General features: G+C 46.7%; 111 protein-coding genes and 1 pseudogene (2 of these 112 running past the window's edge). 55 read left to right on the top strand and 57 right to left on the bottom strand.

Annotation, left to right across the window (positions count from 1 at the left end; genetic code table 11):
• A protein-coding gene (locus DES40_RS02870; protein ID WP_121099058.1) for a bactofilin family protein crosses the window boundary here: on the top strand, positions 1–52 show its 3' portion. Its footprint begins 386 nt before the window's first position; 52 of the gene's 438 nt are visible here — the last part of the coding sequence; the start codon falls outside the window, past its left edge; its stop codon occupies positions 50–52.
• A gap of 71 nt (positions 53–123) precedes the next feature.
• Here the strand turns inward: DES40_RS02870 and prfB are convergent.
• The 3 genes from prfB to DES40_RS02855 all read right to left on the bottom strand — a co-directional run bounded on the left by prfB (position 124) and on the right by DES40_RS02855 (position 5,131).
• Positions 124–1,237, bottom strand: a protein-coding gene (gene prfB / locus DES40_RS02865) for a peptide chain release factor 2 (protein ID WP_121099057.1) whose coding sequence is annotated in 2 segments (ribosomal slippage) — positions 124–1,167 and positions 1,169–1,237 — 1,113 coding nt in all. Because the reading frame shifts where the segments join, the coding sequence is not laid out codon by codon here.
• Positions 1,238–1,251: 14 nt separating this feature from the next.
• Complete coding sequence (locus DES40_RS02860) at positions 1,252–4,131, bottom strand: penicillin-binding protein 1A (RefSeq protein WP_121099056.1); 2,880 nt, start codon at positions 4,129–4,131, stop codon at positions 1,252–1,254.
• 100 nt (positions 4,132–4,231) lie between these two features.
• A complete protein-coding gene (locus tag DES40_RS02855; RefSeq protein WP_121099055.1) occupies positions 4,232–5,131 on the bottom strand; it encodes an N-acetylmuramoyl-L-alanine amidase family protein in 900 nt (299 codons plus the stop codon).
• A gap of 449 nt (positions 5,132–5,580) precedes the next feature.
• On the opposite strand from DES40_RS02855, the gene DES40_RS02845 reads away from it, so the two are divergent.
• From DES40_RS02845 to DES40_RS02815, 7 genes are all read left to right on the top strand, one after another.
• On the top strand, positions 5,581–8,640 hold the full coding sequence (locus tag DES40_RS02845) for an Rne/Rng family ribonuclease (protein ID WP_121099053.1): 3,060 nt from the start codon (positions 5,581–5,583) through the stop codon (positions 8,638–8,640).
• A 114-nt stretch (positions 8,641–8,754) separates the two neighbouring features.
• On the top strand, positions 8,755–10,167 hold the full coding sequence (locus DES40_RS02840; RefSeq protein ID WP_233345365.1) for a M48 family metalloprotease: 1,413 nt from the start codon (positions 8,755–8,757) through the stop codon (positions 10,165–10,167).
• Between the two features lie 79 nt (positions 10,168–10,246).
• Complete coding sequence (locus tag DES40_RS02835; RefSeq protein ID WP_121099052.1) at positions 10,247–10,993, top strand: DsbA family protein; 747 nt, start codon at positions 10,247–10,249, stop codon at positions 10,991–10,993.
• Between the two features lie 115 nt (positions 10,994–11,108).
• The gene (gene radA, locus DES40_RS02830; protein ID WP_121099051.1) at positions 11,109–12,530 is read left to right on the top strand and encodes a DNA repair protein RadA; all 1,422 of its coding nucleotides are present in this window, start codon (positions 11,109–11,111) and stop codon (positions 12,528–12,530) included.
• 20 nt (positions 12,531–12,550) lie between these two features.
• Positions 12,551–13,225 (top strand): CvpA family protein, encoded by a 675-nt coding sequence (locus DES40_RS02825; RefSeq protein WP_121099050.1) that lies wholly within the window; start codon positions 12,551–12,553, stop codon positions 13,223–13,225.
• On the top strand, positions 13,222–14,715 hold the full coding sequence (gene purF, locus DES40_RS02820; RefSeq protein WP_121099049.1) for an amidophosphoribosyltransferase: 1,494 nt from the start codon (positions 13,222–13,224) through the stop codon (positions 14,713–14,715). Before DES40_RS02825 ends, purF begins: the two co-directional genes overlap by 4 nt.
• Positions 14,716–14,723: 8 nt before the next feature.
• A complete protein-coding gene (locus DES40_RS02815) occupies positions 14,724–15,440 on the top strand; it encodes an SDR family NAD(P)-dependent oxidoreductase (protein ID WP_121099048.1) in 717 nt (238 codons plus the stop codon).
• Positions 15,441–15,456: 16 nt separating this feature from the next.
• On the opposite strand, the gene ahr is transcribed toward DES40_RS02815, so the two are convergent.
• From ahr to DES40_RS13430, 12 genes are all read right to left on the bottom strand, one after another.
• A complete protein-coding gene (ahr, locus tag DES40_RS02810; protein WP_147405838.1) occupies positions 15,457–16,461 on the bottom strand; it encodes an NADPH-dependent aldehyde reductase Ahr in 1,005 nt (334 codons plus the stop codon).
• Positions 16,462–16,476: 15 nt separating this feature from the next.
• Positions 16,477–16,704 (bottom strand): helix-turn-helix transcriptional regulator, encoded by a 228-nt coding sequence (locus tag DES40_RS02805; RefSeq protein WP_121099047.1) that lies wholly within the window; start codon positions 16,702–16,704, stop codon positions 16,477–16,479.
• A 2-nt stretch (positions 16,705–16,706) separates the two neighbouring features.
• Positions 16,707–17,183: a DUF2178 domain-containing protein gene (locus DES40_RS02800; RefSeq protein WP_147405837.1), complete on the bottom strand. Its 477-nt coding sequence runs from the start codon at positions 17,181–17,183 to the stop codon at positions 16,707–16,709.
• A 171-nt stretch (positions 17,184–17,354) separates the two neighbouring features.
• Complete coding sequence (gene pgsA / locus DES40_RS02795) at positions 17,355–17,990, bottom strand: CDP-diacylglycerol--glycerol-3-phosphate 3-phosphatidyltransferase (protein ID WP_121099045.1); 636 nt, start codon at positions 17,988–17,990, stop codon at positions 17,355–17,357.
• Positions 17,987–18,664, bottom strand: a complete 678-nt coding sequence (locus DES40_RS02790; RefSeq protein WP_121099044.1) for a CDP-alcohol phosphatidyltransferase family protein — start codon at positions 18,662–18,664, stop codon at positions 17,987–17,989. The genes pgsA and DES40_RS02790 overlap by 4 nt, the downstream gene beginning before the upstream one ends.
• 49 nt (positions 18,665–18,713) lie before the next feature.
• Complete coding sequence (uvrC, locus tag DES40_RS02785; RefSeq protein WP_121099043.1) at positions 18,714–20,603, bottom strand: excinuclease ABC subunit UvrC; 1,890 nt, start codon at positions 20,601–20,603, stop codon at positions 18,714–18,716.
• 9 nt (positions 20,604–20,612) lie between these two features.
• Complete coding sequence (locus tag DES40_RS02780; RefSeq protein WP_121099042.1) at positions 20,613–21,026, bottom strand: DUF2237 family protein; 414 nt, start codon at positions 21,024–21,026, stop codon at positions 20,613–20,615.
• Positions 21,026–21,433: a dihydroneopterin aldolase gene (gene folB / locus DES40_RS02775; RefSeq protein WP_233345363.1), complete on the bottom strand. Its 408-nt coding sequence runs from the start codon at positions 21,431–21,433 to the stop codon at positions 21,026–21,028. The genes DES40_RS02780 and folB overlap by 1 nt, the downstream gene beginning before the upstream one ends.
• A 2-nt stretch (positions 21,434–21,435) precedes the next feature.
• Positions 21,436–22,191 (bottom strand): SDR family oxidoreductase, encoded by a 756-nt coding sequence (locus DES40_RS02770; RefSeq protein WP_121099041.1) that lies wholly within the window; start codon positions 22,189–22,191, stop codon positions 21,436–21,438.
• Positions 22,188–22,577: a 6-pyruvoyl trahydropterin synthase family protein gene (locus tag DES40_RS02765; protein WP_121099040.1), complete on the bottom strand. Its 390-nt coding sequence runs from the start codon at positions 22,575–22,577 to the stop codon at positions 22,188–22,190. Before DES40_RS02765 ends, DES40_RS02770 begins: the two co-directional genes overlap by 4 nt.
• A gap of 16 nt (positions 22,578–22,593) precedes the next feature.
• The gene (locus DES40_RS02760; RefSeq protein WP_121099039.1) at positions 22,594–23,562 is read right to left on the bottom strand and encodes a calcium/sodium antiporter; all 969 of its coding nucleotides are present in this window, start codon (positions 23,560–23,562) and stop codon (positions 22,594–22,596) included.
• Positions 23,563–23,574: 12 nt separating this feature from the next.
• Positions 23,575–23,703 (bottom strand): hypothetical protein, encoded by a 129-nt coding sequence (locus DES40_RS13430; protein ID WP_267896605.1) that lies wholly within the window; start codon positions 23,701–23,703, stop codon positions 23,575–23,577.
• Between the two features lie 121 nt (positions 23,704–23,824).
• Here DES40_RS13430 and DES40_RS02755 point away from each other — a divergent pair, with 121 nt between their 5' ends.
• The gene (locus DES40_RS02755; RefSeq protein WP_121099038.1) at positions 23,825–24,199 is read left to right on the top strand and encodes a VOC family protein; all 375 of its coding nucleotides are present in this window, start codon (positions 23,825–23,827) and stop codon (positions 24,197–24,199) included.
• Between the two features lie 14 nt (positions 24,200–24,213).
• Complete coding sequence (lysM, locus tag DES40_RS02750) at positions 24,214–24,675, top strand: peptidoglycan-binding protein LysM (RefSeq protein WP_121099037.1); 462 nt, start codon at positions 24,214–24,216, stop codon at positions 24,673–24,675.
• Between the two features lie 315 nt (positions 24,676–24,990).
• Here lysM and DES40_RS02745 read toward each other — a convergent pair whose 3' ends face one another.
• Positions 24,991–25,290: an accessory factor UbiK family protein gene (locus DES40_RS02745; RefSeq protein WP_121099036.1), complete on the bottom strand. Its 300-nt coding sequence runs from the start codon at positions 25,288–25,290 to the stop codon at positions 24,991–24,993.
• Between the two features lie 154 nt (positions 25,291–25,444).
• Here DES40_RS02745 and lgt point away from each other — a divergent pair, with 154 nt between their 5' ends.
• From lgt to ychF, 7 genes are all read left to right on the top strand, one after another.
• Complete coding sequence (gene lgt / locus DES40_RS02740; RefSeq protein WP_233345361.1) at positions 25,445–26,329, top strand: prolipoprotein diacylglyceryl transferase; 885 nt, start codon at positions 25,445–25,447, stop codon at positions 26,327–26,329.
• Entirely contained in the window at positions 26,329–27,441 is a 1,113-nt protein-coding gene (locus tag DES40_RS02735; RefSeq protein WP_121099035.1) for a class I SAM-dependent methyltransferase, read from the top strand. Before lgt ends, DES40_RS02735 begins: the two co-directional genes overlap by 1 nt.
• Entirely contained in the window at positions 27,438–28,187 is a 750-nt protein-coding gene (gene pgeF, locus DES40_RS02730; protein WP_121099034.1) for a peptidoglycan editing factor PgeF, read from the top strand. Before DES40_RS02735 ends, pgeF begins: the two co-directional genes overlap by 4 nt.
• 102 nt (positions 28,188–28,289) lie before the next feature.
• The gene (locus DES40_RS02725) at positions 28,290–29,231 is read left to right on the top strand and encodes a ribose-phosphate pyrophosphokinase (RefSeq protein WP_121099033.1); all 942 of its coding nucleotides are present in this window, start codon (positions 28,290–28,292) and stop codon (positions 29,229–29,231) included.
• A 180-nt stretch (positions 29,232–29,411) separates the two neighbouring features.
• Positions 29,412–30,062 carry a 50S ribosomal protein L25/general stress protein Ctc gene (locus DES40_RS02720; protein ID WP_121099032.1) on the top strand — a complete coding sequence of 217 codons (651 nt, stop codon included), beginning with the start codon at positions 29,412–29,414 and terminating at the stop codon, positions 30,060–30,062.
• Between the two features lie 49 nt (positions 30,063–30,111).
• Positions 30,112–30,681, top strand: coding sequence for an aminoacyl-tRNA hydrolase (pth, locus tag DES40_RS02715; protein ID WP_121100355.1), 570 nt, complete (start codon positions 30,112–30,114; stop codon positions 30,679–30,681).
• 4 nt (positions 30,682–30,685) lie between these two features.
• Positions 30,686–31,783 carry a redox-regulated ATPase YchF gene (gene ychF / locus DES40_RS02710; RefSeq protein ID WP_121099031.1) on the top strand — a complete coding sequence of 366 codons (1,098 nt, stop codon included), beginning with the start codon at positions 30,686–30,688 and terminating at the stop codon, positions 31,781–31,783.
• Positions 31,784–31,814: 31 nt separating this feature from the next.
• Here the strand turns inward: ychF and DES40_RS02705 are convergent, their stop codons facing one another.
• From DES40_RS02705 to DES40_RS02680, 6 genes are all read right to left on the bottom strand, one after another.
• A complete protein-coding gene (locus DES40_RS02705) occupies positions 31,815–32,342 on the bottom strand; it encodes an adenine phosphoribosyltransferase (RefSeq protein ID WP_121099030.1) in 528 nt (175 codons plus the stop codon).
• On the bottom strand, positions 32,342–32,989 hold the full coding sequence (locus DES40_RS02700; protein WP_121099029.1) for a glutathione S-transferase N-terminal domain-containing protein: 648 nt from the start codon (positions 32,987–32,989) through the stop codon (positions 32,342–32,344). The genes DES40_RS02705 and DES40_RS02700 overlap by 1 nt, the downstream gene beginning before the upstream one ends.
• A gap of 16 nt (positions 32,990–33,005) precedes the next feature.
• Complete coding sequence (locus tag DES40_RS02695; protein WP_121099028.1) at positions 33,006–34,247, bottom strand: CCA tRNA nucleotidyltransferase; 1,242 nt, start codon at positions 34,245–34,247, stop codon at positions 33,006–33,008.
• Positions 34,248–34,261: 14 nt separating this feature from the next.
• A complete protein-coding gene (locus DES40_RS02690; protein ID WP_170144851.1) occupies positions 34,262–35,080 on the bottom strand; it encodes a polysaccharide deacetylase family protein in 819 nt (272 codons plus the stop codon).
• Between the two features lie 95 nt (positions 35,081–35,175).
• Positions 35,176–35,859 carry an NUDIX hydrolase gene (locus DES40_RS02685; protein ID WP_121099026.1) on the bottom strand — a complete coding sequence of 228 codons (684 nt, stop codon included), beginning with the start codon at positions 35,857–35,859 and terminating at the stop codon, positions 35,176–35,178.
• A complete protein-coding gene (locus DES40_RS02680) occupies positions 35,813–36,412 on the bottom strand; it encodes a DUF1285 domain-containing protein (protein WP_233345360.1) in 600 nt (199 codons plus the stop codon). Before DES40_RS02680 ends, DES40_RS02685 begins: the two co-directional genes overlap by 47 nt.
• Before the next feature lie 259 nt (positions 36,413–36,671).
• Between DES40_RS02680 and DES40_RS02675 the strand changes: the two genes are divergently transcribed.
• The 6 genes from DES40_RS02675 (at position 36,672) to DES40_RS02650 (ending at position 44,645) form a co-directional block, all read left to right on the top strand.
• Positions 36,672–37,616, top strand: coding sequence for an AAA family ATPase (locus DES40_RS02675; protein WP_407656780.1), 945 nt, complete (start codon positions 36,672–36,674; stop codon positions 37,614–37,616).
• A complete protein-coding gene (locus tag DES40_RS02670; RefSeq protein ID WP_121099023.1) occupies positions 37,617–38,549 on the top strand; it encodes a DUF58 domain-containing protein in 933 nt (310 codons plus the stop codon). It begins immediately after the preceding gene.
• A 25-nt stretch (positions 38,550–38,574) separates the two neighbouring features.
• Positions 38,575–41,340 carry a DUF4159 domain-containing protein gene (locus DES40_RS02665; protein ID WP_121099022.1) on the top strand — a complete coding sequence of 922 codons (2,766 nt, stop codon included), beginning with the start codon at positions 38,575–38,577 and terminating at the stop codon, positions 41,338–41,340.
• Positions 41,333–43,426 (top strand): hypothetical protein, encoded by a 2,094-nt coding sequence (locus tag DES40_RS02660; protein WP_121099021.1) that lies wholly within the window; start codon positions 41,333–41,335, stop codon positions 43,424–43,426. Before DES40_RS02665 ends, DES40_RS02660 begins: the two co-directional genes overlap by 8 nt.
• Before the next feature lie 73 nt (positions 43,427–43,499).
• Positions 43,500–43,919, top strand: coding sequence for a hypothetical protein (locus DES40_RS02655; RefSeq protein WP_121099020.1), 420 nt, complete (start codon positions 43,500–43,502; stop codon positions 43,917–43,919).
• Between the two features lie 96 nt (positions 43,920–44,015).
• A complete protein-coding gene (locus tag DES40_RS02650; RefSeq protein WP_121099019.1) occupies positions 44,016–44,645 on the top strand; it encodes a DUF3313 family protein in 630 nt (209 codons plus the stop codon).
• 26 nt (positions 44,646–44,671) lie between these two features.
• Here the strand turns inward: DES40_RS02650 and queE are convergent, their stop codons facing one another.
• A complete protein-coding gene (gene queE / locus DES40_RS02645) occupies positions 44,672–45,313 on the bottom strand; it encodes a 7-carboxy-7-deazaguanine synthase (protein ID WP_121099018.1) in 642 nt (213 codons plus the stop codon).
• Entirely contained in the window at positions 45,310–46,008 is a 699-nt protein-coding gene (gene queC, locus DES40_RS02640; protein WP_121099017.1) for a 7-cyano-7-deazaguanine synthase QueC, read from the bottom strand. Before queC ends, queE begins: the two co-directional genes overlap by 4 nt.
• A gap of 135 nt (positions 46,009–46,143) precedes the next feature.
• Between queC and DES40_RS02635 the strand changes: the two genes are divergently transcribed.
• The gene (locus tag DES40_RS02635; protein WP_121099016.1) at positions 46,144–46,677 is read left to right on the top strand and encodes a hypothetical protein; all 534 of its coding nucleotides are present in this window, start codon (positions 46,144–46,146) and stop codon (positions 46,675–46,677) included.
• Here DES40_RS02635 and DES40_RS02630 read toward each other — a convergent pair.
• Together DES40_RS02630 and DES40_RS02625 are read right to left on the bottom strand one after the other, a co-directional pair.
• Complete coding sequence (locus tag DES40_RS02630; RefSeq protein ID WP_121099015.1) at positions 46,674–47,717, bottom strand: Leu/Phe/Val dehydrogenase; 1,044 nt, start codon at positions 47,715–47,717, stop codon at positions 46,674–46,676. The genes DES40_RS02635 and DES40_RS02630 overlap by 4 nt on opposite strands.
• Before the next feature lie 108 nt (positions 47,718–47,825).
• Positions 47,826–48,809 carry a nicotinate-nucleotide--dimethylbenzimidazole phosphoribosyltransferase gene (locus tag DES40_RS02625; protein ID WP_170144849.1) on the bottom strand — a complete coding sequence of 328 codons (984 nt, stop codon included), beginning with the start codon at positions 48,807–48,809 and terminating at the stop codon, positions 47,826–47,828.
• A 99-nt stretch (positions 48,810–48,908) separates the two neighbouring features.
• Between DES40_RS02625 and DES40_RS02620 the strand changes: the two genes are divergently transcribed.
• Positions 48,909–49,454 (top strand): TIGR02281 family clan AA aspartic protease, encoded by a 546-nt coding sequence (locus DES40_RS02620; protein ID WP_121099013.1) that lies wholly within the window; start codon positions 48,909–48,911, stop codon positions 49,452–49,454.
• A 67-nt stretch (positions 49,455–49,521) separates the two neighbouring features.
• Here the strand turns inward: DES40_RS02620 and DES40_RS02615 are convergent, their stop codons facing one another.
• On the bottom strand, positions 49,522–50,364 hold the full coding sequence (locus DES40_RS02615) for a sulfite exporter TauE/SafE family protein (RefSeq protein ID WP_121099012.1): 843 nt from the start codon (positions 50,362–50,364) through the stop codon (positions 49,522–49,524).
• A 1-nt stretch (position 50,365) separates the two neighbouring features.
• Positions 50,366–51,370, bottom strand: a complete 1,005-nt coding sequence (gene dusA / locus DES40_RS02610; protein ID WP_121099011.1) for a tRNA dihydrouridine(20/20a) synthase DusA — start codon at positions 51,368–51,370, stop codon at positions 50,366–50,368.
• Positions 51,371–51,471: 101 nt separating this feature from the next.
• Here dusA and DES40_RS02605 point away from each other — a divergent pair, with 101 nt between their 5' ends.
• The gene (locus tag DES40_RS02605; protein WP_121099010.1) at positions 51,472–52,557 is read left to right on the top strand and encodes a site-specific integrase; all 1,086 of its coding nucleotides are present in this window, start codon (positions 51,472–51,474) and stop codon (positions 52,555–52,557) included.
• A gap of 51 nt (positions 52,558–52,608) precedes the next feature.
• Here DES40_RS02605 and DES40_RS13425 read toward each other — a convergent pair whose 3' ends face one another.
• From DES40_RS13425 to trbF, 7 genes are all read right to left on the bottom strand, one after another.
• Positions 52,609–52,875 carry a helix-turn-helix domain-containing protein gene (locus DES40_RS13425; protein ID WP_121099009.1) on the bottom strand — a complete coding sequence of 89 codons (267 nt, stop codon included), beginning with the start codon at positions 52,873–52,875 and terminating at the stop codon, positions 52,609–52,611.
• 72 nt (positions 52,876–52,947) lie between these two features.
• Entirely contained in the window at positions 52,948–53,265 is a 318-nt protein-coding gene (locus tag DES40_RS02595) for a DUF736 domain-containing protein (protein WP_121099008.1), read from the bottom strand.
• A 32-nt stretch (positions 53,266–53,297) separates the two neighbouring features.
• The gene (locus tag DES40_RS02590; protein WP_121099007.1) at positions 53,298–53,522 is read right to left on the bottom strand and encodes a DUF2274 domain-containing protein; all 225 of its coding nucleotides are present in this window, start codon (positions 53,520–53,522) and stop codon (positions 53,298–53,300) included.
• The gene (locus DES40_RS02585) at positions 53,519–54,775 is read right to left on the bottom strand and encodes a TrbI/VirB10 family protein (RefSeq protein ID WP_121099006.1); all 1,257 of its coding nucleotides are present in this window, start codon (positions 54,773–54,775) and stop codon (positions 53,519–53,521) included. The genes DES40_RS02590 and DES40_RS02585 overlap by 4 nt, the downstream gene beginning before the upstream one ends.
• Positions 54,772–55,647, bottom strand: coding sequence for a P-type conjugative transfer protein TrbG (trbG, locus tag DES40_RS02580; RefSeq protein WP_170144847.1), 876 nt, complete (start codon positions 55,645–55,647; stop codon positions 54,772–54,774). Before trbG ends, DES40_RS02585 begins: the two co-directional genes overlap by 4 nt.
• Positions 55,631–55,825, bottom strand: a complete 195-nt coding sequence (locus DES40_RS13090) for a hypothetical protein (RefSeq protein ID WP_147405836.1) — start codon at positions 55,823–55,825, stop codon at positions 55,631–55,633. Before DES40_RS13090 ends, trbG begins: the two co-directional genes overlap by 17 nt.
• On the bottom strand, positions 55,822–56,523 hold the full coding sequence (trbF, locus tag DES40_RS02575) for a conjugal transfer protein TrbF (RefSeq protein WP_121099004.1): 702 nt from the start codon (positions 56,521–56,523) through the stop codon (positions 55,822–55,824). Before trbF ends, DES40_RS13090 begins: the two co-directional genes overlap by 4 nt.
• 58 nt (positions 56,524–56,581) lie before the next feature.
• Between trbF and DES40_RS02570 the strand changes: the two genes are divergently transcribed.
• Positions 56,582–57,529 carry a helix-turn-helix domain-containing protein gene (locus DES40_RS02570; RefSeq protein WP_121099003.1) on the top strand — a complete coding sequence of 316 codons (948 nt, stop codon included), beginning with the start codon at positions 56,582–56,584 and terminating at the stop codon, positions 57,527–57,529.
• A 35-nt stretch (positions 57,530–57,564) separates the two neighbouring features.
• Here DES40_RS02570 and DES40_RS02565 read toward each other — a convergent pair whose 3' ends face one another.
• The 4 genes from DES40_RS02565 to DES40_RS02550 all read right to left on the bottom strand — a co-directional run bounded on the left by DES40_RS02565 (position 57,565) and on the right by DES40_RS02550 (position 63,033).
• Positions 57,565–58,860 carry an NAD(P)/FAD-dependent oxidoreductase gene (locus DES40_RS02565; RefSeq protein ID WP_121099002.1) on the bottom strand — a complete coding sequence of 432 codons (1,296 nt, stop codon included), beginning with the start codon at positions 58,858–58,860 and terminating at the stop codon, positions 57,565–57,567.
• Between the two features lie 17 nt (positions 58,861–58,877).
• The gene (locus tag DES40_RS02560; RefSeq protein ID WP_121099001.1) at positions 58,878–59,294 is read right to left on the bottom strand and encodes a Rid family hydrolase; all 417 of its coding nucleotides are present in this window, start codon (positions 59,292–59,294) and stop codon (positions 58,878–58,880) included.
• An 18-nt stretch (positions 59,295–59,312) separates the two neighbouring features.
• On the bottom strand, positions 59,313–60,452 hold the full coding sequence (locus tag DES40_RS02555) for a tyramine oxidase subunit B (protein ID WP_121099000.1): 1,140 nt from the start codon (positions 60,450–60,452) through the stop codon (positions 59,313–59,315).
• A gap of 190 nt (positions 60,453–60,642) precedes the next feature.
• A complete protein-coding gene (locus tag DES40_RS02550) occupies positions 60,643–63,033 on the bottom strand; it encodes a TonB-dependent receptor (protein WP_121098999.1) in 2,391 nt (796 codons plus the stop codon).
• A gap of 138 nt (positions 63,034–63,171) precedes the next feature.
• Here DES40_RS02550 and DES40_RS02545 point away from each other — a divergent pair, with 138 nt between their 5' ends.
• On the top strand, positions 63,172–64,200 hold the full coding sequence (locus DES40_RS02545) for an AraC family transcriptional regulator (RefSeq protein WP_121098998.1): 1,029 nt from the start codon (positions 63,172–63,174) through the stop codon (positions 64,198–64,200).
• A 24-nt stretch (positions 64,201–64,224) separates the two neighbouring features.
• Here DES40_RS02545 and DES40_RS02540 read toward each other — a convergent pair whose 3' ends face one another.
• The 5 genes from DES40_RS02540 to DES40_RS02520 form a co-directional block, all read right to left on the bottom strand.
• Entirely contained in the window at positions 64,225–65,409 is a 1,185-nt protein-coding gene (locus DES40_RS02540; protein WP_121098997.1) for an MFS transporter, read from the bottom strand.
• 46 nt (positions 65,410–65,455) lie between these two features.
• Positions 65,456–66,862: an aldehyde dehydrogenase family protein gene (locus DES40_RS02535; RefSeq protein ID WP_121098996.1), complete on the bottom strand. Its 1,407-nt coding sequence runs from the start codon at positions 66,860–66,862 to the stop codon at positions 65,456–65,458.
• A 165-nt stretch (positions 66,863–67,027) separates the two neighbouring features.
• Entirely contained in the window at positions 67,028–67,828 is an 801-nt protein-coding gene (trpC, locus tag DES40_RS02530) for an indole-3-glycerol phosphate synthase TrpC (RefSeq protein WP_121098995.1), read from the bottom strand.
• 21 nt (positions 67,829–67,849) lie between these two features.
• A complete protein-coding gene (locus DES40_RS13135; RefSeq protein WP_170144846.1) occupies positions 67,850–69,019 on the bottom strand; it encodes a LysR substrate-binding domain-containing protein in 1,170 nt (389 codons plus the stop codon).
• Between the two features lie 44 nt (positions 69,020–69,063).
• Complete coding sequence (locus DES40_RS02520; protein WP_121098994.1) at positions 69,064–70,239, bottom strand: acyl-CoA dehydrogenase family protein; 1,176 nt, start codon at positions 70,237–70,239, stop codon at positions 69,064–69,066.
• Between the two features lie 628 nt (positions 70,240–70,867).
• Between DES40_RS02520 and DES40_RS13130 the strand changes: the two genes are divergently transcribed.
• Positions 70,868–71,032, top strand: coding sequence for a hypothetical protein (locus DES40_RS13130; protein WP_170144845.1), 165 nt, complete (start codon positions 70,868–70,870; stop codon positions 71,030–71,032).
• Here DES40_RS13130 and DES40_RS02515 read toward each other — a convergent pair.
• From DES40_RS02515 to DES40_RS02505, 3 genes are all read right to left on the bottom strand, one after another.
• Positions 71,029–71,730, bottom strand: a complete 702-nt coding sequence (locus DES40_RS02515; RefSeq protein WP_121098993.1) for an IS6 family transposase — start codon at positions 71,728–71,730, stop codon at positions 71,029–71,031. The two genes, DES40_RS13130 and DES40_RS02515, sit on opposite strands and share 4 nt — an antisense overlap.
• 71 nt (positions 71,731–71,801) lie before the next feature.
• Positions 71,802–73,121 carry a TrkH family potassium uptake protein gene (locus tag DES40_RS02510; protein ID WP_233345359.1) on the bottom strand — a complete coding sequence of 440 codons (1,320 nt, stop codon included), beginning with the start codon at positions 73,119–73,121 and terminating at the stop codon, positions 71,802–71,804.
• 6 nt (positions 73,122–73,127) lie between these two features.
• On the bottom strand, positions 73,128–73,790 hold the full coding sequence (locus DES40_RS02505) for a potassium channel family protein (protein ID WP_121098991.1): 663 nt from the start codon (positions 73,788–73,790) through the stop codon (positions 73,128–73,130).
• A gap of 260 nt (positions 73,791–74,050) precedes the next feature.
• On the opposite strand from DES40_RS02505, the gene DES40_RS02500 reads away from it, so the two are divergent.
• Positions 74,051–74,284, top strand: coding sequence for a hypothetical protein (locus tag DES40_RS02500; protein WP_121098990.1), 234 nt, complete (start codon positions 74,051–74,053; stop codon positions 74,282–74,284).
• A 139-nt stretch (positions 74,285–74,423) separates the two neighbouring features.
• Here the strand turns inward: DES40_RS02500 and DES40_RS02495 are convergent, their stop codons facing one another.
• From DES40_RS02495 to DES40_RS02485, 3 genes and pseudogenes are all read right to left on the bottom strand, one after another.
• Entirely contained in the window at positions 74,424–75,095 is a 672-nt protein-coding gene (locus DES40_RS02495; RefSeq protein ID WP_121098989.1) for a site-specific integrase, read from the bottom strand.
• Between the two features lie 69 nt (positions 75,096–75,164).
• Positions 75,165–75,671 (bottom strand): DUF6538 domain-containing protein, encoded by a 507-nt coding sequence (locus DES40_RS02490; protein WP_121098988.1) that lies wholly within the window; start codon positions 75,669–75,671, stop codon positions 75,165–75,167.
• A 101-nt stretch (positions 75,672–75,772) separates the two neighbouring features.
• A pseudogene (locus DES40_RS02485) lies at positions 75,773–76,669 on the bottom strand (MFS transporter); the annotation flags it as partial.
• 522 nt (positions 76,670–77,191) lie between these two features.
• Between DES40_RS02485 and DES40_RS02475 the strand changes: the two are divergent.
• Positions 77,192–77,623, top strand: a complete 432-nt coding sequence (locus tag DES40_RS02475; RefSeq protein WP_121098985.1) for a MarR family winged helix-turn-helix transcriptional regulator — start codon at positions 77,192–77,194, stop codon at positions 77,621–77,623.
• 19 nt (positions 77,624–77,642) lie between these two features.
• Here DES40_RS02475 and DES40_RS02470 read toward each other — a convergent pair whose 3' ends face one another.
• Both DES40_RS02470 and DES40_RS02465 read right to left on the bottom strand, forming a co-directional pair.
• The gene (locus tag DES40_RS02470) at positions 77,643–78,266 is read right to left on the bottom strand and encodes a bifunctional 4-hydroxy-2-oxoglutarate aldolase/2-dehydro-3-deoxy-phosphogluconate aldolase (protein ID WP_121098984.1); all 624 of its coding nucleotides are present in this window, start codon (positions 78,264–78,266) and stop codon (positions 77,643–77,645) included.
• A gap of 49 nt (positions 78,267–78,315) precedes the next feature.
• A complete protein-coding gene (locus DES40_RS02465) occupies positions 78,316–79,248 on the bottom strand; it encodes a LysR family transcriptional regulator (protein WP_147405835.1) in 933 nt (310 codons plus the stop codon).
• Positions 79,249–79,376: 128 nt separating this feature from the next.
• Between DES40_RS02465 and DES40_RS02460 the strand changes: the two genes are divergently transcribed.
• The 12 genes from DES40_RS02460 (at position 79,377) to DES40_RS02405 (ending at position 90,669) form a co-directional block, all read left to right on the top strand.
• Entirely contained in the window at positions 79,377–80,546 is a 1,170-nt protein-coding gene (locus tag DES40_RS02460) for an aromatic ring-hydroxylating dioxygenase subunit alpha (RefSeq protein ID WP_121100353.1), read from the top strand.
• Positions 80,547–80,548: 2 nt separating this feature from the next.
• Positions 80,549–81,451 carry an alpha/beta fold hydrolase gene (locus DES40_RS02455; RefSeq protein ID WP_233345358.1) on the top strand — a complete coding sequence of 301 codons (903 nt, stop codon included), beginning with the start codon at positions 80,549–80,551 and terminating at the stop codon, positions 81,449–81,451.
• A 104-nt stretch (positions 81,452–81,555) separates the two neighbouring features.
• The gene (locus DES40_RS02450) at positions 81,556–82,818 is read left to right on the top strand and encodes a M20 family metallopeptidase (protein WP_121098982.1); all 1,263 of its coding nucleotides are present in this window, start codon (positions 81,556–81,558) and stop codon (positions 82,816–82,818) included.
• Positions 82,818–83,753: a DODA-type extradiol aromatic ring-opening family dioxygenase gene (locus tag DES40_RS02445; protein ID WP_121098981.1), complete on the top strand. Its 936-nt coding sequence runs from the start codon at positions 82,818–82,820 to the stop codon at positions 83,751–83,753. The genes DES40_RS02450 and DES40_RS02445 overlap by 1 nt, the downstream gene beginning before the upstream one ends.
• 12 nt (positions 83,754–83,765) lie before the next feature.
• Positions 83,766–84,623, top strand: a complete 858-nt coding sequence (locus tag DES40_RS02440; RefSeq protein WP_121098980.1) for an alpha/beta fold hydrolase — start codon at positions 83,766–83,768, stop codon at positions 84,621–84,623.
• Position 84,624: 1 nt separating this feature from the next.
• Positions 84,625–85,407, top strand: a complete 783-nt coding sequence (locus tag DES40_RS02435; RefSeq protein WP_121098979.1) for a fumarylacetoacetate hydrolase family protein — start codon at positions 84,625–84,627, stop codon at positions 85,405–85,407.
• Complete coding sequence (locus DES40_RS02430; protein ID WP_121098978.1) at positions 85,404–86,345, top strand: acetaldehyde dehydrogenase (acetylating); 942 nt, start codon at positions 85,404–85,406, stop codon at positions 86,343–86,345. Before DES40_RS02435 ends, DES40_RS02430 begins: the two co-directional genes overlap by 4 nt.
• Positions 86,342–87,379: a 4-hydroxy-2-oxovalerate aldolase gene (gene dmpG, locus DES40_RS02425; RefSeq protein ID WP_121098977.1), complete on the top strand. Its 1,038-nt coding sequence runs from the start codon at positions 86,342–86,344 to the stop codon at positions 87,377–87,379. The genes DES40_RS02430 and dmpG overlap by 4 nt, the downstream gene beginning before the upstream one ends.
• 2 nt (positions 87,380–87,381) lie before the next feature.
• Positions 87,382–88,614 (top strand): NAD(P)/FAD-dependent oxidoreductase, encoded by a 1,233-nt coding sequence (locus DES40_RS02420; protein ID WP_121098976.1) that lies wholly within the window; start codon positions 87,382–87,384, stop codon positions 88,612–88,614.
• 10 nt (positions 88,615–88,624) lie between these two features.
• A complete protein-coding gene (locus tag DES40_RS02415; RefSeq protein ID WP_121098975.1) occupies positions 88,625–88,942 on the top strand; it encodes a 2Fe-2S iron-sulfur cluster-binding protein in 318 nt (105 codons plus the stop codon).
• A 604-nt stretch (positions 88,943–89,546) separates the two neighbouring features.
• Positions 89,547–89,966: an MbcA/ParS/Xre antitoxin family protein gene (locus tag DES40_RS02410; RefSeq protein WP_121098974.1), complete on the top strand. Its 420-nt coding sequence runs from the start codon at positions 89,547–89,549 to the stop codon at positions 89,964–89,966.
• A gap of 22 nt (positions 89,967–89,988) precedes the next feature.
• Positions 89,989–90,669, top strand: a complete 681-nt coding sequence (locus tag DES40_RS02405) for an RES family NAD+ phosphorylase (protein ID WP_233345357.1) — start codon at positions 89,989–89,991, stop codon at positions 90,667–90,669.
• A 555-nt stretch (positions 90,670–91,224) separates the two neighbouring features.
• On the opposite strand, the gene DES40_RS02400 is transcribed toward DES40_RS02405, so the two are convergent.
• Positions 91,225–91,836 carry a TetR/AcrR family transcriptional regulator gene (locus tag DES40_RS02400; protein ID WP_121098972.1) on the bottom strand — a complete coding sequence of 204 codons (612 nt, stop codon included), beginning with the start codon at positions 91,834–91,836 and terminating at the stop codon, positions 91,225–91,227.
• 112 nt (positions 91,837–91,948) lie between these two features.
• On the opposite strand from DES40_RS02400, the gene DES40_RS02395 reads away from it, so the two are divergent.
• Positions 91,949–92,965, top strand: a complete 1,017-nt coding sequence (locus DES40_RS02395) for an SDR family NAD(P)-dependent oxidoreductase (protein ID WP_121098971.1) — start codon at positions 91,949–91,951, stop codon at positions 92,963–92,965.
• A gap of 177 nt (positions 92,966–93,142) precedes the next feature.
• Here DES40_RS02395 and fsa read toward each other — a convergent pair whose 3' ends face one another.
• The 4 genes from fsa to DES40_RS02375 form a co-directional block, all read right to left on the bottom strand.
• Positions 93,143–93,799 (bottom strand): fructose-6-phosphate aldolase, encoded by a 657-nt coding sequence (fsa, locus tag DES40_RS02390; RefSeq protein WP_121098970.1) that lies wholly within the window; start codon positions 93,797–93,799, stop codon positions 93,143–93,145.
• Positions 93,800–94,016: 217 nt separating this feature from the next.
• Positions 94,017–95,426 (bottom strand): sugar porter family MFS transporter, encoded by a 1,410-nt coding sequence (locus DES40_RS02385; protein WP_121098969.1) that lies wholly within the window; start codon positions 95,424–95,426, stop codon positions 94,017–94,019.
• 132 nt (positions 95,427–95,558) lie between these two features.
• Positions 95,559–96,593, bottom strand: a complete 1,035-nt coding sequence (locus DES40_RS02380) for a cupin-like domain-containing protein (RefSeq protein ID WP_121098968.1) — start codon at positions 96,591–96,593, stop codon at positions 95,559–95,561.
• A gap of 86 nt (positions 96,594–96,679) precedes the next feature.
• A complete protein-coding gene (locus tag DES40_RS02375; RefSeq protein WP_121098967.1) occupies positions 96,680–99,982 on the bottom strand; it encodes a TonB-dependent receptor in 3,303 nt (1,100 codons plus the stop codon).
• Between the two features lie 200 nt (positions 99,983–100,182).
• Between DES40_RS02375 and DES40_RS02370 the strand changes: the two genes are divergently transcribed.
• From DES40_RS02370 to DES40_RS02320, 11 genes are all read left to right on the top strand, one after another.
• Positions 100,183–101,694 carry a tryptophan halogenase family protein gene (locus DES40_RS02370; RefSeq protein WP_121098966.1) on the top strand — a complete coding sequence of 504 codons (1,512 nt, stop codon included), beginning with the start codon at positions 100,183–100,185 and terminating at the stop codon, positions 101,692–101,694.
• Positions 101,694–102,995: a tryptophan 7-halogenase gene (locus DES40_RS02365; RefSeq protein WP_121098965.1), complete on the top strand. Its 1,302-nt coding sequence runs from the start codon at positions 101,694–101,696 to the stop codon at positions 102,993–102,995. The genes DES40_RS02370 and DES40_RS02365 overlap by 1 nt, the downstream gene beginning before the upstream one ends.
• The gene (locus tag DES40_RS02360; RefSeq protein WP_121098964.1) at positions 102,995–104,512 is read left to right on the top strand and encodes a tryptophan halogenase family protein; all 1,518 of its coding nucleotides are present in this window, start codon (positions 102,995–102,997) and stop codon (positions 104,510–104,512) included. Before DES40_RS02365 ends, DES40_RS02360 begins: the two co-directional genes overlap by 1 nt.
• A gap of 7 nt (positions 104,513–104,519) precedes the next feature.
• A complete protein-coding gene (locus tag DES40_RS02355; protein ID WP_121098963.1) occupies positions 104,520–106,046 on the top strand; it encodes a tryptophan halogenase family protein in 1,527 nt (508 codons plus the stop codon).
• Between the two features lie 237 nt (positions 106,047–106,283).
• Positions 106,284–107,330 (top strand): LacI family DNA-binding transcriptional regulator, encoded by a 1,047-nt coding sequence (locus tag DES40_RS02350; protein ID WP_121098962.1) that lies wholly within the window; start codon positions 106,284–106,286, stop codon positions 107,328–107,330.
• Between the two features lie 84 nt (positions 107,331–107,414).
• Positions 107,415–108,878: a xylulokinase gene (gene xylB, locus DES40_RS02345; protein ID WP_121100349.1), complete on the top strand. Its 1,464-nt coding sequence runs from the start codon at positions 107,415–107,417 to the stop codon at positions 108,876–108,878.
• Positions 108,875–110,194 (top strand): xylose isomerase, encoded by a 1,320-nt coding sequence (xylA, locus tag DES40_RS02340; RefSeq protein WP_121098961.1) that lies wholly within the window; start codon positions 108,875–108,877, stop codon positions 110,192–110,194. Before xylB ends, xylA begins: the two co-directional genes overlap by 4 nt.
• 32 nt (positions 110,195–110,226) lie before the next feature.
• A complete protein-coding gene (locus DES40_RS02335; protein WP_121098960.1) occupies positions 110,227–112,617 on the top strand; it encodes a glycoside hydrolase family 3 N-terminal domain-containing protein in 2,391 nt (796 codons plus the stop codon).
• Positions 112,618–112,725: 108 nt separating this feature from the next.
• Positions 112,726–113,889, top strand: coding sequence for an endo-1,4-beta-xylanase (locus tag DES40_RS02330; protein ID WP_121098959.1), 1,164 nt, complete (start codon positions 112,726–112,728; stop codon positions 113,887–113,889).
• On the top strand, positions 113,873–114,793 hold the full coding sequence (locus DES40_RS02325) for an aldose epimerase family protein (protein WP_170144844.1): 921 nt from the start codon (positions 113,873–113,875) through the stop codon (positions 114,791–114,793). The genes DES40_RS02330 and DES40_RS02325 overlap by 17 nt, the downstream gene beginning before the upstream one ends.
• A gap of 7 nt (positions 114,794–114,800) precedes the next feature.
• Positions 114,801–115,343, top strand: partial view of a glycoside hydrolase family 3 protein gene (locus tag DES40_RS02320; protein ID WP_121098957.1) — the 5' end (the start) only. It continues 1,941 nt past the right edge of the window; 543 of the gene's 2,484 nt are visible here — the first part of the coding sequence; its start codon is at positions 114,801–114,803; the stop codon falls past the right edge of the window.

Raw genomic sequence — 115,343 nt, 5'->3', positions numbered from 1 at the left:
GCCTACTTCTTCGGCAAGTGTGAAAAAGCCAACACCAAAACCTTCATCTTAAAGTTATAGTCAAGGGTTAGCATTCTAAACCGCCTCTAATGAAGGCGGTTTTTTATTGGCCAAAACAATGTCTTATGAATCAGAATCAACAGAAACACGGGCTGAGAGTGCAGCAGCCATAAACTCATCAAGTTTACCATCTAAGACTCCAGATGTGTCAGATGTTTCAACACCTGTTCTGAGGTCTTTGACCATCTGGTAAGGCTGAAGGACATAAGATCTAATTTGATGCCCCCAACCAATGTCTGATTTATTATCAGCCTGTGCCTGAGCTGCCTCTTCGCGCTCTTGTAGTTCTTTTTCATAGAGACGCGCCCGAAGCATGTCCCAAGCCTGTGCACGGTTCTTATGCTGACTACGATCATTTTGACACTGCACAACAATTCCTGTGGGTTCATGCGTAATCCGAACAGCCGAGTCTGTTTTATTCACGTGCTGTCCACCTGCCCCTGAAGCCCGATATGTATCGACGCGGCAGTCAGATTCGTTAATGTCAATTTCAATTGTGTCGTCAATTTCAGGATAAACCCACACCGAAGCAAAACTTGTATGGCGCTTTGCTGAACTATCAAATGGTGAAATCCGAACGAGTCTGTGTACGCCAGACTCGGTTTTTAACCATCCAAAAGCATTTTCGCCCTTCACCTTAATAGTCGCAGATTTAATGCCGGCACCATCGCCGTATTCATGCTCAATAACATCAACCTTCATACCGCGAGAATTCGCCCAACGAGAATACATGCGCAAGACCATCTCTGCCCAGTCTTGTGCCTCGGTGCCACCGGCACCAGGATGGATTTCTACGAAACAATCATTCGCGTCCGCTTCACCGGACAAAAGCGCCTCTAGCTCGGCTTTATCGGCTTTAGATTTTACAGCAATTAGAGCCGCCGCAGCCGCGTCTTGCATCTCGGCGTCATCATCCATTTCAGCCAGTTCTGCAAGCTCAACATTATCGGTCAAATCTGTTTGCAGTGATTTGATAGCTTCAAAAGCACTCTCTAAACGAGAGCGTTCCTGCATAAGAGATTGTGCCTTTTGTGGATCGTCCCAAAAACTTGGCGTTTCTGCCAGAGCGTTTAACTCTGCCAGCCTGTGTTCAGAAGGCTCCCAGTCAAAGACGCCTCCTTAGCAGTTCTATGGACTGCTCGATGTCGGTTTTTAATTGGGCAATATCAGCTCGCATAGCAGTGCTTTATACTAGTACAATCCATCGTCAATATCATCGACTTCAGGTTCTTTATTTACGGGTGGCTGAACAGGACTATCAGAAGAAACGGCGCCCCGACGAGGAGCTTCAGGTTCACTATTCGCAGATATGTCACTGTCGGTGTTACTTTCCACACCCTCAATATCAGAGAGCGCTTCTCCTCCGTTGCGACCAGCGGTTTCCTCTTCACTAGCGCGATTGAAATCGCCAGTATCATATTGATAGGCGGAAAGCGTATCACTACCGCTTCCCACACGAATGGAGGATGACAACCCACCAATGCTCGGTTCAGTCCCAGGCTTAAACGCTTCAAGAATGAAATTCGGCGCACCAATATAAGAGGTTTCACCTGTGTCCCGATTAACAGGAGCAAGCGTAACGCCTTCTGGGATTCGGAATGGCACGGGCGATGTTCCTTCAAGTGCTTCGGCCATAAAGTCTTTGAACACAGGAACAGCAGCAGAGCTGCCTGTTTCAAACCCCATCTGCTCAGGCGTATCGACACCAATATAGACTCCTACAACCAAATCTGGTGAGAAGCCCATAAACCATGTATCAATTGAATCGTTTGTAGTACCCGTTTTCCCGCCTAATGGGCGCCCTAGACTACGTATGGCGCCACCAGTACCGTTCTCCACAACTCCTTGCATCATATAAGTCACTTGGTAAGCCGTGACGGGATCAATAACTTGCTCTCGCAAATCAGGAAGCTCAGGGGGTGGCCCACCCATATACTCTTCTTGTTGGCAGGTTTCGCAAACGACATCACCATTTACAAAAATAGTATTTCCTTGTCCATCTTGCACACGGTCAAGAATAGATGGCTCGACAGCCTTCCCTCCATTAATCATCTCAGAATAAGCTGTTGCGAGCCGGATCAAAGTAGTTTCACCTGCACCCAGAGCCCAAGCAAGCTCTGGCTTGGCTTCATCATAGATGCCAAAACGCTCACTTAGGTTCATAATTGGAGCCATACCAATTTCATTAGCAAGCCGGACTGTCATCGCATTTCGCGACTTTTCAATACCAAGGCGTAAAGTACTCAGACCGTAAAATTTACCCGCATTATAGTTAGAGGGTTTATAGAAGCGTTCACACTCATCTTCCTCAACCACATCTTCTAAGCTCTCATCTTCTTGACGGTTCTCTCCCGCCCCGCGCAACTCCAAGGCGCCCAACGCATTTTCTTCGCACTCCACATCTTGGCGTTCAATCACAAAAGGTGCATCAAGAACTTGGGAAGACGGAGTGAAGCCATTTTGCAACGCGGCAGCATAAACAAATGGTTTAAACGCAGAACCTGGCTGGCGAGCCGCTTGCGTAACACGATTAAACTGGCTTTGTTCAAAGCTATACCCCCCAACCAAAGCCAAAACACGGCCCGTATGCGGGTCCATAGCAATGAGACCGCCATTTGCTTTTGGAATTTGGCGTAAATTATAGAGATTACCCTCAACATTCTTTTCAGTTTCAGATTTACGCTGAACCAGAATAATATCGCCAACAGACAACACATCTTTTACAGATCTTGGATTATCACCCACAGCGCCTTTTGGGAGAGCTTTGCCGGCCCATTGAATGTCTTCTAGCTTTAGAATCCCGCGCGTGTCTTCTGTGGTGATCTCTTCTGGTATTTCCTCGCCTTCCGCTACCGTCTCACTAACCTCAGCCGGAGCGAAACCAAGCTCAGCTTGGGATTTTTCTGCTTTAAGAACGATAGCAATTCGCCACGTATCTATGTCTTTGGGACCCTCATAATCTGCCAACCGCTTTTTCCAGTCATCCAGACTGTCCCAAGATGTCAAAGGACCACGATAACCATGCCGGCGATCAAGCATTTCCAAACCACGGCGAAGAGAACGCCGACCATTTAGCTGCATTTTTGTGTCCAACGTGGTTCGAATGGACAATCCGCCAGAGTAAAGTTCCTCATAGCCATAGAGTGAAGAAATTTGCTTTCGCGCCTCCTCAACAAAGTATTCAGCGGCCAAATACTCTTCGCCCTCTAAACGATCAGTGACGATAATATCCGTCGCCTTTGCCGCCTCACCTTCAGCCTCTTCCGCGTAACCGTCCTCAACCATACGATTAATGACATAAGCACGGCGATTAATAGCGCGCTCCTTCTTACGAGGATCAGAAGTTTGATAGTTAGAAGGGGCTTTTGGAAGCACGGCCAAATAAGCCATTTCCTCTAAAGTCAAATCCTTCATTGGTTTACCGAAGTAATTCAATGAGGCCGCCGCGACACCATAAGCCGCTCGCCCAAAATAAATATCATTTAGATAAAGCTCTAAAATCTGATCTTTACTCATCGCCTTTTCAATACGGCCCGCGATAACGACTTCTCGGATTTTCCGATCGATATGACGTTGGTCACCAACAAGGAAGTTTTTCGCCACTTGTTGCGTCAGCGTAGACCCCCCTTCCAAACGCCGGCCATTTATAACGTGACCAATATTAGCCACCATAGCGCGCGCGAAACCTTTTTCATCAAAGCCATTATGCTTATAAAAACGCTGATCTTCTGCTGCGACAAATGCGTGTTGTAACTTTAAGGGGACCGATTCAATTGGTACAAACACACGCGCTTCTGTGCGGAATTCACTTATTAACTTGCCATCACCTGCATGCACACGTGACATGACGGGGGGTTTGTATTCTTTTAGAACTTCAAGGGTGGGTAAATCCTTGGTGGCTCTGATGACATATACAAAGGCAAATACGGCAAAAATAATGCCGAGGACAAATCCGATACCCAACAACCATTTTGAAATACGCCAAATTTTACGCCAGTTAATCGCTTTCTTATTCTTTGAAAGCGGTTGTTTTTGACTGCGTTCTACGGATATGTCTTCTGGTGACGTCATTTAAGCCCATTACGTTTAGGAATCAGCTTTTATCTACGCATAAATTGCGGCCAGAGTAAGACTTAAAAACACACGAACCCGCTTGAAAGGCGAAAAGAGGTTATTTTTGCTCTTGAGAAAAATATTGATCAATAGAACGTACCACTGAACGCATGAGTTTTTCACGATGAGAGGCTTTGTTCAGCAATTTCTCATCCTGAGCATTTGATAGAAACCCTAGCTCAAGCAAGACAGCTGGCACGTCAGGCGCTAACAAAACAAAATAACCTGCCCGCCTATGAGAGTTACCAACAAGCGTCGTTGTTTTCTCTAATTCAGCAATCAATAAATTGGCAAATTGTTCTGACTGGCTTTCTGTTTTGCGCTGAGCCAAGTCTACTAAAATATCTCCGACTGGATCAGATTGTTTCGACAAGTCTACATCCATAATCCAATTTTGAGAGTTACTCACTAATCTCTTAGATCGGTTTTTAGCCCTATCCGCCAAAGTATAAACTGAGGCCCCCTTGGCGCTCTTATTGCCCGCGCTATCGGCGTGAATTGAAATAAAGAGATCAGCCCCGCCCTCACGAGCCAGACGTAAACGCTTTTCATGTTCAAGATAGCTATCGTTGGGCCGCGTCAGAACCACCGTATAACGTCCTGTCTTTTCAAGAAGAGCCTTTAAAGTCGCTGATGCTTTGGTTGTAATATCCTTTTCATGCGTTCCCTTGATACCAATTGCCCCTGGGTCACGTCCCCCGTGACCAGCGTCAATGAAAATCACAGGCTTGCGAGTTGTCTTTTCTGACAAATGTGGCGCAAGTCGTGGATAAGGCACAGAATCAGAAAAATATCTCTGACTTGTATATCTCACGGTTACAGCGGGCTTAGCTGGCGGCGCCACTGTTTTTAGATTCGGTTTCAACCTTGGAACAGCCGTCGGATTCGCAAATGTGGGAGAACTCACTAAAAAAAGCGCCATAATCGCAAAAAAGAAAAGTTTTAGCGGTGCATTCATAAAAGACTTTTGACAAGATTAAGGTGAATAAACTCTTACATTGACTGTTATATAAACCCAAAACCCCTAAATTTACGGGCCAATTACAGGATGTTCAAAAAGATGTCATTCCGATGAATAAGTCTTTGCAAAGACAAAGTTTATCGGGCAAAGACAATCTTAAGATAAAAACGGCACCGACACACATGTCGCAAGGTGCGGCCTCTTTTTTAGGACCTCCCTGTAGCCCCCACTTTATCTGCGCGGACCGTACCTTTTGTACGTTGATTTCGCGGTTTTGAGAGTTTTGATGCACGCATATAAGTTCAATAAGACGCATTCTGGGCCCGATGACCAAAACGGTCAGGCCGGAATGTCTATGCGCGCCTATACACCTTATTTTATTCATCACTTGCAGCCCCCTTTAGCACCTAAAATGTGCGTAATTGCGCGGCGCATCGGAGTTACCCATGTCAAAGAAAATGCTTATCGACGCCTCCCACCCGGAAGAAACGCGCGTCGTCATAGTCGATCACAATCGAGTCGAAGAGCTTGATTTCGAAAGCCGTAACAAGCGGCAATTACGCGGAAATGTCTACCTCGCCCGCGTCACTCGCGTAGAACCCTCCCTACAGGCGGCTTTTATCGAATATGGAGGGAATCGCCACGGCTTCCTCGCCTTTTCGGAAATTCATCCTGATTATTATCAAATCCCCTATGAAGACCGCATAGCGATTCTTGAGGCAGAAGAGGAAGAACACGAGGCCGAAGCCGAAGCTGATTCAGGAGACGATGTACCTTCCGAGGATATCACGGACGAAGACCGTGATGAAAATGTCGACCCAAGCGAAGATGATGCGGCCGATGCTAGTGATGCCGAAGTCGCTGACGAACAAGCCAAAGTAGCGAGCACGCGTCGCAAACGTATGTCACGACGCCGTTATAAAATCCAAGAAGTCATCAAACGCGGTCAAATTCTCTTAGTCCAAGCCGTCAAAGAAGAACGCGGCAATAAAGGCGCGGCAATGACAACTTACTTGTCTCTTGCCGGACGTTACTGCGTTCTTATGCCTAATACGCCGCGAGGTGGTGGCATTTCCCGTAAAATCGCCAATGGTGGAGACCGCAAGCGGCTAAAGGCTGTTATGAGTGAGCTAGAAGTCCCACAAGGCATGGGCGTCATTGTTCGTACCGCTGGCGCCAAACGCACTAAAGCTGAGATAAAACGTGATTATGAATATTTGTCACGCCTCTGGGGGGATATTCGAGAAACGACTTTGAAGTCCATTGCCCCTGCCCTCATTCACGAAGAGGGCAATCTTGTGAAACGCTCCATTCGTGACCTTTACAATAAAGATATCGATGAGGTCTTAGTTGAAGGCGATGACGCCTATAAAACAGCCAAATCTTTCATTAAAATGCTGATGCCGAGTCACGCAAAGTTTGTAAAACCGTATAAAGACAGCATTCCACTATTCCTTCGCTATGGCGTAGAGCGCCAAATCGAAAATAGCTTGTCACCTTTGGTACAGCTTAAATCAGGTGGTTACCTTGTAATTCATCCGACCGAAGCACTCGTTTCTGTGGATGTAAACTCAGGACGTTCAACCAAGGAACGCAATGTTGAACGCACAGCTTTGAAAACCAATATCGAAGCCGCGGAAGAAGTTGCCCGCCAAATGCGTCTTCGCGACCTCGCGGGGCTTATCGTCATTGATTTCATTGACATGGATGAACACAAAAACAACCGGGCCGTAGAACGTAAAATGAAAGAAGCGCTCACCCAAGACCGCGCTCGTATTCAGACAAGTCGTATTTCTCAGTTCGGCCTTATGGAAATTTCCCGGCAGCGGCGCCGTCGCAGCCTTTTAGAAGGCTCAACGACGAGCTGCCCACATTGTACAGGCGTTGGTCGTAAACGTACTGTTGAAAGCAGCGCTCTCGCCGCCATTCGCGCTGTCGAAGAGACCGCTGTCAGAGGTGAAGCTGAACGTATTCGTTTAAAGGTTTCACCAGATGTGGCCTTCTATCTTATAAACGAAAAGCGTAACTTGCTTACCCTTGTTGACCAAAATGCTGGGGTCTTCACAGAAGTAGCCGCGGAAGAAGATCTCATTCGTCCCCATTATGAAATCGAAATACTTGAGAAGAAAACACGTAAAGGGCCTGACCCGTTAGACGAGATTGAAAAGGAATTTCGTCGTCAGCGTCAAATCGCACAAAACGCAAAGAAGAAGCCTGTGCGAAAAGATGATGAGGATGAAGAAGCGGAGGACTCAGATTCAGAAGTTTCCGTGAAAGATAATAATGACAACTCTGAAACAGAGCGCCCGAATAAACGTCGTGGTCGTCGTGGTCGTCGTGGTGGCCGTGGTCGGTCTCGAAATCGCGATGAAAACTCTGCTGATTCTGATAACTCGTCTGAAACAAGCGATGAGGTTTCAGCGACTGAGAACAAGGATAACGATTCTAAATCTGAAACTGAAACAGAAGCGAAACCTAAATCACGCCGCCACCGTACACGTAAAGCCCCAAGTCGGGACAGACAAGAAAGTACAGCAAGCACAACAGAAACAGATAATTCTCAGGGACCCGACAGTGATGCCGATGTTAAGTCCGATGAAAAATCTGACGGCCCGTCTAAATCACGCTCTACTCGGCGGCGAGCGGCTCCTAGCAAACGGAAAAAAGTTGAACCTGTTGAAGCGAGTGAACCCACCACTTCATCTACTGAAGTAGAAACCAAGGCTGAGACAGAAAAGACTGAAACGCCAAAACGTCCTGTAAAAGGCACACGTAGGAAAGCCCCAACCCGAAAAGCTGTAGAAACAGCTACCGAGACGGATGAGAAGCCAAAGCGGAAACGTCGAGCACCAGCCAAAAAAGCGAAACAAGAACCGACAGAATCTGTCGCGGCTGACAAAACTGTAGGACAAAAACCTACGTCAAGCCGTCGCCGTAAAGCCCCTGCAAAGCCGGTCAGCTCTCCTTCTGCCGAAGTCGAATTGGAAAAGCCCAAACCCCCGGCACGTCGTAGGGCAGCGCCTAAAAAAGCGGCTACAAAGCCAGCTGAAACCACGGTAGATAAAACGACTGCAGAAACTGAGGCTAATGTTAAGCCAAAACGCACTCGTAAGGCTCCGGCCTCAAAACCCGCAGCGAAGAGTACGGCCACTAAAAAGGCGCCAGCCAAACGCAAAGCCCCTGTCAAAGCGGTGACTAAAGCTGAGGGAGGCGAGGATGAGAAACCTAAACCTACCAGACGGCGAGCTGCGCCAAAAAAAACTGAGACTCCCAGTCCGGTAAATGCTGACTCAGGTGACGAGGCTTCAAAACCCACACGCCGGAGACGCGCTCCTGCCAAGAAACCTGCCACTGAAGAGACTTCATCTTCCATATCGCCAATTAAGTCAGAAAAGCCTGCGCCTAGCCCTGAACCTAAAGCTTCAGAGCCTGTTGCTACAGATGCTAAATCTGCAGAAAAACCCGCTAAGAAAAAACGGGGTTGGTGGGATTTACGTAAACCCTAATAGTCATGAGCGCAGTATAAGTTTATTCTGCGCTCACTGCTTTGTTACGCCCGCGTAACTTGACGGAATGATATAGCTTTGGGATTGTCAGTATTGAACTATTAGGACTTTTCTGTGCTTAAAAAATATACACTTCGCAGTTTAGCTGTCAGCATGCTGGCTTTAGGTATTTCCGCAGTATCAGTTTTGCCTGCTCAGGCGCAATCCCTCTTGCGTGATACCGAGATTGAGGAAACCCTAGAAGAATTCACAGTGCCAATCTTACGAGCCTCTGGCTTGTCGCCACAATCTGTTGATATTTATTTGGTCAATGACCCTTCGCTCAACGCATTTGTAACCCGTGGACAAAACATCTTCCTGCATAGCGGTCTCATCCTAGAGGCAGACATTCCCAATGAGTTAAAGGGCGTTATTGCCCATGAAGCCGGACACATAGTTGGCGGCCATATTGTGCGGTCTGATTATGGTAATAGAAGCGCCTATGGCTCAATGCTGATTGCCGCAGGTCTGGGCCTCGCCGCGATTTTAGCCGGTGAGACCTCTGCTGGGGCTTTAATCCTTGGGGGTTCCACGCAATTTGGTAGCCTAGAGGCGCTGTCATATTCACGGGTAAATGAATCTGCGGCCGACCAATATGCTGTGAATTTTCTAGACCGCACGGGTCAATCAAGCGAAGGGTTAATCGCCTTTTTCGAAAAGTTTCGAGCGCAAGAAGTCTTATCACAAGCCCGCCGCTATCCCTATTTTCGTAGCCACCCCCTCTCATCCAACCGCATTGATGCACTTCGCGAACGCACCGCAGAAAGCCCATATGTTGATGTAAAAGATTCGACCGAAGAATTACATAAACATGAAATGATGAAAGCGAAACTAAGAGGCTTTCTAGAAGGCCCACAGCTTGTTTTTTCTCGATACCCATTATCGGATCAAAGCCAATATGCACGATATGCTCGCTCTGTTGCTCACTACCGCGCCGCAGATCTAAGAAATGCGATTAAGGAGCTGGACTCTCTAATTGATGAGGAACCAAACAATCCGTATTTCCATGAACTTAAGGCTCAAATCTTATATGAAAGCGGTCAACGCGAGAGCGCCATCCCTCCTGCTCGGAAAGCTTTAGAACTCAAACCCGACGCACCGCTTTTGAAAATGGCTTTAGCGCAATCTCTTATAGAAACTCAGGACGCAGGACTTGTCGAAGAGGCCGTGACGCTTGTGAAATCAGCCCTGCAAACAGAACCGGACAACAGTTTTGCGTGGTACATTCTGTCCACGGCATATGGTCACCAAGGCAAAGAAGCATTAGCTAAATATGCGAGCGCCGAACGCTTTTACGCGCTTGGCGATATTCAACGAGCCCGCTCTTTTGCGCAACGCGCTCAAGAGGACCTTCCTCGAAATGAACCCCAATGGCGGCGCGCGTCAGACATTGTGGTTGTAGCAGACGCACAACTAGCCAAGAGTAAAAACAAACGGCGTAGTCCTAAGCCATTTAGTGTAACAGCATCACAAAGCAGTGATTGGTGATAAAATAAAAGACTTATTTAGCTTTCATTGATATGGCTTGAAAGATTTCCAGAGATATATCTTTTGAGGCTGACGATTTATGAAACATTTTTTCACAACCCTTTCCGCCATTGCACTTGCAACCTCTATGAGTGCTTGCGCAGAGGCTGGTCCTAAATCAGCATCGAATCTAGACCGTTCTGACATTGAAAATATTGTAAAAGAGTATTTATTAGAAAACCCTGAAATTATCAGGGAAGCCTTAATTGAACTTGAAAATCGCAATGACGCGGAAGACATGAGCGCGGCGATGAAGGTCGTCTCTTCACAAATTTACAACGATCCTCGCGATGTCGTTATTGGCCCCAAAGATGCTAAAGTCACCGTTGTAGAGTTTTTTGATTACAATTGCGGATATTGCAAAAGATCTACTTCTTGGGTCGAAGGCATCATAAAAGACCACCCTAATGATGTACGTGTCATCTTTAAAGAATTACCTGTCCTCGACCGCGGACGACAAGGTACATCGAGAGAAGCTGCTAAAGCAGCGCTAGCCGCCGCCAGACAAGGAAAATACCTTGAAGTGCACGTAGCCCTGATGAATGAGCGCTCTCTCAGTGAAAGTCGCATTCGCAACATTGTTGAAAAAGCTGGCCTTGATATGGATAAGTTTGATGCAGATAGAAAAGATGTCGCCTTAGAACAACATATCGATGATACTTATAAACTATCAAACCGCATCCCAGCGCTAACAGGAACACCGTTTTTCTTTGTAAATGACGACTATGTTTCCGGCGCTAACGTCCCAAAATTAGAAACACTCGTAAGCTCAGCTCTGAAAGGCTAAGGTTTTCCATAGTTTTGGTACAAATATTAAGCTGAACCACAAAAGAACAAATCATAAACATTATTGACTTCTCCACGCAATCTCTTAACAAGAGCAACCGTAGGAGATTTATGATTTGCCCAAACCTTCAACACAATTTGTCTGCCAATCATGTGGCACTGTTCACGGAAAATGGGCTGGCCGCTGCGATGCCTGTGGCGAATGGAATACACTTGTCGAAGAAATAACGGCTCAAAATGAACGTCCTGCCCATAAGCGCCGCAAAGGCAGGACTTTAGACTTTGTCGATTTAGGCGGGGAGAGCCAAGATGTCCCTCGGTTAAAAACAGGTATCGAGGAGTTAGACCGCGTAACCGGTGGTGGCTTGGTTGCAGGCTCGGCCCTCTTAGTTGGCGGAGACCCAGGCATTGGCAAGTCAACTTTGCTATTACAGGCCGTTGGACGCTTAGCTAAAAATGGGATTAAAACAGCCTATGTTTCAGGCGAAGAAAGTGTTGGTCAAGTGCGTCGCCGCGCCAAAAGATTAGGTCTTGCCGACAACCCTGTATCACTCGCTGCCGAAACATCTCTTGGGCCCATTATAGATGGATTGATGGCTGAAAAACCAGATGTTGTGATTATCGATTCCATTCAAACCCTCTGGTCAGATCAACTCGGCGCGGCCCCGGGTACAGTGGCGCAAGTTAGGGCCTGCGCGCAAGAACTCACCCGCTTTGCCAAAAAGCGCGGTACATGTGTTATTCTTGTTGGCCACGTAACAAAAGACGGGCAGATCGCAGGCCCTCGAGTAGTAGAACACATGGTGGATGCTGTCCTCTATTTCGAAGGTGATCGCGCACACCAATTTCGTATTCTCAGGGCCCATAAAAATCGTTTCGGCCCTACTGATGAAATCGGGGTTTTTGAAATGCGCGAGAGCGGCTTATCTGAAGTCCCGAACCCATCCGCTCTTTTTTTAGACGGCCGCGGAGATCTGTCGAGTGGGGCTGCTGTCTTTGCTGGGCTTGAAGGCTCACGCCCTGTCCTTACTGAAATTCAAGCCCTTGTTGCGCCAGCGGCTTTTGGCACGCCGCGCAGGGCTGTTGTTGGCTGGGACAATGGGCGCCTAGCGATGGTCCTTGCCGTATTGGAAGCGCGGTGCGGCGTAAGCTTTGCCGGCAAAGATGTTTACCTCAATGTAGCGGGTGGACTACGAATCAATGAACCCGCGGCTGATCTAGCCGTGGCTGCAGCGTTAGTCTCCTCAGCTTTTGATATGCCCCTCCCTGTTGATACTGTTGTCTTTGGAGAAATTAGCTTGTCAGGAGATGTACGGGCAGTTGGGCGGTCGGACGCACGCCTTAAAGAAGCCGCTAAGCTCGGTTTTAAACGCGCAATCGCACCCCGCCCTCTAAAAAGAAAAGACGGATCACCCGAACATAAAAATGATTCATCACCCTTACCGATTATTGCAATCAAAGCTTTGCCCGACCTCGTTCGGCGTGTAGAAGCGAGTGCAGAAGCAGGTCCAGACTGGGAAAGTAATTGGGCCGCATAGTAAAAGGGTAAAACCACGCAATGACTATTGGCTCGATTACCTTCAATGGATTTGATGTTGTTGTTCTCCTGATTCTATTAATTTCGCTTATCATAGCCATACAGAGAGGGTTTCTTAGAGAAGTTCTTTCTCTTCTAGCCCTTTTCATCGCGGGTATAATTGCTCTTTTCGTCTGGGGTCGATTTCGATATGCGGCCCAGAATTTCATTTCACCGTCATGGCTTGCAGACATTGCACTTGGCGTTGGCACCTTCGCTCTCATTTACTTGCTCGGAATATTTATTCTAACAAAGGTGTTCGGAAAGCTAGAGGCGCCCTCCACAAAAATTCTTAACCGTGCCTTAGGTGCAGCATTTGGCGTGTTTCGGGGTTTAATTCTAGCGTCTTTAGGCGTTTTGGTTTTGACCGCTAGCTATCGGGCAAGTGAAGATGCGCAAGATTTCCGTGAATTGATAGAAAGCAATCAAGAGAATCTGCCGCCTGACTTCATTGAAAAAATGCCATATTCTATGCGACAGCAAATGGAAGCAGAACCCAAAGAGTTGCCACAATATCTTCAAAATTCTACTTTCTACCCTTTACTTGACCGCATTGGTGGTGTGATACGCGCTTTACCCTTTGCTAAAATGCGTTCATATGCAGAACGCATTCAAGACGGCGATATTGATGGCATTAGTCGGGAGATTATAAAATGACCGAAGCCTCCTCTCCTCATCCAGACTCAGATGATTTCATGTTTGATCCGAATGAGGATAAAATCCGCGAAGAATGTGGTGTTTTCGGTATTTTCGGCATGGATAATGCCGCCTCACTTACTGCCCTTGGCTTACATGCGCTTCAACATCGTGGGCAAGAAGCCTGCGGCATAGCGAGCTTTGATGGCGCAAAATTTCATTCTGAACGCCATCTTGGTCTTGTTGGAGACAATTTTACAGGGGCTGATCCATCAGAACGCCTCCCCGGCCACATCTCTATTGGACATAATCGTTATTCAACGGCAGGACAAACCGTCCTTCGAAATGTGCAGCCTCTCTTTTCAGAGCTTCATATGGGCGGGTTTGCCCTTGCTCATAACGGCCACATAACAAACGCCTATACCATACGAGAACAACTCGTTGAAAAAGGCGCGTTGTTCCAATCCACATCCGACACAGAGGTCGTTATTCACCTCATTGCGCGCGCCAAAAAGGGTGAATTTATAGACCGTTTTGTCAATGCTATTCGTCAAGTAGATGGTGGATATGCATTTATTGGCATGACCAAAGACATGCTACTTGGCGCAAGAGACCGTTTTGGAATACGCCCTCTTTTAATTGGGCGCTTAGGCGATAGCTATATCTTAGCCTCTGAAACCTGCGCCTTTGATATGATTGGAGCCACTTTCATCCGCGAAGTCGAAGCGGGCGAAGTTGTTGTCATAAATGCGGATGGCATCCGATCATTCACGGCATTCCCGAATGCCAAATCCCGTCCCTGTATATTTGAGTTCGTTTACTTTGCGCGTCCAGATTCAATCGTAAGCGGTAAGAGCGTTTATGAAGTTCGCAAACGCATGGGCCATAGATTAGCGCAAGAAACACCCGCAGATGTAGATGTTATTATTCCCGTACCAGATAGCGGCGTTCCAGCTGCGCTTGGTTTCGCTCAAGAGACAGGCGTGCCTTTTGAACTGGGCATTATTCGAAACCATTATGTAGGACGTACATTTATCCAACCTACACAACAAATTCGCGATATGGGCGTTCGACTTAAACATTCCGCCAATCGCTCCATGATTGAAGGCAAGCGTGTCTTACTCGTAGATGACTCTATCGTTCGCGGTACAACCTCAACAAAAATCGTACGAATGATTAAAGCTGCAGGCGCTAAAGAAGTTCACTTCCGCTCTGCTTCGCCGCCAATCAAACATCCAGATCATTATGGAATCGATATGCCCTCTAAGGACAAATTGATTGCTGCGAATTATGACTTAAAAGCGATGACCGAAATGCTCGAAGTCGATAGTTTGGGATTCCTGTCAGTTGAAGGCTTATATTGGGCGATGGGCGAAACGGAACGTCTAGCCGACGAGCCACAATTTACAGATCATTGCTTCACAGGTGACTACCCAACACCTCTGATTGACCGAGACAGAGATGCCTCGGGCGTCAGCAAGCAACTCTCTTTTCTCGTCGAAGTCGCATAAGGTCTATCATGTCTAAAGCTCTCAATGGCCGCGTCACCCTCGTGACGGGGGCGTCGCGCGGTATTGGTTATGCAGCAAGCTTAGCGTTAGCTGAAGCTGGGTCCGATATCATAGCCCTCGCCCGCACTCAGGGCGGGCTCGAGGCTCTTGATGATGCGATTAAAGAGAAAGGGCAAAGCTGCACAATCGTTCCCATGGATTTAAATCAAGCCGAAGGTATCGACCGGTTAGGTGCTATTATTAATGAACGATGGGGCAAGTTGGACGGGTTGCTCGCAAATGCTGGGATGCTTGGAGACATTACGCCCATCCCTCACCTTGAACCTAAAACATGGGACAAGCTTGTATCCGTAAACCTAACAGCAAATTATCGTCTCATTCGTTCACTAGACCCCTTGCTACGCGCCTCTGATGCAGGACGAGCCCTATTCCTTACATCAGGCGTTGCAAACTCACGCCGCGCCTATTGGGGCGCTTATGCAGCGACAAAAGCTGGTTTAGAAGCCCTGGTACAATGTTATGCTAAAGAGACAGAGGTCACCAACCTAAAGGTCAATCTTCTTAACCCAGGTGCCACCCGTACAGCAATGCGGGCAAAGGCAATGCCCGGCGAGGACCCACAAACCTTGCCGAACCCCTCAGACATCGCGCCCTTGATTGTAAAAATGCTGTCCCCAACATATGCAGAGACAGATCAAATTATAAGTTACCGCGATACTCTCTAGATAACCGTTACGACGGTTAATTCGTCAGAACTATGCGATAGCGGGCCTTACCGCTTTTTAAATGCGCTAACGCATCATTGACGTCTGACATTGGGAAATATTCGACCATGGGCTTGATATTATGGCGTGTGCAGAATTCAAGCATGCGTGCCACCATATCAGGTGAACCAGTATCAGACCCCCCAACAGATTTACCCCCTGAAATAAGTGAAAAAGCAGGAATGCCCATAGGCTTATCAACAGCACCCACTGTAATTAACTGCCCATCCGATCGTAATGTTGCAAGATAACTCGCCCAGTCTAGGTCTACATTGACCGTTGAAATAATGAAGTCAAATTTCCCTCGTAATGCCTTCATCGCGCCTGCATCGCGGCTATTTGCAACATGATGCGCACCCAGTTCTTTAAGCTCTGCTTCTTTGTCCATTGATGAAGTAAAGGCAGTAACTTCGCACCCCCAAGCATGAGCGAATTGTACTGCCAAATGGCCAAGCCCGCCAATGCCAATAACCGCAACACGGTCCGTCGGCTTCAGGCCATAATCCATCATCGGTGCAAATACGGTAATACCCCCACAAAATAGAGGACCAGCAGATTTCGCATCCATTCCATCAGGGAGAGGCACTGCCCAAATGTCCTGTACCTGAATACGGTTGGCAAAACCGCCTTTCGCGGCAATTGTTGACACAGCTGATGTGCAGCGCTGCTGAGACCCTGATAAGCAAGGCGAGCAATGCTGACAAGTTTGAGATGTCCAACCTATGCCGACAGTTTGGCCAACCTCAAGATGCTTGACGGCCTCACCGACTTTACTGATTTTGCCCACAGCTTCATGACCCGGCACCAGTGGATATTGACTTGCACCCCAGTCGTTATTGACCATAGACAAATCTGAGTGACAGAGCCCGCACGCAGAAATTTCGACCTCAACATGGTTCGCCGGTAACGCCCCTGGGTTATAGGTATAGGGCTCTAATCTTCCGCCGGCTTCCATAGCGGCATAGGCTTGTATATCTGACATTCTCTCTCCTAGTTTTTATGTCCAATCTGTGGAGTCAAATACGAACAGACTCTCAATTGGTTCCCCTAGGACATGGGCAATGCGGAAGGCTAATTCAAGCGACGGAGCGTATCTTTCGGCCTCGACTGCAATTATCGTTTGTCGTGTCGCTCCAACACGTTTGGCAAGCTCTACTTGGGAAAGCCCTTCAAGCAAACGCGTGCGTTTTACATGATTGGTAATTTTAGTTTTTTTACCCCCCATGATTACGATCTATACCCCCAAAGAATCACAGCATGCCGATATAAATCGGCGAGATAACTTACGCCGCAAAGTGCAAAGACCATCTCCACCGGCTCTATAACGGAAATAGCACCATGATAGTCTGACCCAACAATATATTGAAGGATAAGCGTAACGACGATAATGCCTAAGCCAATCTGCAGGCCACGATATCCTGCATGACTGCCTCTACGAGCGATATCTATGTCACGCTCGTCTTTTTGAAACTCAGCTTTGCGCTTGCGCAGTTCAAACGCAATGGCAATTCCCGTATGCACAATAATCGTGATAATAATAAATTGAATGAAAAATACGCCTAATTCAGAGGGAGTAAACGCTTTAGGCGTCAAACCAAAATTCCCCGTCATATGTTTCCAAAACCAAATGAATACAGCTCCATCTGCCAAAAGGGTAATCCAACTCTGCCGTTGTGGCTCACTCATATCCTCGATTTTTGTCATTGCGCCTCTCCCGGTGTGTAAAGTATGTTTTACATACAGAAGCCAAGCATCGATGTAAAGTATTTTTGACATAAAGAAATAACGCTATGGCTTTACCACAACGTCAAAAACCTAAAGAAGAAAAGTTTAAAGGGGGCTTCGGACCAAATTACGTGGCAAACGGAATACTAATTACTCTTTCAAACCCGCTTTGAAATATAATGACCCTGTGTACACTGAGAGCAACGCGGCAAGCCACAAACAAGCCAGTCCTAATTTCTGAGCTATGAGAACAATATCAGGAATAACACTATCAATCGGTAGGTAGCTTTTACTGATTATCCATACCAATAAAATCGCTATTGCTAACATTTCAAACGCTGTTTTCCATTTCGCGAGTTTTGTTGGTGGCATGACTCGCCCCGTTAAAGCAGCATGTTCACGTACACCAGAAACCAAAATGTCCCGAAAGATAATAGCCAAAGCTGGTATCAAAAACCATGGGTTACCAAGAGAAACAATACAGAAGGCAATTAAACACCCCGCCACCAACAGTTTATCAGCTATCGGGTCAATCATACGCCCAAAACCGCTTACCACCCTCCATTTTCTGGCGAGATAACCGTCCAAGAAATCAGTCAAAGCCGCTAGTGCAAACAATCCTAATAGGACCCAAGCTCGTCCAAAAAACAATTCCCATTTAAAGGCAAGTGATAGGATCCCAGCAATAAAAAGGGGTACGCTTAGGATCCGAATGACCGTCAGAGCATTCGGCACCCAATACAGCTTGTGACGCTCGGAATTCGGCGATTGTGTGGCAGTGTTCATTCAGACTCACCTTGACTTAACACGCCCACTCTACGGGGTGTCTTGAGAATATTTATCGCTGATATTACCGATAAAAGCGCCGCCACCCATAACACCGCCTGTCCTGTGCCCCAAACCCATGGGGATGCAGCATTAAAGACGTCCATAGCGTTATCCGCCCCTGCTCTATATTTATCGATGGCCTGTGTCAGCCATGGCGAAGCGACTAAGATGCAAACCGCTAACATAGACAGGCCTGATTTCGCATTTCCTAGCTTACTATCATTCCAGCCAAGACGGGATATTTCAAAGCCTCTTGTCAGGCCAATTACAATTTCTCTTATTATGATTATGCCTGCTGGAAGCGCAAAAGGCCAAGCTAATATCCCCTCTTGGTAGATAACAACCAATAAGGCGATAAGAGTGCCGACCACCAGCGTTGTATCGGCTGCGTCATCCACCCATCCGAATTTACGATTCACAGACCGAGATGACCCTCCAAAATAATCATCAAAAATATCCGTTAGCGCCGCTATGATGAACAAAACAGATATCAAAACGGCCATCTTTGTCTCGGGCCAATAAAAATAAATTAACGCCATAATCACAGGCGTGGTCAAAAGACGAATAAGGGTTAAGCCATCAGCAAATGCGCCGCCGGCCTGTTTTGGCGTTATCATTTCTTCTTGCGGCATTTATCCCTCCTAACTTTTCCCTGCTGTCTTATAACACTAATGAAGCGCTTTACCTATCATGGAAATAATCATGAATGAGATGCGCCATTTTCAGGCTTATCCCCTCGACATGCGCCATCTCTTCGACCGATGCGCTTTTCACAGCTTTGGCCGAACCAAAATGCGCGAGCAAGGCTTTTTTGCGACTAGGCCCAATTCCAGAAATTCCATCAAGCGGGTTTTTACGAATGTCTTTTTTCCGTCGGGCCCGATGGGTTCCAATGGCGAACCTATGCGCCTCATCGCGCAGACGTTGAAGATAATATAGAGCGGGCGTTCGCGGCGGCAGGGTAAATTCGGGACTGTTATTCATAAAAAATGTTTCTCGCCCCGCGTTTCTGTCTGGGCCTTTCGCAATCGCCACCAATGTCGTGCGTTCTAATACACCAAGTTCGTCAAGGGTTTCAGTCACAACCGACAACTGTCCTTTGCCGCCATCAATCAAGACAAGATCTGGCCATTCTAGACTTTTATCCTTCGCAAGACGTGAAAAGCGTCGTCGGAAAACTTCGCGCATCATCGCGTAGTCATCGCCTGGGGCCGTCTCTTTATCTTTAATGTTAAAGCTCCGATAATCGCGCTTTTGAAACCCTGAGGGGCCCGCGACGATAAAAGCTCCAATAGCATTTGTTCCTTGAATATGACTATTATCATAAACCTCAATCCGTTCGGGAGGCGCCTCTAATCCGAAAATCTCTTGAAGCTCATCAAGGAGTTTCGCTTGTGACGCTGTTTCAGCCAATTTACGAGCTAAAGCCTCATGCGCATTATTTACAGCATGGCGAATAAGTTTTTTCTTCTCTCCGCGTTCAGGCTTTAGAACCTCGATACGCCGCCCTGACTGTGCTGACAGCGCATCTTCGACCAGATTTAGATTCGGTAGAGATTCGCTAACAAAGATCTGTTTAGGGATAGGTTTATTACTATAAAATTGCGCAATGAACGCTTGTAGGACTTCCCCAGATGTTTCGTCTTTCCCGTGACGTGGAAAATGGGAACTATTCCCCCAATTCTGCCCTGCCCTGAAAAAGAAGACCTGAATACAAGTTTGCCCTCCGCCTGTATAAAGACCAATGACGTCTCCATCTGAGAAAGTCATTGGGTTAAGCCCCCCCGAAGATGCCGTCACTTGCGCCATAGCTTGAATACGGTCACGTAACTCGGCGGCTTTTTCATAGTGTAAATGTTGTGCAGCTTCATTCATTTGCCCCGTAAGGCGTTTACGGAGGGAATCAGATTTTCCTTTCAAAAACTCTTCCGCTTCTTGAATTCGCTCATCATAATCTTGGATTGATATTTCACCCGTACAAGGCGCAGAACAGCGCTTGATCTGATATTGCAGACATGGCCGTGTCCGTGTCTCATAAATACTATCTGTACAATTTCTTAAACGGAACGCCCTTTGCAACGTATCCAAAGTTCTGTTGACCGCTACTGCACTTGCAAAAGGGCCATAATAATCACCTTTAATATTCCTAGCCCCACGGTGCTTATTCACTTGAGCAGCTTCATGGTCTTTGCGGACTAATATATATGGAAAACTTTTGTCATCACGCAGCAAGATATTATAGCGAGGCTTTAATCGCTTAATAAGTGTGGCCTCTAACAAGAGAGCTTCAGTTTCTGACGCGCAAACAACAAACTCCATTTGTGTTGTAGCACTAATCATACGGCGAATGCGGGTCGAATGACGATCGTATTTGGTATAAGCTGTTACGCGCTTCTTTAGGTCCTTTGCCTTCCCGACATAGAGTACAGTGCCGTGTTCATCCATCATCCGGTAGACACCCGGTTTAGACGGTAGGCGTTTCACGTAATCCGCAATACGTTTCACGCCAACGAGTGTAGGCGCTTTTTCGCTTGGTGCATTTTCTGGTGTGGGTGATTCCGTCTCGGACATAAGCCTTAATTAGGCATTGTCGCCATAGACTGCAAATTTCTCAAGCACGGAAAGCTCAATTCTTTCCAAAGCTATTTGGTGTGTCGACTCTAGAAAAACATTTGGAGCCTTTCCTGCAACGTAGGCCTCGCGCCAGCGCTCTAAGCACAGGCACCATCTATCCCCAGCTTTGAGTCCAGGAAAGTTGAATTGCGGCATAGGAGTCGACAAGTCATTTCCGTGTGCTTTGGAAAACGCCAGAAAGTCATCCGTCATTAAAACACATATGATATGCCGACCTCGATCTTTTGGTCCTGTTTCGCAGCAACCATTGCGAAAAAAACCAGTCATTGGAGAAACTGAACACGGTTCAAGCGGCATCCCTAACACATTAAGGTTAGCGGATATTTCTGAATCTTCGCTATAGGGTTGATTGGTCGTCATTATCGACGCCGCAATATCTCAACGCCCGCAGCTTCAGCTTTTAACAGTGCCTGCGGCTTGGATATACGGACAGCACAGCTCAATACTCTTGAGTCATAGCTTAAAGCCCAATCAGCAATACGTTCTGCGAGCGTTTCAACCAGCTGTACATGAGCCTCTAATGCGAGGGCTTCTGCCTTTTCAGCGACCACACTATAATCCAAAGTTTCATGCAAGCGATCTTCGGTTGGCGCAGACATACCGCTCATATCCAATTCAACATCCACAATAATCGGCTGAGATTCTTCGTGTTCATGCGGGTGAACACCAATAGAAGCCTGAATCAGTAAGCCCCGCACAAATATTCGTGTCGTCGGCTCTAAGGCTTGCTTATCTTTCAATCGGCGAAGAATAGACGTTCGTGTCAAGATTATTGTCCTTTATCCAGCTTTATATCAGGCGTTTCCCAGCGTAAATGCTGCCCACTATCCACGGCCAAAAACTGCCCGGTGACCGATGTCGCCGACAAAAGATATGACACTGCCTGTAAAAGACTTTCTGGTGGAGAACCGCGCCCTAATAAAGTTTGCGAGGCTTCTTCAGCGAACTCTAACTCTGACTGTCCTGTATTTTGCAATACTGGCCCCGGACCAATTGCATTCACGCGTATGTTTGGGGCCAAAGCCTGCGCCATTGTTGTTGTGGCCCAATGTAACCCGGCTTTAGAAAGGCTATATGAAAAAAATTGCGGGTTAGGCTTCAACACACGCTGATCGATGATATTGATTATATTCGATCCGCTTGGGGCTTGCGCCGCAAAATGCTGCGAAAGCAGTATTGGGGCCCTCAGATTAGCCTCCATATGATAATCATATGCTGCACGCGTAAAGGTCTCCGCCCGGTCATCTTGGAAGGTCGAGGCATTATTAATGAGAGCCGTGATTGCCTGCCCTGACTTTGAAGATGCGCGTTCAATCAGAGAATCACATTCTTGTGGAACAGAAAGGTTTGCCTGAATTGTAAGAGCTTTGCCCCCTAAACTTTCTATTTCAGACGCTAGGTCATTTGCCTTTTGCTTGCTCCGAAAATAATGAATAATAACAGTCCAGTCATCCGCCGCTAATCCTTTGGACAGATGCGCCCCAATACGCGCAGCGCCGCCAGTAATCAGAACTGTTTTTGTCATGTCACTGAACTATCAGGCAGGACACAATATCGCGCCCGCTCGCCACACGTCGGGCGGCCAACCTCAACGCAAATAAGTCCCGGAAGTTTTAAAGAAAGACGTTCGAAAATCCACATAGCTATTTGCTCGAGGGCGGGTTGTTCTAAGCCTTCAATATTATTCAAAAGAGAGTGATCTAGAGGCTCAACGACCTCTTTCACAAGTGTTTCGATTTTCCAAAGATCCCGTATCCAACCTTTATCAGACTGAGCATCGCCCCGAACAATAACCTTCCCAGTGAAGGAATGCCCATGAATATGCTTGAAAAGGTCGTTCGCATCTGGATGCCCAAAGTAATGCGCGGCTTCAAATTGGAAGTCTTTTTCTATTTCTAAATAGGCAGCCATATTCAGATACAAGCCGTTATGTCAGGCTTCTAGCGATTGCTAACATATAAAGAACATAGCCAATGGTAAATATAGCGCCTGTCTTTCGGCCGATGGGCTTTCGTGTGAGCACAAAAACCAAAAGCGCAAAAGTCACAACAAGCATAACCCACATATCAAACACAAATAGCTGTCTATCAACTTTGACAGGGCCCGTCATTGCTGCTGCACCCATAACAGCGAAAGAGTTAAAAATATTTGATCCTAAGACGTTACCAATCGCCACTTCGGAATGCCCTCTATAAGATGCGATTACCACTGTCGCAATTTCCGGCAAAGATGTTCCAATAGCTATAATTGTGAGTCCGATAATCGTTTCCGACACACCAAAGGCCAAGGCAATTTTTTGTGCATTCTCGACGATTAACCACCCGCCTAAAACAAGACCCGCAATGCCCGAAACCACCCAGAACAGAGATAACAATGTATTGGTTGGCAGGCCATCTTGCCCTTCATCAATCTCTGCCATCTCTTCAAGTATAGGGTCATGCGCCCCAGACTTTGCGAGAGTGAACATCCATATCAAATATAGGATTATCCCTGTAAACAAAATAGCGCCTTGCCAGAAAACCATTGGATTTCCAATGAAGGCTAAAGCGACTAATAAAACAATAGAGACGAAACAGACAAAGCTGTTACGCGCGACACCGCTAATATTAGTGGGTATCGCCATAATAAGCGCAGGTATGCCCAAGGCCAATAGCACATTCGCTATGTTCGAACCGACGACATTTCCTATCGCTAATTCACCTAGTCCACGCATCGTGGCTTGGACACTCACGACCATTTCCGGAGCCGAAGTACCAAAAGCAACAATCGTTAAACCCACAATGAGCGATGGCACGCCCCAATGACGCGCGAGAGCCGCTGCGCCGCGCACCATGACGTCACCCGCAATGAGTAGAACTACAATTCCGAGGATTAAAAGACCAAACGCTAAAAGCATATAAGGAGAACTCTAGTCGAGGCGTTTAAAGTCGATAAAATTTAAGGCGCCAAAAATAATAAAGACCACAGCAAAAGCAAATAAAGCAGGATCAACAGGAAAACCGAAAATTGAAATTCCAGACTGAATTAGAGAAAACATAAGGACAACCCTTTCATAAACCGCAACTCGCGGAAGTTCACATTTAGCGGCTCTATAACGCTCTTATTTCAAAAGTCCAACTGTGGTATGATGTCTTATCAGAGAAAGATAAGGAGCAATCATGGCTAAAATATTAGGTTTAGGCGGTATTTTCATACGATGCCGCGACGTGAAAGCTTATCGTAATTGGTGGTCCGAAGTTATGGGCCTAGATATGAGCGATTGGGGAACATTCGAATGGGAAGATATCAAGACGTCACGGTCCATGTTCAGCCCCTTTTCAGACGACAGCGATTACTTTTCTCCTTCCGAGCATCGCGTGATGATAAATCTCCAAGTCGAAGATGTGCACGAGCTGATTGAACGCGCCCGCTCTGGTGGTGCTGACATCATTGGTGAAATAGATGTCAATGAATATGGAACTTTTGGTTGGTTTATTGACCCAGAAGGGTACAAGATAGAGTTATGGGAAGCGCCTTCTGCGCCCTCAAAATAATATAAGGACTAATTATGTTTGGAATGATCCCTTTTGTGAAAGCGGCTGGTAAAGGCCTCGGCAAAATCTTTGGCAAAGACAAAAAAGAATCAGAAGATGCGCTCAAGAAAGAAGTCGACGAATTTGGGCTTGATACATCAGGTGTAGATATTTCTGTAAATGATGATGGTACGGTTCAAGTTTCGGGCGAAGCCATCAGTCAAGAAATGAAAGAGAAAATCATTCTTGCTGTCGGTAATGTCGAAGGTGTCGGCGGGGTTAAGGATGAGTCTACAGCGAAAGTTGGCGGACGCGAATCACAATTTCATACAGTGGTTAGCGGCGACACTTTATCTGCTATTTCTAAGAAGTATTATGGCACATGGCGTCTTTATCCTGAAATTTTCGAAGCCAATAAACCAATGTTGTCAGATCCTGACAAAATCTACCCAGGTCAAGTTTTGCGCATTCCTGCAATTAGCACTGCAACGTCATAATCCCACAAGAGATGATGAAATGAAAAAACGGGCCTCAATCGAGGCCCGTTTTTTTATAGACTTATATCTATATAGACAGTGGCGGGACTGTTCGGTGGTATGAGTTAGAGAGAGAAAACCTCACAATCACCAAAGAGCCTCCGCCCTGCTACGTGCCCTGTTATGACTCAATCGGATGACTCGTCATTAAGGGGGGACGCACGCAAAATATGATATACAATATGCGCATTGAACTTAACCTGACACACATGTTGTCTAAGGTTCACCTACCTAAGAATTTGGTAAGGTTGTACAGGTCAGAAATTTCGACCTAATTTACTTGGTAGAAGGCGTTTTCTTAGCCGCTGACTTTTTAGCCGCAGGCTTCTTTTGAGCAGAGCGTTTTGCCGTGGCAGGTTTTGCAGCCTTTAACGCTTCAATTTCAGCCAAAGCCTTATCTAAGCGGGCTTTAAGAACTTCATGCTCATCACGGCTGACAAGATCCATATCCGCAATAAACTTTTCCGCTTGCGATCGCGTCATGGCTTTAACTTCATCACCAACGCCTTTTAAAGCGCCAGCCGCATTGGTAATAAAGTTTGACAGGTCTTCAAAAGGTTTAGAACGGCTTTGCATAATAGATCCTATAGGCTCTCTGGCATTTTATACGAGTTTAGCTTTGCGTCATAGATAGGGACAGGTTAGAGCAAAATCCAGTTGCTTGAATGTCACTGACTAAGAATTTTTCACAACAGCAGAGCCAATCTGCTCCTACAGGAAAGAATATCCCATGATATTGGCTTTAATGTCTGACATAAACGCTATCGTTTTCCCAACATGGTTGAAGGATGAAGCTTTCGGATTCGGTCCTATTTCCGTAAAATGGTATGGGCTAGCCTATTTGGTCGGCATTTTTGGCGCCTATTATTATGCAAGCCGAATAGCGGCTCGCAAAGACGTTTGGTTGTCAGGTCAAGTCACGAGGCTGCCTGAACTGATACCGAACAAGGTAATGTTGCAAGACCTTATGTTTTACTGCCTCCTCGGGATTATCATAGGCGGCCGTTTAGGCTACATCCTTTTCTACTCAACTTCGACCATTTGGACTGACCCGGTCGAGATTTTCAAAATCTGGACCGGCGGGATGAGCTTTCATGGCGGCTTCCTCGGAGTCTGTGCGGGCGTTTATTACATGCATTGGCGTCATAAATTAGGCCTTATGCGGATTGCTGACCTAACAGCCATTGGCGCTCCCATTGGATTAGGACTTGTTCGTCTTACCAATTTTATCAATCAAGAACTATATGGCCGCGTAACAGATGTACCTTGGGCCTTTATTTTTAAAACTGCCCCTGACTCACAACCAAGACACCCGAGCCAGCTCTATGAATCATTTTTAGAAGGCCTTGTAATCTGGCTCATCCTGCGCATTCTTTGTACTAAATTTAAAGCCCTTACTCGGCCTGGTGTCTGTGCAGGCACGTTTATTATGCTCTATGGTATCTTCAGGTTTAGTGTCGAATTTGTACGTGAACCAGACAATATTCCACAATTCGAGCCTTTGACACGCGGTATGGTCTATTCATTGCCAATGATTTTCGTGGGTTTAGCTATTATTATCTGGGCGGCGCGCAGGACACCAGTTTCCCCTAAATATCCTGTTGCTCCAAAATAATGCCAACTGCACTTGAAAGCCGATTAAAATCATTAATTCGCGACACGGGCCCGATAAGTGTTGCCGAATATATGACGTTTTGCTTGCTAGACCCAGTTAACGGTTTTTATCCTACTCGTGACCCCCTTGGCAGTGAGGGAGACTTCATAACCGCTCCTGAAATCAGTCAAATGTTTGGTGAGGTATTAGGGTTGTTCGTCTTACAAAGCTGGATAGACCTTGGGAAACCAGAACAAATTTATCTTATTGAGCTTGGGCCAGGACGCGGCGTTATGATGGCGGATATGCTTCGCGCTGCCAATCTAGATAAAGACTTTGCCAAAGCTGTGACCGTCATTCTCATTGAGGCCTCCGCCGCTTTAGAAGCCGTGCAAGGGCAGACTCTGGGACAGACAGGCGTTATGGTTCAGTGGGCGAAATCACTCGATGACGTTCCAGCTGGGCCCTCCATTATAATTGGCAATGAATTTTTGGATTGCCTCCCTATTCGTCAATTTATTCAACGCGATCCTTTCGCAAAAGAAAATGGTTGGCATGAACGCTATGTCGGATTGGATGACTCAAATAATCTACGATTTGAAATTGGCCCTGAACCTGCCAGCGAGACGGCAAAAAGCTTTCTACCCAAAGGTCATGTCGAAGCAAAACTTGACGACCTGATTGAAGCATGCCCCGCTGCACACCAAATTATTGATACATTAAAGTTAAGGTTCGAAGCCGATAAAGGCCGGGCTCTTTTCATTGATTATGGTCCAGAAACCACTGAGTTTGGCGACACATTACAGGCGCTTAAGCGTCACAAAAAAATCGGGGTGTTTGAACAGCCCGGTGAAAGCGACCTAACGGCACGTGTGGATTTCGAAGCCCTAAGCGATAATGCTCTATCTCAAGATCTTTCCGTGAACGGCCCAATACCGCAAAGAGAATTACTCTCCAAGCTCGGTCTTGAAATGCGCGCTGTGGCCCTAGCGCGGGCAAAGCCTGAGGCAAAGTCTTTGATAGCCCGACAACTTCATCGCCTGACCGACCAAGCTGAAATGGGCGAGCTATTTAAAGCGATATGTCTTCAGTCAAAAGACCTCCCTACCCCTTTAGGATTCCGTGAAACATGATTGAAGGTTCAAAAACGCACCCTTTGTTAAAATCCACTCATGGGTTTTTCGGACGCAAAGGCGGTGTGTCGCAGGGCGTGTATGAAAGCCTCAATGCAGGTCAGCGCTCAGATGATAAACCTGAAAACATAGTGAAAAACCGTCATTTGATAGCCGATGCCTTAGGCGCTGATCACTTAGTAAGCCTCTCACAGATCCATTCTGACCGAGTGGAAATTATAACAGAAGCGCCAAACGAGCCTTTAGAAGCAGATGGGCTTGTTACAACCGTGAAAGGCCTCGCTATTTCAGCCCTCTCGGCGGATTGCGGGCCAATCTTATTCGAAGACGTTAAAAACGGGGTTATAGGCGCGTGTCATGCTGGGTGGCGCGGTGCCCTAGGGGGCATAATAGAAAGCACAGTTGCCGCAATGTGCGAAACGGGCGCGGATACCACAAAAATAAGGGCGGTATTGGGGCCCTGTATAAGCCAACCCAATTATGAAGTCGGAGAGACCTTCAAATCAGAGTTCATTGAAATTGATGACGGATACTCACAATTTTTCATAAATATGGATAAAAACAGTCCTCACTTTGACCTCCCAGCTTTCATCTTGTCACGCCTGAAAGCGAGCGGAATCGAGCATTGCACATGGACGGGTGATTGCACATATGCCGATAAAGAGACCTATTTTAGCTATCGTCGGAACACGCATGAGAACCTAAGCGGATATGGCCGTAATATTTCTGCCATAATCCGCAACTGAATCACCCCTACCCCCTAGACTCACGCACAGGGGCTGACTAAGGCTCCCTTAACACGACCGGGAGGCTTATTTCGAGCCAGCCCTTGATACGGACCAAATGTCATGAAGCTAATCAGCGGCACAGCCAATGAAGCCCTTTCACGAGAAATTGCAGATGTTCTCGATATCCCTCTGACCTCGGTCGACATTGAACGGTTTCGCGACCAAGAAATTTTCGCCAAAATTAACGAAAACGTGCGTGGCGAGGATATTTTCCTGATCCAGCCAACCTCTGCACCCGCTAATGACCATTTGATGGAATTGTTAATCCTAATCGACGCACTGGTTCGGGCTTCGGCACAACGCATTACGGCCGTTATCCCTTATTTTGGCTATGCACGCCAAGACCGCAAAACGGGTGGACGAACTCCGATTTCAGCAAAACTGGTCGCCAATCTAGTATCAAAAGCTGGTGCGCACCGCGTTTTAACCGTTGATCTTCACGCAGGGCAAATTCAGGGCTTTTTCGACATCCCTACTGACAACCTATTTGGGCAGCCCGTGTTTGTTGATGATATTCGCGACAAATTTTCTGCCAAAGACCGCGAAAACTTGCTGTTTGTGTCACCTGATACAGGCGGCGTAGTCAGAACGCGGTCAATTGCTAAGCAATTTAATGCCGACATCGCAATTGTGGACAAACGCCGTCCTAAAGCAGGCGAATCAGAAGTTATGAACATCATCGGCGATGTCGCAGGTCGCACCTGTATTCTTTATGATGACATCATCGATTCGGGCGGCACACTGTGTAATGCAGCGAAAGCCCTTAAGGATCACGGAGCGAATTCTGTTTCCGCCTATATCACACACGGTGTTTTATCAGACCCAGCCGTAGAACGTATAACCAAGTCAGAATTAACCGAAGTCGTTATCACAAATACAATCTGCCAACCACAGGCCGTAAAAGACTGCGAGAAGATTCGCGAATGTTCCACAGGACGCCTCTTGGGGGAGGCTATTCGTCGTATTGCCAATGACGAAAGTGTATCAAAGCTGTTTGGATAAGCCGTTTAACAGAGAATAGCTGCATATTTTTGCGCTATCCCCTCTTGCGTAGACGCCTTGCTTTGCTTATAGAGCCGCGACTAAACGCGTGTTGCAAAGCAAACAAGTGTAAGGGCCGCCCAAAGGCGGCTTTATCTTTTTTGAAGCAACGGGCCGCATGACCATTAAAGGACGAAGACAATGAGTGTTGTTTTGGACGTAGAAATCCGTGAAGCCACGGGAACAGGTAACTCACGCGAAGCACGCCGTAACGGTTTTGTGCCAGGTGTAATTTATGGCGGCGACGAAGCCCCTGTAACGATTTCAGCAAAATTCAATGAAGTGTTAAGAGCTATCAATACTGGCCAATTCCTTCAATCCATGATTGAAATTTCCCATGACGGTAAAAAACAAAAAGTTCTGACCAAAGACGTTCAGTTCCACCCTGTTAGTGACATGCCTGTCCATATGGATCTTTTCCGCGTAACTAATAAAACAATCATCGAAGTTGAAGTTTCTGTGAACTTTGTTGGCGATGAAAACTCACCTGGTCTTAAAGAAGGCGGTGTATTGAACGTTGTTCGCCACGCTATCGAAGTGAAATGTCCAGCGGGTTCTATTCCAGACCACATTGACGTTGATATCTCTAAAATGGAAATCGGCGATAGCATTCACATTTCAGAAGTAGACCTTCCAAAAGATGTGAAACCAGCGATTACAGATCGTGACTTCACTATCGCAACAGTTCTTGCCTCTCGCTCATCCAAATTGGCTGAAGGTGAAGCATCCGCTGATGGCGAAGAAGCAGAAGCAGGCGACGTTCCTGCGACTGAGCAAAAAGACGAAGACTAAGCCTTTTATGTGGCTGTCCAAGCTGTTCAGACGGACAGCGGAGCCTGACATGCAAATTTGGGTAGGATTAGGAAATCCCGGCGGGAAATACGCCGGGAATCGTCATAACATTGGCTTTATGGCTATGGATGCCATTGCTGATGATTTTAACCTCCCTCCCGCAAAAACCCAGTTCAAAGGATTAACTCGGCAAGGCCTTATCGCTGGTCAAAAAATCCTATTGCTAAAACCCACTACTTTTATGAATGAGTCAGGGCAATCAGTTCAAGCTGCCATGTCCTTTTATAAAGTCCCACTAGAAAACGTCTGCGTGTTCCATGACGAGCTGGATTTAGACTTTGGCAAAGTAAGGTTGAAAGTTGGCGGCGGTATAGCGGGGCACAACGGCTTACGCTCCATCAAACAACATTGTGGAAATGAATACCGTCGCGTCCGAATTGGCATTGACCATCCCGGCCACAAAGACAAAGTCCACAGCCATGTCTTATCAGACTTCCGCAAGGACGAAATCAATATGCGTGATGACATATTAAATGCCTTTGGGAAATATGCTGACCTCCTTGCAGGTGGCCAAGCGGACCTGTTTCAAACGCGTGTTAGCGAATATATAAAAGGATAGCATTATGGGATTTCAATGCGGCATAGTCGGATTACCGAATGTTGGAAAATCTACACTTTTCAACGCCTTAACAAAAACCGCTAATGCTCAGGCGGCCAATTACCCATTCTGTACTATCGAACCCAATGTAGGCGATGTGGCTGTCCCTGAACCGCGCCTTACCAAAATTGCGGCTATTGGTGGTTCGGCTCAAATTATACCGGCCCGTATGAATTTCGTTGATATTGCAGGCCTTGTTAAAGGTGCTTCAAAAGGTGAAGGTATGGGCAACCAGTTCCTTGCCAATATCCGCGAAACCGACGCGATTATTTATGTTCTTCGCTGTTTCGAAGATGATGACATCACCCATGTCGATGGCCGCATTGACCCGATGTCTGACTTTGAAACGATTGAAACAGAACTTATGCTTGCTGATCTTGAAAGCCTTGAAAAACGGAAACCTGGCTTAGAGAAAAAGTTAAAGCAAGGTGACAAGGATGCTGTTCAAACCATGCGCCTTATCGAAACGGCGATTACTGTATTAGAAGACGGTAAACCCGCCCGTACGGCAGACATCGATTCTGATGATGCCAAAGCTTGGCGTATGTTACAGCTTTTGACATCAAAACCCGTACTCTATGTCGCCAATGTTGATGAAGACAGCGCCGCAGAAGGCAACGCCTTTTCGTCAAAAGTCGTCGCTCATGCAGAATCTGAAGGTGCACAAGCAGTAATCATATCTGCACAAATTGAATCTGAAATGGCCGTCCTTGAAGATGAGGAGCAGGCTGAGTATTTGGATGCAATTGGTTTGGAAGAACCTGGACTTAATCGCTTAATTCGTTCTGGCTATGCGTTGCTTGGCCTTCAGACCTATTTCACCGTCGGCCCAAAAGAAGCAAGAGCTTGGACGTTCCAAAAAGGTTGGACGGCCCCCAAATGCGCAGGTGTTATCCATGGCGACTTTGAAAAAGGGTTCATTCGTGCTGAAACAACAGCATATGAAGACTATGTTCAGTTCAATGGAGAACAAGGCGCGAAAGAAGCAGGCAAAGTACGCCAAGAAGGTAAGGAATATATTGTCAAAGACGGCGACATCATGTTGTTTAAATTCAACGTATAAGAGCGCCTGCCTTTTACCAGCACAGCTTTGTTTAGTCTGCGTAACTAATAAGAGACGATACCGCCGTGCCCTGCTCTATGATTTTCTTGGAGCCGCCTAAGCTTGGAAGATCCACAACAAAGCTGGCCCCAACCACATCAAGCTCACAACGCTTCAAGAGTTTAAGCGCCGCTAGTGCCGTTCCGCCGGTTGCTATTAAATCGTCAATGAGCAGTACTCTCTGCCCTGCCTCCACATCATCTATTGAGATTTCTAAGGTGTCTTGACCATATTCCAAGTCATAGCTTTCGGATATGACATTACCAGGCAGTTTTCCCGACTTGCGAATTGGAATGAAGCCAAGCCCCAGAGCCGATGCTACGGCTGCGCCAAATATGAAACCTCGGGCATCAATGCCCGCGACGGCATCAAGTCCTTCATGAGTGACCTCAGAGACAATCTTATCAATGGCAATATTAAAGGCGACACGGTTAGCAAGAAGAGGCGTTATATCCCGAAACTGAATTCCTGGTTTTGGGTAATCAGGAATTAAACGAATATGATCTTCAAGCTTTAACATTATCTGTTCACAGCATCTGTTTCGGGCAAGACGTGATCCTCAGCAAAAGCTCGCATTTCCCATTCCAAATAATCCTCATCACTCATCAGTTCAGAGATATAGGTATCAGAACGTACGCTACGCGGCAGATCGTAACTCGTAAAGCGCGTGGCTACAGGCATGTAAAACGCATCAGCAATTGACCACTCATTGAATAAATAAGGCCCATCATGACGACTGAGCAAATCATCCCATAGCGCACAGATTTCAGCCGCATCATCAAGGCAGTCTTGCGGCATTTTAGTCGAAGTTCTTCGTCGAAGATTCATCGGAGCTTCTCGGCGAATAGCTTCAAACCCAGTATGCATTTTTTCGACGGCTTCAAGCGCCAACGCTTTGTGACCAGCATCTTTCGGCCATAGATTAGGTACAGCTTTGGCTGCAAACTCACAAATAGCAAGACTATCAGGGAGATAGTCATCATTTACGCGTAAAACGGGCACAGTGCCTTCATCAGAAAGTGCCAGCAACTTATCTTTATACCCCGGTATATCGAGATCGATGACTTCTTCATCAAAAGGCAACTCTGCCTTTCGCAGAACCATCCAAGGGCGAAGCGACCACGAGGAATAATTATAATTCCCGATAAAAAGTGTAAGAGCTGACATCCTATCTATTTAGAGCTTAACCCAGCATTTTCAAAGCGATAAGCAGTTTTTCTTTATCGGCCGTAAATCCACTCCGAACCCAAAGTGCCTTCAGCGCTTCTATTGCACGGCCCATTTGCGGCCCAGACTTGAGACCTGCGGCTTGTAAGTCTTTACCAGAGAGGGGAAATTCGGGTTCGATCCAATTCTTTGCGACCGATGCGAACGCCATCCACCGTCTACTCCGAATAACATCTCCCTCTCCCGCGGCACGTAGATATAATCTGTCTAACGCCGTTTGTTGGCCAGCCCCATAAATAGCAATTTTACGATCGCGCTCATTTGCCTCAGGATCAAAGTTTGATGCATCATCAGCCCAAGATCTCAGCCGTTTAGTCTCAGCGTTCGACATTTTCATGCGTTTACAAAGAAGCGCCATTTGTAAGGGCTCGCGCGGACTCATTGCCATCAAACGTAAAAGCGGGTCTGGCGATAGAGACTCTCGTCTCTCTAAGGCTAATAACTGTTCCAAACCATCTACATTAGTCGCTTCTGGTAAGACTGATTCTAAAACTTCATTAGTCAACATGATGTGAAGCGCGCGAGTGGGATTTGAAGCTGAGAGAAGTTTCTTAATTTCCGACCAAACGCGTTCGACTGAAAGTGTTTTCAGTCCATTCCGGTTTTCACGGCAGGCTCTTAACGATGCGGCATCAACTTTTGCGGAACCACCATACCAAGCCAAGAAACGGAAAAACCGTAAAATACGAAGATAATCCTCTTGAACCCTTATATTGGCCTCTCCAACGAAACGTAAACGCCGTTCTTGCAGGTCACTCAACCCCATTGAGGTTGGGTCATAGATGTTACCTTCAACATCAGCATAAAGCGCATTAAAGGTTAAATCCCTACGTTGTGCATCTTCGCTCCAATCCGTGGTATATGCCACGACAGCGCGGCGACCATCCGTCTCAACATCTCGCCGTAGACTCGTGATTTCAAATGGTTTTCCACCTATCACAGCCGTAACAGTGCCGTGGTCAACCCCAGTCTCGATATATCGAATACTAGACAATCCCAAGAGCTTAACAACGCTTCTAGGCTCCATCGCTACGGCCAGGTCAATGTCACTAACAGATTCGCCCAATAGCGTATTGCGAACGCATCCCCCAACAAATCGCAAGCTACCATTTGGGAAAGCTTCAAATAATGTTCTGACAGCTTCACTCATCATCCATGGTGAATTCTCTGGCGTTAATTTTGTGGGCAAGGTTGTCATCGCGCTACCCTATATTAGAGCCCCAACGCGTCCATAGTTTTTTCCCCAAATCCATAATAAGCATCGGGATAACCCGTATCACTTATGCCTGTTTCCATAGCCAAGACTGATAGAAGGCTACGTCCGCGTATAGGAGTTGAAGGTTGAACTTGATAAAAACTATGTGACAGGGCCTTGTCAGCATCGACAAATTCCCAACCGTCGTCACTTAAGGCTTGTAAAACATCACCTAGAAACAACCCGTTTAAAATATTGTGATGCATCAATAAGATATGCGGTATGTCGCCGTGACTAATTTTTTCTGCCAAATTCTGAAAATGGCGTGATAACTTCACGACCATTTCCACATAATATTTTTTATAGGTTGATACGCCCATTTTTGGGTTTTCACTTAAACGTTTTTCAAACCGCGAAGCCGTGTACCAATCTATTGAATCAATCGTAACGGGTGCCGGCAAAAATCCATTTGCCCTCAAAAACGTTCTGTAGATTTCAATTTTCTCAGAGTTTCCTCCTTCAGCCAAAAATGGAAACCTGAAATATTTTTCATATGCTGAATAAGACTTGAGACGTTCGTGATTCTTTAAAATATCAGCCTTGATAAGTTCATGATCCTCAGAGCTGGAGTTCAGATGACTATAACTGTGGTTCCCAATCACATGGCCAGCCTCTTGCCAAGTTTTTAATACTCTGTCCCCTAATTCATGCTCAACGAACTTACCTGAAACAAAACCCGCAGCCTTGTGACTAAAGCGGTCAAATGCAGAAAGAATTCTTGCGTTTCTTTCGAGCGGCGTCAAAACCTTGTCAAAGCTAAGACTGAAATCATCCATTGTCACAGCTAGTCGAGGACGTGGTTTTGTTATTATTGACGGCGCACAAGATAGACAGGCGGTAGCCGCCACCCCTGATAAAAAGTCGCGCCTTTTCATAGGGTTGTGCTGACAGCATAAAGCCTTAAATAAAGCCGATAAATCATCATTGCAGTCATCCCCCAGACATTTCTGTGTACACCTTGCGGATCATCATAGGGCATATCAATCAATTTGTGATCGCGCCCATCAAAAAAAACCTCTCTGGGTTTATGGTTATGACTATTCATAAAAAAGTCGAGGGGTACTTCAAATATATCTTCCACCTCATCTGGGTTAGCCGTCATATCCGCCTGTGGGTCTAGCACCCCAAAAAAGGGGGTAATACGATAAGAACTAACCGCATCAAATGATGGCAATCGCCCCACAAGAGTTACATTTTCGGGCTTAACACCGATTTCTTCATGCGTTTCGCGCAGGGCCGTAGTCTCAACAGACTCTCCTTTTTCGCGTTTACCACCAGGAAAGCTAATTTGTCCGGGGTGAGACGGCATAGTTTCCGGACGTTGCGTAAGCACCATGTGCCATCCTGTTGGACGCTTCACCAAAAGCCCCAACACTGCGGCAACTCTTTGTCCTTCGCGTTTAACATTTTCTGAGCCATCCGTGATTGCCAAAGGTAAAAGCACGTCAGAAAGACGTGATAGCACGGTTTCTTTCGAGGCTGATTGCCAGTCCAATCCAATCTCCCTATTAAGCCGCATGAATTCCAGCTGGGCCCAGAGCAAAAAACTCGCCATTGGCCCACACGCCTAATTGCGGCCCATCTACGGTTTCGCGCTCGACGGCTAATTCGACCAGCTCATAAAACACCGGACGAGCCATTGCCGCTTGAAGGCGTCCTCTGACTCTCACGAAGGGAGAAGGTTCTAATGTTTCCGAATTGGTTTCTACCCAGATGGGGTGCTGCGCTCCGGCCTCAACAACATCATCCAGATTCGTTGTGAAGAAGAGTCTTTGCTCTTCGCCTTCTCCTTGAACATCAACACGGGTGGCAATGAAATGAGCATGTTCTACTTGGATCGCAATTTTCTCAACAGGCGTGACTAAATAAGTTTCACCGTCTTCATCTTTGCGCAACACAGAAGCGAAAAGCGAAATCAAGCCTTTGCGGTTTATAGGCGAACCTTCATGCCACCAAGAGCCGTCAGATTTAATGACCAGATCCATTTCACCACAATGATCAGGGTTCCAACGCTCAACTGGACGCTCACCCGCTTCAGTGTCTTTCAGTGCTGCCAACAGATCCTGCAAAGAAAACTGCGACTTACCGCCATTTAACGGGTTTTCCATAGACTTTCGTTCTACCCTCATTCAGGAAATACGTAATGAATCACAGCTTCGTCATTGACGGCGATTCCGCAAGACTTAACTGCATAGAGCATGATAAGTCTGCATCGCTGAACATGACCTTAATTTCCGCAAGGTCATTAAGCCATAATTGAATGAAAATGAGTACACATATATGTCCATAAGAACTCCATCCATCAGTTCCTCTGTAAATCAAGACGTTAATGTCAGCAAAAAAATTGAAGCAGAAGCTGAAAAAGCGATGACACGCCTAAATACGGCTCAAACCGAAATTGGAGGTGTTATTATCGGACAACGTCAAGTCGTTGATTTAACCCTCATCTCTATTTTATCTGGTGGCCATGCTTTGCTTGTGGGGGTGCCGGGCTTGGCAAAGTCCCTATTGGTAGAAACAATCGGCACAGTTTTAGGGCTTTCTGAAAAACGTGTGCAGTTTACGCCTGACCTTATGCCCGCGGATATCTTGGGCACAGAAGTGTTAGAAGAAAGCGAGACAGGCAAACGCGCCTTCCGCTTTATAAAGGGCCCAGTATTCAGCCAACTCTTAATGGCAGATGAAATCAACCGCGCCTCACCCCGTACTCAATCCGCGCTACTGCAAGCCATGCAAGAAAAGATAGTGACCATTGCAGGCAAAACACATGCCTTACCCAAACCGTTTCATGTCTTAGCGACCCAAAACCCGATTGAACAAGAAGGAACATACCCTCTTCCAGAAGCGCAGTTAGACCGTTTTCTATTACAAATTAATGTCGACTTCCCTACGCTAGATACTGAACGGACTATACTTCTTGCCACAACAGGTGCGAGTGAGGCGACGGCTAAAAAGGCTATGACGGCAAAACAACTTGCTGATATGCAGACATTGGTTCGCCAATTGCCTGTTAGCGAGAAAGTTGTCGAGGCCATTTTAACGCTCACTCGAAATGCAAGGCCCGCTCAAACCGAACTTGAACTCGTGAAGTCTTCTGTTTCATGGGGGCCTGGCCCTCGTGCAGGACAAGCACTTATGCTCGCCACGCGTGCCAAGGCCCTATTAGAGGGTCGCTTGTCACCCAGCATTGATGATGTGCTTGAACTTGCAGGGCCTGTCTTACAACACCGTATGGCCTTGAGTTTTGCAGCGCGTGCCAATGGCTTGCAACTCTCTGACATCATAGAGCCCCTAAAGGCTTCCATTCGCTAGATGGTTGACGTCCCACTGAATTTCAAACAAGTGCCTAAGACTTTGGACAACCAAAACTCTGCCATTAGGCTCAAAGCTCGCACGCTCGCAGCGAGTTATCCAAGCCTGTTGGCAGAGGCAAAGCGTGTCTCATCCATTATGGCGACGGGTCTACACGGGCGTCGAAAAGCAGGACAAGGTGAAACGTTTTGGCAATATCGCCCTTATGATAGCTCCGATGCAGCCAGCAGAATTGACTGGCGGCGCTCTGCACGCGGAGATTCGCTCTTCGTGCGGGACAATGAATGGGAAGCCGCCAATACAATCTACTTTTGGCAAGATAGGTCCGTTGGTATGGACTGGGCCTCTTCGCCTAACCTCCCCTTAAAATCAGAACGAGCCGCTATTATTCTTTTGGCGCTTTCACATCTTTTGATGCAAGGGGGTGAACGCTGCCTAATCATGGGGCAAGATAGTCGGTCACGAACGGGGCGCACGGGATTGGATCGGCTTTTTGAAGACTATATGCGAAATTCTGGTCATCTGTCAGACTTCAAAGCCGACGTTAAACCTCACTCAAAGGTCATAATTGCCTCAGACTTTTTAGGCCCAATTGATCACTGGCGAGAAAGCCTTGCAAAGCTCGCCTCACACCCCACACAGGGTATATTGGTGCACATAATTGACCCTGCTGAACGCGCTTTTCCCTATAAAGGAAGAGTGCAATTAAAAATGCCCGGGTTAGATTCGGTTAAATCTCTCATTGTTGGCCGCGCTGAAACCGCTCAGAGCCGCTACCAAGCTAGATTTGAACAACATAAATTAGATGTGGAGTCTTTAGGGCGTCGACTCGGCTGGCAGGTAGTTCGCCATCAAACGGATAAGGCGGCCACTCTTAGTCTTAGTGAACTACACGGACTAGTATCTGGGCACCCCATCAGTGTATTGTCATGATTATATTTAAAGGAGTATTGGCATAATGGGCGGTTTTACGTTTCTCGCCCCGTTGGCATTGCTTGGCCTTCTCAGCTTGCCTGTGATTTGGTGGATATTACGGATTGCGCCGCCTACACCCAAGCCTCAAAGTTTTCCTCCATTACAGCTGTTTTCTGAAATAGAGACGGATGAAGAAACCCCCGCTAAAACACCTCTTTGGTTGTTGTTGTTTCGCATTGCAATGGTGGCCTTAATTACCTTCTCATTAGCCGGCCCTATCCTTAAACGCACGGCTGTGGAGACCGAAAATCCTCTTGTTTTATTAGTCGATAATAGCTGGCTCTCAGCTCCTTTCTGGTCAGAAATTCTCAATGAAGCAGAAAATCAATTAAAATCCGCCCGCCGTCGAAATATAGAAGCGGCATTGGTGCTCTCTAACGGCAATGCAGCTCCCGCAAAATTTGCTCCAGCTCAAGAACATTTAGAACACTTAAAAACATTAAAACCTGAAGGCTGGATTGACAACTCCACCTTAACAACAACCATTAATAGTCTGAATTTAAACGGTAAAGATGTCGTCACCCTCTCCTCTGGCCTCTCTTCTTCAGCCCTCTCTCTAGCCCCCTTAGAAGAAGCGGCGCGACAAACGATCTATACATCGGTCGGCGCATCAAATGTGGCCCTCCCCGTGAAAACGCAAGAAACACCCAATGGCTTTGAAACAGTCTGGCGACGCCCGATTGCTAATGCATCTCTGACGGAATTGAGGGTGCAGGCTCTTGGTTCTGACAATTCAGTTTTAGGGCGCGCAGACCTTCAATTTGCTCCAGGCGAGAAAGAAGCAACAGCCCGCTTTGAACTACCCTCTCAGCTTCGAAATCGCGTAGTTCAACTACGTTTAGAAAAATCGAACTCTGCAGGATCTGTGTATTTATTAGATGATGCTTGGGGACGTCCCCTTATCGGACTTTTGTCCGGCGCTGGCGATACTTCTAGCCCGCTCTTATCCGAACCATTTTATGCAAGAACGGCTCTACAACCTTACGCCGATATTTTTGATGGAGATCTAGATAGCTTACTGTCTGTAAATCCAGCTTTGATCATTATGCCAGATAGCCAACGCACAACAGATCAAAAACTGATTGATTACGTTGAAAAAGGCGGAGTATTGGTTCGGTTCGCAGGCCCTAAACTCGCCAAACGCAATGACGTACTCCTACCCGTCGAATTGCGGTCTGGTGGCCGTGCCATTGGCGGCGCCCTAAGTTGGGAAACACCCCAAACTCTTGCCCCTTTTGAAAGCAATAGTCCCTTTTTTGGTTTAGACATCTCAGAAGAAATCACTGTCTCTCGTCAAGTCATGGCGGAACCCGGCATAGAAACAGATACGCGCAGCTGGGCGCGACTTGCTGATGGCTCCCCCATCGTCACGGCTAGCCCTAAAGAGGATGGACTAATCGTCTTGTTTCATGTCACGGCTGGCCCAGAATGGTCTAATCTCGCTCTAAGTGGTCTCTATGTGGACATGCTACGCCGCATACTTCCATTAGCCAAGACACGGTCAAGACAGGTTGAAGAGAATAATGGCGGAGAATGGGTTGCAATTCGCGTCCTAAACGGTTTTGGGCAGTTTGACTCACCAGACGCTAAAGTGAGAACAATTGCTGACGAAGACTTCAATGATACTCACGCCTCATCAAAAACTCCCGCTGGTTTTTATATACAAGGCACTCGCCAAAAAGCGCTTCAAACTTTGTCGAACCCTTCAGAGATAAAAGCTCTGGAGATACCTTCTGGAATGACGGTAAAACGCTATGGCGGTACGAAGTTACAAAGCCTTGCAGGGTTAGGCCTCGCCATAGGTCTTATAGGTCTCGCACTTGATGCTTTGTTTGCTCTCATAATGTCTGGGCGAAAGCCTCGCCTTTGGCCACAAGCCAATAGAGCAATCAGCTTGGCTATCGGTATAGTTTGCACCATAACATTCGCCGTGGACAGCCAAGCGCAAAATGAAAATAAAGCTTTAGAAGCGGCAACAGGGTTACACTTCGCTTATATCCAGACCGATAATGGACGTATCGACCGATTAACAGAAAACGGCCTAGAAAGCCTTGGCAAGCAATTAGATGTACGCACCACAATTGATGTCGTTGGGGTTCACAAAGTCGACCCCGCGATTGATGAGCTATCGTTTTATCCGTTTTTATACTGGGTCATATCTCGGGATGCACAGGCCCCATCAGAAGAAGCCCTCACGGCGCTCAATGCTTATATGGCTTCAGGGGGAACGATAGTCTTTGACACGCGAGACGCCGCAGACCGCGCCGTTACAGGGAATTCCCCTCACCCCGGATTAACCCGGGTCACAGGCGCACTTGATATTCCGCGGTTAAAAACAGTGCCAAGTGACCATGTGTTGACGAAAGCTTTTTACCTCCTTCAATCTTTCCCTGGACGATGGGCAAACGGGCAAGTTTGGGTCGATGCAGCGAGCAACGCTGCTGGGCGGGACGGCGTAAGCCCTGTCATCATCGGCGGTCATGATTGGGCCGCTGCTTGGGCATTAGACGATGAAAACCGCCCCATTATTGACACAGATGAAAGCTTACCTCGCCAAAGAGAGTTCGCGGCGAGATTTGGAGTAAATTTAGCGATGTATACTTTGGCCGGGAATTACAAAGCCGATCAAGTACACACAGCCGAACTGGTCGAACGTCTTGGAAATGAACGTGCGCGCGATGCGGGATTTGATACTTTAGACGAGGCTGAGGAAGATACCACAAGAGAGGAGGTTACAGAAGATGAATGATATTATTAACTCTCTTGCTTTTGACCCGCTCATACCGAATTGGATGACCATCCTTTTAGGGTTTGTCGTCTTTTCCGCTGCATTATTGACGGCGACATCAGGATTAAAAAGCTATTTTTGGCGTTTGCTAGCAGGGATGTTTTTACTACTTGCTGTGCTAAACCCTCAGAAAGTCAACGAAGACAGAACACCTCTAGCTGACACTGTTATTGTCTTGAACGATATATCTCAATCCATGGATGTTGGAAATAGAACTCAGGCTCGACAATCTATCCTAGGCGGGCTGAAAGAAGGGCTCGAGCAAGACACGACTTTAGATGTCGTCCAAATTAATATCAAAGACACAGAAAGCGGGACGAAGTTAGCCCCTGCTCTTGTCGAAGCACTTGGGACTGCGGGAAGCAATCGTATAGCCGGCGTTGTCACCTTATCCGATGGCCAAGTCCATGATAATGTTGAAACATTAAAAACCGTTTTGCCAGAAAACGTACCTTTCCATACCCTAATCATTGGCGACCCCGACGCGAGAGATCGCCGTATCCGCGCAGTCACTGCACCGCGTTTTGGTCTTGTCGGAGAAACTGCCAATTTTGAACTAGAGGTCGATGATCCGGGCCATGAAGGGGAGCGCGCCCTAATTGAAGTGAAGTTAAACGGAACAATTCGCGCTCGCTTTCCTATTGTCATAGGTGACACACTCTCAATTCCTTTAGAAATTGAACGTCGAGGGTCAAATACGGTTGAGATGAATGTCGTGGCCGCAGAAAACGAGTTAACCCTTAACAACAATGTATTTGTCAGTGAAATTTCTGGCATCAGGGACCGTATGCGTGTCCTTTTAATTACAGGCGAACCGCATAGCGGCGGTCGGGCTTGGCGAAACTTGTTAAAGAGCGATGCAGCAATTGATTTGGTACAATTCACAATTTTAACAATGCCGCGCGTTAATGCCACGAATGCGCGCCAAAGTGAGTTATCTCTTATCCAGTTTCCCACGCGGCGTTTGTTTGAAGAAAAGCTCGATGAATTCGACTTGATAATTTTTGATCATTATCGTCGCCGAGCAGGACGCACGCGTACAGGCGGGATGCAGCCTATCATCCCCCCAAATTACTTTAATAATATGATCAGATATGTTGAAAATGGCGGCGCGATGTTGCTCGCAACGGGTCCAGCATTCGCCGAAGATGACAGCTTATTCCGGTCGCCCCTTGCTGGGATTTTACCGACCAGACCCACCGGCGAAGTCTTGGTAGAAAAGTTTCGGCCAACTCTTAACGATAAAGGGCGTCGTCACCCCATCACTCAATCCTTCAAAGGACAAACAGAATCGAGTTGGGGACAATGGTTCAGACTTATCGACAACACACCTGTCTCTGGGAATGTTTTGATGGAAGGTGAGAATGGCGCCCCTCTCTTCGTGATTGATCAGATTGGCGAAGGGCGCATCGCAATGTTGATGTCAGATCAGGCTTGGCTTTGGGCCAAAGGGTTTGATGGCGGCGGCCCTTATCGGGAGATATTTAGACGCACGGCTCATTGGTTAATGGGAGAACCTGATCTCGAAGCCGAAACTTTACGGGCCAATGCCGACGGACAAAACTTAATTATCGAACGACGCAGTTTAACCGATGTTTCTGAACCCGTTTCAGTGATTACACCTTCTGGCGAGAGACGGAGTGTCATTCTCTCTGAAGTATCAGAAGGCTTGTTTAGAGGGCAGCTGCCTGCAGAAGGATTTGGAGCCTATCGATTAGAACAAGGAGACGTCAGTACCATCACGGCAATTGGCACTCTGAACCCGAAAGAATTCGCGGATCTAACCCCTACATCAACGCTCCTTTCAACTATTGCTTCTGAAAGTGGCGGACTTATAAAATCTGTAGGGCTTGGTGATACTCCTCTGCCCACAGTTAGGCGTATTAATTTAACGGAAAAGGCCTCCGGTGAAAACTGGTTAGGTCTGCGGTCCTACGAAGACTATGTTGTGACCCGTAGCCAGAGACAAGCTCTCATTCCAGCTTTGTTATTTTTCCTTCTTTTCTTTATAAGCCTAGCTATAGCGTGGTGGCGCGAAGGGTTATAAAACTAGGCTTAGAGATTAATATTTCTTTTGTGTTCTTAGGCTATGCGTCTCTTATCTCTACAAGGTTACAACCATGCCGACATCTATTCCCCAATCCTTTATACGGGCAAGCGCTATTCTGGCCGCTCTGTCAATTCTAAGCGGATGTATGGTTGCAAAAACGACCGGAAAGGTGGCTGCACTTCCGTTTAAGGGGGCTTATCATACAACTAAGCTCGCAGGAAAAGGGGTCTACGGCACGGGTAAACTCGTTGGAAAAACCACTTTTGCAGCGGGTAAAGGCGTTTATTATATGGGGTCGGTACCTGTAAAAATCACAGACAAAGCCCTTGATACAACGACGAAAGTCTTATCCGTCACCACTAATGTGGTCGACCTCAGCGGGAAAGTGATAACAACATCCCGTCTAATCCAGTCTTATGAATTAGAATCAGAGCTTATGGCTCTAAGGGGCGCAACAAATGTTTTAAGCGTCTTAGTAGACGCGGCTTAGCCCTCCTCTCTTCCCATTTACGTGATGGACTGATGCGCTGCATTGAGCGCATGAGCATTTTGTGTTATGTAATTACGCAGAGCTAAGGAGATTATCATGAAATCAGTGTTCAAAATAAGCGTGTTAACGGTGGCTATAGCGGCGGTTTCAATCTTTTCAACACCTGCCATAGCGGGTTCGGCCTATGAAAGCTCCTTTTCTGCACCACTCACATCACCTGTAAAACTCGACATTCGCCTAAGTGAAGATATGGCCTATCGCGCCGAGAATTTACCTAAAAAGTTATCGGATAGAGGCGGAAGCTCTCGCCTGAATAGTGGTTTTGGAAATAATGGATATTATGGCGAGAAAGACCTGAGCCAGTTGCAAGATAGACTTAGAAAACGCCTGACTGAGCGTTTTGACAAAGCAGGACTTGTCATTGATGAGAATGCATCAATGACATTGGTTGTGACAATTGAGGATGCAAAACCCAATCGCCCAACTTTCAAGCAACTTTCAAAAGAGCCCTCTCTTTCCTTTAAAAGCTTTGGAACAGGCGGTGCAGAGGTCACAGGTGAATTGATTGATGCCGCTGGTAATTCCTTGGGAACAGCTGACTATAGTTGGTTCGAGACTAACATTCGTGACGCACAGTTCGGGAGTACTTGGTCGGACGCACACCGAGCCTTCCGAAGTTTTGCGAAAAAAATTGGCAAAGACCTAGCCCAACAACCTAATATATAAGGCCTGCGCTAATATAGTTACAACCCTTAGGGCACCCCAATATATTTGTGCGTTTGCACACTTAAACGCCATTTCGGGTGCGCTAAACAATACTCAAAGGCGGCCTGAGAATGAGCCGCCTGTTCTGAATCATCAAGAGGTTGTAAACTGAACACCTCAAAGTCTAACTCAACAAAATCTGAAGGTTTATTTTCAATTTGAGGATAAACAAGTTTTAGTTCGTGGCCCGCTCTCTGTACTAAAGGCGCATCTGCTTTTGGACTAACACAAATCCAATCCAACCCCTGTGGCAGTTTTAGCGTACCATTTGTTTCTATTGCGACTTTAAAACCCGCTTCATGAAAAGCTTGGATAAGACTTTCATCCAACTGTAAGGCGGGCTCGCCGCCAGTGCATATTACCCAGGCGTGGGCTTTATCCTCATCAGATTGCGGCCAAAAACTCGCGACATGACGAGCCAATTCTTTGGCATTATCAAAACGCCCTCCTCCAGGCCCATCCGTCCCAATAAAATCAGTATCGCAAAATTGACAAACCGCTTTAGCTCTATCTTTTTCACGGCCAGTCCACAAATTACAGCCTGAGAAACGAAGAAAAACGGCGGTGATCCCAGCCTGCGCGCCCTCCCCCTGTACGGTTAAGTAACATTCTTTAACGGCATAGCTCATGAAGTGAACTCGTTCCATCCTGCGGCGCGTAATTCACAGGCCGGACACTCGCCACAACCAAAGCCCCAGCTGTGCTGGTCTTTATGATTACCTTTGTAACAACTATGCGTTTTTTCGTTAACGAGTGACACCAAGTCATCGCCGCCGAGTGTTTGGCATAAGCCCCACGCTTGCGCCTTTGATAAATGCATAAGCGGTGTGGAAAGGGTCATCGGGCGATCCAGCCCTAACGACAAAGCCTGCATTTGTGCGTCTAAAGTTTCTTTCCGACAGTCAGGATATCCAGAAAAGTCTGCTTCACACATTCCCCCCACTAAATCATTTATACCCCGTCGATAGGCTAGCGCCCCCGCGAAAGTCAGGAACACCAAATTACGTCCGGGGACAAAAGTATTCGGCATACCATCCGCGTTCATTTTGATTTCGACATCTCGAGTCAGGGCTGTTTCGCTCATTTGTCCCAAGACAGAGAGGTCAAGAACATGGTCAGGGCCCAGACGATTTTTCCAGTCAGATTTAAAAGAGGGCATTGTCTGTCTAATCGTTTCACGACAGGTCATTTCAATATCGTGGCGTTGACCATAATGAAAACCCACTGTTTCAACATAGTCATATTTATCCAAGGCCCATGCCAAACACGTGGCGGAATCTTGTCCACCTGAAAACAGTAAAAGTGCTTTTGTCACATCACGCATAATGAGCGCTCCTTAAGCAGTTTCTGCGCCGCAATCTACAAAAACCATCAGACCAAATGTAGTTCAAACAATTTAGATAAATTTAGAAGTCTGGCACGTCATCTGCATTCTCCCTTAATGAAGGGAAAAACTTGCATGCTAAAACGCTATTTGCTCAATAAAGGTTTTAAGAAACGCTATGTCGTTTTTGGGTTATTGGCCTTCGAACTGGCTAGCCTACCTGCAGCCGCGCAGATAATTAGCAAGGCTATATTTCCTGAGAAAGCCGAACCAAAACTCAGCGCCTCTCTTATTCAATCAACACAAAACCAACAGACTTATCTGATATCTAGCAATACGGAATTTTACATCACAGCAGACATAGCTCACTTAAATTACCACGTATCAATTCAACAAAGCGGTGAGCTTAAGGGAGAGATATTTGTTCAATCATCACAAATGCCTGGAGCAGCGTTGTTTTGCTCAAGACCAACAGAAGAAGGTCAAGTTATCTACCCCTCACTAAGAGGCACAATGGTAAAACCTGAAAAAAAGCTCGATGATACCGCAGGATTAAAAGAGGCTGTTCTTTTCAAAATCAGATATAATGGCAATACTCTGCCCCAGATAAAGTTCATGACTGGGCCAGCCGAATTATCCAGCGTTAACAGACACAATTGTTCAGTTTAGGCGCGTTTTAATCGCTCCTCGGCAATTTGATTAGCAACACGCAAAGTCGATATTTTCTGTGCTGTTGATACCTCAAGAATGGTTTTGATTGTTGCCTTTAACCCAACTAATTTTTCTTCAACCCAAGCTTGGTTATACTCTCCAGATACTTCTGCAGCGACATTGATGATGCCGCCAGCATTGAGAACATAATCAGGTAAATAGATTATACCCTTCTCTTCAATTAAAGACATCACACTATCGTCGCGAAGTTGGTTGTTTGCCGCTCCAGCGATTAATTTCGCTTTCATGTCTGGCACCGTCTTTGCGTTCAAAGCTCCGCCTAATGCGCAAGGAGCAAATATATCTGCCTCTTGGGCGTGAATATCGGCAACCCCCACTTTAACGGCCGAAAGCTCAGAAACAGCTTTTGCAATCACTTCTTCATTAATGTCTGCCACCAATAGCTTAGCACCAGCCCTATGTAGTTTCTCACAAAGAGCGTAGCCAACATGGCCAAGTCCTTGAACCGCTACCGTCTTACCTGTAAGATTTTCTGAGCCCCAAATATGCTCAGCTCCGACTTGCAAACCCCTAAAGACACCTTCTGCGGTTATAGGTGAAGGGTCGCCTGAAGCGGCCTCACCCGTTGAAAGCCCAGCAACACATTGGGTCTGAGTGTGAATAACATCCATGTCAGCTGGCGTCACACCAACATCCTCAGCCGTTATATAGCTCCCGCTTAAGCGTTCAATTGCACGTCCATAGGCCGCGAATAAGGCCGTTCGGTCGAATGTACCCTCTGGCTTCATAATGACAGCCTTACCCCCGCCAAGAGGCAACTCAGCCGCCGCATTTTTATAGCTCATCGCCTTTGATAAACGTAACGCATCGGTGACAGCTTCTGCATCTGTATCATAATGCCAAAACCGAGTACCGCCTGCGGCTGGGCCGCGGGCTGTAGAGTGAACAGCAATGATTACCTTCAGACCCGTTTCAGGATCTGAAGCAAAATAGACACCTTCATGATCTGAAAAATCAGGATGGGAGAATATGGACATAAATTCGGCTCTTACCAGTAATGATGTAATCGCTATATCCAATTTTTATGAGAAATACTTGCGTTTATTTCAATAAATGAGGTAGAAAAAACCTTGGTTATTCAAGGATTAAAGCGTCTCTAACCCAGCCGCAGCCGTTTTCAGAACACTCAACGCAAAAGCTCCACCTGTTCCATCACCTATATTGATTCCAAGATCCATAACGGGGGACTTCCCTAATCGATCTAATAAGGCTTGATGGGCGGGTTCAGCTGTCACTTGCGCGGCTATACAGTGATCAAGCGTAGCGGGATTGATTCGGTGCAGGACTGCCGCTGCCGCGCAAACAACATAGCCATCTAAGATGACAGGAATACGTTGATGCCGCGCCGCCAAAATAGCACCTACAGTCCCTGCAATATCACGCCCACCATAATCTCGTAATATTTCCAATGGAGAAGAAGAATCTGATCTATTATGCTGTTTCGCGCCTGCCTCAACAGCCGCAATACGTATCTCAGCTTTATCAACGGCCCCGCCAGCCCAGTAGTCAGCGGCGCCGCCAAACAAAGCACGCGCTATGCCTGCGGCCGATGTTGCAGCGCCATAGCCCGCATTACCGAGCACGATAACATCAGCCCCCTCTGCGACCACTTCCATACCAAAGGCAATTGCCGCGGCGCAGTCTCTTTCACTCAAAGATTTTTCTTTTGTGAAATCATGAGAGGGATATTCAAGGCCAAACTCATAAACTTTATAAGCTGCCCCAAGACTTGAAGCCATACCGCGTACGGCAGCTGTGCCTTCAGTCAATCGACTCACACGCGCTTTAGATTCGGCGATTATATCTCCATCAAACACCTGCTTTGATACGCCATGCGTACCCGCGAATACGGCAATTAACGGGCGTGATAGGCTTGGTGCAGGCTTATCTTGCCAAGCCGCAATCCTCGCCAAATTTGTATTTAGATTGCCTAATGGGGCAAGTGATCCACCTTTGGCTTCAAAGTTTTGTTGCCTCTCTTCCATATCCCCATTTTTCAAAATAGGCATAGAGTCGATTAAAGCCATTATATCATCAAATGGGCGGCTTTTCTCTAAGAGGTTACTCATGAACATTTCCTATTAACCATAAAGGCAGAATCTACGCGCCAACGGCTGCATTATACAAACGTTAAACGCTTCAAAACTCTTTTACGATAGAAGCATAGCATGTTTATGACAGTTACACCCAAATTTTCTATTTCTTCTTTGGCCTTGCAGCGCCTTGCAATCGGTTTTGTCTTAAGCCTTATCGTGGCAGCTTGCGGAACTGAGGCAAAACAGGAAACGGCGACGCCTGCCACAGTGGAAACTGTAAAATCAAAGCCTAAACAAATAAGGTCAGCCTCAGTCGTTACCCTGCGGAAAAACCCTGCCGATGGACAATTTTGGACACAGGCACGCGTGAACACTGGAACGGTTCGTTTCTTAGTCGATACAGGCGCTGGCCTTGTCGCTTTAACTGAAATAGATGCCAAAAAGGCTGGCATTAAGACCCGAAACTTAGAGTATGACGTCCCCATCAGTACGGCAGGCGGCGATAATATGGCGGCACGGATTACTTTAGACCACATATCCGTTGGGGCAATTTCTGTTAAAAATGTGGAGGCGCTAATTGTTCCCAAGGGACTAGATATATCACTTTTGGGAATGACTTATCTTGGTGAATTACAATCCGTTCAAGCCAATAAAAACAGCTTAACCCTTAGATTTTAATATCGCCGATATAGATAAAACAACGATGTCTTAAGCGGGCGTTATTTGAAATAATTGTCTTTGCACATCATAGAAAGAGCGTTTCCCGCGCCATATTCAAAGCCACAGCCAAAAGACAAAAACCAAAGATTCGCTTTAACTTTTTGGCGTCCATTGCGTGCGCTGCTTTGACCCCAACAGGCACCATCAAGGCTGAAACAATCGCAATTATCAAAAAACCTACACCATTCACATAACCCAATGAAAAGAGCGGTCTTCCACTGACGCCCAGACCAGAGATAATGAAACCAATTGTGGCCGGCACTGCGATGGCTAGCCCAAAACCAGACGCCGTACCAATGGCGCGATGTATCGGCACATTACAAAGGCTTAGAAGCGGAACACTCAATGACCCACCTCCAATTCCCATTAAGGCGGACAATCCCCCCACGCCTGAGCCGACAAGAGGCGGCGCAATGCCGCCCGGTACAGTTTTTCTCAAAATAAAATCAGGGCGTCCTAAAATGAATTGGAGAGCCACCAACATAGCCACGATCGCAAATATGAGCGTTAAACTCTCTGCGGACAATTTAGGCGCAATGAACCACGCCGCTATGAAGGAACCAACACCAATCCACAGCGCATAGCTTCTCCAAAGCTGTTTAGGTATGAGGATATCCATGTCTACGGCCCCTCTTGCATGATGCCTTCGAACAGAGCGCGTACTATTAACGATAATGACAGCCGCGCTGGTCGCTACGGCGCAATGCATGGTCACCTCATCCGCAATACCGAGGGCTTTGAAGGTATAATGTAAAGCTGGCACCATAATGGCGCCGCCGCCAATACCAAAAAGCCCAGAAGAAAACCCCGCAATAATCGCAACGCTTATAAGCGACCCAAGCAGAATAAAGACTGTAATAGGCTCCATACTAGGCCACACTTCTTTCCATTGTCTCTATCGCCTCTTCTCTGGCCTGTAGAGCCATTTTCACGACCATAGATGGCAAAGCGTCTGAGACGGCTTTTTCACTTAATGTACGGCGCCAAACTCGCGCCCCTACCTGCCCACTATATAAACCCATTATATGCCGCAATAAGGCCTTAGCCGTCCGATCTTCTGTCTCAACGGACTCTAAGTATTCAACTAGTCGTAAAGCTATGTCGTTACGCGTGACACTATACTCTGAATCATCATAAACGCGGCTATCAATCTCAGTTAACACCCAAGGTGTATGATAGGCAGAGCGGCCCAACATAAAACCATCAAGCCCCACTGATTCCTGTTTAGCCACCGAAATATCGGGCAAGCCACCATTCAATTCAATCTTCAGCTTTGGGAATGCAGACTTCATGTCTCTGACGAGATTATAATCAAGCGGCGGCACCTCGCGGTTCTCTTTTGGGCTCAAACCCTTTAACCACGCTTTCCGGGCATGGATAATAAATGTTTCGCAGCCTGCATCAGAAACAATTTTCAGAAAATCAGGGAGAGTATCCTCAACGACCTGATCATCAATACCAAGGCGGCATTTGACAGTTACCGGAATAGAAACAGCCTTTTGCATAGCCTGAAAACAATCCCCGACTAATTCAGGTTCAGCCATTAAACACGCGCCAAACCTTCCAGATTGAACGCGGTCTGATGGGCAGCCAATATTAATATTAACCCCATCATAGCCAAAACCCTCTCCAATGATCGCAGCCTCAGCCAATTTACTAGGGTTACTTCCGCCTATTTGCAAAATCACGGGGTGTTCAATGTCATTAAAACCCAATAAGCGTTCTCTTGGCCCGTGAATGACTGCATCGGCCACGACCATTTCGGTATACAGCTCTACATGCTTTGACAACTGACGGTGAAACCAACGACAATGTCTATCAGTCCAATCCATCATGGGCGCAACGCTGGCTGTGAACTCTTGATTTTGCTTCATTTTTTGTTATACTTCAAACACTTAGAAAGGACGCGTGTGCACTCAAATTCACTGGAAATCACCCCGATTCTCTGTGGTACTGCACACAAATTGCACACAAAATGGCAACTATAGTAAAACTCAAATCAGGTAACTACCGCGTACAGATTAGACGCAAGGGACAGTATGCGTCAAAAACCTTTTCAAGAAAATCTGACGCAGTCTCTTGGTCACTAGAAGCGGACAGACGAACAGATCAAGGGACGAATATTATTGCGCCTAAAGTTTCTGGCTTCACAACTTTCGGGCAACTGATAGACTTGCATATTGCAGACATGATTGAGGTCAACAAACCCCTAGGTCGATCCAAAGAGTTTGCCTTGAGAATGCTGAAGAAAAACTTAGGCAGGACAAAACTATCGAGACTAAAAAGAGCGACGATTTTAGAGTATGGACAAAAGCGCGCTAAAGAAGGTGCTGGCCCGGCAACACTCGCCGCGGATATTTCTTACATTCATACCATTATAATTCATGCTGCTGCAGTCCATGGCGTTGAAATCACAACTCAAGAAGTTGACCTTGCCCGAGTCGCTTTGAGACGCTTAGGCCTAATTGGCCGTAGCAATGAACGAGATAGACGACCAACCCAGAAAGAATTGGATCGCCTCATAAGATATTTTGAGAATTTCAGCACCACAAACATCCCAATAGCCCGAATTATCAAGTTCGCAATTGCTACAGGTATGCGACAAAGCGAAATTTGCCGTATTACATGGGAAGACCTCGATGCCGGAACTCGCTGCATCATAGTAAGGGACCGAAAGGACCCTAGGAACAAGTACGGAAACCATCAACGCGTCCCCCTTCTTGGCTTAACGGGATATGATGCATGGGCTCTTCTCGAAGAGCAAAAATTTGAGTCCCGCGCAACAGGCCGGATATTTCCTTACAACAATAAGACTATCGGTACATACTATCGCCGTGGTCGTGACAAATTGGGCATCGTAGACTTGAGATTTCATGATTTCCGTCACGAAGCCACTAGTCGCCTTTTCGAAGCAGGGTTAAGTATTGAAAAAGTTGCATTAGTAACAGGACACAAAGACTGGAAAATGCTCAAACGCTATACCCATTTGGATCCCGCCATAGTTTTTGCGGATTATCGACCACGACAAGTCAGTCCTCTCGCTTCAGTAAAGCCTCTATAAAAAAGAGCCCCCTAAGGCTCAACTTTATTTTTGTTTTGAGAGGTCAAAGAACTATGCGAACAAATTATGAGTTTCTACCTCAGGCTCCCTCATCGTCTTCTTTGTAAGACCTGACCATTTGGCTAATTCATCGATATGATAAAGTACTCTGCGGCCATGCTTGTGAAAACAAGGCCCCCTGCCCGCTGACCTCATATTGTTTAAAGTTCGTGGATTAAGGCGTAAATACTCTGCAGCATCAGCTACAGTTTTATAAGGGCTATCGATTGGACGATGCCGATTTTTTGGTTGCGGCAAACCTTCAAGTTCTCGTTCCATACTTTAACTCCTATTACCTCATTGTGTGGTGCTCGTTTAAGTGCGCACCAAATCAATTATTTTCTCTCAGGATTATGCCTTTGGGCGAGACCAAACAAGGTCAGCGCCGTCTTCACGGTGAAACAATGCCGCATTTATAGGCTTTGTCATTTCAGGGCCATCCAGCTTCACGCTGATATACTCCAGCGGATCGGTATCGTCTTGCGGCTCTGTGACATCGTTCCATGCCACGCCAAGGTCACAGCGGCCGGACTTCACAAAATAGTCGGGGCTGTTTTCCGTTTTCTTCTTTTCATTCGCGACAAAGCGAACCTTCTTGTTTGTCATGAGTGTTGCGATCGTGCCCTCAAAGCCCGTCGCAGTCGGTTTGAATGTTCCGATTGTAGCCATAGCGTTTTCTCCTGTGCTTGACGTGGTGGAAATTAGGCCAGCTCTCGCTTAGCCTTTTTGAACCCCGCATCACTGGCCAGAAAACTGGCGAGCATTGACGGGATAAGCGCTGTTATGTCGGCCTTTTCGCCGTAAGCCTTTTCATAAACTTTGGCGTAGGCTTCCAAATCAGCTTCCAAGTACGGCATCACAGAGATTGTGTGCTTGGTTGGCTTGGTATCGGGAAGTTTTTGTAATTTGATCTTAGGATGGCTCATGGTCTTGCTCCGTAAGGTTTGAGAATAAGGTCGCGCGAGACAATGACGTTAAACCGCCAGCCTTGGCGCACTTTAAGTGTCGGCTGGACATTGAGGTTACGGTCAATAATCCGCTGCCCGGCAATGTTGGCCGTGTCTTGCCCTGCATTCTGCAAGGCACGCGTCAGACGGTCCCCATCATCACTGGCAAGCTCTGACCCAATTGAAAGTAGAGATGACAACGCCGCGCCTTTGATGAATTGCCACGTATGCTTATCGACCTTGTCTTTCAGACCTGCAAAACCCTGGCTGTCTGAGCTCGGCAAATTATCAAGCTGAATGCTATCGCCATTAGGCAGTATCAGCCGCGTCCAAACGACGAGCGCGCGGCTCTGTCCAAAGGCGATGACACTATCATAGCGCCCCATCAACCGAGAGCCTTGCGGGATAAGCAGATGCTGTCCTGTCACGGTGTCATAGACGTTCTCGGTCACTTGGCCGATGACCTGGCCCGGCAAGTCTGAATTTAGCCCTGTGACCAGTGAGGCCGGAATGATGTTGCCTGCCATGACCTGATAGGGCGAGCGCGGCGATACGAGGCCGTGGGAGTTATAAATACCGTCAGTATCACGCTCTAAGAAAGCCTGCTTATCGATTTGACCATTGGGGTCACTCTGTCCGCCGCTCAAATCAAACCCTGATGGCAGCCCAGGATAATCCGGCATTTGCGGCGCAGGAAACCCAAGATTTTGACTGAGTTGATCAACGGGACCAGAACTTTGGTATTGCTCGACCTGACCACCTAAAGCTTTACGGCCTACATTAAAGAATAGGCTCTGGGTCTTCGGCTGTTGGGTCGGTGGATTATAAACAGGTGTGGCAGGCTGATATGATGGTTGCGGCGGCGCGCTATATAATGCGCGCTTTTGGGGTCGCGGATTTAATGCCGTTTCGGCTATATGAGGATTTGGAATAGTTTGGCCTTTCGGCAGATAAACCTCTCCAAGATCACCCGGCAAAGGCGGCCCTAATGTGGGCTTCATTTCTTCATAGGTCTTGGGCAGCAATTCGAGCCCCGCAGCCATGGGCTTGTGGGTGACGTTGTACAGCTCTTCCGCTTTCTCATCATGCACAGGCGATTGAAGTGCCATTGCTAAAGCTCTGAACATCACGGCGCCTAAGACTGCTGCTCCGCCCAATACCGCCTTGCGGCTAAAGCGGCGCACAGCGCGAGGCCGTGCCCGAATGGTTAAGTTTGGAGGCGTATCACTCATGATGCGCGCTCGATACGAACGACAGTTTGCTTCTTTTCGCCGAGGCGCAATTCAGCGGCGTCGAATAAGCGGTCAACAACGTAATAGCCGTCTCTAACGCGGTAATTGACGAGCTTACTAATACTGCCTTTGCTATCTGTAACAAATAAGGGCGGAGCTTCGGATACGGCTAGCCCTTCAGGAAACTCAATGAAAACCTTTGAACCATCATCGAAGACGCGCGTTGGCCGCCAATGCGGCGTATCGCCTTTGATTACATAATCAAAACGCAGTTCATCAGGACTTAGCTTGGCATCCACCCGCTCATAACTCGCCTTGGTCACGCGGGGTGTTTTCGGTGAGCTTTTGCGAATGTTTTGAATAGCGTTGTGCGGATAGCGCCAAGAGACCGCCGCCATATAGGTGTCCGCAAATGACTTCAGATCCAAATAATAAGTGCGCCGCGTCGAAGTGATGATAGCATTGGTAGAGAGATTGGCCGCCATGGGCTTAACCAAAATATGAACCTGCTCATTCACGCCGCTCCCCGAAACCGTATCTCCAACTGTCCAGCGTTCGGTGTCGCCTGCTGAGACTGTGATAAGCCCTTCGCCCTTTTCCAGAGCAATATCTGTAATCTGCGTTGGCGATGTATAGACCTGATAGAGCGATCCCGGAGTATAGGGGTAAAGCTGAATAGCGTTGAGATAATTGTCTGTTGTTGGCTTCACGATGGCCGCATCATTGGCATAGCTCACTGCTTGAAACCCTGACAGCGACGGCCCGCTATCAAAGAGCTCCACATCAAGAGGCATAGGCTTCATTTGACCGTTCATAATCAAAGTCGGCATTGTATGCTCTGTATAACTCTCAGCCTCAGCCAAAGACGTCATATGTTTCCGTTGGTTCAGGTAGATAAAGCGCCTTGGACATCTCATCCGGTGTGGTCACGCTCCCTGATTTAAGGTCGCCCCAAGCCCCTTTAAGACTTGCGCAGCCTGATAGGCTGATAGCGCCAACCAAAATTGATGCGGTCATCATTTGGCGCGGTATGTTTGATGGCTGTCTCATTGGGAGCCTCCTGTTGCGTTGAGGTCTTTTGACCAGTGAAGTCCGTGGACATAGAGACCGAGCGGATTGCGGTGCAGCGTCTCTGCGTCCGTTGGAGCTTTCGTAATAATTGAAAGACTCGCCGTATAAGTTTGGACACTGAGCTGCGCGCCATTACGGAAAGACTTTTCACGCCAGCGCACTTCAAAACTGTCCTCTGAGGAACGCACGATGCTTGTTACATCCACTGTGACGCTGCGCTGCCCAATGTCCGCGAAAGGGTCATTCTCATTGGCATAGCTATTCAGCGTAAGTGCGGCTTGATCCGTGGCGTAATTATAGGCGTTCAGCCAATTATCGCGTAGAACAACGGGATCAATTGAGACGGACCGGACATTGGTTATGAAGCGTGACAATTGATGCGCAATCTGGGCATCTGACGGCTTAAAATTTGTTTGCGCCGGGCCTGAGGCTTTAACCGCGCCCGTTTCGTCCACTTCAACAACCCACGGCACAATACTCGCTTGCGCGCTTTGATATATCAGACCGCTTGTAGACAGCGCTGCTAATCCCATTGCGCCGCAAAAGGCCAAGCACCATCTGTTTCCGCGCGCATTGGCGCGGCCTAATCGGCGGTCCTCTTTTTGTCCCGCACGTTGATAAGGCGTTTCAGGTATAGGTGTTTTCCCAAATCTGGATTGGCTACGTTTCCATTTCATCGTCTTGTTATAGACGCTGTATTTTTAGCCCTAATAACAATAACTTGGCCAATTAACATTGAACTCAAATACCTTAAATTCGAAAGACGAAGTAACTGATCAATGGTCAAAAAGAGTCGAAAATGATTTTTGGATTGTTGCTCTTGAACCCTATGCCCCAACGTCGTTTGATTTAAACATTGAAAAGCGAAATTCTGGAAGTTACGTGCTGTTTCATATTCTTGTCGATGCACATAAATTAATCCGAGCCCATGAGCATATCTTACGAAGTGAAATAACTGATTTACTGATAATTTATATTTGTCAGGGAGAATGCGATGTCCATTATGGCGGAAAGTCGTTCGGTCTCGCCCAAACAGACATATGCGTTGTAAATGGATGGGAATCTTATATCTTAGACTTTGATTGTTTTGCAGAAATGCTTGTATTTCGAATGCCTATCAGCGCGTTTGAAACGCGCGGAAAGGAAAACTCGGATAAAATTACTTTTCGTCCTATTTCAACACAAACGGGCTTAGCCCAAATCGCGGCTATGACTTTAGAAGAGGCACATAAACAGTTAGGCGATATTCCCCATAATCAAGATAGGATGCTATTTAATAATTTAGCATCAACACTCTGTGCGGGCCTTCAAAATAGCTCGAGTAAAGATGAGGAGCGCTCAAACTATTACGAAGCTCTCATTAGAAAGATCAGGCGGTATATTGAGGACAACATCGAAGACGAAACCCTCAATGCCGAGATTATCGCCAATTCACACAACATTAGTGTGCGGTATTTGAACAAGATATTCGAAGCTGAACCAGATACAGCTATTCAGTATATTCGGTCTTTAAGACTACGTTTATTTGCACAAAGGCTGATAAGTGATAAATTGAACCTAACCGTCAAGGAAATTGTTTTTAGTTGCGGGTTTTCGGACTATGCTCATTTTCACCGTACTTTTATAAAACATTTTCAATGCACGCCAAATGAATACCGCAACAGATTCACTAGTGTGCTTTAAAAAGATACACAATCCTCCAATTAGGAAAGACAAACTTAGAAGCGAGTAAATTTATATGGCGAAGGGTCCACTAAGGGGTCGGTATTCATGACGAGATCGGCAGCCAACTGACCGGCGGCTGGCGCAGTTCCAAAACCATGGCCTGAAAATCCGCTTGCCAATGTTAACCCTGGAAGAGCTGCGATGCGGTCCATGACAGGTTCGCCATCAGGGGTCATATCAATCAAGCCAGCCCATGACGCGCTGATTTCAGCTTTCTCAAAAATTGGCCAAGCCTTGCACAAGTTCGTCATTGCCTCCTCCAACACGCCGTGATTAACGGGCGGGTTCTGAGAGCGCTTCATTTCAAAAGGTGACCTCTTATCGCCTTTCCAGCGGTTGGGATAAGCCAATTCTTCAAAGAAGAAAGAGTTCAATTCAGGACGAACAAGCCCCTTATTTGCTTTGAGAGCCGGAATATATTTTAGTCCCAACTTTATATGATCGGGCGTTAGAGGCGCGTTCATTGCGCCGCGCTGCATGATCGTGTAGCCGCCGTCAGAGCGCTTACGGAATGAAAAGTTTGATGCTCCCACAGCAATATCAGTGGGCCCATCAAAGGGCTTTGTTCGGAAGACAGAGCCCAGTAATTGTAAGATTGGGAGTTTGACTTTGTGATTTGCCAGAAAGCGCCTTGACCAAAGTCCGCCAGCCAATAGCACTTGATCGCATTTGATTTCACCGCGCTCGGTTATCACGCCGGAGACTTTACCGCCCGTCAAAGACAGCATACGCGCGGCGCAATTCTCAACGATGATTGCCCCTTTCGCCAGCGCAGCTTTTGCAATGGCCGTAGAGGCTAAGGTTGGCTCGGCATATCCATCTGCGGGATCATAAAGGCCGCCAGCCCAATCAACCGAAGACCCTGGAACCATATTTCTAATTTCACCAGATGAGACCAAACGGGAAGGAATGTCCAATCCACTTACGCTCTCAAGCCATCTTTCATAAGGTTCAAGGGCCGCCTCATCTTTTGCGACATACATAATCCCAGCTTGGCGGTAGCCTACACTCATACCCGTACGTTGTGGTAATTCTGCCCAGAACTGTTCTGCGTGTTTGGCAAGCGGCATGTCTTTGGCTGAACGAAGAGTTTTCCTTATCCAGCCTAAATTTCGAGACGATTGCTCGGATGCAATACGGCCCTTTTCCAACACCACAACAGGAACTCCGCGCTCCGCCAAGTTGAGGGCAGCGACTAGCCCCACAATTCCTCCGCCAATGACAACGACTGTTGTTTCATTTGGGTAGTCAGCTGACGTTTCTACCGGAGATATAATGGGGGTTGCCATAGGATGCTTATGTCTCGTTAGATATCAATTGTCTCTACGGTGCGTTTCGACGCACCGATTATAGCTGTCGCTTCCATTTCGAACTTATAATAAGGCGCGGCCAAAGGAGAGCACGTCATTGTACAGCAAGGGTCAATCCCTCTGAAAGTAGCCCCCAAGACTTCAGCCGCCACTTTCAAGTCATCACTATTTGGCGCATAAGCCCGATAAGCGACAATATCTTCAAGACAAGAACCAACGGCCTTTAAAGACCGTTCTATCGTCGCAATCGTGTTCTCAGCTTGCTCTTTAAAACTCTCCGGCATCTCGCCGGTTTCAGGATCGCGTCCAGCTGTATTTGACACGAAGACCATATTGTCGACGGCAACTACGCGAGAATAGCCGACAATGTCTTCCATCTTCGCGCCGGATTTTACTTTTTTAATAACGCTCATGGTTACCCCTTCATTGGCCTATCTAAGAACTGGCACGTCCCAAAGATTGAGTTTCACGCCAATGCCTTTCTCAATCGCATTGCGGTAAACATAAGTTCCCCAAGCCACGTCTTCGACGGGCATGCCGCCAACAGAGAGCATAATGATTTCCTCGTCATTTTGACGGCCAGGTGACGCGCCACCGCAAACTTCAGTGAGATCTTCAAGGTCGCTACGCTTCATTTTTCCTTCTTCAATCATATCCATAAACTTTATACCAATGAGCGGGATAATATTATGTGCAGGGTGAGGAACTTCTTCGAACCAAGCTTCATAAAGACCGTAATTATCAACAAATTTGCGAACTTCCGGCGCATTCATATCATCGTCAAAATTAGCGAGAGCTGGGTCTGCGATAAAGGCTCCTGGAGAGAGCCACTCACGTTTAATCATAGGGTAAGTTGAAGGATCTCCTTCCTGCCCTGAACTACAATAGCCGATCACGTCTGCGCCTCTGCAAAGCTCTTCATCGGAAGTGACCGTTGTGATATCTTTGATTTGTGGGTAGGTTTCTTTTACCCAATCAATAAACAAGGCCAAACTTTTTGCGCCACGACCTTTGACACGCAGCGTATCGATTTTTGGACAAGCCGCGATGAAAGCTGCCAAGGTCGTTTTACCCATAACGCCAGGCCCGAGTATAGCCGCGACGCGAGAATCTTTCTTGGCTAAGTAACGTGCTCCGACACCCGGCACAGCGCCCGTACGATAAGCCGATAAAAGGTTCGCTGACATGAACGCCAATGGTGCGCCCGTATCCGTATCCGTCAGAGTAAACATCAGGATTGAGCGCGGTAAGCCCTTTTCTCGATTAGCAATATTAGAGCCATACCATTTGCAGCCGGACGTTCCAAAATTTCCACCAAGATAGGCCGGCATCGCCATAAGGCGGCGGTCTGCGGTTGGTTTTGGCATGTTTGGATGGGGGGAGTCCGCAGGGAACTGTATCATCGCGCCATGAGAATTATTGTTCGCCCCAGGCATCCTGTAATCTTCAATATGCAAGAGCTTGAACATTTCATCCATCGCCTCAACACAAGCAGGCATATCATCAACACCCGCCTTGATCATGTCTTGCTCTGAAAGGTAAATAAAATCTATTTTCGTAGAATTTGTCATAGTATTCTCCCCATTCTTGATGGTTTAACCTGTTCTCTAACCGTCAAGAATGACGCCTTAAGTGCGTATTATATTCAATGTTAAGCGATTAGGTGGCACCCTATTGAAGGGTTCAGCATTCCAATTCGCTTGTTAACTGTGCGCGGAAACAGCGGCTCCGCGCACAACCAAAACTGAACCAAGCGCCATCTTAGAATTTGGCAATTAAACCAACGCCATATTCACGAGGGCGGCCGTAAAACTCTTGTTGGAAACCTGCGGCGTCGGCAAAATTAAAGCTATAAACGCGATACTCTTTATCCGTGAGATTTTTCCCAAATATGTAGAGTTCCATGTTCTCATCCGCGCCGAAAGCATAGCCAGCGCGCGCATCGAAAAGCGTATAGGCATCTTCTTGGTTTGTATTTTGCAAATTAAAGAAATGGTTTCCTTGATGATTAAAGCTCACCTGAAGACTGCCAACACCACTGCCGATTTTGGTTTCGTAACGCGCGATACCATTTGCAGTAAATTCGGGCGCAAGAACTGTCGATACGTCCTGAATAGACACTACAGAACCATCACCCTGCCGCACACCGACTTGATCAACACTTGTATCAACATAGCTCGCGCCGAGCTGCACAGTAAATCCGTCCGTCAAGGTCGCTCCTATTTCAGCTTCACCGCCATAGAATGTGGCGTCTGAGTTTTGGATAAACTGAGATAGGCCCGCAAACGTCAAAGCCTGATAGTTCTTATAGTCATAGTAGAAAGCACTGACATTGGCGCGCACATTACCGCCTGCCGATGTCCATTTAACGCCGCCTTCATAGGAAGTCAGTTTTTCTGCGTCATAAGCAATATCCTGAACAGTCACACCATCGGTGAAGTCAAGAAATCCAGCATTAAAACCCCCACTCTTAAACCCTTGAGCGACCTTGGCATATAACAATGTCCCGTCTTCGAGTGTGTAGTTCAAGCCAATAGTGCCTGAAAAATCATCATCATCTATTTGATTAAGGTCACCGACTTCATCAAATTCGAAAGTAAACAAATTGATGGAGCCGCCACCCGATGAAAAGTCGAAAAAGCTGGGAGCCTCCAAAAAGGTTCCAAAGAAGGTATTAATTATACCGCCGCCTAGAGGCCCATCTGCGAATTGATTTACATATTCGATATCCCGGCTTTCATTTGAATATCTTCCGCCCACGACGAGTTGGAGCTTGTCAGACAAATCATATTCAACGTTCCCGAAGACTGAGATAGAGTCGGTATTTTGAGTGTAGTCAATATCATAGGTCAAAAAACGAACGAGATCATCGGGAGCAAAATCAGCGAAGGATGTGCCATGGAAACCCAAGATATCTGCCGTTGGTAATCCTGTCGGATCACCTACATCGGTTAAAAACTGCAAGAACTCTGCGAAGCCTGGACCTCTATCATTGATGTCGAGATCAAGTTGACCATCGACGGTGGTGTTAATGTAATACGCGCCGGCTACCCAACTCAGAGGGCCTGTGTCTCCAGAGAGTCTGAATTCATTAGAAAACTGCGAGCTTTGCGACTGGAAGGTTGGCACAAGGCCGCGAAACGGTCCCGTATCTGCTTCTTCAGCATGAAACTTATCAACTTCTCTATAGGCGGCGATATTTGTCAGCTGAATGCCGCCAATATCCCAATCTAAATTAGCCGATGCGCCCCAGGCTTCGATTTCCAGCGAGATATCATCATTGTCATAATCTCCGGCAAAATTATCGCCGTCCGTATCTTCATAACGAAAACGATCAGGACCAAATTCCGGCCCCTCGACCCCAACACCGATTGGAAAGCCAAGACTCGTATGTTGGTAATAAGGCGCTCGGGTATCAGCGTTTGAGTAATCTAGTTTAAATTCAAGATTAGCGTTTTCTTCAATATCGAAATCAACAATACCTCGAACTGTATAACTTCCATTCTCATTGGAGTCATTACCTATACGGTTTTCGACATAACCATCGGAATTACTCAACTTACCGGCAATTCTATAATGCCCTGCATCAGAAATTGGACCACCAAAACCACCTTCAAGCTCTATCGAGTTGAATCTGCCATATTGAGCACGAATGTCAGCCTCGAATTCATCGCCGCCACGTTTCGAAATAAAATGCAGCAAGCCGCCAGTGGCATTGCGTCCATAAAGCGTACCCTGAGGACCTCTAAGAACCTCGACACGATCAACGTCAAATAGCTGGAATGTCAGGCCCGGGAGCGCCGCGTTATACACCTCATCGGTGTAAACGGCGATTGGCCCCTCATTATTGTCATTAAAGTCATTCAGACCGACGCCTCGGAGTGTGAATGACGGGTTATTGCCCTCACCTACCGGTGTGCCAACATTCAAACCCGGTGTCTGCGCCGCAAGACTAACACTATTCTCAAGACCTAATTTTTGAATTGCCTCACCTGTATAGGCTGTCACAGATACAGCTGTTTCTTGTAAATTTGTAGATTTTTTCGTGGCCGTAACAACAATTTCATCGGTCAATTGCGCGTAAGCCGTTGTTCCTGAGGAAGCATAAGATAGAGCTAGTAATGAAATGCCGAGTTTGAATGTTTTGGTCATTAAGTATACCCCTTTGATTATATTTCCTTAACTAATAGTTCTTTGGCAGAATTATAATTGATATATTCAGTCATTTTTTTGGCATTTTATTGCCTTTACATGACTTTTCATATAAATATATGTCAGGAGTAAAGTATTGTGACATCACCGAACGCAGTGAAACGGCCGTTTATTCGTGCTCGAATTTTCAGGCAAATTCTTAGCCACGCAAACATTAGCCCGGTTAAGCAAAAACAAATTTTAAAAGATGAGGGCCTCGTAATTGAAGATCTCAATGATTACAGCGCAGATATTCCGCTCAATAGTTACATGAGGATGTTCGAACGTTTATCACGTGTCACGCATTCTCCTGCATTTGGTTTAAAGACTTCAAAAGTCATGGGGCCTGAACTTATTGGAGCGGTTGGATTTATCTTTCTGTCTTCCCCGAACTTAGAGGCTGCCATTGAATATTACTCAAAAAGCGTTTCAACCATTCAAGAAGTCACACAATTGATTTTTGAGCGTGAACGTCAGCCCACCTTAAAATATGTCATTACAGATGAAAGAATTACCCCGCGCCGACAGGATGTCGAATTTTCGATTGGTTATGTCAACAGCTTGCTTAGAACTTATATTGGCAAAGATTACCGCCCTAAAGAGATCTATTTTGAACATGCCAAACCTGTTAAGGGCGATTTGTATGAAATCCATTTTGATTGCCCTGTTTTCTTCGAGCAAGATATCAATGCAATTGTTCTAAATCCCGAAGACTTGAAGAAAGGATCCGCCAAATTCGATCAAAACCTTATTCCCCTTCTGGAGCACTACTTACAGTTATTGGAACATAACACACAGAGAACAACAACATTTGTGGAGAATATCGAACAGATTTTACCTCATGCCATAGAATATAATAATGCCAATTTATCTTACGTTTCGGGAAGATTGGGACTTACGGAAATCACAGTCCGTCGCCGCTTGAAGGACGAAGGAACATCTTTTCGCGAATTGTTACAAAAAAAACGCATCGCTATTTCTCGGCGGCTTTTGACGGAAACAAAAATGAATGTTTTGCAAATTGCGCAAAAGCTCGGCTATTCCGAAACAGCCAGTTTCACACGAGCTTTTCGTAAAGAAACAGGACAAACACCTATAAAGTTTAGGAAGGCTCATCTTTCAAAATAAGCGCCTTCAAACCTGAAAAATGGACTAAACTTTATATCGCGAAAGATGCACAACAACCATATAGAGCGTTAAAGATAATACAGCACATAGAGCTGAGAAGCTCAGAACGGCCCCAAATCCAGATCCCTCAATCAAGCGTCCTGCAATAGCTGGACCGATGACGCCTCCAAGTGAAAGCGTTGTTGCTGATAAAGCGACAAAACGCCCACTGATATCGATTTCTGCGCTCAACCCAAAAAAATAAGCCAATCCATAATTGATACAGAATGTAAATAATATCGCGCCCAATGCGAATGTAAAAATAGTGGCAGATTGCCAGATCAGGACCAAGCTTAGAGCATTCAGAACGATAATGGCTATCATCGGATTGTAACGACCCATCTTGTTCCCTAGGGCAGCCGCTACAAAAGCCCCTATTGTTGCCGATACCATTCCCAATGCGAGGACAACTCCCACCTTTTCTACGGCCAAACTTTTAACGCCTCCTATTACTTCTAGAAAAGCCCAAGTCGCGATAACCCCACTAAAGAAAATAATACTCGCGAGTAATGTTATGATTGATAATCCTAAAGAGCTAGCGGAAGTCTTGTTCGGCTGCAGGGCCATGTCGGATGTATTTGATAACCCAGCCTGACTACCCTTCACCCCGGTTGAGGGTATGAGGAAACTGAGCGGCGCGACAATTACAGCCATTGCTGCCATGGCATACATCATACCTTTTAGACCATATTCTGGAATAACCAAAACCGGTAAGGCAAAGAGTGCAATGATTGCAGGCATTGACTCGTAGCCGAGTTTAAGCCCGAACGCTTTGTCAGGGTTAGAGCTATCTCCTAAAATCGTCATTCCCAAAGCATATAACCCGCCCATTCCGAGTCCCATAATTCCAAACACCAGAATGAGGGTTTGATATTGCGGTGTTAAAGTCACAGCGAATAGAGACATGGCGCAGATGGCCGACATGACGAGCGCAGTAACTTTCCAATTTACGCGGCGGATAAAAAGAAGTGAAGCCACAGCAATTGCTGTAAATGTGAGACTAAAAATCGCGACTAAATCACCTGCTTGAGACTCACTAAAGCTCAAACTTTCAATCAAACTACCAATAACCATCGGCATGGTTGTTGAAATCAAAATGCCGATTCCAGATAAGAAACCAACCGCAACGTAAACCGACATACGGTCTATAGGGTTTCTATCATTACTCATAAGGTCTCCCTTTAGGTTAGCAGTTTAAAATGAAACATTCCGACCATTAAAGACCGTATATCGACTGAACTGTGGTTAATTCTTTTAGGCCCTCAATTCCGAACATAACACCGAGCCCAGACTTCTTCACGCCGCCAAAAGGCACGTCAGGTTGAATCATGCCATGAGAATTAATCCAGACACTGCCGCATTCCATGCGGCACGCTATAGCTGCAGCCTTCGCCTTATCATTTGTCCAGACAGAGCCGCCTAGACCCACCTCTGAGTCATTCGCGCGACTTAGAGCGTCTTCGACATCGGAATAGCGCATAATTGGCAATACCGGGCCAAACTGTTCTTCCCGACAGACATCCATGTCATCTGTGACGTCCGCTAACAATGTTAGCGGATAAAAATACCCTGGACCCGCGACTGGATCAGCCCCAACAAGCACCCTCGCGCCTGCAGACACGGCATCATCTACAAGACGCCGAACAATATTATATTGCATCTCATTTTGCACCGGCCCGATAATATTGTTTTCATCCAGCCCATTACCGACAGGAATATTTTTCGTAAAGTTTGTGAGTTCCTCACAAACTTCATCATAGATACTGTCGTGAACATAAAGTCTTTTTAATGCCGCGCAGGTTTGTCCATTATTGATAAAGGCACCCCAAAAAAGGCTTTCCGCAATCTCTGAAGGATTGGCATCAGGTAGAACAATCCCGGCGTCATTCCCGCCAAGCTCCAAGGTCAAACGCTTCAATGTTTGAGAGGCCGCATTCATAATTTTTTGACCTGTCGGTGTCGAACCGGTGAAGGAAATTTTATCAATTCCAGGATGTTCACTCATCCACGCTCCAAGGCCGCCTTTACCCGTAACGATGTTTAACACGCCTTTGGGTAAAACAGTGTTGATGACTTCGACCATCTTTAATGTCGACAATGACGTGTAGGACGAAGGTTTCATAACAACCGTATTCCCAGCTCTTAACGCGGGTAATATATGCCAAATTGCAATAAGTAACGGCCAGTTCCAGGGTAATATGGAGCCAACTACGCCTATAGGTTTCCGGTGCATTTCAACCCGGCCTTCCTCATTATCCTGCAATACTTCCACCGGGAGCTTAAGTTCTGCTGTGTAATGCGACCACCCTGCACAGCCCTGCATTTCAAAACGCGATCCAATCCCATTGAGCGGTTTGCCATGCTCGCGTGTCAATAGCTTTGCGAGGTCCTCAGCATTATCTTCAATAACCTGACCAATAGCATGACAAAGCCCTTGGCGTTCTTCATCAGGCAATCCACTCCATGCCGGAAAGGCAGCGCGAGCCGCCTCAACAGCGGCGTCCAGATCTCCTTTCTCGGCTATAGGACATTTTCCTACAAGTTCCCCAGTTGCTGGATCTTTAACTTCAAAAAAATTTTTGGACGTGATGGCCTCACCTCCGATGATCATCTGATATTCCATCTGTATTCCCCTATTATAATATTGGATCTACTCCCTATCAGGCGCAGTCGAAGAAGAGCTTTTGATTAACTCTAAAAAACATGATTATTCATGTATGTCAAATGTAAATGTATTATACAATGCAAAGGAGATTAGATTAGCAATTATCTTTGCAAGCCAAGGCCACTACGCGCCTGACAAATATCGTGCTCCAATTTCAACATTCTCGCGGCGCATTAAGCTTTCGCCTATTAGAAATCCTGTTGCGCCTAATCTTGTTAAAAACTGAATATCACCCCGGGATGAGATTCCAGATTCTGCGATCAGGGGCATGGTTGCGGGTACCAAAGATGAAAGTTTATCAAAGTTATCTAAGGTCGTTTCAAATGTTTTCAAATTTCGATTATTAATCCCGATTATCCTTGCTCCAACATTTAAAGCTCGTTGAATTTCTTCTGCTGTATGGGTTTCCACCAACACATCCATTCCCAACTCATCTGCGAGGAACATAATTTGCCGGACAGCCCTGTCATCAAGCATAGCCATAATAACCAAGATTGCATCAGCTCCCATCCCGCGACTTTCTAATACCTGAATAGGGTCGAGGATAAAATCTTTTCGCAACATTGGGAGTTTGGAAACACGCCTAACACTCTTAAATATCTCGACACTTCCTTGAAAACTGGGTCCATCAGTCAACACGGAGAGGCAAGCCGCCCCTCCCTCCGCATAGCCTTCAGCTATCGCAACGGGGTCAAAATCATGACGAATAACACTCTTAGAAGGGCTTGCCTTTTTAACCTCTGCTATAATAGCAGGACGTAGTCTCGAAATTTTTTTTAAATGATCCGCAAATCCGAGCGCCGGCTTTTGAAATCTTGCTATAGATGTGAGACGATCAATTGATGTCGTGCGTTTAAGCTCGCGAACTTCTTCGCGCTTATAGGCAGCAATCGCCTTTAAAATATCCTGTGGTTCTTCGGGCATAAGCTTAGCCTAAATTGGCGGCTAAGCCCAAGCGGCAGAGGAGTAAGCTTTCTGCATCACCTGTGACGCAGCATCTGATAGAGTCGCGTCACGGCGCTTGGCGAGAACAATAGAGTGACTAGGCAACGGGTCTGCCAAGGGTCTTGAGATCAAAGGTTTACCATCATAGCTGCGCGATGGTCCGGTTTGAGTCATCGCGATGGCAAAGCCCAAGCCGTGACCAACCATACCTCGCATCATTTCAAATGAGGCGGCTCTGAATATAACTTTTGGCTCTATCCCTCGTGAGCGTAAAACTCCCTCCAACTGATCTCGGCTCGTATCTTCGGCAATGGAGATCATAGGCTGTTCATGCAAATCTTCATTTCGAATAACTGTGTTATTCGCAAGAGGATGATCCTCGGCGAGAAGTACATAAGGGGTCAGCGTTGACAGCAGTGTCGTTTCTAAACTCTCCGGCAAATCAAAGTCATAGAGAAGTCCAATTTCGATTTCTCCAGACAATAATGCATCTTTCACGCGTTTATTATCCCCTTCAATTAGTTCAACTGAAAGCCCGTCTCCATCCCGCGTAAGATCTTCGACAAGTTCAGGTACAAAAAAGGGAGCGAATGTATGAAAACATCCGACGGCTAGAGGCTTAGTTATGGAAATGTCGTTGGATTTATCAGTATTGGGTACGACAATCGGTTGTGATGACCCATAAGCGCGGTTAGCATAGATCAAGGCCGACCCTTTTTCAGCGACCGAAATTTCAACGACCTCGCCGAAAATAACATGATGTGTGCCAACTTTTACCGTTGATGTTATTTCGCAATCAAATCCTACAAGGCCGTCTTCTACTCTGGGGGACCCGGTTTTGCCTATGGCCCACTTTGAACATTCAAACTTGTCTTCAACTGTGTCTTTGTACCGCCCGGCAAATACATCGGAAATATAAGACTGATGATTATGAAGTACGTTCACGCAAAACACACCGTTCTCAAGCAGGCTTGCAGCGGCAGCGCTATTTTCGTTAATACACACAAGCAAAGTTGGACGCGGCGTATCCGCCGAAACAGAGGACATGGCGGAAACTGTTAGGCCGACGCGCCCAGCCGGACCATCTGAAGTGATCACATTTACCGTCGCAGCGGCAAAACTCATACCTTCAAAAAACTTGTTCTTTAATTCTTGGTCGATCACAGTCATCCCGAGCCCGTCTCTTTAGCTATTTTGCACCAAAACAGTTGAAATCAAACATAGCCAGGAATGTAAGGCTTGCCGAACATAACCTTACCGGCATTCATGAATGAGCCTTCAGTGAGGAAGGCATGCTGAGCCGTAACCATCGAATCAGTTAGATATTGATTCATGGGATTGGCGTTAAAAATGCCCATTGTTCCTGTCATCTCAAAGCACATTCTGGCAACCTCTGCCCCTGTCCGTGCGGCATGGCTTGCTGAGAGACGAAGTGCTAAGTTTTGCTCCCGCGTTATAGTGCCGCTTTCATTGATTGACTCCCAAGCCTCATCTGTCGTGGCATAAAACCAACTTTTTGCGGATTGCAATTTGCCTTCACACTCAGCAATGTGAATTTGCACATTTACACGATCACCCAAAGTAGGTGCGCCTGTAATAGATTTGGAGTTTGAGGCGACCTCAAGAATATGGTCGATTGCTGCCCGAGCCGTCCCAAGCCCGCAAACGGCCAATACTTGCGCAGCTAAGGTTACTGTCGGATATAAATATTCTGGCGCATCAATGGAGGAAGGCGCATCGCGCAACAAAATCATGTCATCAGGTACGAAGACATCATCTACAACCATCGTATGGCTACCCGTAGATGACATTCCAAACGTATCCCATGTCTCATCAATTGTAATCTTATCACGCGGTATAACAGCCATCTGCTTGAATACCTCATCGCCGTTACCCGGTACAGAGACCCCAACCGCAACAAGAGATGCCCCCATGCAGCCGCTGCCAAATGGCCAGCGGCCCTTTACAATAATGCCTCCATCAACTTTTTCCGCAGGCTGAATAGGAAATGTTGCTCCCGCGAACACCAATCCAGGGTCTTCTTTAAATATTTTCTGTAGCGAAGCTTCAGGCAAAGAACATAAATATTTAGTCGCAAAAGCAAAACTAGCGACCCAGCCCGTAGACCCATCGGCAATTGAAATACGTTCTATGATTTTCATAAACTCAGTTGGCGAAATGGGAGACCCGCCTAATTCTTTTGGAACAAAAGCACCGTACAATCCGATGTCTTGCAGTTTTTCAATAACATCCTGAGATATGTGGCGTTGTTTCTTAAATTCCGCCCTACGGTTTTTTATATCTACGAGCAGCTCTTGTAGCGCTGCCTCATTGATTGGAGAGTTTTCTTCAGCCTGCTCAATAACAGGTTTAATCGCCGCAACACCCATGTCGGATCCTCACATTATATTTACATGATTATTCACGTAAACGAATTCATTTTAAAAAGCAAGTGACACAACGATATTCTTTAGAGCTATCGAAAAATTAGACGGCTACTCGAAATAAAGAACCTAATATTTACTTACGAAAACAGGATTTGATTACGTTTTGATCGACCGCTGATTTCGATATAAAGCGAACACACAGATTGCAGCTAAAAGCGCAGCTGGAATAAATGCATAAAATAGCTGTTGTTCTGAAACCACAAACCCCAATAAATATCCTCCGATCAAGGGACCAAACACAGCACAACGCCGAATGGAAAAGTATATATAAAACAATTGCTTATGATTGTCAAAGTTGACTTTGCAGCACGTATGACATTGACTTTGTAGCACACAGGTTTTGGATTTTCGCCGCATTATTCTGCAATAATTTTGACTATCATGTCTGTCGAACCCGATCTTTCATAGCACCTTTTCCTTGCTTCCGTTTTTATGAAACAGAGTGGTTGTAAAGTTAGGGGCGCATCACCCTTTAATAAGGGTGTTTGAGCCTCATAGGTCAAAGCGCGGAGAAGCGACTACCAATCAATAATTCTAGTAACTGTCATGTTTTGACAGTATATAGAACTTTATGAACGCATTGATTTCACTTATTACACGCGCTGGGTATGCGGACCGCATTCTGAATGAACGGCAATTGGCGCGCATTCTTGGCGGTAGTGATGACCGACGTTACGGTCAGGGCTTTGTCACGTTAACGGCATTGAACCAGTATTTCGGTAATTTGGCATTTTAGGGGCACATCGATGTCGTGGTTAAGTTCCATTTTAAGTTTGCTTGATGTCTGAACTTGCGGAGTGTTGATCGGGAGATGAGGTGGCGTCGATGGTTGAAGAGGTTGTAGATCTGAGCGTGGCTCGAAAGCAGTTTTTGGGCTTGATGGACTGATCTGAATTTCTGTGATTTTCGTTCTCCTCTTCTGATGGGGACATGTGAACATTCAGCACGGTTGTTCTTACGACCACCGACGTCTTGCAAGTGTTTTAGACCTAAAAGTTTGAGTGCTGCTCTGTATGAACCAAGCCTATCAGTCACAATGCGATTGGGTTTGATGCCTTGGTTCTTTAGTAATTTCCGCAGCAAACGCAGGGCTGCTTTCGTATTCCGTCGTCTCTGTACAACAACATCTAATACGGTGCCTTCATCATCGACAGCTCGCCAGAGATAAACCATCTTTCCGTTAATTTTAGTGTATACTTCATCCAAGTGCCAAATAGGTGAGGGGCTTACGGATCGAGACCTTATCCGCTTGGCATAAGTGGACCCAAACTTATCAACCCATCTTCGTATTGTTTCATAGGAAACATCAACACCGCGCTCGATCAGAAGCTCCTCGATGTCTCGAAAGCTCAGATTGAACCGGAAGTACATCCATACGGCACGACGAATGATGTCTGGATGGAAGCGGTGCCGGGAATAGATTGATGTTTTCATCGCTAGTTCTTAGCGTAATTTCTGAAAACAGGCATTAACGTGACAAAGCCGATAATTTCATTATTCGGACGCTAGCCTAAGTAGATAGTTCCCTCGGGATACTGTATTCTTGGTTTTGTTTTCGACGCGAGGAAGAACCCAAGGGTCAGAGGGCCGAGTCTGCCCAAGAACATAATCAAGCAGATTATTGCTCTGCCAAAGTCGTTAAGCTCACCTGTCGCGCCTTGGCTCAATCCTACGGTTCCAAACGCTGAGGTAACTTCAAATGCAGCTGTTAAAAAGTCAATTTCATGCGTTGCGACAATCAAGAATAAGCCTGTCAAAACAACAAAAAGGCTGATCGTCAATAGCGCCATCACCTTCAGGCCTTGCTGTAAACCTACACTGTATCCAAAGGCTTTCATTCTTCCTGAATTGCGAAAAAACGCTATTGTCGCCAGTAAAAGCACGACAGCAGTCGTCACTTTTATGCCGCCTGCAGTGGATGTGCTACCACCTCCAATGACCATTAAGACCATCGTCATAAGTGTTGTGCTGTCCTGCATAGCCGCCGTATTCATGGCATTGAAGCCGGCCGTTCGGGGCGTAACTGCCTCAAACCATATTGCATTCATTCTTTCCCCCGGACTTGCTAAGCTTCCGAGTGTCTCAGGGTTGTTCCATTCCAGAATGCCATAACCAAGGCAGGAGATAAGAATTAAGCTGAGTGTTCCGACCAACATCAAGCGTGTATGCAAAGAGAATTTTTGCCATTTTCCATAGACTAAAATGTCAGACAGCACCGCGAAGCCCAGACCCGCTACAATGAACTGTACGGAAATCGTAAATATTATCAGGGGACTATCAACATACTCCATAAGGCTATTGGAAAATAATGAGAAGCCAGCATTGTTGAAAGCTGATATCGAATGAAAGGCGGCCAGCCATAAGCCTTCTCGCCAACCAAATTCTGGCACGAAAACAAATGCCATGATGGCCATGCCAATCAACTCGCAAACCAACACGACCCTAAACACCACCCAGACAATGTTGAGCAATCCTCCAAGAGAGGCTAGTCCCATCTCTTCTCGAAGGAATTGCAGTTGTGCTAGACCAATTTGCATGCCTAAAGATGAGAGGACCAAGACCGCAAATGTCATTAGGCCCATGCCTCCGAGCTGTATCAACAGCATAAGGACGCCTTGTCCAAATGTTGTGAACGCTGTTCCGGTATCAACGACGACTAAGCCAGTAACAGTTACAGCTGAGGTTGCGGTAAAGAACGCATCTGACCAAGTGATACCGTCAGTGGATGCGACAGGTAGCATCAATAACAAGGCACCGACCGTAATCCAACTTAAGTACAGCAGTGCCATCAGAGCGGGGGCTGGTAAATTTAAACATTGTCTCACAGCAGATTATATTGCATCGGAGAACTTGCGTAATTGGTTGCGAGTGCCAAATAGAATGATCTTATCATTTTCCTTCAAAGCATCGTTAAATTCAGCGGAACTAGAAAATAGGCCATCAGCGTAAACACCCATACACGAAATATTGTGAGCTTTTTCAAATTTAAACTCCGCCAGTGATTTACCCGCTAAAGAAGAAAGAACGTCCATCATGACGACGTATTTTCCATCACCAAGCGACATAAAGTCTTCCAGATGAGGGTTATGAATTATCTGAGCAATATGCGTACCGAAACGCTGCTCGGGAAGCACAACATGGTGAACACCTATTGCTTTCAAGATTTTTCGCTGCGTTTCGGTCTGCGCTTTAACCCATACTTGCCTGCAACCTAATTCTATCACATTCATTGCAGCCAGAATACTCGCTTCAGTATTTTCACCTATAGAAACCAGAACTGCATCATAAGTCTCAAGTGCGCATTGCGAGAGTGCTTTGTCGTCTGTTGCATCAGCCTGAATAGAAGATTTTATCTCATCGCATATCATAGTTACTCGTGCAGGGTCATTGTCAATTCCAAGGACGTTATCTCCCATACGGGTTAATTCTCTTGCGACAGATACACCAAAGGTGCCGAGGCCAATAATAGCTACGTTTCTGGATTTGTTGGCCATAGATTTCGTTTCAAAAATTGTCTAAGAGTATTGTGGCTACTTGGCTCATGATTAACTCTTATTATTTCCTTAGTCTATCTATTGTTGTGTGTATTTCACCCAATTATATTTTACGCGTCGACCCCAAGCTGCCGCAACTGACCGTCCCAGAATCATCTGCTGCAAGAGACTAAGTTATTCAATATGATCAGCATTTTTTTCACATTTTGACCCGCAGGCTTTAAATTATCCAACTCTTTTCTTCGTAAAAATCGTGGTCTATGGGCTATAATTCCTATGTGGATAAAGCCTCAAACAAATCATTAAACGCTCCAATAGAAGCACCGTCTCGTGCTGAAATTAAACGCGGCATGACTATCGCGGCACAGCTTGTTCAGCGATATGGCCTCAAATATTGGCCAGTTTTGGAACGCCTTAAACATGAGTATAACGCTCTAGATGACCGTGAGGCTTTGCTGGCCTCGCTTCTATCGGATGTAGATAAAGCGGCATAGGTCGATAAAATTCAGCCCTTAAATGGATAGTTCTGTAGTAGCTCGTCACTGACGGCGTGCGCAATCTTCAATAGCTCGTCTCGGCGGTAATCTAGCGACCCTCCATCCCCATATTCTGGGCGCGGATTACGATGACCCATCAATGTGCAACGCAATCCAAAGTCCAATCCAGCCTCCAACATTCGGCTCTAAAGCTATGTCGAAAGCTATAAATGCGTTGCTGCTTCGTCGGGAATAGCTTTCTCGCTTTGAACGCTTTTGTAAGCGAGGCGCTTAGCAAATAGCTCCTATCCCGATAATGTGGAAACCCATTCGGGGCTTGCCGCATGGCTTCCAACGCCACCCCGACAAGCGGAATATCGCGTACGGATGCGCCTGATTTCAGCTCTCTATCTTTCGTAGAACGGATGCGAATATGCGGAACCTCGGCATCCAGCCGAATGTTCTCTGGCTTGATGTTAGCAAGCTCGCTTGGCCTGCATCCTGTCTCAATCAAGGCCATACAGAGGAGTGCGCTTTGCCGATTGAGGCCATCAAAAACATTGGCCGCGAGTATACGTGACCTGACCCAATCGTCTTTAAACGGCATGACCTTCGTTAGAATTTTGTCTTTAAACCGCATATTGCGGAACGGGTTTTCGCGCTCTTCTTCGCCTATGTGTTCAAAATAACGGCGGTAGAGTTTGCGCAAGCTGCCCAAGTCTTTATTGCCGCTGCTCCCGCTCATGGGCTCGGAGCCGTCTTTCGGATGGATGCGCTCATGCCAGAATTTGCGCACGGCGTGGGCGTGTTCGCGGGTAATATCTCGCATATCTATATCGCCGTTTATGGTGACGAAGTTAGCCACGGCACGACGTTTAATCTTAGAGAAATTCGTAATTTATTCAGGTGGTTTATTGGACAACTCGTCGGCGACGATCTCGGACAGATATAAGTCCATAGCTTCTGTGATGGTCACAGAAGGCGTTTTTAAGCTTCCAAGAAGGGCATCCGCGTCTCGTTCTTCCTTTGGCTGCGGGCGGTCTTTTAGTGGTTCCAATGCAATGAGGCGGTGCAGCAAATCCGTGACAGTGTCTTGTGAGACTAAGCTCTCCATTGGCTTATAGTTGCACCCACGAGAGCGGGCGAGTTGACTTGCAGCGCGATAACTTGCCTCTCTAGGGGGCGGCTGAAAACGATTTGGCATTAACTCGTTCCAACGCTGGTTGTCTTCGTCGGCGCAAATATCCCGCCGCTGGCGCGCAACCTTGCGGCTATCTATGTCTAGTGAGCGGTATATCAGAGTTCTGTTATCAAGATGTCTGACCGCTTTCGGAACGCGCCGCACATAGTGCCATGTATCGCCGCGTAACCGTAGGTATTGGTCGGGCCGTCTAATCGCTTTCATCCTGCCATCTCCTGCGTCCGCCTTTTGTAAGGCAAGAAGTGAGGCAAATCGCGCGAGTTACCGTGTGGAAAGTACAGGAAAGAGAGATTTTCCGAAATTTTTCAGAGGCTTACGCAACTTGCTATGATAGGAAAATGGTGCCCCCACACGGCACCAAGGCGACTGATTCCAATCGACCATCCCGAACCTGCTGCTCGAAGTTCAACTGGATAAAGTGTTGGCACAGTCGCATAGAGACCAATCATGGCACCGTGAGTAAAGAACCCTGTTATTGCAATGAGACTCGTAATCGCAAATAATGAAGGCGAGAAACTCGCGATTAAGGCCAACATGATAGCAAGTCCTATATAGAAGAAAGTCGTGACCTTCGTTACATCGAAACGTAGCGCCATAAACCCAATAACAAAAATACACAGCATGCCCACGACATTGATGAGCCAACCTGCGCGGTTTCCATCTGCTGCGGTATGCCCCATATCTTCAATAAGTTTTGGGACCCAAGACAGCATGAAATACAACACCATCAACTGAAGAAAAAATGAAATACTTATGAGCAACGTCCGTGACCTGTAGGTTTGTGTAAATAGAGTCGATAATTTCCCGGAATTTTCAGCTTTGGCAATTGATGCTTGCTTCAGATACTCCGGAGATTCAGGAAGAAAAAACACAACAGGTACAAAAACAAAGGAAAGCGCCGCTCCAAAGACAAATACATGCCGCCATGTTCCAACACCTAGCAACCATAGGCAAATATAGCCCGCGAGTATTGCCCCAATTGGAAAACCAAGTTGAAAAATAGAAATCATGGTCGACCTGAGTTTCGGCCCTGAATATTCAGCGGCCAAAGTATTCAGGCTCGTTATTATGGCTCCGACCCCTATGCCCGTAATAAGTCGTCCAATAAGTAACCATGTTAAATTTGGCGATGACGCCGCCATCAACATGCCGACACCTGATAATATTAGCCCGATAATAGTAACGGCTTTTCGGCCGAACCTATCAGCAAAAGGACGCCGAACCTATCAGCAAAAGGACTAAGAAATGTTGCCCCAAAGAGCATCCCGGATAAGGCTGCGCTGAATACCCAGCCTAGCTCTGTCCTCTGAAATCCCCAGTCATTTGAAATTGCATTGGCGGCGAAGGAGATCGCAAGAAGGTCAAACCCATCCTGCATGTTAATCATTGTGAGAACCAGAAGGCCAATTCTGTTAGCCCTCGGCAGCTTAGAAAATTCTTCTATTACTTTCACCGAATGCCTCCGAGCATAATGCCATACGTATTGACAAACTAGGCCCTGCCGCCGATTACGTGATTATTCATCTAATTATGGTTATGTTGCTTACTTAGGCGAGTCAATGAGTCTGTAATCGGGAGAACGGTGTTGCCGGAAGCACAATTATTCTTAAGAAAATACCAGACAAATGAAGTACGGCACGCTCTATGTAGTTGTGATAAATCGAATATAGGTTTTAATAGGCTGAGAAGTCACAGAATTGGGCAGTTAAGAGGGTGATATACTCATGGACATAGAAAACTTTGATAGAAGAGAGTGGGTTTTCTACTGGATCACCATAGTTGGTGCGAAGTATGAGCAAAAACTAGAAGAGCACCTAAAAAATGAAGGCTTAGATATTCCGAGCTGGAGGGTTCTTATGTTGATGGACCCCGATAAACCCAGAAGCGTGTCTTTTTTAGCTAATCAAAGCATCACAAAACAATCAACAATGACCCGCATTGTCTATCGAATGCGAGACAAAGGTCTTGTGACCGTCAAAACGAGTAAAGAAGATGGCCGGGTTTCTGTCGTTTCGGCTACTGCTAAAGGGTTTAAGCTAAGAGAAAAAGCGTGGAAACTTGTCAAACAGTCTACGAATGAAACGTTTGAAGGCATGGAGAACGAGACAATCGATGAGTTAAACTCAAACTTATCGCTCATTTTTGACCGCCTATAGAGTTAAGCCGAAACTCACACTAGCATTTTTTTGACATATCCATCGCGTCCCGGGCGTTCCCCTGGATGGTTTTCCAATCCCTTGCGTTAATGAGAGCTGTTGAAGCAATCCACGTGCCGCCCACGGCATATACATTGGGCAATGAAAGATAATCATTCATATTTGCCAAACGAACCCCGCCTGTTGGCATATAGCTGATATTTGGCATGGGCGCATAAACAGACTTGATTAACGCTGCTCCGCCAACCGCGCCAGCTGGGAATAGCTTAACTTTATCAAAACCCGCTTCATATGCCGTGAGGGCTTCAGATGGCGTGGCTGTCCCCGGCAGTACCAACAGATTAGTCGATTGAAGCGCTTTCTGAAGCTTCGGCGACAATCCTGGCGAGACCAAAAAATCGGCACCTTCATCTTCAGATCGCGACACATCATCAGGCGTCAACACAGTACCTACACCCAAAATCATATTTGGGCAGTGTTTTTTGATTTGTTTTATAGCTTTAATCGCATCAGAAGTACGTAAGGTTACCTCGATTGCATTGATACCGCCCTCTTGTAACGCTTCGCAAAGACCAACAGCGTTGTCGGAATCTTCAATAGCAACGACCGGAATAACTGGTGAATTCGCTAACAAATCTGACATTTCGACTCCATTGACTATCAACGCTTACATGATTCTTCACGCATTTATATTACTTTGAAGACAGTAGCAATGTGCCGGCCCAATTTCCTATATTATATACATCTTTTGCCGCCAGCCGAATGAGATCCATAACGGCGATCGTCGCGGGTGTCAGAGGCCGGTGAGTTGGATACACCATACTGACTTTATGGTGTAAGCTTGGGTTTATGACCTTACGGGCAGAAATACGATTTTGCTCAACGCGTTCGTGAATAGCAGACCAAGGTAAAAAAGAATGCCCTAAACCAGCTTCTATAAGCTGAAGAGTGGCGTGCATCGTGCCGGCCACCTGGGCCATTTCAAGCTCAATATCTTTTTCCAGTGCATATTTTGCCACTTCTGGCGCAACGCCGTGGCGATCTTGCGGAATGATAAGAGGCAATCCCTCCAGGTCTTTGAATTCAATCTCAGCGCCCAGATTGTTTGGATCATAGGGAGACGTCAAAAAAAGGTCTTCTTCTATTAAATTTTCTATGTGAATGCTGGCGCCTGCACTTACAAGATGACTTACAACCAGATCATAATCTCCCGCTTCAAATGACTGTTGGATGTTGGCTGCGAGACCGGACTCTATGTTTAGCCTGATCTTAGGATAATGGAGCATGAGGCTTTTCGCGAGAGGTACCGTTAGCGCCCCCAGTGAACTTGCTGTCATTGCCACTGAGACGAGACCTTGAGGATCTCCGTCTTTTGCAGATAAACTTTCTTTCGCGCGATTATATTGATTCAATATGCCATAAGCATGGTTGAGAAATGTTTGACCGGATTCGGTGAGTTCCATTCCTCTTCTACTCCGATTGAACAGTAAGACACTAAGCTCATCTTCAAGCCGCTTGATACTCTGTGATAATGCGGGCTGCACGATGTTAAGACGCTCAGCGGCCTTTGACAGGCTGCCAAGTTCCGCAACGTGCACAAAATGTTGAATACGGCGAAAATCCACATTGTCTCCCAATTTTGATATAACAAATTGTTATTGAACCTATAAAAGTATAATATTTTACGATGCATTGAGCAAGCTCTATACAGAATGGAAAATAATTCTGGGGAGATAATTCAGTGAATAAATCTATGACACTCGAAGAAAAAGCTCACGCTAAAAAATATGACCCAGGTCGGGATTGGAGCGCATTTCCCGAATATGAAGCCGCCAAACAAGGATTGCGCGACTATTGGTACCCTGTGCTTTGGGCGCGAGAGCTAGAAGCTAAAAAACCCACGGGTATAAAAGTATGCGGTGAGAAAATCATGCTGCAACGAGACGCCGAGGGCAAACCTCGCGCTCTGCACGATCGCTGCCCTCACCGCGGCGTCCGACTTTCTCAAGGCAAGCAGTGGTGGCCTGATACCGTCTCTTGCCCCTACCACGGCTGGACATTTAACCTGAAAGACGGCGAGTTAAAGGCCGTTATAACCGACGGACCCGATAGCCGGATGTGCAATAAGGCCGCAGTAAAAACCTACCCAGCAGAAGAACGCATTGGCCTTATCTGGGTCTATGTGGGTGACGGTGAACCGCACCCGCTTAAAGACCAGCTTCCAAAAGAGTTAGTCGACCCTCCTAAATACGCTGTGGGCGGCCGGATCGAGGATCGCGGCGGCGATTGGCGTCTTTACGCGGAAAACGGATTCGATGAAGGTCACGCCAAATATCTGCACCGCACATCAATCTGGCGCATAATGAAAGTAATGCCGACATGGAATAAGATTCATATCGAGAAAGAAGGAAGATGGCTCTACCGCGTTGAAGACGAACGCTACTGGGAAGCTGACTATCCAGGGCTTGGTAAATGGACGAATGACCGCTGGTTCAAAATAAAACCAAAACAGCGTCAGGGTAAATTTATGGGCAATACGGGTGGCGGCAAAACAAATGCCTACATCAAAAAACAAAACTTAACTGGCTTCGCATCAATCTCGCTGCCAGGCGTCCTCCGTATCGCTTATCCGAACTTCATTCATTATGAGTTCTATGTCCCGATAGACGTCGATGAAACAAAATATGTTGGGGTGATGATCCAGTTTAAAACCGGCATTAAAAAGTGGCTCTACTACTTGCAATATCTTTTGCAAATTCGCTGGATGTTTCATGGCAACTTCTCGGGCCAAGACCATTGGATGGTCGAAGAAACCAACGCACCACCTGAGCGCCTTTATCGCCCGGACGTTTCGTTGTTGGAATGGCGCAAGCTTTTCAAAGGCCCTCATCCCTTTCATGACAAAATAGAAGAGGACGCGTAACCATGTCCGAAAACCTCGTAAGCCTTAACCCTGGCCCAGCTCCAAAAGGACAAATGGTAAAAGCCGGCAAAGACAAATACTACACCATCGAAAAGGGCAGCGGTGACCGCGTCGTATTTCTTCTTCATGGCGGCGGTCCTGGCTGTACAGCTTGGTCTGACTTTGCCGTTGTATCTGATATGTTCGCAGAGCATTACCGAGTCATCATGCCGGATTTGCTACAATATGGACAATCCAGCAAAGACATTATTGAAGGGCCCATGTGGGATTATCATAGCGGCTCTATCACGCGGCTAATGGATGCACTCGGTGTCGAAAAAGCTGATTTTGTCTGTAACTCGTGGGGAGGGACAATCGCTCTCCGCCTCGCCTCGCGTTTTCCTGAGCGTGTGCGGTCTCTAACCATCACAGGTTCTATGCCCGTTTTCCGAGGCCCACTCTGCCCGCTCCCGGAGGGTGGTCGGCGCGGTCGTAACGCACGCGACATTTATTACGGCGGAGCGGAAGGCCCAACGCTTGAAAAAATGCGTCAGCTCATCGCGCGCCTAGAATGGTACAACCCAGACCTCATACCTGAAGAAACCGTGAAAATGCGGTTCGAGCAAAGCCTGAACCCAGAAGAAATGGCACTCGCGGCAAATGCCGACAGCCCGCGCGGAGAATGGCAAGAAATGGAGCCCGTTCTTAAAGATGTAGCCTGCCCGACCCTTTTTTGCTGGGGGCTTCAAGATGACTTCCTAACTCCAGATTATCCCCTGATGCTGATGAATATGGTTCAGCGTGGCCAGTTACATATTTTGGATGCCTCTTCGCATCACCTTCAAGAGGAACGTCCTGAACATTACTTTCAGATTGTTCACGGCTTCCTTCAACAGCCCCATGATGAAGTCATGGCTGGAGCATAATCATGAATCCAATCCGTATTATAAAAAACCTGTTTGTTGATTTCTTACTTAAAGTTTCAGGCACATGGGTCGGCGCGCCCAAAGACGCCCCTTGGGAAGATTAGTTGAGCCTTAGCGCTCATATCGATGACTTAATATCGGATGACAGTTTAACGACAACTCTCTCCGACATGGTCAATATTGCCTCGCCTACCGGTGAGGAAGCACCTCTGGCTGCATATATATGCAGCAAGCTCCAAAGCTATGATGTGGACGCATCCACGCAAGAGATTAGCCCCTCGCAATCCAACGCATTTGGAATCTACTCCGAGAGGAGCGATGGCAAATCGCTCATGCTCTATGCGCCGATTGACACGGTCACAAGTAATAGCAAAGCAGAAGATCTGCCTTGGCTTGGTCCTCACATGCGGGATGACTTTCGGGCGGAAGCTTATGTTAAAGACGGCCACGTTTTTGGACTTGGCGCACATAACCCAAAAGGTCACGGCGCTTGTATTCTTGAAACGGCTAAAGTCTTAAAAGCGCTGAATATTGAGCTGCCCGGCAATCTGTTTTACGGCTTTGGGGCGGGGGGTATGCCCACACATGGCCGCGAGGGTTTTGACCACAACTCTGGCCACGGCTCAGGCTGCGAGTACATGCTCACCCAAATTCCAAAGGTTGACGCCGCGATTATAGCTAAATCTGGCACATCGGTGACATGGGAAGAAGTTGGGTTTATTTGGTTAGAGGTCAAAGTTGCGGGCAAACATAATTATGTCGGCGCGCGTCATCTGATGCCTTATGACAACCCTATCGCCAATGCGAGCAAGCTTATCCTAAAACTTGAAGATTGGTTTGAGGGCTATTCTGAACGCCATGCGAGCGCTCTATGCCGCCCGCAAGGCCATATCGCGCATATGGAATCAGGCTGGAAGCGCATGCCCTCTTTCACGCCAGAAGCTGCGCGTTTCTTAATCGATTTACGCTTCACGCCACAACAAAATGCTGATGATGTCGAAAAAGAACTTGTTCAAGCAATTGAGACGTTTCGCGGGGAACTTGGCCTAAGTCTTACCACGAAACGCGTACAGACGATCGATGGATCGCACACGTCGCCATCAGAACCGATTATTCAAACCACGACACAAGTCTGGGAGCACTTAAAGGGCCGCCCACATGAACCCTTTACACTCATGTCAGGGGCAACGGATGCAAATATTTTGCGCCAGCATGGTATCCCTACCGCCCGTATAGGACTGGCGAAAGCTAAGTTACCCAGTGTCGATTTCGCGCTCGGTATGAACTGCGTTGCCATCAACGAGCTTCGCCATCTCACGAAATTCCTGACCCTGAGCGTTCTTAAATACTTCGGAAAGATGAGCTAATGGCGAAAATAATCATGGGCATAGGCGCGTCTCATACGACGCTAATGAATACTCAATGGGCAAAGGTTGACCACCTCCCTGAAGCGCATAATTTTAAAAATGCACTTCACCAAGCTAGCGCTGCTATGCATGCACTAAAGCCTGACCTCGCAATTGTCGTTGGTTCAAACCACTTTCGCGGGCACTGGCTGGATATGATGTCGAGCTTTGCCATTGGCGTTGATGAAATTGAATCAAGTGGAGAACACGGCACGCCTAAAGGCGCACAAAAGACAAGCCCGGATAATGCTTTAACCATAGCCAACAGTTTACTTGATCAAGGCTATGACATGGCCTTTTCAACACGTTTCGTTATCGACCATGGTATCAGTCATGCAATCCAATATCTGACTTTGGAAAATCAAATTCCGATTGTACCTATTATGATAAATAGTTTCGCGCCGCCTCTACCTCGCTTGGAGCGCTGCCTGACTTTGGGAAAAGCCATTCGAATTGCGGTTGAAACCCTGCCCGATGATATGACAGTTGCTATCATTGCAAGTGGCGGATTATCGCACCAACTCCCTTTCCCAGATTGGCGCAAGCCAAAAAGCGATAATGATGACTTCCTTGTTGATAGCTGGAAAAACGGCCGCGGAGATTGGGAACGTTACGAAAAGCGTCGCCGCGCAATTATTGTAAACGCGCCGCCGCGACTAAACGAAGAATTTGATGAGACGTTTCTACAAGCCTTATGCGACGGTAAAACCGAAGACTGGCTGAAAACAATTTCCGAAGACACCCTCGTCGAAACGGCGGGCAATGGTGCCAACGAACTGCGCAATTGGATTGTCATGCATTCCGCTATCAATTTTGCCACCGGAAAAACCCTTGCTTATTCCCCTATGCCCGATTGGCTGACGGGAATGGGCGTATTTATTTGTGAACCGAATTAACAGGAGAAGACTATGACTATTTGGCACGACCTATTGGGTCTTGAATTTCAAGTAAAACACGTGGATGCCAAAGGTATCAAAACACGCGCCCTCATCGCAGGTGAAGGTGAAGACGTGATTATGATGCACGGCACATCAGGACATATGGAAGCGTTTACGCGCAATATCCGCTCTCACGTTGAGGCTGGGTTTAAATGCCATTCAATCGATGCGCTTGGCCATGGCTTTACTGATAAGCCGGACTATAATTTTGAAATTCACCGCTATGTTGAACATGTCATCAATTACATGGACGCTATGGGTATTGAAAAGGCGCATTTGGCAGGTGAATCTTTGGGCGGCTGGACTGCCGCAATTTTGACTTTGAACCATCCGGAGCGCGTTCGTTCTTTGCAACTTATCGCAGCGGGCGGGACGAAAGCGAACCCAGCCATTATGGAGCGCCTCATCAAGTCAACAACAGCCGCTGTTATGGAAGACGATATCGACCTGACCCGTAAACGCCTTCAGCTTTTGATGCATGACGCGGCTGATGCAACTGAGGAATTGGTTCAGACACGCTATGTGATTTATCATCAGCCCGAATTCCAAAAGAACCTGCACAACCTACTCTGCTTGCAGAACATGGAAATCCGTCAACGCAATATGATGACGTCGGAGCAGCTTAACAAGATCAAAACACCAACACTTATCGTTTGGGGTCGCAACAACCCATTTGGTGAAGTGCCTGAAGCTGATAAGATGCATGCGGATATTGAAGGCTCACGTTTGGAGCTATTTGATGAATGTGGTCACTGGCCACAGCACGAGCGTCCAGAGCTCTATAACCCACTCGCGATTGCGTTCCTCAAAGAGAATAGCGGGAAATAGAATGGCCTCTCATGACATTACCCAAGCTGCTGCGCATGCTCTTTATCATGCGCTACGCAGCGGAGAGCCTATTGGCCCTTTGACCGAAACCTATGAAGGATTGACGGTTGATGACGCCTATGAAATTTCACTCGCGATTTACGCACTACGTAAATCAGCGGGTGAACAAGACATTGGTAAAAAAATTGGAATCACCTCTGACGCTGTGATGAATATGCTCGGTGTTAATCAACCTGATTTCGGTTTCCTAACAGATACAATGTGGGCCAAGGACAATGTCGTGGACACCTCCAACATGATTTTACCGCGCGCAGAGGCTGAAATTGCTTTCAAGTTAAAAGCAGATTTAGTTGGGCCTGGCATTACAGAAGAAGATGTTCTCGCAGCAACAGAATCTGTAGCAGCCTGTTTCGAAGTCGTGGATAGTCGCGTCAAAGATTGGAAAATCAAAATTCAAGATACAATCGCTGATAACGCGTCTTGCGGAACAATGGCGATTGGTCCTGATTGGGTTGATCCAAATACGGTTGACCTTCTGGGCTGTAAAGCTGTTGTTACAAAAAATGGCAAGCCGCTCTCAGAAGGCGTCGGCACGGCAACGCTTGGCTCACCTTTAAAAGCCGTGGCATGGCTCGCGAACACACTCGGAGAACGTGACATACCCTTTAAATCAGGAGAGATCATTCTCTCAGGGTCCCTCGTCCCTCTCGAACCTGTTTCTTCAGGTGATAAAATGCACGTGTCGATCGAAGGTATTGGCGATTGTGAAGTGAGCTTTAAATGACCAAAAAAATTAAAGTTGCCATTCTCGGTTCGGGTAATATTGGCACGGACTTGATGATCAAGGTGATGCGCAATTCTAAGGTATTAGAGATGGGGGCTTTAGTTGGTATCGACGCGGCCTCTGATGGCTTGGCCCGAGCGCAACGCCTAAAAGTCGCCACTACCCATGAAGGCTTGGACGGCCTCACAAAAATGGATGTCTGGAACGAGATTGATATCGTCTTTGATGCCACATCTGCAGGCGCACATAAACATCATCACGCCATTTGTATGCGTGATGGCAAGCAAATGGTTGATCTAACGCCCGCCGCCATTGGTCCTTATTGTGTGCCTGTCGTGAATATGGATGAGCACCTCAATGAGCCTAATGTGAACATGGTCACATGCGGCGGCCAAGCAACAATTCCAATTGTCCATGCTGTCAGCCGTGTTTCGGAATCTGTGCCATATGCGGAAATCGTTGCCTCCATTAGTTCCAAATCAGCAGGTCCTGGAACGCGGGCCAATATTGACGAGTTTACTGAGACGACCTCCAAAGGCATTGAAACTGTTGGAGGCGCGGAAAAAGGTAAAGCTATCATCATCATGAACCCTGCCGAACCCCCGCTTCTGATGCGCGACACCGTTTACGCCTTCTCCGTTGGCGGCAATGAAGCTGAGATCGAAACATCAGTCAAAGATATGGTCGATGATATTAAGGCTTACGTGCCGGGTTACAGACTCAAACAAGAGGTCCAGTTTGAACGCTTCGGCTCAAATAACCCGCTTTGCATGCCAGGAATGGAGCCTATCGAAGGTGTGAAGGTTTCTGTCTTTCTCGAAGTAGAAGGCGCAGCACATTACCTTCCTGCCTATGCAGGTAACCTCGACATTATGACGTCTGCTGGCATGGCGACAGCTGAGAAAATTGCCACACTTAAATTTGGAGCGGCGGCATGACAGGTAAAGTCACAAATCCCAAAAAGGATAAGCTGTATATCCAAGACGTAACGCTACGCGACGGCATGCATGCTATTCGTCATCAATATACCATCCATGATGTTGCAAATATTGCCAAGGCACTTGATGAAGCGGGTGTCGATGCCATTGAAGTCGCCCATGGTGATGGCATACAGGGAAGCTCCTTTAACTATGGATTTGGTCGTCATACGGACTGGGAGTGGATTGAAGCCGCCGCAGCCTCTGTCAAAAATGCTAAAATCGCAACGCTCTGCCTCCCCGGCATCGCGACGGAACATGACCTGCGCCAGGCACACAGCCTCGGTGCGACCTCTGTTCGTATCGCAACACATTGTACGGAAGCGGACATCTCTCGCCAGCACATCGGGATTGCACGTGATTTAGGTATGGACACAGTTGGTTTTCTAATGATGAGCCACATGATCGAACCTGAAGACCTCGCTCAACAAGCCTTACTTATGGAAAGCTATGGCGCGACGTGCATTTATTGTACCGATTCAGGCGGCGCAATGAACATGCATGATTATGCGACCCGATTACAAGCCTATGACCGTGTGTTGAAACCTGAAACAGAACGCGGCGTACACGCCCATCATAATTTGTCACTCGGGGTCGCCAACTCAATCACCGCTGTTCAGAACGGCGCGCGCCGTATTGATGCTTCGCTTGCTGCAATGGGAGCAGGCGCAGGTAACGCACCGCTCGAAGTCTTTATTGCTGCCGTCGACAAGATGGGTTGGAACCATGGCTGTGACACGTTCAAACTGATGGATGCTGCCGAAGAACTTGTCCGTCCATTGCAAGATCGCCCCGTCCGTGTTGACCGCGAAACGCTTTCACTGGGCTATGCGGGGGTTTACTCCAGCTTCCTCCGACACGCCGAAAAAGCGGCGGAAGATTACGATATGGATACACGCGAAATCCTCGTCGAGCTTGGCCGTCGCCGCATGGTAGGAGGCCAAGAAGACATGATAGTGGATGTGGCCCTCGATTTGAAAAAACACGCGAACTAACCATGTCAGATGCGACGGTATTGATTGTTGGTGCGGGACAAGCGGCGGCTCAAACCGCCACCTCTTTGCGGCAGGGTGGGTTTGAAGGGAAAATCACGATATTAGGTGAAGAGCCCTCCCCGCCCTATCAACGCCCACCACTCTCTAAAGCCTATCTGAAAGGGGAACTGGAACAAGAGCGGCTCTACTTTAAAAACGCTGAATGGTACGAGTCTCAAAATATTGATGTTTTGACGAACATAACTATTTCATCTGTTGACGCAGATTCAATGTCAGCCACAACACAATCTGGAAAAATATTCAATTTTGATCATCTCGTTTTTGCAACGGGCTCACGTAATCGCACGCTCCCAATGGAGGGAGCACAGCTGGAAAATGTTTTTGGGCTGCGCAATCTCGTAGATGTCGACGCACTACGGCCGCATGTCGGGCCTGATAAAAACCTCGTCATCATAGGTGCGGGATACATTGGTCTTGAAACGGCTGCAGTGGCACAGACTTTAGGAACTCACGTCACGGTCTTAGAACTGGCGGACCGCGTTTTGGCCCGCGTTACGAGCCCAATAATTAGCGCGTTTTACGAAGATTTGCACAGGCGTTATGGTGTAAACATTAAAACGCGATGCTCAACCTCATCTATTAATGGAAAAGATGGCAAGGCTGACAGCGTAACACTTGCCTCTGGTGAAACTTTACCCTGTGATGCTCTTCTGATTGGTATTGGCATCCTACCCAATATTGAAGTCGCCGCTGAAGCCGGAATTAAATGCGAAGATGGCATTTTAGTGGATGAGGCAGGCAGAACAAATATTCCTCATATTTATGCCGCGGGAGATTGTGCGAAGCGCTTTATCCTCCCTTATGGCCGCCTGGGGCGTCTTGAAAGTGTTCACAATGCCATTGAGCAAGGCAAACAGGTTGCAGCCGCGATTATGGGCAAACCTGCCCCAAAACTAGACTGCCCATGGTTTTGGTCTGATCAATATAATATCAAATTACAAATCGCAGGCCTGTCCACAGATTATGATAATTTTGTTATTCGCGGCGATAGCGACAATGAAAAATTCGCTGTCTTCTACTTTAAAGATGATATCCTCATTGCAGCTGACGCCATTAATAGCGCGCCAGAATTTATGACAGCCAAGCGGCTCATTACGGCTAAGGCAAAAGTCCCCCCCGAATGGCTCGCCGATAGCGATCGCTCTTTAAAAGACATTGCCGCTCAATTTAAATAAAGGACTTATCATGCCCAAAATTCTATTTATGTCACATGCAGGTGAAGAACACTCTATTGAGGCAAAAGTCGGCGACAGCCTTATGGAAGCCGCTGTAAAAAACTCGATCGCTGGAATTGACGCTGATTGTGGCGGAGCATGTGCATGCGCGACATGTCATGTTTATATTGATAGTTCTTACTCGGCGCTAACCGGCACCCCTGATGACATGGAACAATCCATGCTTGATTTTGCTGATGAAGTTCAGCCGACATCAAGATTATCTTGCCAAATACCTATTACAGAAGAAATGGAGGGCATTGTAGTCAGGTTGCCCGAAAGCCAATGATTAGAAGTCTAGGTGGTTCATGACCTCCAAACGCCCAGTTACTGCTAAACAGTATCTTTCGGAGTTTGATGATAACATGCCTCCAAGGTGGACTTTCAGCTTGGCCTACAAATACGCCCAGAAAAGCTTAAAAATTATCAAGCCTATTTTTGGGTAGTTTAAGCCGCTTATTTAATGTCCGCAATGCCCCCTTATGAGACTTTCTACTTTTTACAGATTAACACCTGTTTCAATGAAATATGCGTCAACTGTGCCCACGTTTGTTATCAGATATAAAACCTGCGCTTCACAACAACTTGGTTTAGGCATATTCTAGGTTAGTATTAGACGAATCGTCTAGTAGCCCCTTGGGCACAACAAAATGTGGAGACCTCTAAATTATCCCCATGTGCCCTTTTATACGGCTTTTTATGTGCCCTTTTTACGATTTAACTGACACTTAACTCACTGAAATAATTGAATTTATTAATTTTTCTTGGCTCCTGCTTGCGGACTCAAATTATTCTCAAACGCCACCTTTGTTTATATTAGCCAATTGTCATAATTATACACAATATTGACATTTTGGCATAAAAGACATATATAACTCACACAGGAGCTTATTATGCAGTTTCAACAAGTCCATAGCGGAAAGCGAGCAGTCGCCCTACCCCAAGGCACGTTTCAGATTACGGATTCTGAAGCCGAGGCTGGCGCACGTTTTGCCGTAAAAGTCTTTGAGCTCTGGAATCTAACCGATACTGAAAGCTGTGTTCTTTTGGGCGGTATCGGTAACCGCACTTATGCCCGTTGGAAGAAAGGCCATATTGGCCCTATGGATATGGACAGAAAGATGCGCCTGTCTATTCTAGCCGGTATTCACAAAGGGCTAAAATACCTCTTCACTGAAAAGCAGCGCGGCTATGACTGGATCAAAATGCCAAATGCCCATTTCGATGGCGCACGTCCTTTAGACATATTACTCAATGGCCGCATGACAGACCTCATGGCGATAAGAGACTATCTCGACGCAATCCGTGGCTAGGTCGCCCCTTAAAACGAAACGCGTGAGATGGTCGAAGGCTTATCGCATCATCTCGTCCATCTTTCCGCCTATTGATCTATTTGAAGACACCTCCGACCCCGAAGACTGGGAGCTTCTGGCCTCGCTGGAGGCCAAGAGCAATCCACGGATTGTCGAAGTCATTGGGCAGTTATCACTTGTCCCGCCAGAACGGCGTGTTTCAGGCCCTGGAGCCTCATATGTTATGGCACCCTTCACACACGTCAGCCCAAATTGGGCGGGTCGGTTTCACGACGGCACCTTTGGTGCTTACTATGCAGCGAAGAAAGCCGAGACAGCTCTCGCTGAGACAATGCATCATCGCTCAGAAATTTACCGTGCGAGTGAAGAGGAGCCCGGATGGTTCTCTCAATACCGCGAACTCATCGGCAAGGTCGACCACAGCTTCCACGACCTCACAGACCGAAAAGATTATGCCCAGTGCCTGGCACCAGATGACTATGTCGCCTCTCAATCACTCGCACGTGACTTTCGACGAAACGGCTCATCTGGTATTCTGTACCCAAGCGTCAGACATGAAGGCGGTTTATGCCTCGCGGCTTTCTGGCCTGATTTGATTGGAGTGCCCATGCAAGGTCGGCATTTTGCCTATCACTTCAATGGCGAATTCATTGACATGTATAGAGACGAAACGAGCGGCGAAGTATTTAAAATCATCCGATAATCTGACCTCATTTGAGGTCACTTCACATCACTCAAATTACCCTCAAATAATGCCTAATTTTAGGCACAAAACTTTTTCGAACTGCACACAGATTGCACACGAGGACGCCTAACCCATTGTTTTTATTGGATAGTCGTTCCAATCCATCATGGGCGCAACGCTGGCTGTGAACTTTTTATTTTTATCCATTTACGATTTACTTTAAACAGTTGGTCAAGATGCATGTGCACCTAATTATAATGAAAAGCACGCATTTTCTCTTAGAGACTACACCCGAACAATTTAGGACATGATTATAATAGTCACATGTAACTCTGACAACTTTCATAAGTTGTTTCAGCAAAACGGACAGAGTGTCAGTATGCGTCAGCCCCTTTAAAAAATGAGGCAATTTATTGGAGTTGAGACACCCTCAAAACATAGGAGGAGAAAGAACAATTTCAAGCGGAATGGGAGTTAACGATGGCATAAATGCACCCATGAAACCCCATATTGCGGAAATACAGCTTCAATAGTCTTAATTCAATAGTCTTAAAGTGACTAAGCCTAAGCGCCTTACAGTTTTGGAGTAAAAACTGAAAATGCCAAACGCATGACTTGAACAATCATATCATCAGGTTCATTGCGTTTAAGAAGCAACATTGCGTTACCAAATTGCAAGTCTACATACTCCACTGCGATGTCAGTCCATATGTTCTGGATTTCATTTCTGCTCTTTGCGCGCTCAATCCAGACCGCATATTGGGCCATAGAATCACTGTGAAGTCGCTCAATCGTCTCACAAGTGTTGGGCCCCAAATGATCTTCGCAAGAGCGCATATCCCTAAGAAGGCATCCCCTTGGTGAAGTAAATACGGAACGGCTTTCCAAAAACAGATTAATCAAGGCCTCGACTCCGTCCTTAAAGGGCCGGTCAACTGCCAAAACATCATATAGTTTTTTAAGACCTTTATCGAGATAATTTTCAAGCACAGCCTGATGCAAGCCATCCTCACCTCCAAACTCTCTATAAAGGCCCGGTTTCGAAACACCCGCACGTTTGCAGATCTCGTTAATTGAGACATTTGCCGGGCCATCTACCCAATAATGTTCCATTGCCGTCGCAATGACTTGGTCACGGTTTAGACTCTTGGGGCGGCCTCGACCTCGTTTTTCACTATCGCTCATTAAATCGTACCTATCGGTATTTTATTGTTGACATATTTTACGTACCAGTTAGTACGAAACTAATCAAGTCCTCACTTCGAGGTATGTTGAAAACAGTTTTGAAGGAAACCCAATGACCAAAACAGTATTATTAACCGGTGTTTCAGGATATATCGGTCTTCACGTGGCGAAACTTCTTTTGGAAGATGGTTACCATGTTCGCGGCTCTATCCGCAGTAAATCTAAAGAAAAACATGTCCGCGATACTTTACATGCGGCGTCCGTCGATACGTCAAAGTTGACCTTTGTCGAGCTGGACCTATCTAAAGACGAAGGTTGGGACGAAGCGGCCAATGGCAGCGACTTTGTTGTCCATGTCGCGTCTCCTTTCACTGTTGCAAACCCGAAATCTGAAGCTGAAATGATTAACCCAGCTGTCGAAGGAACTCTTCGTGCACTGCATGCGGCCGAAAAGGCTAAAATCAAGAGAGTGGTTCTTACGAGTTCTCTTGTTTCCATGATGGGAAGTATGAAAAGCGGAACAGTGACGCCGAGTCACTGGACGGATATCAATGCAAAAGATGTCAGCACTTATATCAAGAGTAAAACCCTGGCCGAAAAGGCTGCATGGGACTTTGTGAATAGTCAGGCCAGTACTAACCAAATGGAATTGGTTGTCATAAATCCCGGTGCTGTCTATGGGCCTCCACTGGGAGATAATTTGACCGGTGCAAGTATGGGTTTTATCGATCAGATGTTGAAGGGTAAACTGCCAATGGTACCGCGACTAGCAATGCCAATGGTGGATGTAAGGGACGTGGCTAAGCTTCATGTTTTAGCCATGACTCACGACGGCGCGTCAGGCCAAAGAATCATCGCGTCAGACTCGAAGCCTCATGGTTTTGCGGATGTGGCGCAGGTCCTTAAAGATGAAGGCTACGAGGGCCCAAGCACGCGTTTTGCGCCTAACCTTATAATTCGCCTCTCCGCATTATTTGATCGCGAAGCAAAAGGTATGCTCAGCTTCCTGGGCATGAATGTCAGCGCTGATAATTCGAGAACCCAGCAGTTGTTCGATTGGACGCCAATATCGTTCAACAAGATGATTGCGGATACTGGCGCTGCAGTCAAAGCTCATCAAACATCATAGCCATCACACCCAGCATTGAGGACTAACCTAATGACAGATCTAAAACACAAAACAGGTTTTTGGAAAAAACTATGGCTGATGCTGGAGACAATGAGTGCGTCCGATTGCACACAAGACACTTATGTCTTAGAGCGCATACGCGCTCAAGAGACGAGAATCGCAAACCTCGAGTTGAAATTAAGTCAGGATTGATTGCCCTGTTTTTTCCCAGTCTTTCAGAAATGCGGCGAGACCTTTATCTGTCAAAACATGATTAGAGAGGTTCCGAATGACGTTTGGCGGCGCCGTCATAACATCCGCCCCAATGAGTGCACATTCTTTGACATGATTAGCATTGCGAATTGAGGCCGCCAGAATTTTAGTTTCAAAGCCATAGTTGTCGTAAATCGTTCGAATATCTTCAATGAGTTCAAGTCCATCCAATGTGATATCGTCTAATCGGCCAATGAAGGGCGAAATATAAGTCGCCCCGCATTTTGCAGCAAGGAGTGCTTGGTTAGGCGAAAAACAAAGTGTCACATTCGTCGGAATCCCCTCTCTAGACAATGTATTACAGGCTTTCAGTCCGTCCATTGTAAGTGGAAGTTTAACGCAAACGTTCGAAGCGATTTTGCGCAAATGGCGCCCTTCTTTAATCATTTCATCAGCCTCGGTCGCAACGACTTCGGCGCTAACATGACCCGTCACTACATCACAAATTTGCGCTATGACCTCTTTAAAATCACGTCCAGATTTTGCAATTATAGACGGATTTGTCGTGACCCCATCGACGAGCCCAACATCGTTTAGTTCGGCAATTTGATCAAGGTCTGCACTATCAACAAAAAATTGCATTCAGGTCTCCATTCGTAATCATTTGAATTTGAAAAGGCTTGTTTTGAAAATATTCTCTATGTGATGGCTACGCACTAAAATGATGCCGCTATACCGAGACAGAAAGCTGACATGCTTACGCGCAGTATATTCGCAGCTTGATATGAGCGGTTACTTGCAAACAAGCTACCGCGTATCTTTCACCGCGGCAGCCATCAATCATTCTGGTTTGCCGTGATTAGCCAACCATGTCCTCTAATTCCTTGCCTTTTGTTTCTTTCACGAACCAAATCACAAAGAATATCGAAGCAAAAGCAAAGACGGCATAAATACCATAAGCGGCCGCCAATCCGATTGTTGCGAGGAAAATCGGAAATGTCATTGTAATGGCAAAATTCGCCATCCACTGCGCAAACCCGGCGACAGCTAAACCAGAGCCGCGAATTTGGTTTGGGAACATTTCACCAAGCATGACCCACATGACGGGACCCCAGCTCATATTAAAAAATACGACGTAAGCATTCGCGGCGATAAGGGCGATGAGGCCCATTTGGTCACTTAATGTCAAACGTCCATCAACAATACTGCCCGTACTGAAAGCATAAGCGACAATAGCCAACGTAACAAACATGCCAATTGACCCTAAAACCAAATAGGGTTTACGCCCAACCCTATCGATAGTCGCGAGCGTAATAAGCACAGCCCCTATTGACAGCGCACCAGATAGAACATTGATCAATAAGGCGTCAGATTCCGTAAACCCAACAGATTGCCAAAGTACGGACCCATAATAAAAGACGATATTAATCCCGACTAATTGCTGTAATACAGCGAGACCAATACCCACCCAAACAATTCCTCGGAACAGGCGGCCCTTCTCTAATACATCCGTTAGTTTAGGCTTGTGATCTGAGGCTAGAGAACTTTTAATCTCAGCGACCTTTCGCCCTGCCCCGGCTTCTCCATATATACGGCTCAGAGTTTTATGCGCGCCAATTTCATCTTCTTGCACCATTTGAAAGCGCGGACTTTTAGGAATAAAAAAGAGCATTATCAGAAAAATGAAAGCAGGAATTAATTCCATCCAAAACATCCATCTCCATGTTTCATGCCCTCCCCATAGAGGTGAAAGAGAAGACCCTGATGTTTTTGCCAATAAGTAATTACTTAAGAAGGCCAGAAACAAACCGGCGATAATCGCCACTTGTTGGATAGAGGTTAAACGACCTCTAATTCGAGCGGGTGCAATTTCAGAAATATAGGCTGGCGCCATAACCGATGCAGCGCCAACAGCCAAACCACCTAGAATTCTATAAAATACAAAAGGTGCAGAACTATTAGCGGCCCCAGAGCCCCAGGCACTTATGATAAAGAGAATAGCCGCGACGAGTAACATTGTCCGTCGGCCGAATTTATCAGATAGCCTACCAGCAAAAAAAGCGCCAAAAGCGCTCCCCAAAAGCATCGAGGCCACACTAAACCCCGTGCCTACACTCTTAGAATTAAAGGCGGTTTGCAGCCCATCAACGGTACCGTTGATTACTCCGCTATCATATCCAAATAAGAACCCGCCAAGTGTTGCGACGAGACTAATAAAAACGATAAATCCGGTGGCGGATTTTTCCGCCGATACGGCTTGTGTATTCATTTATATTCCCCTGAAATTTTATATTTCTTACAATGTTAACGCTATCTTTTTTTAAGAATGATGTCCACGCCTTTTCTTGCCATGCCTTTATTCTTATTATTGATTCATGAATCAGACAAAAATATTAATGTGTCAACGCGCTTGCGGGACAATCCCCGCCTGATATGCGAGGGCCCTGACTAAGTTTTTCCGCATATGCTGCCGTTGCTGCGGTGTATGTTCACCAAGCACGCCTTGACTATCCTTTGGCAAATGCGCGGCGGCATCCCCATTTTCCTGAAAAACCAAATGGGCGAATACGTCTTGCCACACTTTTCTTTGTCTCTCGGGCATGCCTCGAAAACTAATCAACGCATGTAAAAGAGCATCATATGGGGAGCCTAAATCAGGTTCCATATCACTCCACCAATAGTTTACGAGAATATTGAATTCCTCCAAAGACTGAACATGGTGCCACCAGAAATAAGGAATATAAATAGCATCACCAGCTGCAAGCTCTGCACTCATTCCATGTTCAAGAGCTTCGGAAAAATTTGGATATTTCTCATGATCTATATCATTTAATTTCACCATTGAAATCGGTGGGCCTGCCAATGTTTTTTCAAATGGGCCGATATAGAGGTTCTTGATTTGGTTTGGCGGAAACAGCGTAAATCGACGCCTGCCTGCAACAACACAGGCAATATTTTCAGATAAATCAAAATGGGTTTGTACTGTTAATTTATTGCCAATCCAGATTCTTGAGCCGACAGAACTATCGACAATATCAAGAGGGTTTTCCGTATCATATCCTGATAGGATATCAGATGTCGGTACAGATTGAATATAAACGGCACCGCTTGGGTTGCCCTCAATCTCATCAAGCGTTTTGGACAGCGAATTTAATACCTTCGTGAAATTCAGGCCTTGTAGATCATCACTATAAAAAAATTGCCCCTCAATATCCTCTGGCCCATGCATTATTGGGACAGGCTTATGGGTATCCCTTGCTTTCAAATAGTCTGAGACATGCTGTGTTGATTTAGAGGCCGCTTTTACAATGGGCCAATCTGATACATATCCCTTTAGGATGGCTGGGCGGCCCAAAGGGTATATTTCTTCGCGAAAGGAGTCATAAGTGACGTTTTCGTAAATCGGAATTGAAGGTAAATCATCTAAGTTCAACATAGCTTGACCGTATAAGAAATCTTCGCACAAAAAAAGCCGCCGAAACGGCGGCTTTAATTTTGTTTCAAAATGACCACATAAGCGCTTTAGAAGTTTGCTCGAAGCGCAAATGTAAATCGGCGGTCATTTCGGAATGCCGAACGGAAACCACGAAGGCCATCCGTATTAGGAATGAGAGACGTCGTTTCAGTCACTGTGTCTAACAAATTAGCGGCCTGAACACCGACTTTGAAATTCTCATTGATCGTGTAGAAAAACGAGCCATCCAATTGACCTGAGGATTCCTGGAAAATTGGATAGAACGGCGTAATCACATCACGTGCCGTCACAAGATAGTCACTTCTCCAGTTATAAGACAAGCGTGCAGAAATCTTATCTTTCTCGTAAATACCACTAAGGTTAAAGTTATGCTTTGAGAGACCTGCAAGCGGCAGAGAATCTACATCAGCAAGAATAGCATCTCCATCATTTGCTGTTGGATTTGAACTCGTCGCATTGACACCTGATGAACGGATCCCGTTACTATCAACATAGGTATAGGTAGCCGCAGTACCAAAGCCTGACGCCCATCCCGGAAGGATATCATCATAGAATTGTTGATGCGCGATTTCAAAACCAGTAATTTTACCCGTATCAGGCGAATTACCCGGTTGCACGAGATACACATCATCATAGGTAACGCCATTACTTGTAAAACTTTGCGTACCAGACCCTGTATCAATGATGTCTTTGATACGTTTATGGAAACCAGAAACCGTTAGTGAACCTACATCATCAAAATACCACTCAAATGATATGTCAAAATTATCGGCTGTCACAGGGTTCAAAGATGGGTTACCGCCCTCACCTTCAAATCCATAAAAACCGTCTCTAAACCCTGCAGGCGGAGAATCCACTGTTGGCGTTCTAGGGTCGTCTTCAGTCACAGCTGACAGCGTAAAGTAATTTCGCAAGAGGCCAACTGCGCCGCGAGACATACCTTTTGAATAGGCAAAACGAATGATTTTCTCATCATCCAAGCCAATCTTTAAGTTAAAGCTAGGTAGGAAGTTATCATATGTATAATTCGCCTGCGGCAGAGCCTGAGTCGCACCATTAGCAAAAGCCTGCGCAGCGGCTTGCTCCGCCGGTGTCAAAGCACAGAACCCTGGGGGCTCATACGGCTCAGTTGGCGGCGTTGACGTTACAGGATCAACGCAGACGTTACCATCGCCAGGCGCCCCAGGCAGACCATTTTCAATGACGGGCCCACCTTCAAATACAGGGATATCCGAGGCTGGTGGCGCAGTGAAGAAACCTTCAGATTTAACGTTGGTTTCAACATACCTTAGCCCTATATTACCATCGATGGAGATACCATTGCCAAACGGGTCGTCATTTCCAAAATTTAGACGACCATAAATCGCTGTTGTTTCTTCAACGACGTCGGAAATTTCACCAGGCAAAAAGTGCGTTCCAGGAATAACGCCTGGCCGCTGAGATAAGCGCGCCCAACCTGCGTCACCGCCAGCAGCAACAAAGTCATCGCCTAAGGTTGTACCGCCCTGTGTTAGCCAAGCGCGTACAACCTGATCCGCAAGGTCCGAAGCTGAATCATAATTCTGCGCGGGGTTTCCAGCATAGAATGGCAATGCGGGAGGCTGCGTAACATTACCACGTTGGAAGTTATCCCATTCATATGTTTCAACCTGTCCTGTCCCTACTTGGTCCATCCAAACAGGTCCGCCATTCCCCCAAATTTCGCTCAGAACACCCCAGTTATAAGCTGTACTTCGTGTTGTCTGATCTCGCTTCGCATAACGTCCGCCAAAGCGTACTGACTTCAACCAATTCTCTTCAATATCATATTCGATATCAGCACGGAAAGCATCCTGCGTACCCTCACTTTGCTCAATGTGATCCATAGCAGCGCGCCAGAAAGTATTATATGGGTCAGACAAGCTCGGATTGTCTCCGATTAAATAGGATGGACAGGACCCAGTAGACCCCGGCGTCACGCCGCCTGAACAATCCACACTGCCGCCTTGGAATGTCGGTGTAAGATATTCGATATTCGGCACACTACCCGCCGTTAAATCCAAGGCGATATCTTGAAAGCTCGAACCCCAAATTGTGTGATCAACATTATCAACGGTCGAATCTACATGTTGGTAATCAAAGTTAAGCGACACTCTATCCGTTGGTGTGTATTTAAAATTAAAGGAATAATCAGAAGTGACATATTCCTGCTCTACCCCGCGTTTAATGTTATTGGACTGCAAACCATGAATTGGCAGCCTTGCATCACCCGAGTTTTGGTCAGCACGCCAACCTAACGGCGCCGACAAAGAGCCTTGAGTAAAGAGGCTGTCAGCTCCGAACTGGAATTCTGCGCCAGGTAAAGCGAAGAAGGCATCATCACCGATATTATCCGTTGCAATCTCAGAGACATTCTCTCCCCAAGAGGTCGAGGCGTCAGAACGAATAAATTCAGCCGTCGCTTCCATCGTACGATCAGGGTTCGCCCACTGGGCTGCTGCGCCATAGCCTACGCGCTTACGGTCATAATCCTGTGTACGCACTACGGCGCCTTCCGGTGCATATACGGTATCAGCCCCAAAATCTGTTCGTGGCTGGAAACTTGAAATTTGAGAGCCATCCGAACGGGATTTCAGTTCAGAACTTACAGCATTTACCCGAAGCCCAAATTCATGACCGTTCACATCCCAACGGTCAGAATACAAACCTGAGATTGTCGGCGTTAGCTCATCACGAAAATCGGTATAATTTCCTTCTAATGAACCCGCAATTACGCGTCCGGGGCGATCAAATGGCTTTACAGTCTCAAGGCTAATTGTCCCCGCGATTCCGCCTTCAATGAGATCTGCAGTTTGGTTTTTGAAAACCTGAACGGCGCCAAGTAATTCTGGCGGCACATCGGCAAAACTAAGCGCGCGGCCATTATTTGCAGAGAATGAATCGCGCCCGTTAAATTGTGAAGACACATAGGTCAGGCCACGAACAACAACATCTGTACCCTCGATAGAGAAATGATCAGGATCGTCAGCCGCCGCAAAACGGGAAATTGTAATCCCTGGGACGCGCTGCAATGCTTCTGTCACCGAGCGGTCAGGCAGCGCACCAATATCTTCGGATGTAATAGCGTCAACAAAAGTATCGGCATTTTGTTTAAGGTTCTGAGCACTTTGCAAAGACTGACGAATACCAGTGGCAACAACTTCATCGCCAACTTCGTCGCTTGTTGAACTCGTTGGAACGGTCTCAATTGGATCTGCATCCTGCGCGAAAGCAGGTACTGCCATTAGCAAAGCAAAAGCCGATGACCCGCACAATATAGACTTAGTTAAAGCATTGGACACGACTGCAGTGTCTTTGAAACCGTTAATCACGATTATCTCCCCTGTGTGTTTTCTTATTAAAGCCAGTTTATGTTAGCGCTAGCATTACACGGTTTCTTACAAAGCATTTAGGGATTGTCAACGTCAAAAATGATAGCGCTATAATTTTTGAATTATACTGTTGCAAAATTAGTACATAACACTTTCTATTAGGCTCGGCATTAGGGAAATGAGGTCTTGTACAACATATTATGACATTTAATTGTGACGACATTAGGAAAATCGTTATCGCAGGCGGCGGCACAGCTGGCTGGATGAGCGCAGCTGCATTGGCCCGCCTCGTGTGCCCCCTTGGCATAGAAGTGACCCTTATAGAATCAGAACAAATCGGAACGGTTGGTGTCGGAGAAGCCACATTACCTCACCTAAGATTCTTCAATCAAACCCTTGGAATTGATGAGAAAGAGCTCATAAAGGCCACGCAGGCAACGATTAAGCTAGGTATAGAATTCTGTAATTGGGGGCAAATTGGCGACCATTACATTCATCCATTTGGGGACTATGGACGCGAAATTCAGAACATAGACTTTCACCATTTCTGGACTCATTTACGTCGTTCTGGGTTTGATTCTCGCGCCTGTAATTACTCACTGCCCGTCATCATGGCAGAGCAAAACAAGTTCGGCCTTCCATCTCAAGACCCGACCCAATTGATGTCATCTTTCTCCTATGCTTATCAATTCAACGCCACAGACTATGCCTTGTTTTTACGTCGATTCGCGGAAAAACTCGGGGTAAAGCGGGTTGAAGGAAAAATTGAAAAAGTAAATTTGGCCCCTGAAACAGGAGACATTCTCTCACTCCAGCTAGAAACAGGTCACATAGAAGAAGGAGACTTTTTCATCGACTGCACAGGCTTTCGAGCCTTATTGCTCAAAGAGGCATTGGGTGTAGGATATGATGACTGGACCCAATATTTACCTTGTGACAGGGCCGTTGCTGTGCCGTGTGAAGGCGATTCAGCACCAGAACCTTATACTCGCGCAACCGCCCAAAAAGCAGGCTGGACATGGAGAATTCCGCTTCAACATCGCGTCGGCAATGGGCATGTGTATTGCTCAGAATATATGTCAGATGAGCAAGCCGCAGAGATCTTGCTGAATGGCCTTGAAGGCAAACCAACAAACAATCCACTGTTTCTAAAGTTCGACACAGGCTGGCGTAAAAAGAGTTGGGAAAAGAACTGCGTCGCTATCGGTCTTTCAAGTGGCTTCCTCGAACCTTTGGAATCAACCAGTATTTATCTGATTCAAGCAGCCATAACGCACTTCATTGAGCTTCTACCAAACAGACGCAATAGTCCTAAGGACAGAACTGAATTCAACCGAGTAATGGCACTAGAAGTCGAACGCATCCGAGACTTTCTAATTTTACACTACCATGCAACGAAACGCGACGACTCCCCGTTTTGGAATTACGTTCGTACCATGCAGGTTCCTGATTCTCTCAAAGAAAAGATGGATCTATTCAAGCAGACAGGGACAATTCAAGACTATAAAACAGGATTATTTTTATATGCGAGCTGGCTCTCAGTCTATTTAGGCCAAGGTATTATACCCGACAGCAGCCACCCCATTGTAAAAACTTTTAACGCAAAACAAATTATGGGGTTTATGGAAACACTGCAATCAAACATTCAAAGCACAGTTGCCGCTTTACCGCCCCATAGAGAGTTTTTGAACCAATATGTGAGGCCTTCATAATGGCACATGTGGGTTCAGTTTCATCAATCAGAATCGACGGCGACTTTCACGGCGGCTCTATCTGTGCCGTGTTCCTAAGCTGGCTCGGGAAAAGTCTAGGCTTTACCGTCTCAGGCTCATTAAGTGAACATTCGTCTTACGAAAAACAGCCCCCCATAATACTCGGACCTCAGGCTCTCAGCCTTTTTCGCAAAATAGGTCTTGATGAACGCGATATGTTAAAAGCCTGCGCAGGGACTTTTGTTGTTGGCGCTGAATTTGAACATGATAATCTTAACGCCCCCAGCTTTGCACCATATTTAACATCTGTCGCAACGCTTGATGGTATTGCCTTTCATCAAATATATGGCGCTGCTCGTTCTTTACATATCATTGCACCCTACTCTGACTATTTCGCGCCCTTATATCTCGCTAAAGGAAAACGCTTTTCTCACCCGATTGAAACGCAGCCTGTAGGAAGAGCTAATTTTCGTTACAACCTCATTTTAGAGAGGGCTTTATTTGAAGATTATATGCGGCGTGCGGCCAAACATTACGGCTTCCGAAGTGCAACCCAAAATGATGCTGACCTGATACTAAAAGCGGATAATAATCCATTACAAGCTGATGGGTTCACTAAAATAAGCCCTAACACGACTATGCCAAGTCACATTAAATACCGCGTTAAAAACTCAGCAATTATACAAATCGTTCAAACGCAAACTGACTGCCTTGAAACTCTGTTTCCAGTAGAAAACCAAAGCAGGAAAACCCAGAGCGATACTTGCCAAAATGTTTGGCAAGACAACGTAATCAATCTATCAGATTGCTTAAGGAGCCTCTTACCTTATGATCACGCTTATATGGATGCGATTGCGTCTTTGCTTTTATCCCTGTTTGATTTGTGGCCCGATAAATCAGACACCACGATAAACGCCGCAGAGTTTAACAGGCGCGTTGAAAGCAGCATAAATCGAGCTAAGGACTTTCAGTCCGCATTATGTGTCGCAGCGGGGTTGATTGACATCGAAAACACCTCACAACCATTCAAAGTCAAATGGCAACAATTTCTCTCCCGTGGGCGATTGGTCAGCTATGACGACGAACCTGTTTCCGATGCGGAATGGATTGCCTACTTACTGGCACTAGGGATAAATCCAGAAAGAGTTGATCCATTAACAGGCAAATTCACCCCGACACAAATGACTGATGCCCTCAACCTTCAAAAAGATATTTCCCAAAAATGGGGAAACTCTCAGGCAATTCAAACCGAGTATTTAGGGCGCGCCAAGGCTCTGTATGCCCATAAGCGGAGTCAGTAATGAAAGCCCCCTCCTCTGCATTAAATCATATCATTATCGCTGGCGGCGGAACAGCAGGTTGGATGACAGCCGCCGCCTTAAGCCGCTTAATTGAAAATAAGCAAACGCGTATAACCCTGATTGAATCCGACGCTATTGGCACGGTCGGTGTCGGCGAAGCGACTATCCCGCCGATTGTCGGCTTTAATCAACTACTAGGCATTCCAGAGGAAGACTTCATAAAATTCACGAATGCTACATTTAAACTCGGGATTGAGTTTAAAAATTGGTATAATGGGAAGGATAGCTACATTCATCCTTTTGGGAGTTACGGCCAAGATATAGAGGCCATAAAATTTTACCAAATCTGGCTCAAACTGAATGCGCTCGGCAAAGTTCCTAATATAGATGAATTCTGCCTCTCAGCCGTTGCCGCCTATTCTGGGAAATTTGCTCCGCCTTCGCCAAACCCAAATAGTGTGATGTCTAGCTTGGCATATGCCTATCATTTTGACGCCACCCAATATGCGTTATTGTTACGAAGCCTTGCTGAAAGTCGAGGCGTGAAGCGCGTTGAAGGAAAAATAGTCGACACGGCTCTAAATAGTGAAAATGGCCATATAACCTCTTTAAAACTTCAAAGCGGAGACACTATAGAAGGTGATTTCTATATTGATTGCACAGGTTTTAAGTCACTACTGATAAACGGCGCTCTTGGAATAGAATTTGAAGATTGGTCACATTGGCTACCATGTGATCGAGCCGTCACGATTGCGGGTGCTCGCGATTCAGCCCCTGCCCCCTATACTCGCGCCACAGCCTTAACTGCCGGTTGGCAATGGCGTATTCCATTGCAACATAGAACGGGCAATGGCCATGTATATTCTAGCCAATATATAACAGATGACGACGCCGAAAAAGCCCTTATCGAAAACCTCGAAGGTAATCCCATAGGCTCGGCTCGAAAAATACATTTTCGAACCGGACGCCGCAAAAAGTTCTTCCACAAGAATTGCGTCGCAATCGGATTATCCGCTGGGTTTATGGAACCGCTTGAGTCAACCTCCATTCACCTAATTCAAGCCGGCATTTCAAAACTCATAGCCTTACTACCGGACCCCTCTTTCAATACAGCTGAGGCGGAAACCTATAACAATCTTACCCATATGCAGTTTGAACAAACGCGGGATTTCTTGATATTACATTACAAGGCCACTCAGAGAACAGACTCTGATTTTTGGACCTATGTTAAAAACATGGATATTCCAGATAGCCTTCAAATGAAGTTAGAACTGTTCAAGTCCAAAGGACGGATATTCCGATTTCAGGATGAGCTATTTGGTGAAGATAATTGGGCCGCTGTACTTTTAGGGCAGAAAGTAATGCCCAGAAGCTGGGACCCTTTAGTGGATACACTCGACACGCAACAGCTTTCAAATCATCTTGCAGGAATGCACCAGTTAATTCGGAGAACAGCTGAGCAAATGCCAGACCACCAATCATATATCGACCAATTGGTTCGAAAAACCACAAGATAGCCCCGATATGGAAAAAATTGACAAAATTGTTATTGCGGGTGGCGGCACGGCCGGCTGGATGGCAGCGGCAGCACTTTCAAAGATTCTAGGCCCTCACTATTGCGAGATTGAACTTGTTGAATCTGAGGCTATTGGCACAGTGGGTGTCGGCGAGGCAACAATCCCGCAAATTGGCACGTTCAACCGCACACTTGGTATTACCGAAGATGACTTCGTACGCGAAACAAATGCTACATTCAAACTCGGCATTGAGTTCGTCGATTGGGGTCAGTTGGGCGATCGGTATATTCACCCTTTTGGCGGCTATGGGCTGGATATGGGCGGCGTATCCTTCCACGCATTTTACTTAAAAAACCATCCAAAGCATAATCATCAAATTCTTGAGGATTACTCCCTTCAAGCCAAAGCCGCGCGTAAAAATCGGTTTATGCGGCCAGTGAATGCAGGAAACTCGCCACTCTCAAATATCGCTTATGCCTTTCATTTTGATGCCGGTTTATATGCTAAATACTTACGGCGCCTCGCCGAAGAACGCGGTGTAACACGAACCGAAGGCAAGATTGTCGATATCGAGCAAGACCCGGAAACAGGCTTTGTGACATCTATATCGCTTGATAAGGGCATAAAAGTAAAAGGCGATCTGTTCATTGATTGCACCGGCTTCCGAGGCCTCTTAATTGAACAAACCTTAAAAACGGGGTTTACGGATTGGTCTCATTGGCTTCCCTGCGATAGCGCTGTTGTAGCCCCATGTAAGCGAAAAGGAGAAATGCTGCCCTATACGCGTTCAACAGCCAGCGCTGCTGGTTGGCAATGGCGTATCCCTCTTCAACACCGTGTCGGAAATGGTCATGTTTACGCTTCGAGCTTTATGTCCGATGAAGAAGCCCTCACACATTTTATAGAAAATTTAGAAAGCCCTCCTCTCCAAGACCCTAGGGTCATTCGTTTTAAGACAGGAATGCGTAAGAAAGCCTGGAATAAAAATGTTGTCGCTTTGGGCCTATCAGGTGGTTTCTTAGAACCCCTTGAATCCACCTCTATTCACATCATTCAACATGGCATCGCCAAATTGATGCAAATGTTTCCTGACAAATCCTTCAATCAGGTCGATATAGATCGTTACAATCGTCTTACAGATTTTGAAAATGAGAAAATCCGAGACTTCATCATATTACATTATTACGCCACACAACGCACCGATAGTGACTTTTGGAACTACACAAAGACGATGGAAATACCCGAATACTTAGCGGAGAAGATAAATCTCTTTAAGTCCTATGGCCGTGTCTTCCGAGAAAATGAAGAGCTCTTCAACGACACGAGTTGGTTTGCCGTAATGTTGGGACAGAATATCATTCCAAATGCCTATGACCCCGTCGCCGATATATTCGATGCCGAGGAGACGGCAAAGCGTCTACAAAACATTTCGGAGACAATAGAGACCGCGTCAAATTACATGCCGCAGCATGAAGATTTCATCAAAGAAAATTGCGCGTCTGACACGTTCATAAAACATTACGCAAAAGAGTAGTCATATCTATTCAATACAAACTGTAAGTTTTCTATTTCACACGTTTAGAAGCTCTAAGACTCTCAGAAAGAGACTTTCAGAGATTAAAGCCATCAAATTTGACGAAACCACATTGCAAGGCTCCATTCAATTTTACATTGCCAGAAGGCTGTCTTCTCTGCCATATGACTCATTACGCCAACAAAAGCTCATGAATAATGGCTGGGCCCAGTCGGTGTCGGGAAAGGTCATAGCGTAATGCGTCTAAGTTCAAACCAAGATAAGGTGACGATTAAAGAAGTTGCTGAACGCGCTGGCGTCTCCCAAATGACCGTATCACGCGTTGTAAACGGACAAGGGCTCGTCAAAGAAGCGACGCGTAAAAAAGTAGAAACCGCGATTAGTGAATTAAACTACCGCCCGAACCTTATGGCCCGCCGATTAGCTGGCGGTAATTCGTTTTTCATTGGAATTGTCTATCACAATCCTAGCCCAAGCTATCTCGCAAAGGTATTAGAGGGTGCCCTGAAAGCTTGTCGCAATCTTGGCCATCACCTGGTCATCGATGATATGGGCGCTGTAAACCCTGATAATGGCAATCATAAAAAAGTAGCAGAATCTCTCCGGCGCGCAGGACTAGACGGCGTTATTATTACGCCGCCCCTCAGCGACAACCGAGACTTGGTTGACGCTCTGACAGACCTTGGGGTTGCTTGCGTCCGCGTAGCGCCAGGCAATGTCTTTACCGACACCCTTCGAGTGGCGATGGACGACACGGCCGCTGTTCATCAAATGATTGAATATCTTATTGATCTTGGCCATGAACGCATAGGGTTTATAAAAGGCCCAGATGACCACCCTTCAAGCCTGCATCGTTATAAAGGGTTTAAATCTGCTCTTGAGAGCCGAAAAATTTCTTACAAAGCAGAACTCACCGTAGACGGCAAATTTACTTATCGCTCAGGTATGGAAGGCGCATTTAAACTCTTCGGTCTTGAAAACAGACCGACCGCTATTTTTGCAAGCAATGACGATATGGCGGCAGGCGTTGTGGCTGCCGCGAATATGCGCGGCTTAACAGTACCTGCAGATTTATCCGTCGCAGGTTTTGATGATACAGAAATTGCGACTTCGATTTGGCCAGAATTAACAACGATTAAACAGCCTATTTCCGAAATGTCGGAACGCGCTGTAAATCTCCTCTCAGCAAAACTGTCTGGCGATTCCTCAGTTGACGAGAAAAACACCACCCTACTGGCTTTTGACCTTATCAAACGCGGTTCGGTTCAACCCCTAAAAACTTAAGCACAGAATTTTCTAGATTCTCCTCTTTATAGTTTGACGCACCAAAATGATAACGCTATCATTTTGAAAAAACGGACGGGGAATATGCTTTTCTTAGGATTAGATGTTGGAACATCAGGCGTGAAAGCTGTCATTTGTGACAGCAATAATAAAGTTATGTCGTCGTCACACGCACCACTTACGGTCAGCCGCCCTCACCCACTATGGTCAGAGCAAAACCCAACAGATTGGTGGTCCGCAACGAACAAAGCCGTTATGGACTTAGACCCCAAAATACGTAGCGGGGTAAAAGCCATTGGACTGTCAGGTCAAATGCATGGTGCGACACTCTTAGGCGAAGACGGAAAAGCAATTCGTCCCGCTATTCTATGGAATGATGGACGGAGTGCTTCGCAGTGCAAAACATTAGAAACGCAAATCCCGAATCTACGCCTCATTACTGGGAATTGCGCAATGCCCGGCTTTACGGCGCCCAAGCTACTCTGGGTCAAAGAAAACGAACCCGATATTTTCAAAAAGATTTCCAAGGTCTTGCTACCAAAAGACTATGTTCGTTTGCGTATGACGGGCGAATATGCCTCTGATATGTCTGACTCCGCAGGCACGCTTTGGCTTGATACAGCGGCGCGGGATTGGTCCAGCGAAGTGCTCTCAGCTTGCGGGCTAAGTGACAAAAACATGCCACGTCTTTTTGAAGGCACCGAAGCCACCGGACAGCTACGCGCAGAACTCGCAGAAGCTTGGGGCATGGACAAAGTTGTTGTTGCTGCGGGCGGCGGCGATAATGCTGCAGGCGCTGTTGGCTCAGGAATATATAGCCGCGGAGACGGGTTTTTATCTCTCGGAACTTCGGGCGTTATTTTTCTGGCTGATGATGCCTATCGCCCACACCCAGACGGCGGCATTCATACATTCTGCCACGCTTTACCAGATAGGTGGCACCAAATGTCCGTTATGTTAAGCGCCGCCAGCGCCATAGATTGGGTATCTTCGGTCTGCGGTTTTAAATCTCCGGCTAAATTATATGAAAAAGCTGCGAGTCGTAACAAACCATCAAACCAAGAGATTTTTCTGCCTTATCTCTCTGGGGAACGCACTCCGCATAACGACCCCTTGGCGCAAGGCGTCTTTTTTGGATTAAACCACTCTACGACAGCCGAGGACATGGCCCAAGCGGCTCTTGAAGGCGTGGCCTTTGGATTGGCGGACGGCATAAATTCACTCAAGGATTCTGGCGCAGAAATACGTTCACTTTCCGTCATTGGCGGCGGCGCTAGGTCTGATTATTGGGGCGAGATATTGGCTTCTATTTTTGATTTGCCCTTGATTTATCGCGACGGTGGCGCCGTCGGCCCTGCCTATGGCGCCGCGCGTTTGGCACGCCTTTGCCATTCGAAAGAAGCCATAAAAGATGTCTGCACATCCCCAAAAATAACCAATGTTATTGAACCCAATTTGGCTCTTAGAGACCATTTTAAACCCCGTCAGGCCTTATTTAATAAGCTGTACACATCCCTTTCTGACTTATTCAAGGAGAACCAATCGTGAGCCACCCTTATTTCGAGCACATCCCCAACATCAAATATGAGGGCCCAGACAGCACGAACCCAATGGCTTTCCGCCATTACAACAAAGACAAAGTCATCATGGGTAAAACCATGGAAGATCACTTACGTATCGCGGTATGTTATTGGCATACTTTTTGTTGGGATGGTTTTGATGTTTTTGGCGGCGGCACATTTAACCGCCCTTGGCATGGCCCTGTGAACGACCAAAAAGCAGCTGAAGAAAAACTCGAGGCGGCATTTTCATTCTTTCAAAAACTCGGCAACCCTTTCTATTGTTTCCACGACGTTGACATGATGGCCAACGCAGAAACACCTGCAGAATATGTCAAAAATCTAAGACTTATTGCGGATAAGGCTGAAGCTAAAATGGCTGAAACGGGAGTCAAATTGCTCTGGGGTACAGCGAACATGTTTTCTCACCCACGATATATGGCTGGCGCTTCGACTAATCCTAATCCAGACGTCGTCGCTTTTGCGGCTCTTCAAGTAAAAGAATGTATGGAAGTCACCCATCGACTTGGAGGTTCAAACTATGTCCTCTGGGGTGGCCGTGAAGGTTATGACACGATTTTGAACACAAACGTGAAACAGGAAATGAGCCAACTCGGTCGTTTCTTAAACATGGCCGTTGAGCATAAACACAAAATTGGATTCAAAGGGGATATCCTTATTGAACCAAAACCTCATGAGCCCACAAAACATCAATATGACCGCGACGTCGGGACGGTCTATGGCTTCTTGAAAGCACACGGCCTTGAAAATGAAGTACGCGTCAATATAGAGCCTAATCATGCGACATTAGCAGGTAATAGTTTCGAACACGAAGTTGAAATGGCCAATGCTTTTGACATTTTTGGTTCGATCGACTTCAATCGCGGCGACCCCCAAAATGGATGGGATACAGACCAATTTCCGAACGATATTCGTGAAACGACGATGGCGCTGTATTACATTTTACAGGGTGGCGGTTTTAAAAATGGCGGGTCTAATTTTGACGCCAAAGTACGACGCCAAAGCAATGATGCAGATGACCTTTTCCACGCGCATATTGGCGGTATGGATTTACTCGCGCGGTGTTTGGAAAATGCAGCAGATCTCATTGAAAGCAAAGCCCTCTCCTCTTTTGTCGACACGCGCTATGATGGTTGGAATGACGGAATTGGTCAGGACATGCTGAGCGGTAAAGTAGATTTGGAAACAATGGCGGCCTATGCGCTGGACAAAAATACATCCCCTGTTCCCATTTCAGGTCGACAAGAGATGCTAGAAAATATCGTCACAAATCACACAAAATAACTCAATTAAAATATAGAACTGCCGGGGAAAACATGACTTTACCATATAAATTTTTAACGAGCCTAGCTGTCGTCCTGCAACTATCGGCGTGTAATAACGGCGATGCACCAAACACAACGCCAAAGACTATCACATCATCATCCTATGACCGTGTCGAAAGCCTGATGGCCGATATGACTCTTGATGAGAAATTGGCACAAGTCAGCTGCGTATGGTTTGGTAAAGCGGATATATATGATGAAGATGGCAATTTTGACCCCATTAAAATGAAGGAAAAATTTCCTCATGGCATTGGTTGTTACGCCAGACCCCAAGACACGATTGGTATGGAAGGCCCCTCGGATGAACCCAGAGACGTGAACGACTCGACTGTTGTTCGCCGCATGTCTGCGCGTACGCCTGCGGATACTGTTGATCTGGTCAATACTATTCAAAAATGGATGCTTGAGGAGACACGCCTTGGCATCCCAACCCTTTTCCACGAAGAAGGTTTACACGGCTTTCAAGGTCGCTACGCCACGGCTTTTCCGCAATCCATAGCTTTGGCCGCAACATTTGACACTGAGCTTGCCGAAGACATTTATAGCGTGACAGCCCGTGAAATTCGGGCGCGGGGTGTCCATCATGTTTTATCCCCTGTGGTAGACGTCGCACTTGATCCACGTTGGGGGCGTATCGAAGAAACATTTGGCGAAGATCCATTTCTTGTATCACGCATGGGCGTTGCCGCGGTTAAAGGCTTTCAAGGAGACGGCTTTCCAATCGGCGACGAGAAAGTTCTAACGACCCTTAAACACATGACAGGTCATGGCCAGCCTGAAAGTGGCATGAATGTTGGCCCGGCTCAAATCTCTGAACGTGTCCTAAGAGAAATATTTTTCCCACCTTTCGAGGCCGCCATTAACGAAGGCAATGCTGCCACGGTTATGGCCTCTTACAACGAAATTGATGGCATTCCCTCCCACGCTAATGATTGGCTTTTAAATGACGTCTTACGGGGGGAATGGGGTTTTGACGGCGCTGTTGTCGCCGATTACTTTGCGATTTCCGAATTGCAAGTCCGCCACGGTATCGTCAATACAGTTCCAGAAGCAGGCGCTTTAGCGCTAAAATCTGGCGTAGATATGGAGCTACCTGACGGCACCGCCTTCCCTCAGCTGAAAGCCATGATCGAGAATGGCGAATATGATATAAAATATCTGGACCAAGCCGTCCGCCGAATCTTAGAGTTAAAAGAGCGAGGCAATCTTTATGAAACGCCTTATGCTGACCCCGCCTATGCTGATTCAATCACAGGCAATAACGAAGCCCGTCAACTGGCGTTAAAGGCCGCTCAAAGGGCGCCCGTCTTGTTGAAAAATGATGATAAGCTGCTTCCACTCAACATCGAAGATTATAAACGCATTGCCGTCATCGGCCCCAATTCAGACATCACAGTTTTGGGCGGATATTCCGATGAACCGCGTCAAACCATTTCCATTTTGGATGGTATCAAGGAACAAGTCGGTGATCGGGCTGAAATCGTTCACGCCAAAGGTGTTGAATTAACACAAAACCGCTCTTGGTGGGATGACGAAGTAGAGCTTGAAAGTGTCGATAAGAACATGGCTAGAATTTATCAGGCTGTAGCAACGGCAAAGACGGCTGACCTCATTATTCTGGCCATTGGTGGTGACGAGAGTACCTCGCGTGAAGCTTGGTCAGAAACACATATGGGCGACCGCAATGACATCACTCTGATAGGGCAGCAAAAGGAACTCATTGAGGCATTAGCTGAAACAGGCGTCCCAATAGCTACAGTTGTAATTTCAGGACGCCCTTTGAGCTTGGAAAATGTCGAAGACAAGCTTCCTTCCATTCTTTATGCTTGGATATTAGGCCAAGAAACAGGCACCGCTGTCGCAGATATTCTCTTTGGTGAGGTCAATCCAGGCGGGAAAATGCCCGTAACCGTACCGCGCAATGTGGGGCAAATTCCTTCCTTTTATAATCACAAGCCAACGGCGCGAAGAGGTTATGCCTTTGGAGATGCTAGCCCTCTATACCCATTTGGTTTTGGTTTGAGCTACACGACATTTGACATATCAGAACCGATATTGAGCACGTCAATAATGGGGGTGGAAGACGCAACGTCTGTTTCCGTTAATGTTACAAATACTGGCGATGTCGCTGGGGACGAAGTTGTTCAGCTTTATATTCGTGACAAAGTCAGCTCTGTGACCCGCCCTGTCAAAGAGCTAAAGGGTTTTAAAAGAGTATCTCTAGCCCCTGGCGAGAGCAAAACAGTATCCCTTTCCATAGACAAATCCGCCTTGCATTTTTTCAACCGCTCTATGGAGCGCGTCGTCGAAGCTGGTGAGTTTGAGATTATGGTTGGGAATAGCTCTGACAATGTAAAATCGACCACCTTAACCGTCGAATAATTTGACATATGTTCGAATTCTGGATTGCAATTCGAACATATTATGTTAGCGTTCCCATAATTAATAAAGGCAAAATGCCTATACCGAGAATAATGAGGGGAATTCGACATGTTAACACGTCGTCATTTTCTGGCCGCTGCTTCAGCTGCGGCCACGACAGCTTGCGCAACCCACCCACCGAGCGCTCTCCTAGATAGCAAAACGCTAAAAGATATTGCAAAGTCATCAGGTCTACGATTTGGCAATGCCATTGCCTATTGGGGAAATAATGACGGGGAAGGTGTCAACCGCCCTGACAATCCCTTTAATGACAAAACCTATATGGAACTCGTCAAAACACACTGCGACATTGTCGTCGCCGAGAATGAATTCAAACGATATACGGTGCAGCCGGTCCCCGGTGATTATCGGTTCGAACGTGCGAACGGCGTCGCAAAATTTGCCGCGGATAATCATATGGGACTCAGAGGACATACACTTCTCTGGAACCGAAATACTTATATGCCGCAATGGGTTCAGGATTTAGATCTAAACGCCACCAGCGCAGAAGCACATCTTGACGAATATTTTGGCGCGTTGATTTCAAACTTTGATGGCCAAGTATATTCTTGGGATGTCGCCAATGAAACAATAGACCCTGAAACGGGCGAGATACGCAATACGGTTTTCACCAAAGCCTTAGGGCCAGGTGTAATGGACACCGCTTTCCGAATTGCGAAGTCACATGCTCCCAACGCACAACTTGTTTATAATGATTATATGTCTTGGGAAAAGCATAGCGCCGCTCATCGAAGAGGCATCCTTAAGCTCTTAGAAGATATGAAAAAACGCGGCACCCCTATCGACGCCTTGGGTATTCAAGGGCATTTAGGAACATATGCAGGTGATCCTGTCACAGGGTTTACGACGTCTTATGACAAAGCTGACTGGCTGCATTTCCTCAATGAAGTCAAAGATATGGGCCTTGATATAACGATTACTGAGTTCGACGTTAATGATGAAAGACTTACAGCGAATGTCGTTAAACGCGACCAAATCGTCGCAGACTACGCTCGTGAATATCTGGATATGACACTTGATTTCGCGAATGTGAAAGAGATTCTGACATGGGGTATGGTTGACCACCACTCATGGCTGCAGGATTTCTGGCCACGTGAGGATGGATTGGACAAACGCGGTACACCGTTCGACAAAAACTACCGTCAAAAACCACTATACACAGCTTTGGCTGAATCTATGGCAGCGGCTCCGAAACGTGCCCCTCTCGCTTAAAGAAAAGACAAAACCTCGAGTCGAAACTCTCGACATTGCGCATGGGGGTTGGTCGCTTCAACTCGCGCCCTCCCACGGCGCGGCAATATTATCATGCCAGTATAATGGCCGTGACATATTACGCCCTGCTCCACCCGATTGGTTTCAGACCCCTAACCCGCTTATGACAGGGCATTTCCCTCTCGCCCCTTATTCCAACCGTATCGAAAACGGTACCTTTCAATTTAAAGGGCGTAACCATGTTCTTTCATGGGACAAATTAGAACAACCACACCCCCTTCATGGCACAGCATGGCAATCTAAATGGGATGTAGTGCAATCAGATGTGAAGAAAGTAACGCTTCAAATGTGCCATGCGCAACCTAGCCAAACTTGGCCTTGGCGCTTTACAGCTTCGCATAGCCTCTGTGCCAGTGAAGACGGCCTTCATTTTACATTATCAGTGACAAATGATGACACGCAATCCATGCCGTCAGGTCTTGGTTTTCACCCCTATTTTGCAACCCACGACACAGCGGAGTTGCAATTTCAATCGCGCCACGTCTGGATGAGCAATGATGACAAACTCCCCGTAAGGCTCGCCAAACTTCCAGAGGCTTGGGATTTTACAAGGGCTAAAACTGTATCGAAGGTCAGTGTTGATCACTGTTTCACAGGTTTAAAACTTCCCGCCTATTTCAACTGGCCACAAGCGCATCAGAGGGTTTGTATCCAAGGCAGCAAAAACTTGACACATGCGGTGGTGTATTTGGACAATCCAACCAAGGCCGCATGCTTTGAACCTGTTACTCATATGAATAATGGCCTGAATTGGAGGCATGAACATGCTGACACAGGCATTGAAATTTTAAACCCTGGCGAAACACAAACCGCCGAAATGATTTTGTCGATAGAAGACTATTAAGGAGTAAATGATGCGATCCTTTATTGCGACCCTATGCCTAGGCGTGGCCCTTTCTGCTTGCAGTAATGCTGGCATTGATAACTCAGATTCTGATAGCCGCTCTAGCGCCAATGAATTGGATGTGTGGCCAAAACTCGATGGGAGCTTCATGATAGATCCTGCAATCGAGGCCCAAATTACCGATATTATGTCGCGCATGACATTAGAACAAAAAGTCGGGCAAGTCATCCAAGGCGATAGCACCGCCGTAACCCCAGAAGATGTTAAAACCTATCACTTAGGGTCTGTTCTAAGCGGAGGAAATTCCGCGCCAGGTGAGCTACCTTACGCCAAGATAGAACAATGGGTAGAAGCCGCTGACGCCTATTATCTCGCCTCTGTCGACGAGAGTGACGTCGATGTCGCCATCCCTGTCATTTGGGGTATCGATGCGGTCCATGGTCATGGTAATGTCATCGGGGCAACTATCTTCCCTCATAATATTGGCCTTGGCGCGGCTCGAAATCCTGACCTCATAAGAGATATAGCCGCTGTCACAGCACGAGAATTA

This window comes from Litorimonas taeanensis, assembly GCF_003634015.1.
In the GTDB taxonomy this organism is placed as follows: Bacteria; Pseudomonadota; Alphaproteobacteria; order Caulobacterales; family Maricaulaceae; genus Litorimonas; species Litorimonas taeanensis.
The sequence above is the reverse complement of the archived record's forward strand: the minus strand, read 5'-3'. Positions and strand labels throughout refer to the sequence as shown.

Coding starts and splice junctions, on each gene's coding strand:
- DES40_RS02860 (WP_121099056.1), bottom strand. CDS start 4,131: ATGACGTCACCAGAAGACATATCCGTAGAACGCAGTCAAAAACAACCG.
- DES40_RS02855 (WP_121099055.1), bottom strand. CDS start 5,131: ATGAATGCACCGCTAAAACTTTTCTTTTTTGCGATTATGGCGCTTTTT.
- DES40_RS02845 (WP_121099053.1), top strand. CDS start 5,581: ATGTCAAAGAAAATGCTTATCGACGCCTCCCACCCGGAAGAAACGCGC.
- DES40_RS02835 (WP_121099052.1), top strand. CDS start 10,247: ATGAAACATTTTTTCACAACCCTTTCCGCCATTGCACTTGCAACCTCT.
- DES40_RS02825 (WP_121099050.1), top strand. CDS start 12,551: ATGACTATTGGCTCGATTACCTTCAATGGATTTGATGTTGTTGTTCTC.
- purF (WP_121099049.1), top strand. CDS start 13,222: ATGACCGAAGCCTCCTCTCCTCATCCAGACTCAGATGATTTCATGTTT.
- DES40_RS02815 (WP_121099048.1), top strand. CDS start 14,724: ATGTCTAAAGCTCTCAATGGCCGCGTCACCCTCGTGACGGGGGCGTCG.
- ahr (WP_147405838.1), bottom strand. CDS start 16,461: ATGTCAGATATACAAGCCTATGCCGCTATGGAAGCCGGCGGAAGATTA.
- DES40_RS02805 (WP_121099047.1), bottom strand. CDS start 16,704: ATGGGGGGTAAAAAAACTAAAATTACCAATCATGTAAAACGCACGCGT.
- DES40_RS02800 (WP_147405837.1), bottom strand. CDS start 17,183: ATGACAAAAATCGAGGATATGAGTGAGCCACAACGGCAGAGTTGGATT.
- pgsA (WP_121099045.1), bottom strand. CDS start 17,990: ATGAACACTGCCACACAATCGCCGAATTCCGAGCGTCACAAGCTGTAT.
- DES40_RS02790 (WP_121099044.1), bottom strand. CDS start 18,664: ATGCCGCAAGAAGAAATGATAACGCCAAAACAGGCCGGCGGCGCATTT.
- uvrC (WP_121099043.1), bottom strand. CDS start 20,603: ATGTCCGAGACGGAATCACCCACACCAGAAAATGCACCAAGCGAAAAA.
- DES40_RS02780 (WP_121099042.1), bottom strand. CDS start 21,026: ATGACGACCAATCAACCCTATAGCGAAGATTCAGAAATATCCGCTAAC.
- DES40_RS02770 (WP_121099041.1), bottom strand. CDS start 22,191: ATGACAAAAACAGTTCTGATTACTGGCGGCGCTGCGCGTATTGGGGCG.
- DES40_RS02765 (WP_121099040.1), bottom strand. CDS start 22,577: ATGGCTGCCTATTTAGAAATAGAAAAAGACTTCCAATTTGAAGCCGCG.
- DES40_RS02760 (WP_121099039.1), bottom strand. CDS start 23,562: ATGCTTTTAGCGTTTGGTCTTTTAATCCTCGGAATTGTAGTTCTACTC.
- DES40_RS13430 (WP_267896605.1), bottom strand. CDS start 23,703: ATGTTTTCTCTAATTCAGTCTGGAATTTCAATTTTCGGTTTTCCTGTT.
- DES40_RS02755 (WP_121099038.1), top strand. CDS start 23,825: ATGGCTAAAATATTAGGTTTAGGCGGTATTTTCATACGATGCCGCGAC.
- lysM (WP_121099037.1), top strand. CDS start 24,214: ATGTTTGGAATGATCCCTTTTGTGAAAGCGGCTGGTAAAGGCCTCGGC.
- DES40_RS02745 (WP_121099036.1), bottom strand. CDS start 25,290: ATGCAAAGCCGTTCTAAACCTTTTGAAGACCTGTCAAACTTTATTACC.
- lgt (WP_233345361.1), top strand. CDS start 25,445: ATGATATTGGCTTTAATGTCTGACATAAACGCTATCGTTTTCCCAACA.
- DES40_RS02735 (WP_121099035.1), top strand. CDS start 26,329: ATGCCAACTGCACTTGAAAGCCGATTAAAATCATTAATTCGCGACACG.
- pgeF (WP_121099034.1), top strand. CDS start 27,438: ATGATTGAAGGTTCAAAAACGCACCCTTTGTTAAAATCCACTCATGGG.
- DES40_RS02725 (WP_121099033.1), top strand. CDS start 28,290: ATGAAGCTAATCAGCGGCACAGCCAATGAAGCCCTTTCACGAGAAATT.
- DES40_RS02720 (WP_121099032.1), top strand. CDS start 29,412: ATGAGTGTTGTTTTGGACGTAGAAATCCGTGAAGCCACGGGAACAGGT.
- pth (WP_121100355.1), top strand. CDS start 30,112: ATGCAAATTTGGGTAGGATTAGGAAATCCCGGCGGGAAATACGCCGGG.
- ychF (WP_121099031.1), top strand. CDS start 30,686: ATGGGATTTCAATGCGGCATAGTCGGATTACCGAATGTTGGAAAATCT.
- DES40_RS02705 (WP_121099030.1), bottom strand. CDS start 32,342: ATGTTAAAGCTTGAAGATCATATTCGTTTAATTCCTGATTACCCAAAA.
- DES40_RS02700 (WP_121099029.1), bottom strand. CDS start 32,989: ATGTCAGCTCTTACACTTTTTATCGGGAATTATAATTATTCCTCGTGG.
- DES40_RS02695 (WP_121099028.1), bottom strand. CDS start 34,247: ATGACAACCTTGCCCACAAAATTAACGCCAGAGAATTCACCATGGATG.
- DES40_RS02690 (WP_170144851.1), bottom strand. CDS start 35,080: ATGGATGATTTCAGTCTTAGCTTTGACAAGGTTTTGACGCCGCTCGAA.
- DES40_RS02685 (WP_121099026.1), bottom strand. CDS start 35,859: ATGGCGAGTTTTTTGCTCTGGGCCCAGCTGGAATTCATGCGGCTTAAT.
- DES40_RS02680 (WP_233345360.1), bottom strand. CDS start 36,412: ATGGAAAACCCGTTAAATGGCGGTAAGTCGCAGTTTTCTTTGCAGGAT.
- DES40_RS02675 (WP_407656780.1), top strand. CDS start 36,672: ATGACACGCCTAAATACGGCTCAAACCGAAATTGGAGGTGTTATTATC.
- DES40_RS02670 (WP_121099023.1), top strand. CDS start 37,617: ATGGTTGACGTCCCACTGAATTTCAAACAAGTGCCTAAGACTTTGGAC.
- DES40_RS02665 (WP_121099022.1), top strand. CDS start 38,575: ATGGGCGGTTTTACGTTTCTCGCCCCGTTGGCATTGCTTGGCCTTCTC.
- DES40_RS02660 (WP_121099021.1), top strand. CDS start 41,333: ATGAATGATATTATTAACTCTCTTGCTTTTGACCCGCTCATACCGAAT.
- DES40_RS02655 (WP_121099020.1), top strand. CDS start 43,500: ATGCCGACATCTATTCCCCAATCCTTTATACGGGCAAGCGCTATTCTG.
- DES40_RS02650 (WP_121099019.1), top strand. CDS start 44,016: ATGAAATCAGTGTTCAAAATAAGCGTGTTAACGGTGGCTATAGCGGCG.
- queE (WP_121099018.1), bottom strand. CDS start 45,313: ATGAGCTATGCCGTTAAAGAATGTTACTTAACCGTACAGGGGGAGGGC.
- queC (WP_121099017.1), bottom strand. CDS start 46,008: ATGCGTGATGTGACAAAAGCACTTTTACTGTTTTCAGGTGGACAAGAT.
- DES40_RS02635 (WP_121099016.1), top strand. CDS start 46,144: ATGCTAAAACGCTATTTGCTCAATAAAGGTTTTAAGAAACGCTATGTC.
- DES40_RS02630 (WP_121099015.1), bottom strand. CDS start 47,717: ATGTCCATATTCTCCCATCCTGATTTTTCAGATCATGAAGGTGTCTAT.
- DES40_RS02625 (WP_170144849.1), bottom strand. CDS start 48,809: ATGAGTAACCTCTTAGAGAAAAGCCGCCCATTTGATGATATAATGGCT.
- DES40_RS02620 (WP_121099013.1), top strand. CDS start 48,909: ATGTTTATGACAGTTACACCCAAATTTTCTATTTCTTCTTTGGCCTTG.
- DES40_RS02615 (WP_121099012.1), bottom strand. CDS start 50,364: ATGGAGCCTATTACAGTCTTTATTCTGCTTGGGTCGCTTATAAGCGTT.
- dusA (WP_121099011.1), bottom strand. CDS start 51,370: ATGAAGCAAAATCAAGAGTTCACAGCCAGCGTTGCGCCCATGATGGAT.
- DES40_RS02605 (WP_121099010.1), top strand. CDS start 51,472: ATGGCAACTATAGTAAAACTCAAATCAGGTAACTACCGCGTACAGATT.
- DES40_RS13425 (WP_121099009.1), bottom strand. CDS start 52,875: ATGGAACGAGAACTTGAAGGTTTGCCGCAACCAAAAAATCGGCATCGT.
- DES40_RS02595 (WP_121099008.1), bottom strand. CDS start 53,265: ATGGCTACAATCGGAACATTCAAACCGACTGCGACGGGCTTTGAGGGC.
- DES40_RS02590 (WP_121099007.1), bottom strand. CDS start 53,522: ATGAGCCATCCTAAGATCAAATTACAAAAACTTCCCGATACCAAGCCA.
- DES40_RS02585 (WP_121099006.1), bottom strand. CDS start 54,775: ATGAGTGATACGCCTCCAAACTTAACCATTCGGGCACGGCCTCGCGCT.
- trbG (WP_170144847.1), bottom strand. CDS start 55,647: ATGACGTCTTTGGCTGAGGCTGAGAGTTATACAGAGCATACAATGCCG.
- DES40_RS13090 (WP_147405836.1), bottom strand. CDS start 55,825: ATGAGACAGCCATCAAACATACCGCGCCAAATGATGACCGCATCAATT.
- trbF (WP_121099004.1), bottom strand. CDS start 56,523: ATGAAATGGAAACGTAGCCAATCCAGATTTGGGAAAACACCTATACCT.
- DES40_RS02565 (WP_121099002.1), bottom strand. CDS start 58,860: ATGGCAACCCCCATTATATCTCCGGTAGAAACGTCAGCTGACTACCCA.
- DES40_RS02560 (WP_121099001.1), bottom strand. CDS start 59,294: ATGAGCGTTATTAAAAAAGTAAAATCCGGCGCGAAGATGGAAGACATT.
- DES40_RS02555 (WP_121099000.1), bottom strand. CDS start 60,452: ATGACAAATTCTACGAAAATAGATTTTATTTACCTTTCAGAGCAAGAC.
- DES40_RS02550 (WP_121098999.1), bottom strand. CDS start 63,033: ATGACCAAAACATTCAAACTCGGCATTTCATTACTAGCTCTATCTTAT.
- DES40_RS02540 (WP_121098997.1), bottom strand. CDS start 65,409: ATGAGTAATGATAGAAACCCTATAGACCGTATGTCGGTTTACGTTGCG.
- DES40_RS02535 (WP_121098996.1), bottom strand. CDS start 66,862: ATGGAATATCAGATGATCATCGGAGGTGAGGCCATCACGTCCAAAAAT.
- trpC (WP_121098995.1), bottom strand. CDS start 67,828: ATGCCCGAAGAACCACAGGATATTTTAAAGGCGATTGCTGCCTATAAG.
- DES40_RS13135 (WP_170144846.1), bottom strand. CDS start 69,019: ATGACTGTGATCGACCAAGAATTAAAGAACAAGTTTTTTGAAGGTATG.
- DES40_RS02520 (WP_121098994.1), bottom strand. CDS start 70,239: ATGGGTGTTGCGGCGATTAAACCTGTTATTGAGCAGGCTGAAGAAAAC.
- DES40_RS13130 (WP_170144845.1), top strand. CDS start 70,868: ATGAACGCATTGATTTCACTTATTACACGCGCTGGGTATGCGGACCGC.
- DES40_RS02515 (WP_121098993.1), bottom strand. CDS start 71,730: ATGAAAACATCAATCTATTCCCGGCACCGCTTCCATCCAGACATCATT.
- DES40_RS02505 (WP_121098991.1), bottom strand. CDS start 73,790: ATGGCCAACAAATCCAGAAACGTAGCTATTATTGGCCTCGGCACCTTT.
- DES40_RS02500 (WP_121098990.1), top strand. CDS start 74,051: ATGGGCTATAATTCCTATGTGGATAAAGCCTCAAACAAATCATTAAAC.
- DES40_RS02495 (WP_121098989.1), bottom strand. CDS start 75,095: ATGCGAGATATTACCCGCGAACACGCCCACGCCGTGCGCAAATTCTGG.
- DES40_RS02490 (WP_121098988.1), bottom strand. CDS start 75,671: ATGAAAGCGATTAGACGGCCCGACCAATACCTACGGTTACGCGGCGAT.
- DES40_RS02475 (WP_121098985.1), top strand. CDS start 77,192: ATGGACATAGAAAACTTTGATAGAAGAGAGTGGGTTTTCTACTGGATC.
- DES40_RS02470 (WP_121098984.1), bottom strand. CDS start 78,266: ATGTCAGATTTGTTAGCGAATTCACCAGTTATTCCGGTCGTTGCTATT.
- DES40_RS02460 (WP_121100353.1), top strand. CDS start 79,377: ATGACACTCGAAGAAAAAGCTCACGCTAAAAAATATGACCCAGGTCGG.
- DES40_RS02455 (WP_233345358.1), top strand. CDS start 80,549: ATGTCCGAAAACCTCGTAAGCCTTAACCCTGGCCCAGCTCCAAAAGGA.
- DES40_RS02445 (WP_121098981.1), top strand. CDS start 82,818: ATGGCGAAAATAATCATGGGCATAGGCGCGTCTCATACGACGCTAATG.
- DES40_RS02440 (WP_121098980.1), top strand. CDS start 83,766: ATGACTATTTGGCACGACCTATTGGGTCTTGAATTTCAAGTAAAACAC.
- DES40_RS02435 (WP_121098979.1), top strand. CDS start 84,625: ATGGCCTCTCATGACATTACCCAAGCTGCTGCGCATGCTCTTTATCAT.
- DES40_RS02430 (WP_121098978.1), top strand. CDS start 85,404: ATGACCAAAAAAATTAAAGTTGCCATTCTCGGTTCGGGTAATATTGGC.
- dmpG (WP_121098977.1), top strand. CDS start 86,342: ATGACAGGTAAAGTCACAAATCCCAAAAAGGATAAGCTGTATATCCAA.
- DES40_RS02420 (WP_121098976.1), top strand. CDS start 87,382: ATGTCAGATGCGACGGTATTGATTGTTGGTGCGGGACAAGCGGCGGCT.
- DES40_RS02415 (WP_121098975.1), top strand. CDS start 88,625: ATGCCCAAAATTCTATTTATGTCACATGCAGGTGAAGAACACTCTATT.
- DES40_RS02410 (WP_121098974.1), top strand. CDS start 89,547: ATGCAGTTTCAACAAGTCCATAGCGGAAAGCGAGCAGTCGCCCTACCC.
- DES40_RS02400 (WP_121098972.1), bottom strand. CDS start 91,836: ATGAGCGATAGTGAAAAACGAGGTCGAGGCCGCCCCAAGAGTCTAAAC.
- DES40_RS02395 (WP_121098971.1), top strand. CDS start 91,949: ATGACCAAAACAGTATTATTAACCGGTGTTTCAGGATATATCGGTCTT.
- fsa (WP_121098970.1), bottom strand. CDS start 93,799: ATGCAATTTTTTGTTGATAGTGCAGACCTTGATCAAATTGCCGAACTA.
- DES40_RS02385 (WP_121098969.1), bottom strand. CDS start 95,426: ATGAATACACAAGCCGTATCGGCGGAAAAATCCGCCACCGGATTTATC.
- DES40_RS02380 (WP_121098968.1), bottom strand. CDS start 96,593: ATGTTGAACTTAGATGATTTACCTTCAATTCCGATTTACGAAAACGTC.
- DES40_RS02370 (WP_121098966.1), top strand. CDS start 100,183: ATGACATTTAATTGTGACGACATTAGGAAAATCGTTATCGCAGGCGGC.
- DES40_RS02365 (WP_121098965.1), top strand. CDS start 101,694: ATGGCACATGTGGGTTCAGTTTCATCAATCAGAATCGACGGCGACTTT.
- DES40_RS02360 (WP_121098964.1), top strand. CDS start 102,995: ATGAAAGCCCCCTCCTCTGCATTAAATCATATCATTATCGCTGGCGGC.
- DES40_RS02355 (WP_121098963.1), top strand. CDS start 104,520: ATGGAAAAAATTGACAAAATTGTTATTGCGGGTGGCGGCACGGCCGGC.
- DES40_RS02350 (WP_121098962.1), top strand. CDS start 106,284: ATGCGTCTAAGTTCAAACCAAGATAAGGTGACGATTAAAGAAGTTGCT.
- xylB (WP_121100349.1), top strand. CDS start 107,415: ATGCTTTTCTTAGGATTAGATGTTGGAACATCAGGCGTGAAAGCTGTC.
- DES40_RS02335 (WP_121098960.1), top strand. CDS start 110,227: ATGACTTTACCATATAAATTTTTAACGAGCCTAGCTGTCGTCCTGCAA.
- DES40_RS02330 (WP_121098959.1), top strand. CDS start 112,726: ATGTTAACACGTCGTCATTTTCTGGCCGCTGCTTCAGCTGCGGCCACG.